The following is a 115,343-nucleotide window of genomic DNA, read 5'->3' as shown; positions in this document are numbered from 1 at the left end:
CATAGATTTTCATTACTATCCAAATACACTATCTGAGCTTGATGTTCTGGTAATAATGTTACTAATGATTCCTGGGTCAGCAACAGGGACACTTGGGCATCAGAAATCATATAAGCCAAACGTTCTGATGGATAACTGGGGTCTAATGGTACATAAGCTCCTCCAGCTTTGAGTATAGCCAACAAACCTACTACCATCTCTACTGAACGCTCTACACAGACACCTACTAGGGTTTCTGGAGATACTCCCAATTTTTGCAAATAATGGGCTAGTTGATTAGCTTTTTTATTTAATTGGGAGTAAGTTAAGCTTTGCTCTTCAAATACTACTGCTACTGCATCTGGTGTTTTCTCTACCTGCTCCTCAAATAACTGATGGATACATTTGTCTGTTGGGTAATCTGTTTTAGTCTTGTTCCATTCTACCAAGAGCTGCTCTCGCTCTACCTCTGTGATTAATGGCAACTGACTAATAGATTTTTCTGGAGTCTCTACTGCTACTGAGAGCAAGTTTTGGTAATGTGACACCATCCTGCTAATAGTTTCGGCCTCAAATAAGTCTGTGTTATAGGCACAGAATCCTTTGATTTCTTCTCCTGCTGGCCACAGGTGGAATTCCATGTCCATCCGCACTGTCATCTCAACTTCTAGCTCTTCATACCAACTTACTTCCAAGTTAGGTAAGTTGAAGGATGGTTTTAAGATTTCCTCCTGCTGAACGGCAAACATTATCTGAAATAAGGGGTTTTGAGATAGAGACCTTTCTGGTTCCAACTCTTCTACCAATTTCTCAAAGGGTATGTCTTGGTGAGAGTATGCTTCTAGGGATGTTTGTTTGACTCGGTTTAATACTTCTGTGAAACTAGGGTCTCCTCCCAGGTCTGTGTACATGACTAGGGAGTTTACAAAGAAACCTATCAATCCTTCTATTTCTCTACGGTTGCGGTTGGCAATGGGTGAACCTACTGCTATACTTTCTTGACCACTGTAACGAGAAAGCAATATTTTGAAAGCTGCGAGCAAGGTCATAAATAGAGTTACTCCCTGCTGTTGAGTCAGTTTTCTCAGTTTTGAGGTCAGCGGTGCTGGTATGTTGATAGGTATACTTGTTCCATTAAAGGTTTGAACTGGGGGTCGGGGATGGTCTTTTGGTAGTTGTAGTTGGGGTAAGTCTTGGAGTTTTTGTTTCCAGTAGTTGAGTTGGGTTTCTAGGGTTTCACCTTGTAAGTAGTTCTTTTGCCACACTGCAAAGTCGGCATATTGTATGGGTAGTGAGGGTAATGGGGATGGTTTGTCTTCCAGTGTGGCAGTGTAAATGGCTGAGAGTTCTTTGGGTAATACTGTCAGTGACCAGCCATCAGATGCGATGTGATGTAATGTGATTTGCAGTATGTATTCTGTTGTTCCTAGTTGAAACAACTGAGCGCGTATGGGGGGGTCTACTTCTAGATTGAATGAAAGTTCATTTTCTTGTTGGAGTAGTTGTTGTAGTTGGGTGGTAGCTTCTGATGGTGTTAACTCACTTAGGTCTTTTAATGGTAGTTTTAGTTCAAAGGAGGGTTTAATTATTTGTACTGGTGTGCCGTTGATTTCACTGAAGGTGGTTCTGAGGGTTTCATGGCGAGCGATGATTTGGTTAAGACTTTTTTGTAGGGCAAGTTGGTCTAATTTACCTACTATATGTAGGGTTAATGGCATATTGTAGGCGTTGCTACTCAAGGCCATTTTTTCTAGAAACCATAGTCTTTGTTGTGCATAGGATAATGGTGGGGGGTTGCCATTTCGCTCAATAGGCTGAAGTTGGTTTTGCTTGGAGTCTGTATTATTAGAAGCAGTTTGTAGTTGTTTGGCTAGAGATAAGTAGATATTGTTATCCATCGCTTCAAGGTCTGTGCTTAATTGAGCGATCGTAGGACTTTCAAATAGCTTACTTATAGATAACTCCACTGACAATGCTTGTCGCACACGAGACACAACCTGAGTTACCATCAAAGAATGGCCGCCCAAATCAAAGAAATTATCATGTACTCCCACCTTCTCTATTCCCAAAACTTCTTTCCAAATCTCTGCTAATGCCTTTTGTTTCTCCGTCTCAGGAGCTACATACTCCGTTGACACACTACTACCCCAATCTGGTACTGGTAAAGCTTTACGGTTTACCTTTCCATTTGGAGTCAGAGGCAATTGCGACAACACCACATAGCTATTAGGTATCATATACTCTGGCAACCGTAACTCCAGATACTCTCTCAGCTTTGGTATAAATTGTTTGGTTATTTGTGATGCCAAAGGATTGTTTCCATAACTATACCAGTTATCCCCTACCAAGGTTTTTTGAGTCAGCGGTGTTAACACTATCTCGTCTGTTGCTAACTCAGAACGCACAAACACCGCATCAATTAATTCTGGGGTGCCACTGTCAGACCAACACAACTCTAGAGAATACCCTAAAGATGAACTCAGTTCATATAACTTTTCTGGATCTATGCTATTAACTGTCTCTAGCTGTAACTTCTGTCTCAACTCCTGCACATTCTTGATTTCTCCTGCTGCTGATAACAATTCCAAAGAGTGAATATCCTCAACTACTCTGCCATTTACTATACCACTCCAACAAATTGAATCTGGCTGTTCTTGTTTTAGGTAAACTTCGATATCTTCATAACTCATACCCATCCCACTTTTTACGGTAGCTTCTATCACATTTGCTGGTTTAGCTTCTATATGCAACAACACATCATAGCGATATTTATTCAATTCGTTCTGCTCGCTGCCCTTCTGTAAACGTATCTGTACATGAGATATTTCTGGATATTTTTCTTTAATAGCAACAAACAACTCCGGTGATAGCAATAACTCTTTCTCTTGCTGCACTTGTCGCTCTGTGCGTTGAATGATTTCTGGTAGTGACAGTGATGGGCTAGCTTTATACAATTGCACTGAGGTGTGAAATGCTCTCATTAATGGGAAACTACGAATGTCTCCTAGAAAAATCATCCCCCCTGGTTTGACTACTCTGATGCTGTTTTCTATTACTTGCAACAGGTATTCTATACTAGGAAAATATTGAACTATAGAACTCAGAAGTATGATATCGAAACTGTTATCAGCTATCTCACCCAGATCGTGAGCTTGTTTCTGAGCTAAAGTTACATGAGCATATTTGTCTGGTTGCTGTTCTATTTGTTTTTTGATGTACTCCAATGAAACATTGGAGATGTCTGTACCGTAATATTTTTCTGTGTGGGGTGCGATTTGAAATAACAACATTCCTGTACCACAACCCACTTCCCATACTTTCTGGGGTTTATGAGCTAATACTTGAGTCACGATATCATTTGCCCACACTCGCATTTGCTTTTCTGGTATGGGTTGGTTGTCGTAACTATTGTGCCAACCAGCAATGTTGAACAACGGGTCAGTTGCTTGTGCTAGTTCTGAATTAATTCTTTCATTAAATATTTCTTGCCAACTGTCGAGTTGATTTTCTAATAGTTCTCGGTTTTTTGATACTTGCTTGCTTGTCTGGCTGTCAATTTCTTTGGTACCACACTGACGTAGTGCATAGATGTTATATATCTGTGTCTTTTCTAAGAAAGTTTCTTGTTGGATTTTTAGCTGATATCCTTGAGCTTTTAGCAATCCCTCCACTGCCGTTAATCTGCCATTTATATCATGCACTTCCACTACTATCTGTTGAATTTTCGACCAATCCTCTGGTTCAATACCTTCTAGCACCTCTAACTCACTTTTTTCCACATCTATTTTCAGTAAATCTATCTGTTCCACCCCCTGCTCTCTTATTACTTCTGATAGGGTTCTTAACTGGCAATTAACTTGTTGCTGTGTTTGAAACAAATAGCTACTCACTTGTTCGAGTTCTTGAGTTGATAACTTGCTTGTTTCCCCAGTCTCCTTTTGTTTGTTACTCAAGAACGTTTTCATCATTTCTTGTTCTTGCGTTTGGTCTGCGTATAATCCAGACACTACTGAATTCTCTGGGTAATAGGTAAAGGTTTCCCTTCTGGTTTGGTTCGATAGACCACATTCAAATAGCTTTACGTTTGAACCATACAGCTCTGTGTTCATTTCCAGTAGCTTAAACACTGGCGGTATTGGTTCAAACGCAAATATCTCTAAATTTTTCGCCTGTTGCGCTGCAAACAGACTGAACATCCCAATATTTGCTCCTACATCAAAGATACAATCTCCTTCATTAATTCTAATTCCATGCTGAAAATATTCCGCATTTTCAAATATCTCTTGGTACAAAAAGTCGGTTTCATTTTGATTCAGATGAGCAATTACCATGCCATTAGGCAATTGATACTGGAAACCAGTTTTTAGTCTTCCTTCTTGTTCCCATTGCAGCAGTTGTTTTACTTGTCTACTTCCCTGATGATTCGGCACTAGATACGCTACTAACTGCTGCTGTCCCACTTGATTTTCTCTAAGTGTTACTACTGTCTCTTCTACCCCTGGATTTTCTTCTATGGCAGATTCTATTTCTCCTAACTCAATCCTAAAGCCCCGCATCTTTACCTGGTGGTCTATGCGACCCAAAAATTCTATATTCCCATCTGGTAAATATCGAGCTAAATCTCCTGTTTTATAAAGTTTTGATTTTTCAGTATCTTGGAATTGGTCAAAGGGGTTGGGAATAAATTTTTGTTGCGTTAATTCCTCTCGTTTTAAGTAACCTCTGGCTAAACCTGCACCTGCGATGTGTAATTCTCCTGCTACTCCAATAGGCACTGGTTGCTGATCTCGGTCTAAGATATACATTTGTGTATTAGCTATGGGGCGACCTATGGGAATTATTTTCTGCTGTTTATCTGGCACACATGGCCACCAAGTCACATCGATCGCTGCTTCTGTCGGTCCATAGAGATTATGCAACTCACACCCCAGCTTCTCAAAGAATTTTTCCTGCAGTTGAACCGATAAGGCTTCTCCACTACAAATGACTCGCTTGAGACTACTGCAATCTTCTAACTTATCCTCTAGTAAAAATGCCTTGAGCATTGAAGGCACAAAATGGAGTGTAGTTATTTTTTCTTGAACAATTAACTCCTTGAGATATCCACTATCTTTGTGTCCTTCTGGTTTCGCCACTACCAAAGTTGCTCCCTCTAATAATGGCCAGAAAAATTCCCATACTGAGACATCGAAACTGAATGGAGTTTTTTGCAGAATCTTATCCGATGATGTTAACCCAAAAGCATCTTGCATCCACAACAAACGATTGCAAATCCCGCCGTGGGTATTCATTGCTCCCTTTGGTTTTCCTGTGGAGCCTGAGGTATAGATAACATAAGCCAAATTCTGGTGATTGACTCCACTGAGTGGATTCTCTATACTCTGTGAACTAATAGCTTCCCCATCTTGTTCCCAACAAACTAGCTGTGCCTGATGTTCTGGCATTAATTTCATCAGTGCTGGAGTTGTCAATAACACTAATACCTCTGCGTCTGCCAGCATATAAGCCAACCGTTGTGGTGGATAATTAGGGTCGATTGGCACATAAGCTCCTCCTGCTTTGAGCGTGGCTAATAAAGCAATTACCATCTCAACAGAGCGATCGTAGCAAATTCCTACTAAAACTTCTGGTTTTACTCCTAAATGTTGTAAGTAGTGAGCGAGTTGATTAGCTTTGCTATTCAACTCAGAATAAGTCAGCTTTTGCTCTTCAAATACTACTGCTACTGCTTCAGGGTTTTTTTCTACCTGAGTTTCAAATATCTCATGGATACATTTGTCTGCAGGGTAATCTATTTTAGTATTGTTCCACTCTACTAACAACTGCTGTTTTTCTGCTTCATTTAGCAGAGGCAATTGTCCTACTCTCTGCTCTGAATTACTCACAATTGATTCTAACAAATTTTCAAAATGACCAGCCATTCGGGCAATAGTCTGTTCATCAAATAGGTCAGTATTGTATTTTAAGAACCCAAGTAAATATGAGTCTTCTTCGACCATTTCTAGTAACAAATCGAACAGACTTTCATACTGATCCAATTCAAATGGTTCTACTTTAAGCCCTCCCCAATCTACGAAACCTTTAGTGCTGCTAAAGAACAGTTTTCGTATATCTTGAGATTGCTGCTGCATGAAGTTCTGTAGCAGAAAAGAAACTTGGAATATGGGGGAACGGCTAGAGTCTCGCTGTGGTTGTAACCGTTCTACGAGTAACCCAAAGGGATAATCTTGATGAGCTAGTGCCTCAAGCACTGTGTAGCGCACTTGGGAGAGGAAGTCTGTAAAACAAGGATTTCCGGACAAATCTGCTCTCATAACGACTGAATCAACAAAGTAACCCACGATAGGGGCAAACTCTGCTTTACTTCTGCCGAAAGTGGGAGAACCTACCACAATATCCTCTTGACCACTGTAACGAGACAGAAGCACTTGAAAAACAGCTAACAGGATCATGTAAAGAGTTGCCCCTTCTTTTTGAGCCAGTGTCTTCAGTTGCTTAGTCAATTTTTCAGATAACTTTAAGGCGTAGCTACCACCGTTATAGGTCTGTATTGGTGGTCGTTGTCTGTCTGTAGGCAAATTTAATACAGGTAATTCTCCGGTAAGTTTTTGTTGCCAGTAGTTCCATAGCTTTTCTCCCTCTTGACTCTCTACTAATTCCCTTTGCCAACTAACGTAATCTTGGTAAGAATGCTTCAGTTCTGGCAGAGATGCCTCTACACCAGCACGTTGAGCTTGATAGAGTTGTGGCAGCTCTTTAAAAATCAAATTTGTTGACCAGCCATCCAAGGCAATGTGGTGTATCGTCAGCAATAAAACCTGCTCTTCCTCTGAGCAAATGAACCACCTGACTCGCATTACTGGTTCTTTTTCCAGGTCAAAAGGATGTTGATGAGCTTCTGTAACCCTTTTGTGCAGTTCATTTTCACTCCAGGTAGTAGCATCAATCTGCAAGAAGTCTAACTCTTGATTTTGATGCACCTGTAAGACTGGTTTTTCGTTGACTTTAGGAAAGGTTCCCCGCAGTAGCGGATGGCGTTCTCTTAGCACTTTAAAGGTTTGCTGCCAAGTAATTATATCTGCTTGGGAATAAATACGAACTGGAAATGACAAATTATAATGATGACTCTGAGGTGCTAATTTCCATAAAAACCAGATATTTTTTTGACCGTAGGAAAGAGGATATACTTGCAATATATCTGGCTGTTCCTGCAGTAATTGTAAAATTTGGGTTTTGTTCTGCTTCAATTGAGCAATAACATCGGGAGTTAATACCTCTTGGGAACCTCCCGTACGCAATTTTTCCCCATCACGCCATAATTTTACCCCTTTGAGAGAGATATCTTGTAAAAATTCAACTAAGTTCATAGTTCTACCTCTATCCAATTACTATCTTTATTTTGATCTAGTTGCTCTTGATTATTTGATTCAATAGTTTGATTTTTATCGGTTTTAATTATCAGTTGTTGCTTAATCTCAGTTGCTAGAGCTACAATGGTGATTCCTTCCATAAATCTAGTAGCCGGAATATCCACTGCCAGCTCAGTTTGAACCTGATTTCGCAATTCCACCGCCATCAATGAGTCAAGTCCCATCACAGTTAGAGATTGTTCTAACTCTATTTGAGAAACTGTCATACCCATAATATGAGCAATTTTGCTTTGAAGATAAGAGGTCAATAGCTTTTCTTGTTCCGTCTCTGAAGCTACATTTAGCTGTTCGAGAATTTGACCTTTTTGACTCTGTTCTACCAATTTTGTAGTAAAAGCTTCTAAGAATGGGAGCTTTGCCAATCCTGGCATCTGCCTAAAAAATTCCGGCCAATTAACCGGGAATACCCCTACTTGGCTTTGAGACCCTGATAACAATAAACCTAATGCCTGCATTCCTAATTCAGGTTCAATAGCCATTACTCCACTACTCTGCATTCGATTTTGATGTTCCCTTGCTAAACGAGCAGCCATTCCTGCTGTTGCCCATGCTCCCCAGTTAATACTTAATCCTGGTAAACCCTGACCTCGCCGATAGTGGACTAGACCATCCATAAAAGCATTGGCAGCTGCATAGTTTCCTTGACCATAATTCCCCAACATTGAAGCCATAGACGAGAAACAAACAAAGAAATCTAAGGGTAAATCCTGAGTGAGTTGATGTAAATACCAGGTTCCTGACACCTTGGGAGCCATAACCTTCGTAAATCCTTCCCAATTCATCTTTTGTAATACCCCATCATCCAACACCCCAGCAGCATGAATCACTCCTTTAAGTGGGGGTAACGAAGCAGATATTTCCTCTAAGATTTTCATAACAGACTCTTGAGTAGAAATATCCCCTAATAAAACACTGACTGATGCTCCTGCTGCCTCTAACTCCTCTATGATTTTTTGTGCAGTTTCATTCGGACTCCGACGCCCAGTTAATACTATATTTTGAGCTCCCTCGGATACCATCCATTGGGCTACTTCTAAACCTAAAGCTCCTAAACCTCCTGTAATCAAATAACTTGCTTCTGGTTTGATGGATTTTTGCTCATCTCCAGTTTCTGGCATAGAAACTACCACTTTTCCTATATGCTTGCCTTGCTGCATATATCGGAAGGCAGCTTTGACTTCTGTATTAGAAAATACTTTATAAGATAATGCTTTCAGTTTTCCTTGCTGACACTGCTGGTTCAATTCCTCTGAAAATTTGGCAGTTAAATCTGGTTGTTGTTTGATTATCTCTCCAATATCAAAAGGAAAGTAATCAGCATCTGGTCGCTTCTGCATCACTTGTTTTTTGTCCCAAATCCCTATTTTGCCAATTTCTACAAATCGCCCTTGAGTAGCTAAAACAGCAAAACTCTTATCAATGAAATCTCCATTCAGACTATTTAAGACTATATCTACACCTTTTCCCTGAGTCAGACTCATTATTTCATCGGCAAACTCTAAAGTGCGAGAGTTCATTATGTGTTTGACACCCATAGACTTGAGAAACTCCCATTTAGGAGGACTTGCCGTGGCGAATACTTCTGCTCCTGCCTCCAGTGCAATTTGAACTGCTGCTTGCCCTACACCACCAGCAGCAGCATGAATTAATACCCGCTCTCCTGGCTGAATTTTAGCCAAGTATTCTAATCCATAGTAAGCTGTGGCAAAAGTCAATGGTAAAGTTGCTGCTTCCGTAAAACTCAGATTTTTCGGTTTAGCCATAACTGACTCTGCAGGAGTAGTAACAAAGCTACTAAACCCATTATGAGCTATAGCCATCACCTCATCTCCCACCTGCCACTGAGAGACATTGTCTCCCACAGATGCAATAACGCCTACACATTCTAAGCCAAATTTGAGTTGAGCTACGTCAGTAATACCTAATACCTGAGCATAATATTCTTTCAGTAACCCCAAGGAATTGAGTACATCTCGGAAGTTTAAACCCACTGCTTTGACTTGAATTTCTACTTCATTCCCTTTTGGAGGACGGCGCTGCATTACCTGCCAGTTGAGGTTGTCTATCAGTCCGTATTCAGACAATTTCAATTCTATGGGCAATTTTTGTTCTAAGCTCAATTTCTGCTTTTGTTGTCTTACTAATCTTGCTACATAACGGACTCCCTGACGAATTGCTATTTGGTCTTCATTACTATCAGAAAACACCTCATCTACTAAACTAGGGAGAATTTCAGAAACATTCGATTTGGGGTCTAAGTCTATGCGACCACACTTTAATTCTGGGTGTTCTAGACTAATAACACGCCCTAGTCCCCATAAACTTCCTTGTTGGGGTTGTACCACTTCTGATTCATCGAATATACTTTGAGTCCCTTGAGTCACTAACCACATCGGTATTACATTAGTTAATCCAGCTTGAATTAAGGCTTGCACTAAATGTAAAGCTGTTGCACAACCAAGTTGTTGAGCTGTTTGTAAATCCTCAGTTTCATTTATACCCCATAAGTGCAAAATTCCCTGAATATCAGAATTATCTTGGAGCAGTTTGGGGAATTGTTCAGCAACAGTGGGATTTATTTGATAATGTTGAGCATCTAATTTCTGATAATCTGAACCAGGGGACACCCAAATATAGTTCTGTCCTATCTGTTGTAAATACTTCCCGATAGACTCTGCCAATTCATCAGTCATTGAAAATACTAACCATTTAGCAGAGTCATTTTCATTAGATTTAGATTTTGCAGTTTTTGTTAAGGGTTGAGCTTGCCAGTTGATTTCATAAAACCAATCACTTAAATCTGAATCCAGAGTCATCAGTAATGTTTTGGCGTTCGCTTTCCTAAACTCAAAACCATTAATCTGAGCTACCAATTCCCCAGTTTGGTCAAATAATTGTATTTCTGCTTTCAGCAGTTTTTCCTCTGATTCTCCATATTTCAATCCACGGGTATAACACCAAAGCAAACCATTATTAGGGCGCTGATAAAAAGTAAACTTCTCTATACTGAAGGGAACAAATGTTTCATTTTTGTCACCAGAAAAACTAAGATTAAGTGCAACTACTGACTGAAAGCATGAGTCAATTAAGGCTGGATGTATTTGATACTTGAGTGCATCTAACACTGTCTCTGGTACTTTCATTTGACAAATAATTTCTCCTTCTCCTAACCATACTTGGTCTATCCATCTAAAACTCTCCCGTAATTGAACTTGTCTATCCCATAGATTCTGGTAAATTTCTGTGCTTTCAATTTTTTGACTACAACGAGATTGAATTGCTTCGATGGTTTCTAGAGATTGGTGCTTTCCATCAAAATTGGTAGGATATATCTTTCCTGTAGCATGAACTGCCCAAGAATTAGTATCATTAGAAGAGCTATCAAAACTAATTACTTGAAATGCATAAGAGTTATCCTGTGGAGTCAAAGCTACCTGAACATTACGTACCCCTTGTTCTGGAATTGCTAAAGCTTGGGGAAACAGAATATCCTCCAGTTGACATCCTGTTGCAGAAAATGTTAGAGAGGCACTTGCTAACAATAGAGAAATGTGACTCGCACCAGGTACTACAACTTTTTCATATATTCGGTGGTCTGCTAAAAATGGTAGGGAGTTGGTGCTAAACTCCGATTCAAAGAAGATGTCTTTTGATAAAGGAGATTGAAACTTTCGATTAATTAGAGGGTGAAGTTTAGTTGCAGAGATAGTTTGAGAATTGCCTGTTTCAACCCAATACCTTTCCCGCTGAAATGGATAAGTTGGCAAGATTACTTTCTGGTAGCCATAATCTCGGTCAAACCCTGACCAATCTACTTTAGCACCCCGTACATACAACTGTCCTAAACTTGAGAGTATCTGTTGCCATTCATCAACCCCCGGACGTAGCGATGGTAACCAAATACCACTCTCTTCTGGTACACATTGACGTCCCATGCCCAGTAATATTGGTTTGGGTCCAATTTCCAGGAACAATTGATATCCTTGCTCATTTAAAGTTTTCATACTCTGAGCAAATCTTACTGGTTGTCGGACATGATGAACCCAATATTCAGGAGTAGCAATTTCTGCACCTACTTTTTCACCAGTTACATTAGAAATGAGTGGTATCCGAGGTTGACTGTAGGTGACTTCCTGAGCTACTGTTGTAAATTCTGCCAACATTGGATCCATCAACGGGGAATGAAAAGCATGGGATACCTGTAATTTTTTAGTCTTTACTCCTTGGGATTCTAACTTACTACAAATGGTTGCGATCGCTTCACTTTCACCAGAAATAACCATACTTTCCGGTCCATTAATTGCTGCTATTGTCACTTGAGAACTATACTCTCCTATAGCCTCTGTTACCACAGACTCTGAAGCTAACAAGGACACCATCTCTCCACCAGCGGGTAACTGCTGCATCAACTTACCCCGCATGGCTATTAATTTCAGACCATCTTCTAAACTGAATACTCCTGCTATTGTTGCTGCTACATATTCTCCAACGCTATGACCCATGATCACATTTGGTTTAATCCCCCATGATTCCCATAACTTAGCTAGGGCGTATTCTATGGCAAATAGAGCAGGTTGAGTATAAGCTGTTTGGTCTAATACACTTGACTTTTGTGCATCTTTAGGGTAAATAACTTCTAATAAAGGTACTTCTAGATAGGATTGTAAAATTTGGTCGCATCGATCTAAAGCTTGACGGAAAGTCGGTGCTTGTTCATACAGTTGTCTTCCCATATTTACATACTGGGAACCTTGACCCGTGAATAGGAAAGCTATTTTTTGACTTTGACTTCCGCTATCTGGTTGCCCAGAAAATACTCCAACTACTTCTTTCTTAGTTTTCCAGTCAAGCAGTTTTTCTATTAATTCCTTTTGTTCAGAGGCAATAATTGCTAGTCGATGATTAAAATGCGCTCTACCTGTATTAGCTGTATAACATATATCATGTAGGGATGTTTCGGGAAATGTCCCTTGTAGAGACGTTTCGCGAAACGTCTCTACATAATTTTGATAACTACTGACTAAATCTTCTAAAGCTTTTTCTGTTTTTGCCGACAGAGTTAACAAATGCAATGAACGCTCTAAATTCTCCCCCCTTTCAAAGGGGAGAAGGGGGGATTCTTCTGACTTCTGACTTCTGACTTCTGTAGGGGCGTTAACGAAGTTATGCGAAGCAAACGGCCGTTCGCCCCTACTCGGTGCTTCTTCTAAAACTATATGAGCATTAGTGCCACTAATAGCAAAAGAGCTTACTCCTGCAACTCTTTTATCCCCTGATGACAGCCAAGGTGTGAGTTGAGTAGGTACTTTTAAAGGTATATTCTCCCAATCAATATAGGTGCTAGGATTAGCAAAATGCAGATGAGGGGCAATTTTTTGATGTTGCAGTTGCAAAACCACCTTAATAACACCTGCAATTCCAGCGGCAGCTTCTAGATGACCAATATTAGTTTTAACTGAAGCGATATGCAATGGTTTTTCCCGATCGCGTCCATTCTCAAATACGCTAGTTAAAGCTCTCACTTCCATCGGATCTCCGAGGGAAGTTCCAGTACCATGAGCTTCCACATAACTCACTTGAGCAGGTTCTACTTTTGCTGCTTTGAGAGCTTGCTGAATCAGTTTTTCCTGAGCTAGTTTATTCGGTACTGTCAGTCCGCTACTCGGTCCATCATGATTAACAGCGGAACCACGAATTACTGCCTGGATATTGTCTCCATCCTTGACCGCATCCGACAAACGCTTAAGTACCACAATGCCACATCCTTCTCCCCTTCCATAACCATCTGCAGCAGCATCAAAAGTTTTACACTTGCCATCAGGTGATAGAGCCTTTAATTTTGATAGTGCAGTTGTCACTTCAGGAGAGAGAATTAGTTGGACTCCTCCAGCTAAAGCCAGATTAGACTCACCCTGACGCAGACTCTGACAAGCTTCATGTATAGCTACCAGAGACGATGAACAAGCTGTATCTATTGCCATTGATGGGCCTTGCAATCCTAAAAAGTAAGATAACCTACCTGCTGCAAAACAGAATCCATTTCCTGTAGCATCGTAAGGGCTTATATTTTCGACTTGGCTCAAACCCAAATTAGCATAATCATTTTGACCGATACCCAGAAATACTCCTGTCTGAGTATTTTCTAATTCCAGGGGATTAATACCAGCTCTTTCTAAAGCTTCCCAAGTTACTTCCAAAATAAAACGTTGCTGTGGGTCAAGGCTATGTGCTTCTCGGCCAGAGATACCAAAAAATTGTGGATCGAACTGATCTACCTGATCAACTAATGCTGCGTTACGGATATACATTTTCCCCGGAGTATCAGGGTTGGGGTCGTAGTAAGAATCTATATCCCAACGTTCTAGTGGAATCTCTCTAACAGAGTCTTTACCATTAGATAACAATTCCCAGAAGCTTTCTGGTGTGTTGGCATTTCCAGGAAATCGACAACCTATGCCAATTATGGCGATCGCTTCACTTCTGGAGCGCTCCATCATCTCCAACTTAGTTTCTGCTTGTTTTAAAGCTAAAAACATCTGTTTGGATAATGATAGTTCATCTTTTTTGGTACTGGGTTCCATAAATTTTTAGCCTTAACCTAATTTTTTTAACTTTTCTGTTAAATTAAATAATTTCTATAACTATAGAAATTACCTATTTCATACCTTTTTTATAAGCAGATCCCAAAAGATATCTTTTTCACCTCAAATATTAGAGCATATTCTGAATTTTTTCCAGTTGTTGAGCTGCTAGTGTTTCAAAATCTTCTTCTGAAATATCTTCCAGAACTGGCAGTATTTTACCATCTCTTTCTGATACATCAGTTTTATTCATGCCATCCTCGGATAGGCTATTTTCTGTTGTCTTCCATGCCATTAATTCCTCTACATATAAGGACAATTTCATAATTGTTGGATATTCTATAGCTATTGTCTCAGGTAAGTTAATTCCTAGTTGATTTTGCAGTCGATTTTTTAATTCCACTGCCATTAAAGAATCCATTCCCATTTCCATAAACCCTAGATTCAGCTCAGGTAATTGAGATGAACTCAAACCTAGTACCTGAGTTACTTGCCCTCGAATATGTTCGGTTAAAATTTCTTGACGTTCCTCTAGTGAGGCCGTCTCTAATTTTGCTAAAATTTCGACTTTGACCTTCTGTTTCAGCGTATCATGTTCTGCCAATTCCTCCTTCTGTAATAATTCTCGTAGTAATGAACTTTTTTTGATACTACTCAAATGTTCTGCCAATACGGACCACTTGGCGGCTATTACACCTACCTGCTCCCTTGCCAATTGATTTCGTAACAGTAAATCTAAGGCATACATTCCTTCTTTGGGAGCAATCTCACTTATCCCACTTGCCTGAATCCGATTTTGATGCTCCACTGCTAAACGAGCAGCCATACCCCCTGATGCCCATGCTCCCCAATTAATGGCTAATCCTGATAATCCTCTGCTGCGACGATAACCAGCTAAACCATCCATAAAGGCATTGGCCGCAGCATAATTTCCTTGACCAGGGGAACCATTTAAGGAAGCCATTGAGGAGAAACAGACAAAGAAATCTAATGGCAAATTTTTAGTTAATTTATGTAAGTTCCAAGTTCCTATTACCTTTGGTGCCATGACTTTAGCAAAACGCTCCCAATTCATCTGTTGTATGGTTCCATCATCTAGCACTCCTGCTGTATGAATTATTCCTTTGAGTGTTGGTAAAGATGTATGAATCTTCTCCAAAATTTCGGCTATCTCTTCTTCAATAGAAACATCCCCTAACAAAACCTTGACTTGGCATCCTGCTTGTTCTAATTCTTTTATAGATTCTTGGACTTTTTCTGAAGGAGGGCGGCGCCCAGTTAAGACAATATTTTTAGCTCCCTTTTCTACCAACCATTCTGCGGTATGTAATCCTAACGCTCCTAATCCTCCAGTTATTAAGTAACTACCATCTAATGATAAGGATAGGGGTTGAGACAATTCTGGAGGAGATTGATTTGCCAGACGAGCTACATAGGTATTTTCTCCCCGTAAAGCTAGATTATCTTCTTCTAGTTCATTAACTAATAATTGCCATAGCATTTCTATTTCGTCTGCTTCTGGAGCTTGTGGGTCTAGATCCACTAATCCTCCCCATAATTGGGGATGTTCTAGGGACACTGATCTACCTAATCCCCACAGAGGCGATGCTGCTAGTCCTGTTATATTATTTTCTGTTACTGACTGAGACCCACGGGTTACTAACCATAGTTGGGGAATGCTAGAGTTTTTGAGTAAGGTTTGTAACAGGTGCATCACGCTGCCACATCCCCATATTTGGGTTTCTTCTAGAGTTTCAAGGGTTAAGTCTTTTGATTCGGGAGCGTCTAAACTCCACAGGTGAATTAACTTTGATAAGGGAGTTGGAGTATTTTGCTTAATTTCTTGATACAGTTTTTCAAATTCTTCAGGAATATGAGGATTTAGTTGATATTTTCCTGCTGCTAGTTTTTGATAGTTCTCCCCTCTATAAACTAAGCTATATTCATGACCCTGTTGTTGTAATTTTTGGGCTAATTTTTCGGCTACTCCTGTAGTATCGGCTAAAATTAGCCAATGACTTAATTGAATGTTTGTTGTTGAGTTACTTTGAGCTAAAGGTTTCCATTGAATTTCATAGAGCCAATTTTTTACAGTTAATGCTGTTAATTGTTCTTGATGTTGTTTAGCTAATACATCTAATATTTCTGGTAAGAGTTTCAGTTGTTCTGGTGAAAAATTTACCGCTCTTTCTAGTTGTTGAGTGAGGGTTTCTGTGTTTCCTTGAGTGAGTAGTTGAACAATTGGAGTCTCACCAATATTTTCTAACTTTTGATGTTGTTGTTTCTGTTTGTTTTCCGTTCTTTCTACCCAGTAACGTTCTCTTTGGAAAGGATACGTTGGCAATGCCACCTTCTGACGAGCATAACCTTGGTCAAACCCCGACCAATTTATTTTTATACCTTTAACATACAACTTTCCTAAAGTCAATAACATTTGCTGCCATTCTTCTACCCCTGGACGCAATGATGGCAACCATACTCCTGAATCTCCTGCTAGACATCTACGCCCCATCCCTAACAATATTGGTTTCGGTCCTATTTCCAAGAAAAGTTCATTCCCTTGCTCGTGCAATGTTTTTATGCTTTGATTAAACTGTACTGGTTGTCGGATATGATTTACCCAATATTCGGCCTTAGTTACTTCATTTCCTGCTTTTTGACCAGTTACATTTGATACCAGTGGTATTTTCGGCCGATTATAGATGACTGACTGAGCTACTGCTGCAAACTCGGCCAACATTGGCTCCATCAACGGGGAATGAAAAGCATGGGAAACTTGTAATTTTTTGGTCTTAACTCCTATTGCTTTTAACTTACTACAAATGGTTGCGATCGCTCCACTCTCTCCAGAAATAACCATACTTTCTGGTCCATTTATCGCTGCTATTGTCACTTGTGAACTATGATCAGCTATTACTTCAACCGCCACAGATTCTGAGGCCATCACTGCCACCATCTCTCCACCGGAGGGTAACTGTTGCATCAACCGTCCCCGCATAGCAATTAATTTCAGACCATCTTCTAAACTGAAAACTCCTGCTATTGTTGCTGCCACATATTCTCCTACACTGTGACCCATGACTACAGTTGGTTTGATTCCCCAAGATTCCCATAACTTAGCTAGGGCGTATTCTATAGCAAACAAAGCTGGTTGAGTATAACCTGTTTGGTCTAACAAATTCGAGGTTGACTTTTGTTCATCTTTAGGGTATACAGCTTCTAGTAGAGGCACTTCTAGATAGGGTTGTAAAATTTGGTCGCATCGATCCAAAGCTTGACGGAAAGTTGGTTGAGTTTCATACAATTGCTTACCCATATTCACATACTGGGAACCTTGCCCTGTGAATAGGAAAGCTAGCTTAGAACTTGCGCTACCACTATCAAATTCTCCACAAGATAGTCCAACCACTTCCTTTCCTGTTTTTTGGTCAAGTAGCTTTTCTACTAATTCCTTTTGGTCAGAAGCAATAACTGCTAGTCTATGCTTAAAATGTTTCCTTCCTGTATTAGCCGTGTAACATACATCTGCTACTGCCAAATCTGGATATGTTTCTAAATGCTTTTGATAACTACTGACTAAATCTGCTAAAGCTTTTTCTGTTTTTGCCGATAGTGTTAGTATATGCAGCGGACGCTCTAAATCACCCCCCCTTTCCCCATTTGTCTTAATTCTAAATTCTGAATTTTTAATTCTAAATTCTACAGGAGCTTCTTCTAAAACTATATGAGCATTGGTACCACCCATACCAAAGGAACTAACTGCTGCTATTCTTGGTTTTCCCTCACCAGACCAAGGCATTAATGAAGTAGGAATTTTTATTGGTAATCTATCCCAATCTACATGAGGGTTAGGTTGTTTTAAATGTAAATGAGGAGGTATTTCCTGATGCTGAAGGGCTAAAATTACCTTCATCAAAGATGATACACCTGCTGCTGCTTCTAAATGCCCAATATTAGTCTTTACTGACCCCACAATTAAAGGGTGATCAGCTGGACGATTTTTGCCGTATACTTCTGCCAGAGCTTCTATTTCTATGGGGTCTCCTAAAGAAGTTCCTGTACCGTGAGCATCCAAATAGCTAATTTGGTCGGGTTCTAACTTGGCATTTGTCAGAGCTTGTTGAATTACCTGTTTTTGAGCCATTCTATTTGGAACTGTCATGCCACTACTTGGCCCATCGTGATTAACCGCAGAACCTCGAATAACGGCTGAAATTAGGTCTCCATCACTAACTGCATCAGACAAGCGCTTCAAAACTAGGACACCACATCCTTCTCCCTGACCATAACCATTTGCAGCAGCATCAAAAGTCTTGCAACGACCATCAGGAGATAGTGCTTTCAGTTGGCAACGAGCAATAGTGCTGATGGGCGATAATATTAAATTGACTCCACCCACTAATGCCAAGTTGGATTCTCCTGAACGTAAACTTTGACAGGCTAAATGGGTAGCAACTAAAGAACTTGAACAAGCTGTATCTACCTGTATATTAGATCCTTGTAAACCCAAGAGATGAGAAATACGACCTACACCAACACTTCTATTACTTCCCAGAGTAGGGTAACTACTGGCTTCATTTAGAGTTACGGCAGCATAGTCATCTGTAGAGATACCCATGAAGACACTGGTCTTACTATTCTTAAGGTTTTCCCAGGTCTGTCCAGAATTTTCCAGTGCTTCCCACGTTACCTCTAACAGTAGTCTGTATTGAGGGTCTAAACTAACTGCTTCTCTTGGAGAAATACCAAAAAATAAGGGGTCAAACTGGTCAACTTGGTCGATAAACCCACCCTGTTTCGTGTAAGCTTTCCCTGGAACTTCTGGGTCTGGATCGTAATAGGCACTCACATCCCAACGTTCAGGAGGAACTGGCGTAATTGCATCTATACCATCATGTAATAAATTCCAGTATGTTGATGGGTCATTAGCTCCTCCAGGAAATCGACAGGCCATACCAACAATTGCGATCGGTTCGGTTTTGGCTTTGTTTACTGCTTCGAGCTTACCCCGCATTTCCTTCAAAGTTTGAAGTACTTCTTTGGATAAGACGTTTTGTTGGCTTGTTTGAGAAGTATTACTCACTTTAGTTTTCCTCCTTCAGCAAAGCTTGGATTTCTTGTAATTCTGAGGCGATGGCACTATCAATTTCTCCTTCAAATTCTGTTTCTATCTGCTTGGGAGGAGTTACTTCTTGACTTTCTTGAAGATCAATTTCCTCTTCCTCCCCTTCTGGGAAAATTTCTGCTATCAAGTATTCAGCTAAGTCTTTGATATTAGACTTTTCAAACAAGGTTGCTGTGCTGATGGAGGACCTAAAAGTAGAATTCAACATATTTCTTAGCTGAACTGCCATCAAGGAATCCATTCCCATTTTAAAGAATCCTAACTCCGGATCTGGAAGTTGAGATTTCGATAATCCTATAATTTTTGCTACATCATTTTGAAGATGCTCGATTAGCATTTGGTTCCGTTCACTTTCTGGAGCTTGATGAAGTTCTTGTAACAACTCTGAGCTTTTTTCCGAAGCGCGTTCTCCGTCTGTTGCTTCTGAGTATAGTGAAATTTCTTCCAGAAATGACCCTTTAGCTCCTAATTCATACAGTTCCTTAAATAAATCCCAATTTATATCTGCTACTACTGTGTGAGGGCTATTGCTTGCTAATATTTTCTCCAAAGCCGCTATTGCTTTTTCTGGTTCCATTGGTTTTACCCCCATTTGGTTTAGCAAATTCATTGCCTCTCCTGTTGCCATTCCTCCTCCTGACCAAGCCCCCCAATTTATGCTATAGGTTGGTAATCCCATAGATTGCCGATAATCAGTTAATCCATCCAGAAAATTGTTGGCTGCTGCATAGTGAGCTTGACCTTTTGAACCCCATACTGATGCAATGGAGGAGAAATTAACAAAAAAGTCGAGCTTTAGCTTTTGAGTTAATTGATGTAGCAACCATCCTCCTACTACTTTGGGACGTAGTATGGCTTCGAGTTGAGAAAGTTCCAACTCCTGAAGCAAGTGAAATCCTATGACTCCTGCTGCATGAATTACTCCTTTGAGAGGTGGCATTACTTCTTCTACTTGCTTGAATACCCTCTCCATATCTTCTTGAACAGATACATCTGCTTGAGTTACAACTACCTCTGATCCTTGCTTCTGTAAACTATTAATCTTCAATTGTGCTTGCTCTGATGGTTGAGAGCGACCGGTTAATACTAGATGTTTACATCCCTTCTCTACCAACCATTGAGCTATACTTAATCCTAATGCTCCTGTTCCCCCAGTAATTAAATAACTTCCTTCCTCACTCAAGGATAGTGGCTGAGACTCTGCTAAGAGTTTTCTTTCTAAACGAGCTACATAGATTTCTCCATGACGAATGGCCAGTCTATCTTCTTGCTCATCTTCTTCTACTAGTTGTAGTAGTATTTCTGTTTCGTTTGTGGATGATTCCTTGTCTAAGTCTATTAGTCCTCCCCATAATTGAGGATGTTCCAGAGATATGACTTTTCCTATTCCCCATAGTGGGGTTTGGGCTATTGCTACTTCTTCTACATCAGGTAAAACTGACTGGGAACCTTTGGTAATTAACCACAGTTGAGGTGAGAGTGAGTTCAAGTCCCAGTGTTTTTCCATAGCTTGCACCAGATGCAATACGCTACCACAACTATACTTTTGTGCTGATTCTAAAGCTGACTGAGTTAGTTGCTGAGAAGGTGTAGTTTCTAGACTCCACAAGTGAATTATTCTCAGACTTTCTCCAACAGTTATCTTTACTTCTTGGCAAAACCTCTCAAAATCTCCTGGATTAGATGGGTTTAATTCCCAACTTCCTGTTTCTTTTTGCTTGTAGGTTTCCCCTCTGAATACCATGAAACAGCGATCGCCTCTTTTTTCTAAGAGGTTTTTCAGTCTTTTACCTACACCATCTCTGTCGCTGAATATTATCCAATTTTTCGACTGTAGTTGTTTTTTCTGTTGTTGTTTAGCTGTTGCTTTTTGCCATTCTACTCTATAGAAAAGTTGTTGTAATGAAACATCAGAATAATGTAGTGGTTTCTGTAGAATTTCTTGGTTCCATTTGTAAATTTCATCTACTGACAATAAGTCTTGCTTTTGTGCTGTCATTACTACATAGCTGACTAGCTTCTTACGCAACATCTTGTATAGGTTGTCATAAGATTGAAGACCTACTCTGGCATTTTCGTTTAAATTACTTTTTTTACATATATAGTTGAGATTCTCTGTAAAATTTGGATCGTCTAGACCATTAGCTATTTCATTACTAATATCTACATAATGTATGATTTTCAGATGATTTTGTGATAGTAAATCTAACCATTCTTGTTGAGTTATGAGATAAGATGAGTGAGCATCATAATCGATACTAAATGAGGCGTTAGAGATAAAATCTGATAAGACTAAATTACCTTCATTATTTAAGTGATTTCTGATATTCAAAAATAGTTCTTTTTTCTTCTTGATGTGACAAGTTACTTCAAATCCATATATCAGATCGTAATTTTCTGGGAACTCATCCTGGGAACTATCTCCATTAATAATTTTGAGTCGTTCTTCTAGGTTTAACTGATTAATTTTTTGATTTCCTAATTCTACTTGCCGTTCTGATATTGTATAACCACAAAGCTCTAAGTGATTATACTTCTGCCCTAAAGTCATTAAATCTGTTCCATGACCACAACCAATATCTAGAACTTTCTGGCAAGAAGAAAAATCGATTTTCTGCCAACCTATATTTCTAATTTCTTGTTGAGCTGTTGATGCTAATTTATGATATTTTTCTTGTGTTTTTAATTTGGCGAAAAATAGAATTGATGAAAATCCTCTCATAATCCCCGGCAAAGGAATATAGTTCAAAATTGCCTCTTCATCCAGAACAGAAGCCAATTCATCATAATAGTCACCTACTATGTAATCTTGCTCTTGCAGATATTTTTGCTGTCTTTTAGCTAAAATATTTAATAACTTAGGTAATAATTTTTGTTCATCTTCTGTTAATTCTTCTGATAACTTCAGTTCTTGAGTTAATTCCTCTATGCCACCTTGATTAAGTAGTTTAACTAAATTTGAACTTTGATTAGTAGTATTCCGGTCTTGATTTTTAGAAGTATCTACCCAATATCTTTCTCCCTGAAATGGATAAGTTGGCAATGCTACTTTCTGACGAGTATAATCTCCGTCAAACTCTGACCAATCTACTGTAGCTCCTTTTGCATACAATTTTCCTAAGCTTGATAGCATTTGCTGCCATTCATTGTTCAAAAGCGCAGCATCCTCTAACCTCCCCCTTTCTAAGGAGGACGGGAGGGGGATTTTATTAGGACGTAATGATGGCAACCATACTCCTACATCTTCTGGTAAACATTGACGTCCCATCCCCAGTAATATTGGTTTTGGTCCGATTTCCAAGAATACCTCATAACCTTCCTCATGCAGAGTTTTCATACTTTCGGCAAACTTCACTGGTTGTCGGACATGATTTACCCAATATTCCGCAGTAGTAATTTCCACACCCACCTGTTCACCACTAACATTTGATATCAGTGGTATTCTAGGCTGATTATAGATGACTGACTGAGCTACGGCTGCAAATTCTGCCAACATTGGCTCCATTAACGGGGAATGAAAAGCATGGGACACCTGTAAATGCTTAGTCTTAACTCCCATTGCTTCTAACTTACTACAAATGCTTGCCAGCGCTTCACTTTCACCAGAAATCACGATACTTTCTGGTCCATTAATTGCTGCTATTGTCACTTGTGAAGTATATTCACTTATAGCTTTTTCCACTTGAGATTCTGATGCTATCACAGCCACCATCTCACCACCAGGGGGTAACTCTTGCATTAACCGTCCCCGCTCGGCAATTAGTTTCAGACCATCTTCTAAACTAAAAATTCCTGCTATTGTTGCTGCTACATATTCTCCTACACTATGACCCATGACTATATCTGGCTTGATTCCCCAAGATTGCCATACTTGTGCTAAAGCATATTCTATAGCAAAAATTGCTGGTTGGGTATAAGCGGTTTGATTTAATAGGAATGAGTTGGATGTGTCTTGATCTTCGGGATAGAGAATTTCTAATAGGGACTTTACAGACAACCTCCCTAAAATTTCGTCACATTTATTAATAGCTTTTCGGAATACTGATGACTTTTGATATAGTTCCTTCCCCATATTTACATATTGGGAACCTTGCCCTGTGAATAAAAAGGCTATTTTAGGTGGAGTGATATTGTTTGGTAGATTTCCCGAACATATTCCTGCTACTTCTTCACCTGCTTCGTATTGTGCGAGTTTTTCTACTAATTCATTTTGGTTAGAAGCAATGACTGCTAATCTGTGGTTAAAATGGGTACGTCCGGTATTAGCTGTGTAGCAAATATCTCCTAACTCACTGTCATTATTTTCTTTTTCCAGATAATTTTGATAACTAACAACTAGATCGGAAAGAGACTTTTCTGTTTTAGCTGAGAGAGTTAATAAATGCAAGGAACGTTCTAAATAATTTCCCTCTTGCACAGAAGCTGTACTATCACTTCTGACTTCTGTACGGGCGAATGGCCATTCGCCCCTACGACTTCTGACTTCTAGCGGTGCTTCTTCTATAACTAGATGAGCATTAGTTCCGGTCAAACCAAAGGAACTGACTACAGCTCGTCTTATTTGACCATCAGGGATTTTCCAATCTTTCAATTCTGTATTGACATAAAATGGGCTATTTTCAAAATCAATATGTGGGTTAGCTTGATTAAAATTTAACGAAGGAACTAACTTCTGGTTCTTAAGACACAAAGCGGTTTTAATTAAACCCGAAATTCCAGCGGAGTAAACTGCATGACCTATATTTGTTTTTACAGTTCCGATCGCACAAAACTGTTTCTTCTTAGTCCATTTAGAAAAGGTATTTGTTAACGCTTCTACTTCTATAGGATCTCCCAATACTGTTGCAGTTCCATGAGCTTCTACATAACTAATAGTTTCTGGATTAATTCCAAATTTATGATAAACTCCTTCTTCTAAACTGGTTTGAGATTGACTGCTTGGAGCTGTGATTCCGTTAGTATTACCATCATAATTAATTCCTGTTCCTTTGATTACTCCATAGATATGATCGCCATCTTGAATCGCTTGATCGTACCTTTTCAATAAAACGACACCACAGCCTTCGGCCCAAATTGTACCAGATGCTTCAGCATCAAAGGTTTTACAATGTCCTTCAGCAGATATCATTTGAGACTGACTCGACAAGATTTGTCCATCTGCTGTTGTCATAATGACTATTCCCCCAGCAATGGCCAGTTTGCTTTCTCCCCGTTGAATACTTTCACAAGCTTGATGAACGGCAACTAATGAAGAGGAACAAGCCGTATCAATAGCTACTACTGGGCCTTTTGTATCTAGAAAATAGGCAATTCTGGCGGATACCATTGACGGGAGATTTCCTGTGAGTGCTAGTCGATTATTCCCTACTCCTGCATCTGACAATAATTTGCTATAACCACTATCTGCTACTCCCACAAATATACCAAACTGTTGATTTTTGAGGGAATCAGGAGCATATCCCGCATCTTCGATAGCATGATAAGCTTCTTCTAAAAATATTCTTTGCTGAGGTTCCATAAACTCAGCTTCTAGTGGAGAAATTTCAAAAAAGAAAGGGTCAAATTTATCTATTTCATCTAAAAAACCAGCATATTTTGAATAGGATGTACCTGGATGTTCTGGATCGGGATGATACCAATTTTTCTGTTCCCATCTTCCAGGTGGAGCTTCTGTAATACTCTCAACTCCATTGGTTAAATTGTGCCAAAATTCTTTCCTATTTTTGGCTCCTGGATATCGACATGATATTCCAATAATTGCAATATCTGTAGTTGCTATATCGTTTTTATTCTCTGTTTTTTTATTTGTTTCTACTACTTCTTCTAATAAGAGTTTTTCAGCAGTTTCTAAAGATATTTCCCCAGAAATAAATTGAGATAATAGTTCTTCCGAATTATCCAATTCAATTGGCTTATTACTATTATTAGTTGGTTGATTTATTGTTGCTTTTTCTTTTACTTTTTCTTCACTTAAATTCAGCAGCATTTGTTCTGCTTTTTCTAAAGAAATTTCATCCAATTGTAATTGATTTAGTATTTCTTCTTGCTGATTTATTTGTTCTCGCTCTTGCTTGACAATTTTTTGATTCAATTCTAGCGAATCAACCATAGTTGTTGTTTCGCCAAAAATTTTCTCAATTCTACTTGCCACCTCTGGTTGATGAAAAGTTATGTCATGCATAGCCAGTTCTTTATCTACAAACTCAGGTAGCTTTTGGCTAATTTTTCCTCTTAAGTGATCCTTTAAAGTTATTAAAGATAGTCTAGGTTTTTCCGACATTTCATAAGCTATCTTTTTCGCAACTTTTAGCACATCTTTTCTTGGTACAACTGGAAAAGGAATACCCCGTTGAGCCAATTCTTTCCCTCGATAGTTTTGGGCAGTATACATCATTTCATACCCGAATACACCTAACTTCTCAGGTACAATTAACGTACATCCCATACCTGGAGTAAAACCATACTTCATAAAATTAGTGGTGTAAATACTTTCTTGACTGAACACAACTAAATCTGCATACAATCCAAAAACAAAACCTCCACCAATACTATGACCTTGCATGGCTGCAATTACAGGTATTTCACAATCTAGTGCTATCCTAAAAAAATCTAAATCATTAAATTTAATTTCTCTTTCGTAAATACCGATTAACTCTTCTTTTGTTCCTCCCGAACAAAAATAATTTCCATAACCTGTCAAAACTACCACTTTATAATTTTTGTTTTGAGCAACTGCACCAAAACATTTATATAATCCCTCAATTATTCCGGGAGAAAAGGCATTCCTGTTTTCTTCATCTTTCATCGTGATTTGCACGACACCATTACCCAACTCCACCAGTTGTACTACATCGGAGTTGCCCTTTACTCGGTCTAAATTAAGATTTACATTTGCCATGGAAATAATCCTTCTTTTTGAAAACGTTTAATTTTTTCTTGGATCGTAGGATCTGCTATTAGGTTAGAAATCTTATTTACAGCTAAATCTTGAGTTTCTGCTTGAATAATCCATAACTGATTAATATAATTTTTTAACTCTTTCACCCCTGATGAGGGTAAATACTTTAAACGTCGAATATATTTACTAATTAACTGATTAGTATTACTGCCATATTCATCGATTAATCCCCACTTATCAGCCTCTGATGCTGAGATAGTTTGAGTTGTTAGTGCTAAACGGTAGGCTTTTTGAAATCCCACTCGACGAATCAAAAAAGGCAATACACAAGCTGGCAATAACCCAAATAATAATTCTGATAAAACAAAAGTTGCTGTTTCATCAGCAATAACTAGATCGCTTGCTGCTACTAAACCCACTCCCCCTGCCTGGACTTTGCCACGCACAAGTGACAAAATTACTTTACTACTTTGAGACATTTGTTTCAAAATATTGTAGTAACCATGATTACTTGCTTTTGGGTCGAGTTGTTTTCCTGTTACCACTTCTTCAAAATCCATCCCTGTACAAAACACATCAGGTAGTCCTTCTAATATCACTACTTTAACGACTTCCTCTGCTTCAGCAGTTTGCAAAGCGGACAACAATTCCATCGTTAACTGACTATTGATACTGTTGTTAGCTTCAGGTCGATATATTTGAATCCTTTGTACAACGTCTTGATAACTGATTTTTAGAGTTTGATAATTCATAGTTATACCCATTCATATTCTCGGTGAAATTCTTTAATTCTTTTGAGCACTAAGCGACCTTTACCTTCAATTTGTTTCCACACACCAGGAAAGAGTTTGTAATCTAAAGTCACATTTCTAGTACCAAAGGCAACTGTAGAACTATGACTGAGTAACTGCTCATATTCTTCCATATTTAAGGAATAACGCATTGATAACTGTGATGAAATTTTTTGTTGAGCTTGAATTTCCTTTCCTTGTGGGGTGACAACTCCACTATAAAATTCCGAACAACAACCGGAACCATAGGAGAATATACCAATTCGTCGGGGGTGGCCAAAATCTGCATTGTCAATCATGCTAGCTAAAGATAAAAACACCGTCGCTCCCATAATATTCCCTACTTGTTGACAATAGACTAATCCAGGCATCACCCGTTTCTGAAAGTCTTCTTCAATCTCCACAGGTTTTGCCCTTTTGAATTTACGCATCATACTTCTGTGAGCGCCTTTTACCATACCTCCAAAAGGAGTATGAAAACTCAAGTAATCAAAAGTTTTTTGGTAATCTACTCCTTCTACCCGGTCTTGATACTGCTGGTAGGAATTTTCACAACAATCTAGGTAGGATAGCAATGATAAGTCTGCATCTCCTGCTTCTGAGTCTGGGTTAGGTCTGCAAGTATCCATGACTTCATAACCATAGTAACCATTACATCCCACATCAGCTTGGAAAATCTTAGGCACATCACTGACCAAAATAGCCACTGCCCCAGCACCACTACTTGGTTCTGCAAAAGACCAATCTTCGCCCTCGACTTCTCCTCCCTCTGCAACAAGAAACCGAGATATATCAGTTGCTATAACTAAAGCTTTAGCTCCTGGATATGTTTGGGACAAAATTAAGTTTAATGCCATCTGCAAACCTGCTGTCCCTGAGTAGCAAGCTTGCTTAATCTCAAACATTCGGCAGTTACGACTTAGCCCCAAATAATCCTGGATATAAGTGCTCATAGATTTGCCAAAATCAATGCCAGATTCGCTACAGGTCACTACCATTTTGATTTGTTGCTTTTCTAGATCGCTGAGGCGATCGATAATAGGTTTGGCTGCATTAATAGCGTAAGAAACTGGATCTTCATAAGGCATAGCAACTGTCTTCTCTTTCAACATAAGATTGTCGAAGCGAGTCATGTCTAACTGACGTGCTTGTCCTAACATTCGCACATCTAGTTTGGCCGAACCCCCATATACATTTAGTGCTTCAATTCCAACTTGTTGCATAAGTTTAATCCGAATTAAGAATTTAGAATTAAGAATTTAGAATTAGTTTTGAGCTTTAGTATTTTTGATAATTGCGTGAAGAATAGAAATTAATTCATTCGATTCATTTAATAAAGGCAGTAATCTTTGTTCTAGTTTTTTTTCTGTCGCAATTAATATTTTTAACCAATAATTTGTTTCTCTTGCTTCTTTAAGAGAAGTACTCATTTTATGAATAAAATCAGGTTTACTTTCTGCATTTTGTGCTTCCTCAACATTAGCTCCAATGCTAGTTCCAGAACGTATTAATTGTTTGCTTAAATCATATCCTGTCCCACCATTTTCTCTTAAAATTTTACAAAGATTAACTATTCTTATACTAAAATTCAGAGTCCTTTCTTGTATATCTTTTTTAGCCATTTTTATTTAAAAAATTCTTAATTCTTTATTTGAGATTCTTAAAAATTTATTTCTAAATTCTTAATTCTTCATTCTAAATTAATTAATAAAGCTGTATTAATTCCCCCAAAACCAAAGCTGTTGCTAATAGCATATTTGATCTCAGCTTGAATTGAAGTTTCTTTCACCCAATTTAGACTTGTATCAATGGGATTAACTAAATTTTTGGTTGGATGACAAAAACCAAATTTCATTTGTAATATGGTGGCGATCGCTTCCACTACACCAGCAGCAGTTAGACAGTGACCAATTAAAGATTTTGTTGAATTGAGTAGGCAATGGTTAAGTCCCGCAGATTTTAAAGCTGCCACTTCTGTTTTGTCACCAAGGGGGGAACCAGTACCATGGGTATTCACATAATCAATACTCTCTGCCTGAAGGCCTGCCATGGCTAAAGCAGTATTTATAGCTCGTTCTTCCCCTTTTTGGGAAGGTTCGGGACTACGGTTTCCATCTAAAGCCAATCCCCAACCTTTGAGTTGGCCATAGGATTGAGCGCCCCGTTGTTGAGCGTGGTCACTTCTCTCTAAAATTACTGCTCCACAACCTTCTCCATAAATAAACCCATCATGGTCTTGGTCAAATGGTCTACAAGCGAGGTCTGGGCGATCGGCAAAACGTTCGCTCCCCATTGCGCCTAAATTCATCAGTGCTTGGAATTCATATCCTGATAGATCGGATAAAGTTCCCAGGGCAATACAAATATCACTGTTCCCCATTAAAATTTGACGGGCAGCATGAATTATAGCAACTGCTCCACTGGCAGAAGCTCCACCTACACTATAGCCCTCACCTTGAATATGAAAACATTGGGAAATGATGCCCAATATATCCGTATCCCAAAATGTCAGCCCATAAGTTGGTCGTATAAACTCCTGGCGTGACTGATAACGTTGCCAGGTTTGCTGCTGGTAACGTTGTTGTAAATTTGAACCACCTACGACTAATCCTACTCGTTCTGGGTTAACTTTGCTGGAGCTTAGTTGGGCATCTTGCCAGGCCTCAGCAACAGCTACTATTGCGACTTGGGCGCTCTTAGTAGCTGTGCGTAACAATCCACTATACTCAGGGAATAGGGTTTTGGTGTCAATATCGGGAAGTTCGGCACCAATAAATGGTTTGATGCTTTCACGTCCAGGATCTTTTAGATAAGCAAATTGAGTTTCTCCTGATAACAGAGCTTCTTTAAAAGTAGGAACTCCTTGAGCAATGGAAGTAAAAATGCCCATACCTGTTATCTCTATATTACTCATTGATCAGCCCTCTTGTTTAATTAATTCCCATAATTCACCGCTTATAATTTGCTTGCAAATATATCGACCAATTCTCCTATATTTTTGGCTCCAGCTAATTCAATGCGTGGAACATTTAAGGATAAGTCTTCCATGACCATCATTATAATTTCTGCTCTATTTACTGAATCAATGCCTAAATTTTTTAGACTATCAGTTGGTGATATAGGTACTCTTTCTAATTCGGGTGCTATTTCATAAGTATGTTTCTTGATAATATTAAATATTTGTTCTTTATTCATAACATTCTCCTAAAAAATTATACTATATTTTGACTTGATTTTTGATTTTTTGAATCATTTGATTTCCTTCTTGGACTGTTAATTCTCCATTAGCTACTTTCTTCAATATTGAGCGTAATTTTTGTTTCATTTCCTCTTGTGAATCTCCAGACACATAGTCTTTTTGAATAGATTCTTTATCCTCTATAGATTTGTTCTCTTTTGGTAATTGGCTTCCTCCTGTAGAATAAATTTCCTGGGTAATATATTTTGCTAACTCTAACAAGGTAGGGTAATCGTATAGTTTAGTAGCTTTGATATTTAAATTGTAAGTTTTATTGATTTCAGTTATCCATTCTACACCAACAATAGAATCTAAACCTAAATCAACAAACTTCTTGTGTTCTTCAATTTCACTAATATCCACATACAAAGCTTCCGCTAATTGTTGTTTCAAAGTTTCTTTGACTTGTGAGAAATTGTTCTGGGAGTCAGTTAATTTTAGAGATTGGTTGCTGATAGTTGTTCCAGTTTGAGCAGATGGCGATCGCTCCACATCAATATTTTTCTCCTGAGTTGATAGGATTTGGGCGATATATTTTGCTAAATCTGATAGGGTAGGATAATCGTATAACTTAGTAGCTTTGATCTTTAGATTGTAGATTTTATTGATATTAGTTATCCATTCTACACCAACAATAGAATCTAAACCTAAATCAACAAATTTCTTGTGTTCTTCGATTTCACTAATATCCGCATACAGAGCTTCTGCCAGACTTTCTTTAAGAGTTTCTCTAATTTGAGCAACATCTTTTTTATCAAGACTATCGAATTGGGTTATATTTTCAGATTCAATATTTTGCTGAGTAGCTTGAACTGGTTTTACTTGAACTGTCAACTGAGCCAATTTTATTTTGGGTGGAAGCTCTGTAACTGATGTAGTTTTGGGGAAAGATAGTGATTCTGGTTCTGATAATTTTAGTTTGGGTTGCTGTAATATTAGGTCTTTGTTCGTTTGTATTTCCTCTTGCTGGATATTTACTCCATCTGGTTGTACTTTCTCTAATTCAGATGTTATGCTCTTTTTGTTTTGACTTTTACGCTGTTGAATATCTGTTATCCAATACCTTTTTCTTTGCCAAGGATATGTTGGTAACGCTACCTTCTTACGGAAATAATCCCGTTCAAATCCTAACCAATCAATTTTTATTGCCCGTATATATAATTCCCCTAAACTTTGCAGCATTTGTAACCAGTCTGGTTTGCCCGAACGTAAACTTGACAACCATAGTTTTTTTGCTCCCATGAGACACTCACGACCCATACCTAATAATATTGGTTTTGGTCCAATTTCCAAGAAGATTTCAGCACCTTGTTTGTGCAAGGTTTCCATTCCTTGGGCAAAACGCACTGGTTGACGCACATGATTTACCCAATATTGAGCCGAAGCAATACTATCGTCTGCTATTGTTCCTGTGACATTGGATATTACTGGTATTTTTGGTTGATTATAGGTTATTTGATTAGCTACTGCTTCAAACTCTGCCAACATTGGTTCCATTAATTGTGAATGGAAGGCATGGGATACTTCTAGTTGTTTAATTTTGATTCCCTTAGCTTCTAGTTGATTGACTATTGCCTTGATGGCCATGGATGATCCTGAGATGACTGTACTTTCTGGTCCATTGATTGCTGCTATTGCTACTTCACTTTCAGAGCTGATGTACTGACTCACTACTGATTCTGATGCCATTACTGATACCATCTCTCCACCAGACGGTAATTTTTGCATCAATCTTCCTCTGGATGCTATTAGTTTGAGACCCTCTTCTAAACTCCATACCCCTGCTACTGTTGCTGCCACTATTTCTCCCACGCTGTGACCCATGACTATACTAGGTTTAATTCCCCAAGATTCCCATAATTTGAATAAGGCATATTCTATTGCAAACAGAGCTGGTTGAGTATAACCCGTTTGGTTGAGTAGAGATGCTTTAGAATCATTGTTATCCTGATACAGGATATTTAACAGAGACTCTTCTAGTTCACTGCTGAGAATTTCATCACATTGGTTCATCACAGCTCGGAATACTGGTGCTGTTTCATATAACTGCCTGCTCATGTTCACATATTGGGAACCTTGACCTGTGAATAAAAAGGCTATTTTCGGTGTGTTGCTGTTATCTGTTACTTCTCCTGAGTAGATCCCAGCTACTGACTCTCCTTGTGTGTACTTTTGCAGTTTTTCTACTAATTCTTGTCGGTTTGAGGAAATAATTGCTAATCTACAATCGAACTTAGCTCTTGATGTATTTGCTGTATAACAAATATCAGCTAGCTTCCTTTCATTGTTTGGTGCTTGTAGATAATTTTGATAACTCTTGACTAAATCACTCAAAGCCTTTTCTGTTTTCCCTGACAGAGTTAATATCTGAACTGAACGTTCTATCTTCTCTTCACCTCCACTCATAAATGCAGAGTCTCGATGAGATTGATTCTGTCCCTCAATGGGAGTTTCTTCTAAAACTATATGAGCATTAGTTCCACTAAAACCAAAGGAACTCACTCCTGCTACACGAGCTTGACCATTATTGGGCCAAGACCTCATCTGAGTTGAAACTTCTACAGGTAATTGCTCCCAACTTATATAAGGGTTCGGTTGATGAAAATGTAATGATGGTACTATCTGTTGATGTTGCAATTGTAATACTACTTTCATTAAACCTGCAATCCCTGCTGCTCCTTCCAAATGACCAATATTGCTCTTGACTGAACCCATAATTACAGGTTTCTCTTGAGTGTGAGTCTTTTTAAACACTTCTCCTACTGATCCTACTTCAATGGGGTCTCCCAAAGATGTACCTGTACCATGAGCTTCTATATAACTAATACTAGCTGGAGCTACCCCACTATTTTCCAAGGCTTGACGAATCACTGCTTGCTGAGATGGACCATTAGGTACAGTCAATCCTCCACTCGCTCCATCTTGGTTGATGGCAGATCCCCGAATCACTGCCAGGATATTATCCCCATGAGCTACAGCATCAGAGAGTCGTTTCAAGATAATAACTCCACATCCTTCAGAGCGAACATAACCATTGGCTTCTGCATCAAAAGTCTTACATCGCCCATCAGGAGATAACATTTTCGCATGAGAAAATACAATACTATTGTCAGGAGATAACAAAAAATTCACACCACCGGCCAAAGCCAGCTCTGATTCTCGGTTTCTTAGACTTTGACAAGCTAAATGTACAGATACCAAGGAAGAAGAGCAAGCCGTATCTACAGATAAAGATGGTCCTGTTAACCCTAATATGTATGATAAACGTCCGGCTGCTGCACTGAGAGCGCTACCTGTACCCCAATAAGCTTCTGGCGTACCAAAGTTTGCTAGTTGTTGTGAGTAATCACTAGTGCAGATGCCAATAAATACTCCTGTCTGAGTCTTGAAAAGTTCTTCTGGTAATAGATTAGCTCTTTCTATTGCTTCCCAACTTACTTCGAGTAATAACCTCTGTTGTGGGTCTAAACTTTGAGCTTCTCGGCGAGAAATGCCAAAAAATGGAGCATCAAACCGATCTACCTGTGAGAGGAAACCACCATAGCGGGTGATAATTTTGCCGGGAGTATCAGGGTTGGGGTCATAGTATTCGTCAATTTTCCATCTCTCTTGGGGTACTTCAGATATGGCATCTATTCCTTGGTTTAGTATTTCCCAGAATGCTTCAGGAGAATTGGCCCCTCCAGGGAAGCGACAACTCATTCCAATGATGGCTATTGGTTCTGTTTCTGACTGTAAAGCTTCTATAGACACTCCTTCAAAACTAGACAAGTTATTATCTACTTGGGGGCTATCTGTTATGGAAAACTCAATAGGAATTACATCAGCTAAATACTCTACCAATGCCTCAAGGGTAGGATAATCAAATAACAATGTAGAACTTAAACTTGTCTGTAAACTTGACTCTAACCTATTTTTCAACTCCACTGCCATCAGAGAATCTAATCCTAAATCAAACAATGGTTGACGCCTTTCCAACTTTTGTCCATCTGTGAGTCCTAAAGTTTGGGCTACCATCGACTGAATGTGAGTTGTGAATAACTCCATTCTATCCCTTACCGCTATAGCTTCTAATTTTTCTAACAACCCTGATTTTTGAGGCAGTGATGGTTGAGTTGAAATTAACTCTGACAACAATGGCATTTTTTCCACACCAGGTACTTGTGTCAAAAACTGTGACCAATTCACTGGAAACACTCCTACTTGGCTTTGAGACCCTGATAACAAGTTCTCCAATGCCACCATCCCTTCTTCTGGTTGAATTTTCCTGATTCCAATACTTTCTGAGCGATTCTGATGCTGAGTCTCTAAACTAGCCGCCATACCCCCAAATGCCCATGGTCCCCAGTTGATACTCAATCCTGGTAAACCCTGACCTCGGCGATAGTGGGCGAACGCATCCATAAAAGCATTGGCAGCAGCATAATTTCCTTGACCTGAATTCCCCAACATCGAAGTTATGGACGAAAAACAGACAAAGAAATCTAATTCTAAATCTTTGGTCATCTGATGCAAATTCCAAGTTCCTGCTACCTTGGGAGCCATGACTTTTGCCAGATGCTGTGTACTCATGTTTTGCACTAACTTATCATCCAATACTCCTGCTGCATGAATTACCCCTTTGAGTGGTAATAATTTCTGCATTTTCTGGAAAATTTCGGCTACATCTTTCTCCACAGAAATATCCCCTAATAACACACTGATTGAGGTTCCGGTTGCTTCTAACTTACTTAGAACTTTTTGTGCTGTTTGATTAGGAGAGCGACGCCCTGTTAATACTATTTGTTTGGCTCCCTGTTTGACCATCCACTGGGCAACTTCTAATCCTAATGCTCCTAAGCCTCCTGTGATTAAATAACTTGCTTGGGGTTGGATTGATATTTGATTCTTTTTCACCTCTGGCATGGAAACTACTACTTTCCCTATATGCTGTGCTTGCTGCATATAACTAAAGGCGGATGTTACTTCTTTACTGGAGAAGACTTTATAAGGTAATGCTTTGAGTTTACCTTTGTTCCATTGCGGAGTTAATTCTTTTGATAGTTGACTGATGATATCTGGTTGTTGTTGAACTACTTCTCCTAAGTCAAAGGGAAAATATTTCACATCTGCTCGTTTTTCTGTGACTTGTTCAGTTGACCAAATCCCTATTTTGCCAATTTCGACAAATCTCCCTCCTGTTGCTAAGACTTCTATGCTTTTGTCTATATACTCTCCGTTGAGACTATTGAGTACTACATCTACTCCTTTTCCTTCTGTATCTGTCATGATTTGGACTGCCCAATCCAGTGTGCGGGAGTTGTATATGTGCTTGATGCCTAGTGAGCGTAGAAATTCCCATTTCCCTGGTGAGGCTGTGGCATATATTTCTGCTCCTACTCCTTGGGCTATTTGTACTGCTGCTTGCCCTACTCCTCCTGCTGCCGCATGGATAAGAATTTTCTCTCCTGGTTGGATTTGGGCTAGCTGTTTTAATCCATAATTGGCTGTTAGGAATGTCAAGGGCAGGGTTGCTGCTTCACTGAAGCTCATTTGTTGGGGTTTAGGCATCACATACTCAGCTTTGAGTGTGACAAAACTGCTGAATCCATCCTGTATCATTGTGGCTATCACTTCGTCTCCTATTTGCCACTGTGATACTTTTTCTCCGACTGCAACGATTGTTCCTGCACATTCAAACCCAAAGGTAAGTTGCTCGGTACTGCTGATTCCTAATTTTTCTCTGTAGTATTCTTGGAGTAATCCCAGGGCGTTGAGTACGTCTCGGAGGTTTAATCCTACTGTAGCGACTTGGATTTCTACTTCGTTGGCTGATGGGCAACGTCGCTCCATTGGTTGCCAGTTGAGGTTGTCTATGATTCCATATTTTGATAGTTTTAATTGGATCGGTTGATTTTCTTGTTGACTATGTTGTTGATTTTGGGGTACGAGTCTGGCTACATAACGGACTCCATTGCGAATTGCTATTTGGTATTCTTTATTTTGTGACTGGATTTCTGCTACTACTGCTGTAAGTGTTTTTGTCTTTTGTGATTGTTGGCTGTCATAGTCTATGCGTTGACATTTGAGTTCTGGGTGTTCTAGACTTATGACTTGCCCTAATCCCCACAGACTACCTGATTCGGGGTTAGTCAGCTCTGTTTCTGAATGTACACTTTGGCTATCAGATGTGATTATACATAGTTTTGGTCTTGTTTCAGGTTTGGTTTTGATGATGGCTTGCACTAGATGCAGCAAGCTACTACAGGTTTGTTCTGGATTTGTTTGTAGACCTACTTGTTGATTAGCTGGCGACTGGTTGTACCATTGATGATGTATGATACCTGTGATTGATGGGTGGTTTTGTAGTAGTTGAATATATTCTTCTGGGTGCTGAGGGTTGATTTGATAGTGTTTGGGTGTTAGTTGTTGATATGTTGTTCCTGGTGTGACTCTGATCGAGTCTATACCTTGTTCTTCTAGTACTTGTACAATTTGAGTTTCTGTTGTGAATACTAACCATTTGTTGATTTGGCTGGTTGGCGGGTTGCCCTGTTGTAACGGCTGGGGTTGCCAATCAATTTGATAATACCAATGGCTGATGTCTGGTGATAGGCTTTTTAATAGGGCTGATGCTGTTGTTGCTCTTAGTTTTAATCCGTTAATTTCGGCGAGGATTTTTCCTTGGTTGTCTACGAGGAAGACATTTGCTGTCAGAGGGGTGGTTGTGATTTCTGCTACTGCCCAAACTCTAGTGGGAATGGCATGATACAATTGGTATTTGCTGATGCCTATTGGTAGATATGTTTGCTCTGTTTTTTGGGTATTGCTGACGGTATAAGCTATGATTTGTAAAGCTGCATCTAATAAGGCTGGATGTAGGTTGTATTCTGTAATTTGAGTTAATTCGGCTGGTAAGCATATTTGTGCTATGGCTTGACCTGGTCCCTGCCATAGTTCTTTGACACCTTGGAAACTACTTCCATATTTGATGCCAATTTTCTGAAATTGTTGATAATGTGCTGAAATGTCTATGGCTTGAGTACAGGCTTTCTTGTATTTTTCTAGGTCAAGTTTGCTGATAGGCGACGGCGAATTGGTATGAATTTTCCCTTCTGTGTGCAATATCCATTGGGGGACTGGTTGATTTTCTAATTCTTGTGTGCTATAGACCTGGAATTTATAGTGGTTATTTTCTAGGGGTGTGAGTATTGTTTGTATGGTTTGGATTTGGCCTGTTGGTAGGATTAATCCTTGAGCTATACTCAACTCTGATATAGCTATTTCCTCTGCCTTAAGTATGGCTCTGGCTGCTGAGTATGCTATTTCTAGGTAGCCTGTCGCTGGGAATAGAACTTTTTCAAATACTTGGTGGTCACTGAGGTAGGTTGGTGAGTCTGCTTTTAGGTATGATTGAAATATTTGTTGAGTACTTGCATTTTGTATTTTGTGGCCTAATAATGGATGGATTTGTTTTTGTCCGTGGCGTTGGTTGGGCTGTTGATTTGTCTCTATCCAATACCTTTGTCCCTGGAATGGATATGTAGGTAGGGATACTTTCTGACGAGTATAATCAGAGTCTAATCCTAACCAGTCTATTTTGGCTCCCTGTACATATAATTTTCCTAAGCTTAATAGCATTTGTTGCCATTCTTCTACTCCTGGACGCAATGATGTCAACCATACTCCCACATCTTCTGGCAAACATTGACGACCCATACCTAATAATATTGGCTTGGGTCCAATTTCTAGAAATAGTTCATACCCTTCCTCGTCTAGAGTTTTCATACTCTGGGCAAATCTTACTGGTTGTCGCACATGACGAACCCAATATTCAGGAGTAGTAATTTCTGCACCCACCTGTTTACCAGTGACATTTGATATTAGTGGTATTTTAGGTTGACTATAGGTTACTTGTTTGGCTACTGTTTCAAACTTTGCCAACATTGGTTCCATCAAAGGAGAATGGAAAGCATGGGATACCTGTAGCTGCTTAGTCTTGACTCCTTCCGATTCTAATTTACTACAAATACTTGCTATGGCTTCACTCTCACCAGAAATCACGATACTTTCAGGTCCATTAATAGCTGCTATTGTCACCCTAGAACTATATTCTCCTATAGCCTCTGTTACCTGAGATTCTGATGCCATTACAGATACCATCTCACCACCGGAGGGTAACTGTTGCATTAACCGTCCCCGCATGGCGATTAATTTCAGACCATCTTCTAAACTGAATACTCCTGCTACTGTTGCTGCTACATATTCTCCAACGCTATGACCCATGGCCACATTTGGCTTAATCCCCCATGATTCCCATAACTTAGCCAAAGCATATTCAAGGGCAAACAGAGCAGGTTGAGTATAAGCTGTTTGGTCTAACAAAGAGATACTTGACTTTTGTGCATTTTGAGGGTAAATGACTTCTAATAGAGGTACTTCTAGATATTCTTTCAGAATTTCATTGCATTGGTCTAGAATTTTCTGAAATGTGGGTTGAGTCTCATATAACTGTCGTCCCATTTCTACATATTGAGACCCCTGTCCTGTGAACAGAAAAGCAATCTCCTTCTCCTGACTTTCTGCTTTTCCTCTTACCACTCCGTTTGTCTCATTATCCTGGAGAAAATCTGCTAATTTTTCCTGTAATTCCTCCTTAGATTTAGCTACTAAGGCCAGTCTTTCTGCAAAATCTGTACGTCCTGTATTGGCACTGAAGCAGATATTTTGTAGCGATGATTCAATTTCTGATTGTAAATAAGTCTCATATTTTGTTGCTAGTTCCCTTAGTGCTTTCTCTGTCTGCCCTGAGATGGTTAAAATCTGTTGCGGACGCTCTGGAATATCACTTTTGACTTTTAAATTTTGAGTTTTGATTTCTTTTTGGGGTTCTTCTAATACAATATGAGCATTAACTCCCCCGATACCAAAAGAACTTAAACCTGCACGTCTAGGAATAACTTCACCTGATTCATTTTTTAATCGTTTCCATTCTTGAGTTTCCTCTATGAAATAGAAAGGACTATCTTTAATATTAATGCGTGGATTTAATTCCTTGAAGTTGACAATTTTGGGCAGCTTTTTGTACTTCATTGCTAATAAGACTTTGATTAATCCAGCAATTCCTGCTGCTCCTTCCAAATGCCCTATATTACTTTTTACTGCTCCTATACCACAGTAGGGTTTTTCAGTTTTCTCTACTCCATACTGGTGATAAAGTTGTCTGTAGGCTCTTTTCAAAGCATTAATTTCTATTGGGTCTCCCAATGGTGTGCCCGTTCCATGAGATTCTATATAAGATACTGTATTCGGAGAAATATTGGCCTTCGTATAAGCTGATCGAATTACTTGAGCTTGGGCGTAGACATTGGGAGATGTTATAGTTCTCGCTTTACCTCCATGATTAATTGCACTTCCTTGAATTACACCATAAATGCGGTCGCCATCTTTTATTGCTTTTGTCAGAGGCTTTAATAAAACTACTCCTGCTCCTTCTCCTCTTACATAACCATCGGCATCACTACTAAATGTTCTACATTGTCCTGTTGGCGACAACATCGCTAGTTGACTCATCTGGATGTATGTTGTTGAGGTGAATAACACGCTGATCCCTCCCACCAAGGCCATTTCACATTCTGATTCTTTGAGGGACTTCAGGGCGTAATGAATAGCTACCAGTGAGCTTGAACAAGCTGTATCTATAGGAATACTTGGACCATGTAGGTTGAAAAATGAAGAGATGCGGTTGGGAATCATACAAGTCCAAGTTCCTGTTCCACTATGACCTTCTACATTGTCTTGATTTTGGTTCATCAATAGAATGGAGTCATAGTTACACGCCCCTATAAAAACACCTATATCTTTTCCTGAAACTTGAGATAGTGAGTAACCTGCATCTTCTATACAAGACCAGCTCAATTCCAACATAATTCTATGTTGTGGGTCTACTTTTCCTGCTTCTCTCGAGGAGATACCAAAGAATTGGGCATCAAACTGGTCTATACCTTCTATTAATCCTGCCCATTTACTAATAGTTTTATTAGGTGATCCCGGATTAGGAGAATAATACTTTTCTACGTCCCATCTTTGGGCAGGTATTTCACTGATACTATTTATGCCTTGTTCCAGATTTTGCCAATACTCGTTGTAGTCCTTAGCTCCGGGAAGTCTACAAGCGATACCTATAATAGCTATGGGAGCACTTTCCATACTTTACTTATTTTGATGAATTTTGATTATTTTTTTTGAATTACCAATTTTATTTCTACAGATATATTGTTCTGTAAGAATTTTTAGGGGATAATTTTATTTGATTTTGTTTTTGTTTCAGAAATACTTGGTTAGCTATAGTTCCACAATCAAGGGACAGGTGAGGATGTACTACCACCCATGATACTTGTGAAGTCTCTCCCGTTAAATCAAAGATTATAACGGGAGCTTCTAAAACAGAGATAATTCAATCCAAGTTTCAGAAGTTTCTTGCTTCACAGGCTGACTAATGCCTAAGCCTCCACAAGCAGACAAGATGATACCCACCTCGTTTAACGCTTTATTTAATATATTAATTGCTGCATTCTCGTCCCTATCCAAAACTGTTTGACATTTAGGGCAAGAATGAGTTCTAACTGATAAAGTTTTAGGTACTTTTTGACCGCAATTACTACAATTTTGTGATGTATTGTGAGGGTTAACTTTTATTATATGAACACCGCGTTTTACCGCCACTGCACTCAATTTTTCAATAAAAGCTCCCCAGGCTACATCATAAATTGATTTTGAGAGTTTAGTGTTTTTAGCTAAACCTCTAATGTTTAGGTCTTCTACAGCAATTAAATCATATTCTTTAACTAATTTATGAGCAGTTTTGTAATGGAAATCTTCTCTTTGTCTAGCAATATGTTGATGTAGTCTAGCTATTTTATTTTGTGCTACCCTCCAATTGTTTGACCCAATTTCTTTTCTAGATACTTTTCTTTGCTTTCTTGCTAGATTAGATTGAGATTTTCTATAGAAATTAGGAACAGAAACAGTTTCACCAGTATTAGTAGTTAAAAATTCTTTTAACCCTACATCAATACCTACAGCAGTTTTGATATTATCTGTAGGAATTAAACTAGGTACTGACTTATCTTCTAAACTCAAACTCACATAATAACCATCAGCTTTTTTGGTTATAGTTGCAGTTTTGATCGTAAAACTATCTGGAATTGGTCTATGAACTATTACAGGAATAGTACCAAACCTCTTAGTAATTATTTGTTTTCCATCAAATTTAATTACTGCTTTGGAATGATTAACTCTACTAAAACACAATGACCTTAACTTTCCTGATTTTTTAAATCTTGGTCGTCCTCCTCGTTTACCAGTTTGATCGGGTATTAGCCAACGCTTCCAAGCTTTATCTAGTCTTTGTAAGTTAATTTGTTGAACTTCCGAATATATTTCCTTGTAGTCGGGGAACAGCTTTTTTGTTTGTTTAAGTGCTGATTGCTGAAAATAATAATCTGGTCTACTAGAAATTTCACCAATAGGACATGAAATTAATGAACAACGGTCAACTTGACATCTAGTTCTATTCAACCAGTCTAGTCTTTGACCTAGAGCATAATTCCAATGTCTTCGCAACAGTTCTAGCCAATAATCAATTTTGACTGACTGTTCAAAAGTGGGCTGAATTTTGTAGCAATGAGTAATTATCATAATTTTATACTACTCTTTAGTGCTATATTTGAACAGCAATTGACACCCTTTTAATTTACAGCTCGGCAATTCCCCTCCCGTTAAATCGAAGATTATAACGGGAGACCCCTTGCCGAATTAAGTTGGAGATTGAAGCGCCATAGAGCCTATATGTTGCTAACATTGAAATCATTGTTTCGCTGGTCTTGAATCTACGATGGGCAAAGTAGTTATGCACTCCGATGATCATGCCCACCATACTTAATGCCCACATTCCTATTAGTAGTCCTATTTCTACATTACTTATCGGATGCCACGATAGTAAGGATATCGCTATTAGTGTGTCTATGGCTATTATGACATTATCTAATAATGTATAGTGTTCATTCTTTATACTTTTTATATAGTCATTTGATCTGGTTTTTGACTTTTGATCTTTAGCTACCTGAACAGATTTTTTTGTTACGTCTATTTGAGTTGACATCAAACTTTTTCCTTTGTAGTTTTTTTGATCCAAAATCACCTGTTTGGTACTCACACCTCTAGGCCACTATTTTATATTTATTTATAAGTCTAGGAATTTTATGTACGGTTGTTAATCACAATTAGATTCTATCATCAATTTTTTGAAATTCAAACCTTCTGATCGTAAATTTAGGCTTTGTTGGACAAAAGACAAAAATAATCTAAAAGTAACCGAGCATGGCACCAAAAATCTGTACCAGTAGACATCAGTAAGTCCTAATCCTAATCTAACAGGACTTATGCAAATTAACCTTGAAAACGCCATATGTAGGGGCGCTATTCGGAGCTTTGCGGAACGCAAATGGTATTTGCCCTCACTTGATTTAGTTTCCGTGCGTAAGTCCTGTCTGAGTCTAAGGTAGTTAATCAAAATGTTAGGGCGTGTCATCAATTAAGGAGGTTGACAAAATGGGTATTGTATGTTCTAGGCCGATGGTGATCGCTATGCCAATAAAATGACTGAGGCTACCGGTAGGAATTCCTCCCAGAAAGTTTACCGAAGAATTAATAATTAAATACAGGACTTACGCAACGACACTATATATAGAGTCTACTAATTTAGGCGATTGGTGACGCAAAACTCCGAATGGCGCTTGAATTTTGCAAGGGATCACTTCAAGATTTTTGCTATTAGACTTGTCGCTAAATAAAACCCTGAAAGTGGCAAAACAAAATTCTGGTTTGACCCCCATCCAACTATGCTGCCATTAGGTAGAAATTCCAGAGTCCTACAGCAGTTAACATCAAGCGATCGTCTAAACCTTTAATGTGATTTCTGTACAATGCTTTCGCTGCATTGTATCTCTTGAAACCTAATATATTGTGCTCGCATTTGACGCGGACACTACTTTTTTCTCTATTTAGTTGTTTCTCTTGCTCTGTCAATTCTTTTCCTTTCGGCTTTTCGGTGGGAATTTTTATGTTGACAAATTCCTTCTGTAATCCTTGAAATCCTAAATCTACATGAATTGTCACTTCATCCGGGACAAAATTTGCCAATTTCTCGCGCGTCCAACTGTCGTTGCTCATCAACCTTACCCTCTTGTCATGAGCGATAGCACTAGGACTGGTCGCTCCCGATCTGTGAGGATGAGATGTTGACTCGTATGGCGCTTTTTTTTCCTGAGTAATGATCTTTCTGTTTCTGTTGGTCTTGAGGACGTTGGATGGGTCGCTCTGTCCCATCAATCATTACTTCTTTGACAGATGGAAACCTAGTTATGAACTCCTCTATACTCTCGTTCTTTACGTTCTGGCCAGGCCATTTTTCTACCCAATGCCTTCTCCAGCAATAGTTGTAGTCGAGCACACCGTTGGATGTGCTCGACTACGGTGCAGATCAAATAATAATCAGGCCACATCAAAGGTATGGTAAGATTTAAAGTAGAACAATATGAAAAATAGCTTGTCTTTAGAGGCGTTGCTGATTCTGGGTATGATGCAAGCCCCCCTAGCCCCCCAAAATTGGGGGGAATAAAACTCTAAAAGTCCCCGAATTTTGGGGGATTTAGGGGACTTGAGCAGAACCAAACAATTGCCCATTCATACTTCAATTCAGCAACGCCGTCTTTAGACTCTAACAATCGGGCTTTTCGTCCTCCTCCTATAGCTCGTAGTCGATGTTTTTGCATTGTAGCGTTCGCGGAGCGTGGCGTCAGCCGTATCGCTTCGGAATTAAGTTGGACACAAAAAGCTTGTAATAATTCATCGAATGCTTTACGGTTTAGCCCAGTCAATGCCCGCACTGAGGCGGTCTTCTTTTAGCACCCGATTGATATCTAACATTGTCCCATTTCAAATACCCTACTTTCTTACTTTACCTTATAAAGCGACAACTCTAATAAGGAGGTTTGTACATTTTTGACCATCATAAGCTGTAAAAAGCGTATAACCCTGATAGGATTTCTTTCTATCAAAAACTGTTACTCCACCATTTTTATCTTTAAGGAAATGTATGTAAATTTTTTGGATTAGGGGTAGATTATTTTTGGTTAACTAATGCCTCTACTCCTTGTCTTGCCTTCTTAAAAAAGGAATAAGGGAAGATTTTATATTCAACTATAATAACGCCACATAAGAAGGCTATAAATGCAGTTCCCATGACAAAGGATAAAGATGGGAATGTTATCTTTGGGAAAATTGTCTTTCATAGGGCAAACACCAACTAAGGATTAGTCAATAAAATGATTTTTACTGAAAAGTTAACTAATCACAAGGAGGGATTTATTTTTTGACTGAAAATGCTAAAGTTCTGTTGTCTGCCAAAAACTTAAGTGTTGATTTTTCCCTGCTACTACTACAGCAGCAATATAATTAGATTCAGGAATAAACTGATGTAAATACCAACGGGAAGCTTCTTGAAAATCTCCATTAATACTGATAAAGTGTATTGGTTGTTCTGGTTTTAAACAAACTTCGACTTTTTCCAATCCTCCTGCTAACCCATCTCCAGTAGCTTTTAAATAGGCTTCTTTACAAGTCCATATTTTGAAGAAAATTTCTTGTTGCTGTTGAAGGGGGAGTTGACTAATCAGGTTGTATTCTTGGGCAGAAAAGAAACGTTTTGCCAAACCTTCAGCATCATTCATTGGGCGAATATATTCTAAGTCAATACCAATTGAATTAACTGTGGTTATAGCATATAAAGCTAAATCTTGAGAGTGAGATAAATTAAATAATATAGAGGTATCTTGTAAATAGGGTTTGCCTCGTTCACTATAAGTAAATTGTAATTTTTTAGGTTCAATATTTAAGTAACGGCTAAGGATTTTTCTGAGTGTTCCTCTGGCAATAATAAAACGATTTTTATCTCGTTCAAAATAAAATTTATTAGCTCTATATATTTCGTCTGAGGATAAGATATTTGATAATTTATTAATGGCAGATGGAGGTAATTTTAGATTTGTACTCCAAATATGAACATGATTTGGTGATAATTGTGACATACTCCCACACTAAGCTGGCGCTACAATGTGGGCTTCTCGTTTCCCTGCCCCGGTATTCCGTCGGGCTCCACGAGCTTTAAGGACGGAATGCCCTACCGCCCTATTTTTTATATTGATCGCTGCATTCAAGTCGCGGTCTATTACTATGCAACAATGTGGGCAAGAATGAGTTCGTATGTTTAATTCTTTAGGGACTTTTTCCCCACAATTTGAGCAGTCTTGGCTAGTATTTTTGGGGTTAACTCCTATGGTTTTCTGTCCAGCATTTCCAGCTTTGACAGTTAAAATATTTAGAAATTGACCCCATCCAGCATCATTAATTGATTTACTCAAACGGGTCTTTGCTAGTCCTTTAATGTTTAAGTTTTCATGGGCGATAACTTCGGCTTTTAATAATAATTCATTGGCTGTTTTGAAGTAAAAATCTTTACGTTTATCCGCAACTGCTTGGTGCGCGTTCCCTTGCGACTGTCGTCGTCGCGGGGTCGCATCCGCCTTTTTATGTTGTTTGGCAACAGCTTTTACAGCTTTTAACCATCTTTTACTTCCTTTTTTCTTTCGAGGTAAACGTTTTTGTAGAGTCTTTAATCGCTTCTGAGATGAGCGATAGTATTGAGGGATGGGGACTGATTCTCCTTCACTTGTTACTAAGAATTCCTTCAACCCCATGTCAATTCCCAGGGTATTTTTTAATGTAGATTCAACTTTAGTTGTTAAAGCTGGAACCGATCTGTCTTCTAAGGATAAAGTCGCATAATAACCATCAGCTTTACGACTAATCGTAACAGTTTTAATTATAAACCCTTCTGGTATTGGACGATGCTTAATTAACTTTACCTTGCCTATTTTGGGTAAATTAATTTGATTTTCTTCAATACAGTCTTGCTTGGTTTGAGGATAAGTAAAACTGCGATAACGTCCTTTTCCCTTAAATCTTGGTTTCCCTAATTTCTGTCCATTTTTGTCTGCCTTAAACCATCTATCAAAGGCAAGTTTTACCCGTTTTATACAATCTTGCAGGACCTGAGAATGAATTAGCTTGTATTCCTGAAACTTGTCTTTGGTATTGACCAAATCTTTTTTTTGAGAGTAATAATCTGGATTGTCTCTTAGTTGAGGAATTGGCATTACCAAGGGGCAGGCGTTAACTGGACAAAGGTTTTCTGACCACCACGAGAACCGCTCGCCTAACCTATAGTTGTACTGCCGACGCAACAATTCCAACCACATTTCTATTGTGGCTATTTGATCTGAATTTGGCCTTAATTTATATTGGTAGGCAGTGCGCATGGTGGAAAATTTCCGGGGTCATAGCAATATAATAATACAAGTTTTTCAACTAGGGCGAAGGCTTCTGCGTTATGTTGTTCAGGAGCAAGTAATAAAAGGGGTATTCATAATTCATATTTTGGTCCAAATACCTTAATTCTTATGTTAATTCATCAACGCCAAAAAATGTACCATGTATGGAAATAAAATAGAAGTCAGGAGTCAGGAGGAAAAAACAAGGAAGAGGAGAAGAAAGTTTGGGTGAAGTGAGATATCAAAAGCTTAAAACTTAGACAACACCTGATTTTTTCTTCTCTCCTAGATAACTAAACGCCTTGTTCCTTCTTACATCATGTTTTGGAGATTTATTCCCTTACTAACAACAACCGGAAAGTTACAAATGGCAATAGATGAATGGTTGCTACACCAACATCTGCAAGGAAATATTCCACCAACTCTCCGCTTTTACACCTGGCAACCTGTGGCCATTTCTCTGGGTTATCATCAACGACGTTATCCTGAATATTGGCAAAATCTGACTTGGCAAGGCCAACCGATAGATATTGTCCGTCGTCCTACTGGTGGGAGGGCGGTTTTGCATCAGGGAGATTTAACTTATAGTGTGATAACTTCTGGTTTTCCTGGCAGTCGCATTGAGTCTTATGAGGCTATTTGTGAATTTTTAATACTGGGATGGCGATCGCTTGGTGTTGACTTAGTTTATGGTAGTGCAGGAAGAGGCTATATTGACAACCCTAACTGTTTTGGCACTTCTACTGGTGCAGATTTAATATTACCTAATGGTGGAAAATTAATCGGTAGTGCCCAGTTGAGAAAGGGTAGGGCAATATTACAACATGGTTCTATGATTTTAACGCCTGATGTTGAATTTTTTAGTTATGTTTTTAACTCTCAACCTTCTCCCAGAGTTTCTGATATTTTTACATCTGTTTTATCTCCTGCCAATAGGAGAGAAGTTATGATTAATCAGATTATTGAGGCATTAGTTAGAGCAGCTATGGAATGTTTTAAAATTCAGTTAATTACAGATCCTTTATCTGAGAGGGAATGGATAGAAATAAAGAGTTTTTATGATGGTAGTTGATGATTTTTTTTAACTTTTTATCGAACATAAAATTACCAAATAAATATCTGTTTAGGTGAAGCTAGCTATCAAATGATTGTGAGTAATTTTGATGGTACGGAACGACAAAAATGCCAGCAACAAAACGTGACGACCGCTTCGATGCTAGCAATCAATAACTATGCAGCACTACCCAAAAAGTTAGTATTTTGGGCATAAAAATCAAGGGACAATTCTTCTGACTACCTCCTCTATAATTCCCATTTTTCCTGACTCAGTCCTCCTGACTCCTAATAGAACTAATAATACCATTTATCAAAAACTGTTATACATTTTATTGAGCTGGGTAGCAGGGGAGTGGGCGAGTGGAAAACATAAGAATAATTAACATTAAATTAACTAAAATTAGCAAAAAAGTTATGATACCTGTTTAGATTACTTAATAACTGAAGTGTTATCTAAGTATAGCATTAATGTATAAAAATTGGTATAACATGAGGCTTTTAGAAGTAATATTAATTATTTGGTTTCTGTAATATATTCCAATCTATTCTCATTAGAAAATCCCAATCTCGTAGTGCTTCTCGTGACCATAACCAGTTTTGTCTAAGTTGGGGAATATGATATTCTATTGCAGCTTCTTTCATTACTTTTGTCCGATATTGTAAAGCTCTCAACCAGCGTTCTCTTTGCTCATTTCCTTGATAAGTTTGAGCAGATTTCATCATTACTAATCCAATACCTGCATAGGCATTAATAGCATCTTTTTGTTCAACTTCTGGAGTTGGTAAAGCCTCAGTTGAAATGTTACGCAGTATTTGCGTTTCTGGTGCAATTTCTCCTGATAATTCTAATACTTTTAACCAAGAATCATAAGCTTTTTTCAGGTCTCCTTTGGTATAGTAAGCAAAACCTATAGCATTCTGATATGGAATAGAATCTGGGAGTTTAGCTACGGCTTTTTCCCAGTAATATATAGCTTCATCTACAGTATAATTTCTATTTCCAGATTGCGCCCATTCCCAAACTAATCGACCTTGTAAAAAAAGTATGTCTGGGTCAACATTTTGCTCATTATTACCTGCTTTTAACACAATATTAAGCGCTGCTTTTGCCTCTCTAAAAGCACCTCTATTTAATAAAGACTCTACAGCTTTTTTTCCAGCTTGAATATCATTTTTATTAAATTGTTCAATAGCTATTTGTTTGTCTGCTTCTACAGTATTAGCACTATAATTAATCGCTTGCTCTTTATTATATCTTTCAAGGTTAATTGGATCGGGAGTTATAGATATAGTTTTTGAATAAAATATTGGTCGATTTTGAAATAACCAAACACCGCTTAGAGTTAATAAAACAGCAATTAGATGTGAAACTATTCTACCGGGAACTGAGTTAAAAAAAATGATAGTGTTTTCAGAATTTTGTGTCATTTTGATGTCTTTGATAATTATCAACCTTCGGTGGTAGGAGTTAGAAGAGAGTAGAAAATAAAAATTATCTGACTCTTTTGCCTGCTTAATACTCTACTTTTTTGAGAATACCTAAAGAAGTTTTCCAGTAGAGAAGCAAGGAGTGGATAGAAATTTGAATTCTCCCTTTCTCCTGCCTCCTCCTTTATTATTTTTCCGGCTGCTCACTCTTGTATTCCGACTCTTTTTTAAATTAGTTATTAGCCAATTTAAAAATAAACCGTTACTAAATCTAATTTGGCATTGCTGAAATAAGATATGAAATTCGTGAGTGAGTAAGATTGATAGTCAGGAAAAAAGACTATTTGAGGGGCGAATAGCGATTCTCCCCTACTGACTACTAAAAATCATACAATCATTCAGCAAAGTCTCTAATTTTAACTAGCTATTAGCTTTTCCTTAGGTCATGCTCCGCAAACAGCATTTAACTATCAACTAAAAATCCAAGGGTTTAACTCCCCCACGCTTAGGGTGAAAAAGCGCGTGGTGCGCCTTTTATGGGGGTTTTAATCCCTCATTATACACCTTGAGAAGCTGTTAACAAAGTTCCTCCGCAGGAGGCTAGCTGACCGCTGACCGCTGACTGCTATTTCAATCTATTACTAAGTAATATCTTCAAAATGCTTATTCTTTTGAACTGGCTGTTCCTGATATCGAAGTCTCAATAATAAATCCCAATCTTGACGAGCAATAGGAGACCACAACCAATTTTTTTGCAATTGTTGGATATGAAACTCTTTGCCAGCTTCTCTCATAACTTTACTAGCATATTTTAAAGCTTGTTCGGGAGTTTTTTGTAAATTTTTAGCCGATTTTAGCTTGACTAATCCCAGACCAGCATAAGCATTCATAGCTTCTCTCTTATTGACAGATAAATTTCTCTGATCATTATCAGAAACAGGACGAACTTTTTCTGTTTCTGGAGTGATTTCTCCTGACAAATGCAATACTTTTAACCAAGCTCCATAAGCTTTTTCAATATCTCCTTTAGTGTAATAAGCAAAGCCTAAAGCATTTTGATATTGAATATTTTCTGGACTTTTTTCAGCAGCCTTTTCCCAATAACCTATAGCTTCATCTATCAGGTTGTTTTGATTTCCATCTTGGAAGATTTCCCAAACTAATCGACCTTTAAGAAAATTAATTTCTGGATGGTCGTTGAGTTGAGTAGGCACAGCAGCGATCGCTTCTCCTACTTTTTCTAATTCTCCTCTTTCTAATAATATTTCTACAACCATTTTGCCAGCCAGAATATCATTTTGGTTAAACTGTCTAATTGCCAATATCTGTGCTTCTTGGATGTTACTAATTTTTTCATTAACATTAACAAGTCTAACCCTGTTATAGTCATAATTAATCCCTGGATCGGGTGCTTTAGGAAGCAATTGAGCATTCACTTGTGACGGTCTATTGAAAGTAATTGTATTAGTACCAAAGGTTAACATTACTAATGATGCTGCAGATACTAATATTTTTTTCCAGGAAAATTTCTGAGACTTTTGATCAGTATTTAATGTGGTTGATACCGACTGAGTTGGTGTTACTATTTCTTCTTGTTTTTCATTGTTTTGATTACTGAGTTTTTCCCTGATTTCTCTTTCTTGCAATAACTCTTGGAGAGTCTTTACTTGACCTTGATTATTGGTAGTCTGCCAATTAAGATTATCTGTTGGAGGTTCATTAGGAAATTCCTCTATATTCTCCAAATCGATATTTGGTTCTACACGAGTTGAATCTTCTGGCGACTTTGGTGATGGAATTTTTTCCTCAACAAATTCCTCAAGAGGTTCAACAATTTCATTTGCTAAGTTGCTGGGTTTTTGAATCAGACAACCATCAAACTCTGAATGTAGGTAAACAACAGGTAATGCCCAATAAAGTTCATGTGAACCGTAAGCAGAAATCAATCCTTGTCGTGCCCGACTCAAACTTAAGTCTATAGGATAACCTTGATTGAGATTTCGATAAAAAAGCCGTGTCAAACTTAGAGAAACCTCATCTGGAATGCGTTCTGCCATTGCTAGCACTCCCGGAATACCACGTTTAACTAGCGCTTCTGCTAAGTTGAGCGCTACTTCATCATCAGTGGGGTTAGCTAAGTGATTATAAGCGCCTCGACATGAGTTGAAAACCGCCATCTGAATACCATTGTTAACTAGCAACCCTGCTAAGTCTCGACCACTGAGACTTTCTGTTAACCCTGTTGTATTGCTGACCAAAGATATTTCGCCACCGGAAATACCCCAGTTGCTATGACCTGCATAGTGGAAAACTTGATATTTACCTTGCTCTAAACGTTGAGTAAGTTGTTCTCGTCCGGGTTGTCTGAGAATATCTAGGTGAATCTGAGTTTCTCCACTATTTGTTTGTAGTTCTTGTTGCAATGCCTCGTATTCTTTTTCCAGTTGCAGACTGTCTTTATCACTAGGAGCTGCGATCGCCATTAAAATTTTTAATGGTTCTTCTGGAGTTCGTGTCCGGGTTTGTTTAGGTAAGCAAGTATTAGGTTGATAGCGAGAGAAAATTACATCCGTACCAGTGGCAAGGGGGCGATCGCCTGCATGGAGTACCTCCCAAGGCAAACTGGATATACGTCTGTCTTTAGTCCCCAGACGTAACTGTAATACTTCTCCTCGATTATGAGCTATTCCTTGAGCACAACTCCAGCTATCTCTTAGGGTGTCTTTGAATAGCTCTTGATACATTTCTTGGCCTAATGCTACTAAGCTGGGACTTACCACTTCCCCAGACCTGGCCACAACCTGACTAGGGATGACTACCTGAGTGTTGGACTTTCCTTCTAGGAGATCGAGTAATGGATCGCGAAATAGGTGACGTGCTTGGGCCAACCATTGTTCTACAGGCCATTCGACAATTTCTTCAGCCACTAGGCCACCAATAGGTACTTGTTCTGTCCGAACAAAGTATTCGTCTTCTCCCAGGGGAGTAATTGAAATATGAAATTCCTGTGTCACTTATTTTTCATCCTTCTGCTGAATTTACTCCGCCAAAACTCCCGATCTTTGCTTTTGATTGTGAATAAATGGGAAAGAAATGACGGCTGTGGATTTGGTTTGATACCATTTTGGATTTTAGATTTGGGAAACTTTCTCTGTGCAGGAGTGTTGGGTTTCCCTGATGTAGCAACCTTAAGGTGTTGGTATAAAAAAAAGCTCAAAGTAGTGCTGGTTATGATGATCAGAACTAGCAATTTGCACGCCTAGTTGAAGTGTTATCTATTACTAACTTAGACTGCTTAGTTAGTATGGGTAACACTCATTTTTTTTGCCTCTTCATCTATGTTAATCTCAGATTTCTGAGGTCTGCTCTTTAAATCTCCTCTTCAACCACCTATTAACTAATTCAGGAGTACTTTCCGGATAATTTGATCGTCAGCACTAAAACATAGATCTAAGTATTGATTCGGTTGAATGCCCAATTTAGAAAATCTGCAATGGCAGTAATTGGGCAACAATGTACCAATGATGAATATGGGTAAGCTGACCGGATGACACATTCATCTACTGTGTATCTAGACAATATTATAAGTAAAAAGTTTCTTTTTGACCTGCTTTATCTCAAGTGAATTTATTTCGATTTGCTGAAACATTATTTGTTTAAGGCTATTCAAGAACCTTTTTTCGATTTATACAATACTAAAATTCTCAATTATTGTTGTAACTCCGGAAGGTTAAACCATCATTTTTTTATATCCTTAAAAAGTAGAAAGCTTTTTTGTCAGAACAATCTAAATATCGATAAGTTTTGCTGTAGAGTTGGTATCGGATAATTTGAGAGACTGTTTGTCAAATTAAGTATTAAGAGATTATGGATCTACATTCAGATAAAAATGGGAAGGAGTCCAGGGATAGAAATAAGTATGAGAGAGTAGTTTATAGGTATTTAGACTGATCGGTTATTTTGAAAAATAGAAAGTATAGTTGTATCTTAATTCTTACTACCCTATTTCCTGATACATTCAATCTCTGAGTTGTATATCTTTAAATATTTGTATTGTAGAGTTTTATTTTTTGTTTGTCCCTTCTTGACTTTTTCTGAATACTAGAAGTTTGACTCTTGTTCGTTAATTGATAACTGTTTCGCTACGCTACATAAAAAAACGCAGTTCCTCCGGAGGAGGCTAACTGAAATGACACAAACTATCTAAAATATCTGTATAAATACTTATGGGCTAATAATTAGTTACTAACTGTTACTAATTATCACGAAAAACCAGAGTTTTCTATATAAAAATTCAAATAATAATAGCAAAAATATGGATAAATGATGCTAATTTAAAAATAGCATAATTTATCCGTAAAAACAAGGGAGCCACCTCAAGAAGTACCGAATTATAGGTAAGATAACTTAGCATAGATTAATAGGTTAATAGGTTAATAGTTTAGTAGTCAATTGTATTTGGTACTAAATAAATCATCAGGATGACTCCTGAGAATTAGCCAATTTAGGTAAATAACTAAGGAGAAGAAAATGAATAATACGATTGTAGGAACTCAGCTTTTAGGTGAGTCTGAAACATTTGCTTTAAATTCAGGATTATTAAGCTTAGAAGATATCTTGAAAGTAATCGCTACAGATGGGAGTTTATTACCAATATTTGAAGTTGCTTTTGGCAATGAATTTGACCGAGAAGAAGCAGAAGATTTGCGAGGGAAGTGGGAAGGAGAAAATTTAGAATTGTTGCCCAAGATTGATATTCGCTCCGCAGCAGAGATTAATGGTGCAAATGGTGCTTTTGCTGGATCTAATAATACGATTTATTTAGCAGCAGAATATATTAGAGACTGTTTGTAAAGTTTTGTAATATACAATGATTGACCTTTAAACTTTAACAACTTGGTTATTTATCCCAGATTTATAGCCTGAAATACCCAATTTACCAGGGGTAAAAACACTTCATAATTCTTTACAAACAACCTCTTAGTCAGAATGTGGGAAATGGGGAGGCGATCGCCAATCTTTTATTAGAAGAAATTGGGCATTTTGTGGATTATGAAATTAATCGGGATGACGCTTCTGGGGATGAAGGAGATATTTTTGCTCATTTGGTACAAGGTGTAGAATTAAACGAACAAGAATTACAAGTATTAAAAACAGAGGATGATACTGCAATTGTTAATATAGACAGACAGCAAATCCAAATCGAACAGAATATAAACGACCTTCTCAACACAGTTAGTGGGACAATAACTGACATTCTAGATGGTCTTGAAGATGCTAAAACAATAGTAGAAGGAGTAACAAGTGGCTTCAAAGAATATTTAACAGTTATTCAAGCAGCAATTGACAATCAAATCTTTACAAAATTGCTTCTACTGGGCGACGAATTACAAAAATCTACAGACCAAGCAGCCAAATTTCTCAATGACCTCAATAACGATTTTTTAGCTCAATTAGAACAGTTAGAAGACTTAGTAAATTTGTCTTCAGAACAAGTCAAACAAGTTCTGTTTGATGCACTAGAGCAGCTTGATGTGCTGAAATTAGGGATAGATATTACAGAAATTCCTACATCAGTTGCGGACCAAATCATTGCTAAATTTGAGTCTGAAATTAATAGCGGTCTAGAAGTTTCTGATGCACTATAGACAGCTCTTTCAGAAGCTTTAACATCACTGATTTTGACCTCAATGATCCCGATGATGATGGAAAAGTTCGACCCCATGAAATTGCTGGAAATATTCAAGAAAGACTTGATTGCGTTTTTGATATAGAAGGTGGAGTTTTTGCAGGTGCAGACCTTTACATAGAAAATATTACCTTAAATCCTATAAAAGGTTTGTGGGGAATTTTTACAGGTGATTTCGAGAAACTTGTTGACCGGGAAGAGTGGAATATTGCCACAATAGAAATCTTTGATTTTGCTCACAGTTGTGATGATGATGCACCCTTACCTCCAAACTTAGCTACATTGTTAGACAATGGAGAACTTCGACTAAACTTGGGAGAATATGCTGATGTACGCAATATCAGCAAGAATGTTATTGATGAAAACTTTGTTATTGCTCCAAATATTACTGTATCTGCGTTTGGTGAATCAGAAAACCATTTAAATGTCAGCAAAATTATTGCCTTTGCTGATACGGGGAATGACGTTATTTCTCTAGAAAAAGAAGTTTCTGTAACTGCCGAATTGCATGGAGGTACTGGAGATGATAATTTATATGGAGGTCAAAGTGGTGATGTCCTTTGGGGTGATGATGGTAGCGATCGCCTCTACGGTCAAAACGGCAACGACACCCTAGAAGGTCAAGAAGGCAACGACCTCCTCAAAGGCGGCAGAGACAACGACCTCATAGACGGAGGAGAAGGCAACGACGATCGCCTTTATGGAGAAGATGGAGACGACAACCTCAATGGAGAAGCAGGAAACGACGAACTTTTAGGCAACGAAGGCAAAGACCGCCTCTATGGAGAAGATGGAGACGATGAATTAAAAGGAAACACAGGTCGCGACTACCTAGATGGAGGAGCAGGAAACGACGAACTTTTAGGCAACGAAGACAATGACCGCATTTACGGTCGCGAAGGAGACGACATCCTGGAAGGAGGAACAGGTCAAGACATACTCGACGGTGGAGCAGACGACGACTTCATGTATGGAGAATCAGGAGGCGATCGCCTAGATGGAGGAGAAGGAGAAGACTACCTAGATGGAGGAGAAGGATACGACCGACTCAAAGGTGAAGCAGGAGACGACCATCTGTTAGGTCAGTCTGGTCGAGACTATTTAGACGGAGGAGAAGGGGAAGACATACTTGAAGGAGGAGAAGAAGCAGACTTATTATTAGGCAAAGAAGGCGATGATTACCTCGAAGGTGGTGAGGGCGATGATGAATTAGACGGTGGAGCAGATGAAGACCAACTTTACGGTCAAGATGGTAACGATACTCAGACAGGAGGAGAAGGTAACGACTACCTCGAAGGAGGTGAGGGGGATGACGAATTAGATGGAGGTGAAGGTAACGACGAACTTTATGGTCAAGATGGTAACGATAACCTTTATGGTGGAGAGGGTGATGACAACCTAGAGGGTGGTGAAGGAGATGATGAACTTACAGCAGGAAGAGGCGAAGACCAACTTTATAGTGAAGCAGGTAATGATACTTTAGATGCAGGAGATGGTCACGACTATCTGGAAGGTGGGGAAGGTGATGATGAAATTACAGCAGGAAGAGGCGAAGACCAAGCTTACCGAAAAATTGTGGGTATGCGCCTCCCCTTTTAAGGGGATAATAAATAAAAATTTTCATCTCTTTGTCAATCCTCTTATTTTCAAGGAGAGGTAATTATTAATCATTCATTATTAATTATTCATTATTGAAGGAGGTGCTGGTAGCGACAGTATTAATGGTAACGCAGGTAACGACTTACTTGATGGTGAAGAGGGTGATGATGTCATTGAAGGAGAAGATGGAGATGATTACATTCTTGGTGGGGAAGGTGATGATGAGTTAAGTGCTGGTGCAGGCAATGACTTGTTAGAAGGTGGTGAGGGTAACGACTCCTGACATGGTAATGAGGGTGATAATATTCTTGATGGTGGGGAAGGTGATGATGAGTTACATGGAGGTAGTGGTAGCGATACGTTTGTGTTGCAGCAAGGTGCAGGGTATGATTCAATTTATAATTTCCAGGTTGATGATGATTTCTTTGAGTTAATAGATTTGAGTTTTGAGGAGTTGGAAATTACTGAGGAAACGGAGTCGAGTGACAATGCTGTGATTAGTGTTTTGGATAGTGGGGAACAACTTGCTGTTGTGGAGGGTGTGAAAGCTGATGAGTTGACTGGTTTTCATTTCTTCCCCTTTGGTAGTGACGAGGTTGAGTTGCAAACTAATGAGGAGGAAGTAGAAGTTGATCTTGATGCTGAAATTGATGAAACTGTGGCACAAGAGGATGATATTACTTCTGACTCGGAAACTGATGAATCAGATGATTTTATTACAGAAGAGGATGATATTACTTCTGATTCTGAATCTCCAGAAACTGATGAGTCGGATAATTCTGTGGCACCAGAGGATGATATTACTTCTGATTCTGAATCTCAGGAAACTGAGAATGAAACTGTAGTAGAAGAGGATGATATTGCTTCTGATTCTGAATCCCAGGAAACTGAGAATGAAACTGTAGTAGAAGAGGATGATATTACTTCTGATTCTGAATCTCCAGAAACTGATGAGTCGGATAATTCTGTGGCACAAGAGGATGATATTACTTCTGAATCTCCAGAAACTGAGAATGAAACTGTAGTAGAAGAGGATGATATTGCTTCTGATTCTGAATCTCCAGAAACTGATGAGTCGGATAATTCTGTGACAGAAGAAGCGATCGCTTCCCATGAACCCAAGGAAGAGAAAACTGATACTCTAACTGGTGAAGAAGTATCTACAGAAACAGATGACGAATTACTTAATGGTGGGTCTGACTCACCCTCAGACGATACAGATGAGTTTCTACTTGCTGGAGATGACTTAGCTTCTATCCCTGAAATTGAAGTTCAAGAGTTAACTACATCTGATAATAATATGATTGAGGATGATGTCACAACAGGTTCAAGGACTATTGAAACTGCCGAGCGTGATAGTCAAGATCCAGTTTTAGCAGCCATAGATACGAATGATATGGCACTAATGTAATTGACATTCTCGGAGGAGTCAGGACTCAGGACTTTACCGATGCTACCGGAAATGATATCACCACTAATATCATCAGGACTTACGCAACGGCAGCAATTATAGTGGTGATATCAGCAATAATGACCAAATAATACACTATATGTAGCGGTACTGCGTAAGTCCTGATCATGTTCGATTGAATACTTATAAATAACTGTTGTGAGTCCTCAGTAGGACCGAGTCAACCCACCCGCGCGCCCCTCCCAGGAGGGGAACTCAGGAGTCAGGAGGGAAGAAAGGAGAAAAAGAGGAAATATTGGAGAATAGTATTGATAATTTCAGTATTTCTTTGCTACTGTCAGTACTATCAGTCCTTAAATTTTATTTATAACTGACCCGTCCGAACATGATATAAATTATACACTAAATTCACACCAACAAAAATTCAGCCAATATAATGCTTTCAAGCACCTCCACCACAAAACTACTATTTTTCACTTTCCAACCATTGTTCTCCTAACTGCTGGAGAGCCATCATTACTGGTTGCACTTCTAACCCTTTATCCGTCAAAGAATATTCAACATGGGGAGGCACTTCTGGAAATACCTGCCTTGCTAACAAACCGTGCTTTTCTAATTGCCTCAGTCTTAACGTCAGCGTTTTCGAGCTAATTCCCGGTAGTGCTTCTAATAATTCGTGAGTCCGGCGATCGCTCTTCAACAACTCTTGCAAAATCAATACTGACCACTTACTCCCCAATATTCCCAACACAAACTGAATTGGACAATTTTTGCTTAAACACAAACTATTCAGTATTCTAACATCTGATTCGACATTTTTCTTTTTTACTTTCATTTTCTTTTAGTTATTAAATATTTATCTTTCTTCAATAATAACCTTTTCAACTGAAAAAACACAATTTTTTACTTTCTGTAACTAAAGAAACTTTCCGACCCTATCTTGCAATTATATTGGGAAGTCATAAAATATAAATGGAGGAAAAAAATCCTCCTAAACACGAAAATATCCAGGATGTATATATGAATAAATCGCTTTAATTCTGGACTTTAACTATTAGGGATCGATAAACTTGTTTTCTTTACATCCCATAAATCAATTCTTTGCTTTAACATTTTGATAAAAAAATAAACAAAAATAAATCAATCAATCTGACTTCACAACATAGCAGAAATAAAAAAATGGAGGAGAAGACTATGGTGAACTTATTAGGTCAAAAAAGCCAATCAACTGTAGATAAAGAAACAGCTTTTATTCTCTGGTTTGAAGAAGTAGGAATTGGTGATATCCCATTAGTTGGAGGTAAAAACGCATCCCTGGGAGAAATGATTCAACAGCTCACTCCCAAAGGTGTCAACGTTCCCAATGGATTCGCCACTACAGCCTACGCATATCGGTATTTTGTCAAAAAAGCAGGGTTAGAGAAAAAACTGCGAAAACTATTTGCTGACCTAGATGTAGAAGATGTCAGAAATTTACGGCAACGAGGCAAACAAGCTCGTACTCTCATCCTCGACACCCCATTTCCAGAAGAATTAGAAACAGCCATCGTCACAGCATATCACCAAATGTGCGATCGCTACGGCACCTCTGCTGAATATTGTGACACACTAGAAGGCGACTCCAAACAAGAATGCGAGCATTACACCAAAGAAGTAGACGTAGCAGTACGTTCCAGTGCAACTGCTGAAGACCTGCCGGATGCAAGTTTTGCCGGACAACAGGAAACTTACCTCAACATTTACGGCGATGAAGCAGTATTAGAAGCTTGCCATAAATGTTTCGCCTCCATATTCACAGACCGCGCCATCTCCTACCGCACCATCAAAGGTTTCGACCACTTCGACATTGCTTTGTCAGTGGGTGTGCAAAAAATGGTACGTTCAGACCTCGCCTCCTCTGGCGTAATGTTTTCCATAGATACCGAAACCGGATTCAAAAATGCTGCCCTGGTAACAGCTGCCTATGGTTTAGGAGAAAATGTCGTCCAAGGCGCAGTAAACCCAGACGAATACTTCGTTTTCAAACCCACCCTCCAACAAGGTTTTCGCCCAATATTGGAAAAACGCCTCGGTACAAAAGAACTAAAGATGATTTACGACATCGGCGGTTCTAAACTTACTAAAAATGTCTCGGTGCCAGTTTCCGAGCGGGAAAAATATTGCATCAATGACGATGAAATCTTGCAACTGGCAAAATGGGGTTGTGCGATCGAGGAACATTATTCTGGAGTGCGCCACCAATACACTCCGATGGATATTGAATGGGCAAAAGACGGTATCACTGGGGAACTGTTCATCGTGCAAGCGCGTCCAGAAACTGTCCAATCTCAAAAATCGGGTAGCATTCTCCGTAACTTTCAACTCAAAGGTAGCAGCAACATATTAGTTCGTGGTCGCGCCGTTGGAGAAATGATTGGGCAAGGTCAAGCTCGTGTCATTCTTGATGTGCATAAAATTGAGGAATTTCTGCCAGGGGAAGTATTAGTAACTAACAAAACTGACCCTGACTGGGAACCAATTATGAAAAAGGCTAGCGCTATAGTTACTAACCAAGGTGGGCGCACTTGTCATGCTGCTATTATTGCGCGAGAGATGGGTATTCCAGCAATAGTTGGTTGCGGTGATGCGACTAAACATTTGACTACAGGTCAGGAAGTTACTGTTTGTTGTGCTGAGGGTGAAGAAGGCAAGGTTTATCAGGGTATGGTGCCGTTTGAGGTACAAGAAACTTTGTTGGATAACTTGCCTAAGACTCGCACTAAGATTTTGATGAATGTTGGCAACCCAGAGGAAGCGTTTGGTCTGTCTTCTATTCCTTGCGATGGAGTGGGGTTGGCACGGTTGGAGTTTATTATTGCCAATCATATTAAAGCTCACCCGTTAGCTTTAATTCACTATGATGAGTTGGAAGATGACTTAGTCAAGCGGGAAATTGGTAATTTGACTGCGCTGTACGAATATAAACCCAATTTCTTTGTGGATAAACTGGCGCAAGGTGTGGGTACGATCGCTGCTGCTTTTTATCCAAATCCTGTAGTGGTGAGGATGAGTGATTTTAAGAGTAATGAATATGCGAATTTGTTGGGCGGTCGTCAGTTTGAACCTGGGGAAGAAAACCCCATGATTGGTTGGCGGGGTGCGTCTCGTTACTACGATCCAAAATATCGCGATGCTTATGCTTTAGAGTGTAAGGCGTTGAAGCGGGTACGGGATGAAATGGGTTTGACTAATGTGATTCCTATGATTCCTTTCTGTCGGACTCCCGATGAGGGTCGTAAAGTATTGGCGGAGATGGAGAAAAATGGTTTGAAACGGGGCGAGAATGGGTTGCAGGTGTATGTGATGTGTGAGTTGCCCAGTAATGTGATTTTTGCCGACGAGTTTGCCCAAGTATTTGATGGTTTTTCTATCGGTTCAAATGACTTGACTCAGTTGACTTTGGGTTTAGACCGAGATTCGGCGTTAGTGGCACATATTTTTGACGAACGGAATGAGGCAGTACGTCGGATGGTGAAAATTGCCATTAAAGCAGCTAAGAAGTATGGTCGCAAGATTGGTATTTGCGGTCAAGCACCGAGTGATTATCCAGAGTTTGCCAGGTTTTTGGTTGAAGAGGGTATTGACTCGTTGAGTTTAAATCCTGATTCGTTGTTGAAGACTCTGTTGGATATTGGCAAGATGGAGGAGTCTGGTTCAGTGATGGATGATATTATGGATGTGGCGAGGGCGAAGTAATTTCACAGCGGTTTTCATTTTGATAGACCACTGTAGGGGCGATTTCCTGCGGAATGCTGCGCAAACGCGAATCGCCCCTACAAGTTTTTGTTTATGGCAATAGTCCTAATAGTCTAGAAACTAGCGATCGCTCCTTTTGTCAAACAAAGATTCTATGTAGTAAAAAGGAGCGATATTGCTTCTTTTCACCAAAAAGTATGGTCTGAAGTTTCCTTAAGTTTTTGTTTGTAGTTGGGCTTTAGCCCTATCTACAGTTCGGGCTAAAGCCCAACTACAAGCTTTAATTATAACTAACCGAACATGATATAACTGATAACTGAAATCTATTCTTCCTCATCAAAGACGGGCGGCCAAAGTTCAGAAATGGATATTTCCCAACCAGGGAATAGTTCGGGAATGCTCAATATGTCATCCCCTGTGAGTTCAATGGGTTCTCCTGTGGGGCGATAAATTATTACTTTTTCTTCATCAGGATCGATTAATATTGCGACTTGCACCCCCAATTCAATATATTTTAGGAGTTTCTTTTTCAGAGGTGCAACTCTATCGCTTTGAGACTTAATTTCTACTGCTAGATCGGGTACCATTTCTGCAAAGTAGCGGATGCTTCGTGGCAAGCGATCGGCTTTGACAAAAGATACGTCTGGTGCTTTGAGGTTGCTATCGGGTAAGATAAAACCACCAGCAGAGTCAAATACCCGCCCCAGACGACGGGGGTTTATCCAAGCATAAAGAGAAAAAATTAAGCGAACTCCTACTTCGCTCGAAACGATATCTGACGGCCCCATAACTGATATTTTTCCACCTTCTAATTCTAATTGATAATCTAAACCAGCTTCGTTGAATAGCGTTTGCACTATTTCTAAGTCTTTGATGGTGACATCCGACATATTTCTTCTGATTATATGATGATAGGTTGATTTATATTTTAGCAGAAGATGCTACATATTGAAGTCACGCGCCAAGTGACTATCCTCAATTTGCCCGCTTCTTAGTTGAGGAAGGTATTGACTGTACACTCTCAAAAAAATTTTTTGTATACATCAGTGAAAACTAGGTAAATTGATATCAATTTAATCAAAAAAATCAGTATTTTTGTGTAAGACTCGTTTTTTTTATTGTCTATTTTTACTTTAGATATTTAAGTATCAGGTGTCATTTCAGTTATCAGTTATCAGTTATCAGTTATCAGTACCTCATGCAATAGGGAGGCAAGAAAATACTGAATTAATTTTCTCTTGGTCGATTGGATATGGCGAGGGGACCTCGCCATCCCTCGACCGCTTTTTCATCCCCTTGTAGAGCGGTAGCTCGTGGCGCAGACAAGGGGAGGCTTGAGACCTTATTTATTGGTCATAAACCCCGTAGGTTATACCCCTTTATTGAGTAAAAATAACTACTGTGATTACAGAAAAATTACTTAAACTTTCAAATTTAAGCCATTATTAAGTTTCTCTATAACTAGGTTAGAAAAAATCCAGATTTACGAATCAAAAATAATTGACATTGTAGTGTTATAGTTAATATCCATGAGTTCAAATAAGATTCAAGTTAATTGGTCGATCCAAATTAATTATGGCGCAAATTATTCCTGACAGGATTCCAGCAAAAGCTAGTGCTGGTGAAAAACGGTTGTATAATATTTTATCTAGGCTACCTGATGATTTCTCGGTTTGGTATGAACCTGATATTAATGGGCGTTATCCTGATTTTATCATTTTATCTCCTGACTTTGGCATATTAATTATTGAGGTGAAAGGATGGTATTTTAACTCTATTTTGAAGGCTAACTCATACTCTTTTGAAATTAAATGGAAGCAAGATGGTAGGGAAATAAATAAAACAGAAAAATCTCCCTTGATTCAAGGAAGAGATTATCTCTTAGAACTTATTAATCAACTGCAAACACGCCAGATTTTGACTCATAGATCGGGTAATTATCAAGGAAAATTATCTTTTCCTCATAGTGTTGGGGCGGTGATGTCTAATATCACTTATAAAAAAGCATCTGAATATCAACTTGACCAACAGATATTACCAATAAAAAAAGTAATTTATAGAGATGAATTATTAAACTGGGAAGAGGGAAAAGTACCAAATGAAGTAATTATTCAACGTTTAAAAAAAATGTTTAAATTTCAATTTGAGTTTCCTAAACTAACACCAGAGCAAATTACGGATATCAAAGGTTCTATCTATCCTGAAATTGTAATTGGAGAGCAAAAAACTGATGCTGGTACTATCTTAAAGACACTGGATTTTCAACAAGAAACTTTAGCCAAAAGCATTGGAGATGGTCATAGAATTTTCTTTGGTGTTGCCGGGTCAGGAAAAACATTACTATTAATTTCCAGAGCAAAATCTTTAGTTAACCATAACCATAATTATAAAATTTTGGTTGTTTGTTACAATGTCAGTCTTGCAGGTTATTTACGCTCCGTTTTACATCAAGATTCACAAAATCCCCAATATCAAAATATAGAGGTTACTAATTTTCATAATTGGGCTAATTCAATCATAGGTTATTCAGAAAATAAACAAGGTGAAAACTATGATGAAAAAATTGCAGAGGAAACTTTAAAACAACTATCAAACTATTCAAATGAGCAAAAATATGATGCTATTTTAATTGATGAAGCTCATACTTTTGTACCTAGTTGGTTTAAATGCTGTGTTAATGCTTTAAAAGATAGTGAAAATGGGGATTTAATGATTGTTGCTGATGGTAATCAAGGTTTTTATCAACGTAGTAAATTTATATGGAAAAATGTAGGAGTTAAAGCACAAGGTCGGACAATTAGCAAAAAATTTGATTTAGATAAAAACTATCGTAATACACAACAAATATTATTGGCAGCTTCAGGAATTTTAAAACCAATAAATGATAGAGTTAATCAATCATTAGAAGAACAAGAGATAAGTTTTCCCCTAATACAACCTACACAAGCATTGAGGGAAGGAGAAATACCTGAATTATATCTAGATAGTGATTCAGAACAGCAAGACAAAAGTATAATCAAAACTATTCAAAAACTTCATAAATCAGGATTAGATTTTAATGAAATAGCAATTATTTACCGCCATAATACTAGGCTAAAATCAATCATTTCTATGATGGATAAATCTGATATACCTACTTATTGGGTTAGTAAAAATAAAAAAAGCAAAGAAAAGTATAATCTCAATTTAAAAGGAGTAAGAATAATTACTTGTGAATCATCTCTAGGATTGGAATTTAAAGCAGTTTTATTAATTTGGTTAGAACAATTTGATGACTGTATAGGAAAAAATAAAAGTGATGCTGAAATATTAGCAAGGAGAAAAATATATGTTGGGATGACTCGCGCTAAAGAATATTTACATTTATTCTCTAACAAAAATTCCAAAATTATTCCAGAATTAGTTAATGGCAATCATTTTAATATTATTAATGAGGGTTAAAAATAATGTCTAACCATCTAATTGAACAAGCTGAACAACTATTAAAACAGCAAAACTTTCCCGAAGCAGGCAAAATTTTTCGTAAATTTTGGGAAGAAGAAAATAATAGCTATGCTGCAAGTCGTTATTTATGTTGTTTGCGGAAAGCAGGACATCCTGGTGCTGCCATCAGACAAGGAAAAAAAGCTAAGGAACAATTTCCCGATAACAATTATATTAAAAATGAATTGATTTGGGCTTATTATGACAAGCATATTAAGAATTTTTCAGAGGAAGAAGATATAAATAAGTTGATAGAACCAGCTATCAATATTTTAAGACTTCAACCAGATAAATTGCCTAAAGAATTAACAGTTATGGCTGTGGTTAAATTAGCAAAACAAAAAAATCAATGGGAAATTGTATCAGAATGGTGTGATAAATTAGATCCAAAAAATCTAGATAAAACTACAATTAATGGCAAAGGAAAATCTAAACAAGAACAATGGTTGTTTGCTAAAGTCAAAAGTTTAATAGAATTAGAATTATGGAAAGAAGCTCGTCTATGGGCATTAGAAGCTATCAAATTATATCCAAAAGAAATTCATTTTTATCGTTGGGCTGCTTTAGCTTTAGGATATCAAGGAAAAGTAAAACAAGCTATTAATGAATTAGAAAAGATAATTTTAACCCAAAGAACAGAATGGTATATATTGCAAGATTTAGCAAATTTTTATTCCAGTTTAAATCAACTATATCCAGCAATTAGTTTTAGTTGTCGTGCTGCTTTAGCATCAGGAGAATATAAAACAAAAGTTACTCTATACATGAATATTGCTCAACTAAGTTTAGATACAGGAAATATAGAAATAGCTGTCAGAAATATTGAACTATCTAAGGCTATTCGCGAACAGGAAGGATGGAAAATTAAGCAAAATTTACAAGAGTTAGAGTATAAAATATACCAAGAATTAGAAAAATCTCAAAAGACTGTTGAACTTGAAAGTAAAAATATTAATTACCTACTTAAATTATGTCAAAAAGACTGGAAAAAACAGGCTTATTCCGATCTGCCTCAAGAAAGTGGAATGATTAATTACTTACCCCAAGATAAATCTCATGGTTTTATAATTACCGATGAGGGTAAAAGAATTTTCTTTCTACAAAAAGACTTACCACCTTCTTTGAGAAAAGAAAAGCTAAAAGTATATTTTAATTTAGAAAAAAATTGGGATAGAAAACAGCAAAAAGAATCATTGAAAGCTGTTAATTTCTGTGCCTGTTATTAATAACCTATAATAACCAGTTGATAACAATTATTTTAATACTATTGATAGCCCCAAATATTTTTGTAGGGACGTTCCATGGAACGTCCTATTTTCGGAGATGTCTAGTAGTAATAATTAATCATCAACTACATCTTCACAGTCACAGTCTTAGTCTCTGTATATTGCTGTAAACCATACTCACCTAACTCCCGACCAATACCAGACTGCTTAAAACCACCAAACGGTGCAGCAGCATCAAACACATGATAACAATTTATCCAAACTGTACCAGCACGAACAGCATGAGCCACAGCATGAGCCTTACCTATATCCCGCGTCCACACTCCTGCAGCCAGACCATATATCGTATCATTCGCCCGTTGCACCAGTTCATCAATATCCTTAAACTTAATGATACTCATCACCGGACCAAAAATTTCTTCTCTGGCAATCTTCATCCCATCCTGCACGTCAGCAAATACAGTAGGTGCAATAAAATAACCGCGATCGCCAACTCTTGCTCCACCACATAACATCTGGGCACCATCCTGTTGACCAGACTCAATATAGCTCATCACCTTATTAAACTGTTCTTCATCTACCTGGGGTCCCTGTTCAGTTCTAGTGGCAAATGGGTCGCCCACCATCCGACGTTTTGCCCGCTCTACACTTTTGGCAACAAACTCGTCATAACATTTCTCTTCCACAAATAAACGAGAACCCGCATTGCAACACTGACCTTGGTTAAAGAATAAACCAAAATGTGCCCCTTCAATAGCAGCATCCATATCTGCATCCGCAAACACAATATTCGGACTCTTGCCACCGAGTTCCAAAGTCACCCGTTTTAAGTTACTCTTGGCAGCAGCTTCCATGATTAAATGACCTACTTCTGTGGAACCAGTGAAGGCAACTTTATCAATATCGTGATGGTGGGAAATGGCAGCACCAGCAGTTGGGCCATAACCAGACAAAATATTTATTACACCAGGAGGAAAACCAGCTTCGATCGCTAACTCGCCGACTCGGAAGGCTGACAATGGTGTTTGTTCGGCCGTTTTCATTACTAATGTGTTACCTGTTGCCAATGCTGGGGCAAGTTTCCAAGCTTGCATCAATAGAGGGAAGTTCCAAGGAATGATTTGACCGACTACTCCCACTGGTTCGTGGCGGGTGTAGCAAAAGTAGGAACCATTGATAGGGATAGTTTTGCCTTGAACTTTATCTGCCCAACCAGCATAATAGCGATAACAGGCGATGGATAAACGTAAGTCTGCATTGAGAGAGTCATTGAGTGGCTTACCATTATCTAGGGTTTCCAGTCTTGCCAACTCTTCTATATTTTGTTCCATCAAATCTGCTAATTTGTAGAGGAGTTTGCCTCGCTCGGTAGCAGACATTTTCGGCCAGTCGCCACTGGTAAATGCTTTGCGAGCTGCTATTACAGCTTTGTCTACATCAGGTGCATCTGCTTCCGCAACGTCACAAATAACTTCTCCTGTTGCCGGGTTAATTGTTTCAAAGCGTTTGCCGGAAGTACTTTCTACCCACTCGTTATTAATTAATAGTTTGGTGGGACCGACTTTAACCTGTTGTTCTGGTCTTGTAGCTGTTACCATAAATTTTTTCCTCACTTTGTTGTGAATATAACCTTTCTACCTCTTGGTAGTCTTTTGTCTCAAAAACTTTAGATATTTTTAAGAATACTAGGAGGCTTTTTTGCACTCAATGATGATTAGAGTCAGTGCAGATAGAATTTCTGTATGTCGGCAAGTCCTACCAACAACATCAAAAAATAGTAGTAATATCTCATTTCTACTTAATTGGGAGCGGCAAGTTATAGCGCTGTGCGCAGGCAACAGCTCCGGAAGGCAACAGCTCATCTGGGGGAATAAATTGCCGATAAAATAAGACTTTTAGCTCTTTGGCCTCTCCTGCAATTTGTAAATATACCAGCGCTCATTGCTATATCAACATTGTTAGGACTTACGCATAAATTTTTTCTCATACTAAAGACATAGGTGTTAATTCCTGTGCTTTTTTTGTTAAGAGTTTCCATCAATATTTATAGCAGAAGGAAAAAGCAAGAAGGAAGAAGGAAAAAATTCACGTTGTCTGAATTTTAAGCTTTTGATATATCCGTACCCTTTGTTTCTACTGCTATATCTATTCCACTATCAGTAAATAGATTTGCTCTCTCAATTACAGCAGTTTTGGAGTTCATGAGGTACAAAATTTTAGGACTTTAGGGAGTAGGGAGTAGGGAAAAAAAGATTAATTTTAAAACTGTACCTCACGCTTCCTAAAAAGTGCTGTAAATAAGTGTATTATATAGATGTAAAAATTAATAAATAGCCAACTACTTATCCATAATATAAACTATGCAAATAACTCAACCCCTTCATACTGCTCTATTAGTTTCAGACCTCGAAAAAGCCGAACATTTCTATGGTCAAATTCTCAAACTCCCAAAAGTAGACCGCTCCCTTAATTTTCCCGGTACTTGGTATCAAGTTGGCAACTTCCAAATACATCTGATAGTATCGGAAGTAATCCCCGATCTAGTTAACTCAGAAAAATTAGGTAGGAACCGACATTTAGCATTTTCTGTAGTTGATATAGATACTGCAAAATCACAACTATTAGCCAATAATTGCCCTATTCAAATGAGCGCTTCCGGTAGAGCTGCATTATTTACTCAAGACCCAGATGGTAATATTATAGAATTAAGTCAACAATAAGATAACTTGTGAGAATTATTGCCTATTCATATACAAACCCCCTATTTGAAACTGCCCCAGACCCGACAACTTGGGGGTGGGAAGTTGACCAAATTTATCACGACTTAGGCGATCGCCAACAACTCCAACAACTCCTACTCGACTGCCAAACTCAAGCAGTTAATTATCTCTTAATTCGTAAACTTGAAGAATTAGGAGACTCTGTAGAAGAAGTATGCGATCGCCTCACAAAACTCCAATCTCTCAATATCCAAATTATTCCTCTCGACTCAGATATCAACATCAATCCCAACTTACCAAACAACACCTCGCCAAGCAAAATAGACCTACTCAGACTCCTCAACCAAATACGCCAAAACCAACACAGTCGCAAAATTCGCACTGCTCACGCTCGCAACCGCATCAAAGCCATACCCCCACCAGGTAAAGCACCCTACGGATATCGCCGAGGTAAAGACCGTTACACTCTGGACAGAAGTGCTGCTCCCATTGTCAAAGACTTCTTTGAAAACTTCCTTCTGTTTGCCTCATTGCGCGGTGCTGTGCGCCATATTCAGAAAAAATACGGCAAAAAAATCTCCGTTACCACTGGACGACGTTGGTTAACCAACCCCGTTTATCGCGGTGACTTACAATATCAAAATAATGAAGTCATCTCTAATACTCATCTTCCCATAATTTCCAGAGAAGAAGCTGCTCAAGTCGAACGTTTGCTCCGACGCAACCGCCGAATGCCACCGCGCACTGCCAGCGCTCCCCATTCTCTAGCAGGTTTAGTTGTCTGCACAGAATGTCAGTCTCCAATGATTACGGCGAAAGTGACTACTTTTCGCAAAGAAAAAGAATATCTCTATTTGCGTCCCAAAAGTTGTTCCCGCAAACCCAAATGTAAAGCTTTAGCTTATCAACAAATTTTGGAACAAACTATAGAAATAATTTGTCGAGATTTACCATCGGCGATCGCTGCTTTAGAAATGCCAAATATGGATGGAATTAAGAGTCAAATTAAACAGGATATTTCTGATAAGCAAGATATTCTTTTGCAGCTACCAAATCTCACAGAAAATGGCATTCTTGACCAAGAAACTGCTGAACTCCGTACCTACAAAATTAGGACAGAAATTTCTCAATTACAAAGTCAACTTAACCAGTTACCTCCAGTCAATTTATTAGAGACTGCTAAAGCAGTTTGCATAACCCAATTTTGGTGGGATTTATCTGAGTCAGAAAGGAGATTTTACTTACGCGAATTTATTAGTAGGATAGAAATTATTCGTCAAGATTTAGATTGGCATTTACAAATTATTTTTATTTTTTAGTTGTGTTATGGAAGAAGGAAGAGGGAGGAAGGAAGAAGTAAAAATTCGGACATGATATAAATTAGACATCTCCGAAAAATAAATAAATTGTGATAGACGTTCCATGCTCCCCTACTCCCCTACTCCCCTGCTCAACAATAAAGTTCAGCAATTAAGAATTAACAATTAATAATTACCTCTTCTTAAAATGGATAGGATTGACTAAAAGGATTTTTTTTTATTCTCTTGGTCGCTTGGATATGGCGCAGGTTTCGGAGCCATATCCAATCGACCGCTTTTATCCCCTTAAAAGGGGAGGCTTCAAGGCGTGAATTGTTGAATGAATAATTATTAACTATCAACTATCAACTATCAACTATCAACTCTTAATTATTAATTATTAATTATTCGGTAATCCTATTTTTTAATGCTATAAATCTTTTTTAATAAATTAAACCAGAAATCCGCTCCCATAGATATAGCTATGCCACTAATTAGCCAACCCAATACTTTTTTTAATCCTTCTAAATAACTAATTGATTGACTAATTGAGGCTTTATTTGTTTGTTTTTGACCCCAACCAATAGGTAATTCTAAATTGTCTAATGCTGCATTTACCTGATTTTGAATATCCCCTATTTCTAACTCACTTGGATTAGAATTATTATTGATTAATTCCTGGGAATATCTATTAATTGTTGCCCGCATCAAAGAATCTTTTGATAAATTATCAACCATATTTAATGTATCAATATTAGCAACTATAGCAATAGTAATACCAATCAAAAAAGCAACTCCTCTAGCATTACGCTTATAAACACCAGCTGCTCTTTCCATTCCACTATCGAACCATCTCTCAATTTCTTTCTGAAACTGATATAAGGCATTACCTGTTGCTGAAATTTTTGTTGTCGCTTGTTTTGCTAAAATATATAAACTTTGTTGTAAAGATTCAGGCAATAATTCAATCATATCAATAACTTTTTGGTGAATTTTCCCATTATTACTTTGTAAATCTGCTTGAACAACTTTTCCTATTTCCATTATCTCTCTCAAAAACTTCAATAAATTAGAGAAGCTTGCTTCCATTTCAGTTACTAAAACTTTTCTTTCATGGGGATTTGTTAATACTTGTTTGACTACATTTATTTGGCTACTAAATTCTAGGTAAGCTATGTCTGGCAAATGTTTTAGAGATTTTTCTGTGTATAAATCTAGCTTATTTAAAGTTCTATTTAATGTTAAATCAAGATTTGCCAAATTATTTTTATAATCCTGAATATTTTGATTCAACTCTTGATGCAAATTATCAAATTCAGCCTGAAGATTTCTCTGTTTACTTGTATCTTCTATATTCAAATTTTCTAATATTTTCTTGATATTTACCAAAATATTATCGGTAAAATTTCTTAATTTATTCTCACTAATAATTTGCATTAATTCTTGAAGTTTCAAAGTGTCAATTAAGCTAGCAGCAAATGTATCTGACGGAATATAAGAAGGAGCAGTTTTTTCTGCATCAAAAACATTATTAATTCCAGTCACAGCCCGACTTAAATTACCAAGGATCTGAATTATTCTCCGAAATCCTCTTTCTAATGGACCTTTGCTACCACTATAGTTAAGGTTTTTAATTAATTGATTTTCATATAGAGAATTAGCTAGTTTTTGCACTTTTTCAATTTCTGTACTAGATTTAGAATTATTTTTGCTGAGATAAGGTTCACCCGCAATTAACTCTTCAATTGATTTTTTTAAATGAGTGGCTCGCCATTGCAAAATTATTGTCAAAATTGACTGGATTTCACTAGCTAGTAAACTAAAAATAAGATAAATAAAAATTAAACCAATGGCAATATCTAAAATTACAGGTAAGTTCATATTAATTTAATTGATTTGAAGAAGGAAGAAGGAAGAGGGAAAAAGGAAGAAGGAAGAAGGAAAAAATGGATAGGAACTCAAAACAAAACCAATTGTAAACACCGTTTTTTTAGAAAATCACTATCTTTAACAGTACTACTAAATTTTATTCACATAATTCTGCTAGTATAGCATTTCTCAAATTAGTGAAATACAGTTATCTTTTTGCCTTTTTATTCTCTGTTCCCTGTTCCCTGTTCCCTGTTCCCTATCTCTACCCTAAATAACTACATCTACAGGACTACCAAATATTTAACCATTATTTGATTTTTTGTAGCACTTTCTCCTCAGAAAAGCAGGTTCATTGCCATAGAAAAATTTGTTTATCTTTCTCCTCAAACTATTAGACATCTCCAACAATAAAAAATATAGGAATGAGCGCTGGTATATTTACAAATTGCAGGAGGGGCAAAATAGCTAAAAGTCTTATATTATCAGCAATTTATTCTCCTCCTGGGAGGGGGAGGGGCGAGGGGTGGGTTGCCTGTTGCCTGTTGCCTGTTGCCTGTTGCCTGCGCACAGCGCTATACAATCAATTATGGTACAGAAATAATCAATTCTTTCCCCCTCCAGACCTATTCCCTATTCCCTATTCCCTCTTTTCTGGACATGTCTATTGTTCGCTTTCGTGGCGATCGCCTTTTAATTTAGCAGTATAGAGGTCAACTAATCTAGAAATAAAAACAGCAGGATACATTAAACCTACAATCGCTTCTGAAATAGCTAAGTTCAACAATTAATAATGAATAATGAATAATGAATAATGAATAATTACCTCTTCTTTTCAAGGAGAGGATTGACTAATAATGAAAAATTTTTTTTATTATCCCCTTAAAAGGGGAGGCTTTAAACTACAATTTTTCGGTAATAGCAAATTTATTAATGGGTAGAATATCTTCATAGTCTAAAGTTGTTAATGTTGTAAAACTGTAGTAAAAAAGTTGATAATCACTTTCCGCATCTAATAATGATGAACTTTGAAATGCTCCTGGATCGATTGCTAAGATAACATTAGAGTTGTTGGGAAATAAAAATTCAAAAGCCTCAAAAGCTTACGATATAAGATTTTCAGGATTGGAGGGTTAAAAAACACTATAAACGTTGACTAATAAAGGTTTTAGCCATTTTTTTAGCTTAATTCCCAACAACTCTATTATATAAGCTAAACCATAAAAATCCTAAAAGTAAGAAGATGGAAATTCCTCCATTAATTACATCAGCATCGACTCTGGTTTTAGTGAAAATATGACTTCCTATAGCGATAATCGATAGACATATAAAGCCAGAATAAGATAGGTAGGTTAATAAGGTTTTCAACAATTAATTATTAATTATTAATTATTAATTATTACCTCTCCTTGAAAAGAAGAGGATTGACTAATCATAAAAATTTTTTCTTCACAGGAGTCGATTGGATATGGCGCAGGTTTCGGAGCCATCCCTCCACCGCTGTTTCTCCTTGCTCATGAGAGGCTTTAAACCTTAATTATTCGGTGATTTCAATGATAATTGAATTATTGCTGAAGTAAATGCCATGATAAAAAAAACAGATAAACGCCAATATCCTTAATAAAAATACCCATTTTTTCGGAAAAAATCAAGTTTTAATTACTAAAATATTAGTCATAATAAATCCAGCGATAACAACTAAATAACCGAATAAATTAGTCGATATAGGAAATAGTAAAAACAGTAAAATTTACTCAAATATTATTTGAGTAAATATCGTTTTTTTTGTAATATATTTTTTTGATTTTATTCATATATTTTCTGCTCCTAATACTGGTAAATAATTATTGGCAATAAAATAGAGGTAAACGGCGATAATTTTATTATTGTTCCACAAATTCAAGACTACATCAAGCTATTTTATATACTAGATTTTTTCTGGTAGTCTATTTGATATTAACTATTGTACAATCCAATGATTGATATAATTTACTATACTATATTTTTTGAGAGTACAGTTTTCCTTGTTAATTACTAAATCAAGGGAAACTACAGAATTACCTATTGGCTTTTTTGGACAAATAACTCAAATTTATTACTCTTGGTTTGTGAAGTTTAGACATTAAATATTGAAAATTATTTATAGTTTAGGATAGCGGTCAAAAAATAAGGTCTCAAACTTTCCATTTTAAGGAGATAAAAAAATCTGCTCTAATTTTCAGTAATCATTATTGTTATTGTTCTTCTAATTTTGACTTTTTCATTGAATAAATGTTTAATAAAATTTTCACCAACAAAAATCCCCATATAGATTTACTTATAATTGCCAGCTTATTATTAGCAGCGTTATTACTATTTTCTACTAACTTAGGCACATTACCTTTGCGAGACTGGGATGAAGGAATAGTCGCTCAAGTAGCTAGAGAAATAACCAGAAAAAATTGGAATTGGGTTTACCCCACTATCAACGATACTCCCTATTTGAATAAACCACCATTAGTACATTGGTCGATCGCTTTTGTCTACAATATCGCCGGAGTAAATGAATTAACTGCACGTTTATTCCCTGCTTTATTCACAACATTTTCTGTACCCTTAATTTATAGTATTGCTAGAGAATTATTTCGCCCCCGCACCCCCGCAATTTTCTCTGCTTTAGTCTACTTAACTTTATTGCCAGTCGTGCGACATGGACGTTTAGCAATGTTAGATGGGGCAGTACTTTGTTTTTTTCTACTAATGATTTGGTGCGTATTACGATCGCGTCGTAACCTCCGTTATTCTCTAGCTATTGGTCTGAGTTTTGCACTACTTTCCCTAACAAAAGGAATAATTTTAGGATTACTATTAGGAGCGATCGCTTTTTTCTTTCTCTTATGGGATACTCCCCGACTATTACGTTGTAAATATTTTTGGGGCGGTATCCTACTCGGAATGCTCCCAGTATTTCTGTGGTACACAGCTCAATTTTTCCATTACGGAATAGAATTTTTCCATGCCAACTTTTTTCATCAATCTCTCAAACGTATTTGGCAACCCGTAGGTAGTCACCATGGACCTATTTGGTATTACTTATTAGAAATTCTAGAATATACTTTCCCCTGGCAGCTTTTCTGGTTTCCCGGACTATATCTGAGTTGGAAAAATCGGAATCTCAGTTGGGGAAAATTAGTCTTGGTCTGGAGCGGAATATATTTATTAGCTATTTCCCTGATGAATACCAAACTCCCCTGGTATGTATTACCTATTTATCCTGCTTTTGCTCTAGCAGTCGGTACTTATCTGACAGAAATTTGGCATCAATTTCCAGTAGATTTGGGATACTTTCGGTTTCCAATTTATCAATATCCTCATACTCAAGGTGAGAGTAAAAAACATCCTAAAGGTATCCCCACTATTTATCACCGTCTAGTAGTAGCCATTTTTGCACTCCTCGCCTTACTAACTTGGGTTGCTTGGCTTTACTTCAGCGGTATTTTTCATCTGGGAGAGGAAAATCAGACAAAACCAGATTTATATTTACGGTTAATCTCAATAACTATTGCCTTGACAATGACAATAGCAACCATATTATTAAACCAACAAGACCGTCAGTTTTTGCCAATCTTAATTTGGGGAACATATCTTTCACTCCTGCTCTTTGTTAATTCCCCCCATTGGATCTGGGAATTACAAGAAGACTATCCAGTCAAACCAGTCGGAGAAATGATTCAGAAATATACACCCCCCGGTCAGATAATTTACTCCTTCGATACCAAAGACCGTCCCTCTTTAAATTTTTATAGCGATCGCCTCATCAAGCGTGTCGGACCACAAAAAATTCAACAACAATGGCAAAGTCACTCTCAACCATATCTATTAGTTCAAGCATCAAATTTGAATAACCTTACCCTAGAAAATCTGAAAGTTTTGAAGACTGTCAAAGGGTGGGCATTAGTCACAAGAGAAAGCAAAATTGAAATTTGAAAAATATTGAAGAAGGAAGAATAAATGAATGGGGACTCAAATTTAAATCAATTGTAAACACCCCCGTTGACGGTGAGGAATTAAACCCAAAATAAAAAGATAAAATTATTATTTATTTTCCACCCCTATATTTATTAGAAAACTTAGCGTTGGTAAAAAGAGGCATGACATCAAATCCGGTAGCATCGGTGTTATTCAGTATTAAAGAACTGTAGGGGCGAATGGCCATTCGCCCTTACACATTGTATGACGATCAACAGAATTATATTACTCCCAAGCCAACGGATTTGATATGATATCAATTTGAAAAAAGAATGTTATGAATAGTAAGAGAAATAAAAATACTTTACCGAATAATTAAGGTTTAAAGCCTCTCCTTTTAAGGAGAAAAAAGAAAAAAAATCCTTTTAGTCAATCCTATACGTTTTCAAGGAGAGGTAATAATTAATAATTAATTAGGGTTTGCTGAAAAAGTCTTATGGGTGAGGGTAGGAGACAGGAGACAGGATAAATGGGGATGAGCGAGGAGGCAGGAGCAAGAATTGTCAGAATGATTTTTCTGCCCAACTATGTTCCTAAAATACTAACTTTTTGAGAATGAATAGCTAAAAACTAGGCACTTTTTTCGACCCCAAAAAGCCTAAAAACTTTATCTGTAAATACTTTTAGATTAGATCAGTAAGCCCTAATTATTAATTGTTGAAAGGATATTCCCTTCGACAAAAAAAATTATTTCCCATATGAAAAATGGTATTGAAGCCATTCCCATACGACTCCTGACTCCTAAGAAATATCCTAGCTATTTGTAGCAAATATTTATCAATTTGGTATGATATCCTCTCCGAATAAGAGCGTGAACAAAAAACTTTCTCCTTCTACAACTCTTTCTTCTTCTTTCTTTCCTCCTGACTCCTGACTCCTGACTCCTGAGTCCCAAATAAAATTGATTAATATCATACACGCGCTTCACCAACGCCGAAAACTTTTTCCATCAAAATACAGCTTTCATGCTCCTTTATTCCCTCAAATACTTTGACTCCTTTATATTCATAAGTCTGATAATCTAGAGAAGCTCTATCCTCAAACCCATACTTCCGACAAATGTGCTGCGATATCTTTCCACTAGCTTCTACTATTGCTTTAGAAAATCCTGCTTGAGCTGCCATCTTAAGATTATTTTCAACTAATTTATTACTAATCTTTCTACCCCTATATTGTTCTCTCGCTCCCAATAAAAAGACATGAAATATATTGCTATTAACGACTTTTTTCTTAATCTCGTACTGCTCATTTAGTTCTCTTAAAAATTGGAAAACCACCTCAAAATTTTGAGGAATACTTTGATCTATTTCTTCATACGACTCCTTTGATAAACTCTCTGAAATAATAAACCCAGCAATTTCAGAAGTAACAGAATCTTTAGCAATATGAGATAATCCTTCTGCCACAGCTTTTTGGCAAACCATCTCAGCAAAAGGATAAAACTCACTAGGAGTAAGTTTAAGTGCCCTTGAAATAGGTTCTGCACTAGGAAATACATCAACCAAACAATTAATTGTTTGTTCTAGGTCTTTTTCCTGTAAAACTTCATATACAATTTCACTTTCTTCTAACATAAGTATATTAACTCCTCAAATAAACTTTATTGACTCCTTAAAACACAATTCATTTGAGTAGAACACAAAATATTTTGGCAATCATAAATCGGCAATCAGGAATTATCAAATACTTTAGAATTACTTGAAAAACCGTGGTTTATCTTATTCTTTTGGGTTTAATACCCCCCGTCTACACAGTATTGATAATTGATTGGGGTTTAAGTCCCCATACACTTCTTCCTTCTTCAATCAAAGAAATAGTATAAATCAATAACTACTGACTATTTTGATTATTCAACAGTTCTTTTTCTTGCACCGACTCTAAGACTCCATCAAATATACCCAATTGAAAATCAAACTTACTTAGAGAAGCGATCGCCCCTCCAAACAATATGACACTCCCGATCACCACAACTATAGGTAAATACTGCCTGCTCAAATCGCGACGTAATCTTGCCAAAGGTCTACTTTGCCTCCTCAGCATTTGTCCAAGATCTAGCTGTTGGAGAACCAGAGGGTCTCTGACATAATGGCCACTCCAACTAATTACCAGATGAGAATGACAATATGGACAAGTAAATAGCCCATTAAATACTTCTAGTGGTCGTGCGGCACTGGAGCGATTACAAATTGGGCAGGTAACATAATGACTCTTAGATGTGGGAGCGCTCATACTTATTTTTATTCAATCAACGAAATTTTTCACTACTCACCTAGATGAGTTTTTTTGATCTGCAATTTTGATTATCTTGCCTATTCTTTTATAGTTTAGCCTTAATTTCTACTGCATAAAAGTCACCTATTGACGAAAATTATCAATCTTCCATTTTTGGAGATAGCCTAGTTGTTTACCATAGGTAAAATTGTATTGCAAGGGGGTAATCGTAATATATTTTTCACGCATTGCCTGGACATCTGTTGATAACTTTTCTACTGAGGAGCGGTCATTGGTTTCTTCCACATCTTCCTGTAGCTCTCCAGCTAACCAATAATAAGTTTTGCCTCGTGGATCGACCCGTTTTTCAAATATATCTATATAGTGACGAACTCCTTGACGGGTAATTTGTACTCCTGCTATTTCTGTTTCTTTAACTGCCGGAATATTTACATTTAGCAACATTACATTAGCTAAAGGTTCATTTTCAATTTTTTTCACCAAATCTTGAGCAAAATTTACAGCAACTTCAAAATTTCTAGAGGTATAACTACCAAGACTAAAAGCAATACTAGGAATGTTTTCCACAACTCCTTCCATGGCAGCAGAAACTGTTCCGGAATATAAAATATCTGTTCCTAAATTCGGACCATGATTAATTCCTGCTAATACTAAATCTGGCTGAGTTTCTAGTAAGGCAAATAAAGCTAGTTTTACACAGTCGGCAGGAGTCCCAGAGCAGGCCCAAGCGGTGACGGTATCATCAAAAATAGACTTGACTATTTCCGCCCGAATAGGTTGATGTAATGTTAAACCATGACCCGTGGCTGAACGTTCTTTGTCAGGACAAACTACAAAAACTTCATGGCCTACTGCTGCTAAACCATTAGCCAAACTCCGGATACCTTCTGCAAAAATGCCATCGTCGTTACTTATTAATAGTTTCATTTTTGAAAAATAAAAAATATTGAAGCAAGAATTATAGCGCTAGGCGCTAGGGAATAGGGAACAGGGAATAGGGAATAGAAAATAGCAAACTGTAAAAGGGTTTTAGGATTGAAAAATGTCCGCGCCCAATTCTTATAGTGCTATATTCGCCACACACAATTTTATGACGGAAAGTTGAAGAGTGGAGTCATTTGGGACTAATTATTTTAGATTTTAGATAAATCTTGATAAAGCTACGAAAAATTTCATTGACAAATTTTGTTGGTAGGAGTTATGAGCAAAGGTATAAAGAACCTCGACAAATGAATAGTAATATTCTTTAGGTTAATTATTATGTGGATTGAGTTGTTAAAAGATGGTTTTTCATCTTTGCATGGTACCCCACATACGCGCCTCCGAGAATCGCTGTTAGCGAAGCTTTGCGTTAGCAAAACCCTGATTATCTCGTTGACCCGTGTATGTGCCTTGTATAGTAAGGGTTTGAGCCTTGTCATTTTGGCAAAATTTTCCTTGTTGACATTTTAATCAAAGGAGCGTGTATATTGGGGGCTGGAACCCTTGCTGTGTCGTGCTTCTAGATCGTAGCTCTTTCCTAAACCAAATCCCTACTTAGGGATTGAAACATAAAAAGCGTCGGAAGGAAGTACGCAGCGCCCGTTTTAACGGCTGGCAGAATAACGACACGCGGGTTTTAACCCGGAGTAAAATTCTGCTATACTAGAAATAGCAAGTAAGAACAAGGTTTGTCGCTATGACAAGACCGCGCTTTGCGGTGAAATTCCGGTGGACAGGAGACGGGGAATTGATTTCCTACGACGGCTGTTTGCGTAGCATGACCCAGGAAAAGCAAGCAGGCAGCTAGGACAGCGAGAAGATTGCTCCAATATATTGAGTAAAACCACTCGTGAAAGCTATAAAAAAAGTAAGCCCACAGCTAAATTTTTGATTTACGCCGAGGAGTTTAGAAGTCTGCCCTTCAGGCTTGAAGCAAATGTGGATTTATCCCAAATGGGGGTGGATTTCCCACAGAATCCAGGGTGTTTCAACCCCTGGAGATGTCAAAACAATGTCATCTGTTGAAGTGACATTACTGGAGTTTTTCCCAAACCAAATCCCTACTTAGGGATTGAAACAGGTAGGTTACGGTTATAATTTGACTGTTCATAACTTTCCCAAACCAAATCCCTGCTTAGGGATTGAAACACTTCGGGCACTTCGTATATCATTGCAAACTGTTTTCTTTCCCAAACCAAATCCCTACTTAGGGATTGAAACGCACATAATTGCTTCACCCGGTTTAAGACCTTGGGTTCAACTTTCCCAAACCAAATCCCTACTTAGGGATTGAAACCAAGTGTCCTGATCTTCAAATAGAGGCATGATAGTCTTTCCCAAACCAAATCCCTACTTAGGGATTGAAACCATAACTCTACCTGTTGTCCCAATACTTCTCCGGTTACCTTTCCCAAACCAAATCCCTACTTAGGGATTGAAACACCAGCTAACAACATAGTTCCAATGCTTGAAAAAACTTTCCCAAACCAAATCCCTACTTAGGGATTGAAACTTTTCCTTACCTTTCCCATCTAGAGTTTTTTATAGAGCTTTCCCAAACCAAATCCCTACTTAGGGATTGAAACTATTTTTCTGCTGATTTTTATTGTTATTGTCTTTTTACTTTCCTAAACCGAGGTTAGCGCCTTGATAGACTTCATCCTGCCAAGCACCCGAAAAAAAAGCCCGGCCGACTCAAAAATCGGGTTGAACTTTAATAAAAAATCAGATAAAATACTTATATTGGGTGTCACTCGCCCCTACGCATGACTATTTATTCAACTAAAAAAGATTCTACAGTAAAGCACAAACAAAAATAACAAACCATACTATCGCTAACACCCCTACCAAAGACATCCTGAGAAGCACCCAAAAAAGCCCGACCGACTCAAAAATCGGGTTGAACTTTAATAAAAAATCAGATAAAATACTTATATTGGGTGTCACTCGCCCCTACGCATGACTATTTATTCAACTAAAAAAGATTCTACAGTAAAGCACAAACAAAATAACAAACCATGGCAACCCAAATGACAGAAATAGAAACCCAACTAACAGAACTACGCCAAACAGCAACAGAAGCGATCGCCACAACAGAAAACCTAGAAAAATTAGAAGAACTAAGAATTAACTACCTAGGCAAAAAAGGCCAAGTATCAAAAATCCTCGGAGCCATGGGCAAACTCAGCCCAGAAGAACGACCAAAAGTAGGAGCGATCGCCAACCAAGTCAAACAAGCCATCCAGAGCAACCTAGACCAAAAGCGGACAAACCTCAAAACAGCAGAAATAGCAGCCAAACTCCAAGGCGAAACCCTCGATGTATCCATGCCAGGAGTATATCGTCCCCAAGGAAAAATCCATCCCCTCAATAACCTCATAGACAGTGCCCTAGACATATTCATTGGCTTAGGCTACACAGTGGCCACAGGTCCAGAAATGGAAACCGACTACTACAACTTTGAAGCCTTAAACACACCACCAGACCACCCTGCTAGAGATATGCAAGATACCTTCTACCTACCAGACGGTAACTTAATGCGGACCCATACCTCCTCAGTCCAGATCCGTTACATGAAAAACCACGAACCCCCTATCCGAGTCATAGCTCCCGGTCGTGTTTATCGACGGGACACAGTAGATGCCACCCACGCAGCAGTATTCCATCAACTAGAACTATTAGCAGTAGACGAAGGACTAAGATTTTCAGACCTCAAAGGAACCATCAAAGAATTCCTCAGACAAATGTTTGGAGACCTACCCATTCGTTTCCGTGCCAGCTATTTCCCATTCACCGAACCCTCAGCAGAAGTAGATTTGCAGTGGAATGGCAAATGGTTAGAAGTATTAGGATGTGGAATGGTAGACCCCAACGTATTAGAAGCAGTAGGTTATGACCCAGAGAAATATACAGGTTTTGCCGCCGGTTTTGGCGTAGAAAGATTTGCCATGGTTTTGCACCAAATAGATGATATTCGGCGAGTTTATGCCAGCGACTTACGTTTTTTGCAGCAGTTTTAAATAGTGATCGGCATTGCCCCCTGAATCCCCCAAAATTGGGGGACTAGAGCAAGCAAATAGACTCTTGTTCCCCCCAAAGTTGGGGGGCTAGGGGGGCAAATTCCAGTTATCAGTTATCAGTTATCAGTTATCAGTTATCAGTTATCAGTCCAATAATTTTTGAAGTGAAGTTTAGGGGGAAATTCCTACCAAAAGTTTTCAACTAATCCGCATTAGAGGTTGTCTGAGAAATTTGCTATATCCAAACCCCCTAAATCCCCCAAAATTGGGGGACTAGAGCAAGCAAATTAAATGTTGCAATAGGAAATCCACTAGAGATTGCTTCACTGTCGTTCGCAATGACAATTCTAACGCACTATTTTAGGTGAAACAGTCCACTACTGGATTTAATATTTATTTGATAAACTACATCAACTTTTTTTGACTTTTAAATTTTGACAAAAATATGCGTCAACCAGTGGCATTGCTAACATTAATATTAACGATCGCCCTCGGTGTTCCCAAAAGAGCGATCGCTACAACTATTAAAATAGCTCAAATATCTCAAGAAACGGCTAGTTTATGTCGTCAAGTTAATGACGAACAAGGTTTAATCGTTCAAAAAAGACCAACTCCAAACTCTCCCACAGTAGGTACAGTAAATGCAAATCAACAAGTAAAATTAATAGAAGGTTATCGCAATATTAGAGGTCCAGCAGGTCGAACTTGGGTAGAAATTACTGCTCCTATTTCGGGGTTTGTTTCTAGAGGTTTTCCAGGCAATGAAAATAATTTAATAGAATGTTCTGAAGTAGCGACAGAAACTTCAACGGAACCTTCCACCCAAAATAATTCTGTTGATAATTTGCCTACAGAAACACCATCTCCTACAGAGTCTACATCACAAGTAGATCGAAATTTATGTCGTCAAATTGATAGTAAAAAAGCACCACGGGGTTTAGCAGTACGGACAAATGCTACTAGACGCTCCGAATATAAAGGAAAAGTACCTGTTGATAGTCAGCTTACCCTTGTGGAAAATTATCGTTTAATTCCCGACCGAAATGGAGAAAAACGTAGGTGGGTAGAAATTACTTCTCCTCTATCTGGGTTTGTTTCTGCTGGTAATTTAGTTAAGTGTGATTAAAAGAAGGCAGAAGGCAGAAGGCAGAAGGAAAGGAAAACTTCAAAGGGAGAAGGTTTTTTGATCGTTGATTATCCGGACATGATATTACACAACTTTTGAGCTTTAATATCACCCAAATTCTCTTTATTCAGAGGCAAATACGTTAGTATTATTAATCAACCAATCAAAAAAAACAGAAAGAAATAGCTGTACGAAAAGTCTGTATTTCTTCATTTATTAATGGATAATTGATAATGGATAATTGATAATGACCTCTGGTTAAAACCGTTACGGAATTGAATATAAGGAAATGTTATTTCTTTTTTTCCCCTTAATACCAATTTGATAAATTTTTGCTACAAATAGCTAGGATATTTCTTAGGAGTCAGGAGGACAGAGTCACATGGGAATTGCTTCAATACCAGTTTTTAGGTAGTAAACTCTCTTTTTTGTCAAAGGAAAATTTCTTGCGAAATATTTTTATCTCACTTATTATTCAAACATATTCTTTTTCAACTTGGTATAAAATGGGAGTATTTAAACCATAATTATTTAATTATTAATTATTCGGTCAAAGTATTCAAAGGTTTATTTATTCATTCCCTGTTATACCAAGGGTGAAAAAAGAATGCTACAAAAAGTTGATCGGATATGCTGACAAATAGAGATTCCAGTTGATTTTATATCAAATCCGCTTAATTCGGTATAAAAAAATTTTCATCTTCACCTAAAGAGCAAATCTTTCTAAATTCTCTTTTCTCCTGACTCCTGAGGACTGACTCCTGACTCCTAAATTAACTATCTAATTACACCGATGCTACCGGATTTGATATTAGATAGTTATCTCTATCATTTTTTCCTTTTTTTCAATATTAATTTCTTCCTTCTTGCTTCTTGTTTCTTGCTTCTTCCTTCTACCATTAATTCACTGCAAATTCTGTCAAATGTCGCACTTCCGGTGGATGAAAACCTAATACAATTTTATTTTTAGGAATACCTGCCATAAGTAAATCTGACGCAATTCCATCTTCTAATCCATCTTCGTGAATCCAGATTTTCTCATTAATAATTTCCAAGTGAACCACAGAAGCATGAACTCTTTTTCCTTTTAAATATCCTACTTTTAATAATAAATAGTTTTTGTGGTCTTCACCAACAATAAACTTTCGTTCTAAGTTACCGTGAGCATAGGGTAAATTAGCATATTCTCCCAAAATTTTAGTAATAATTTGATGATAATTATTTATGGTATCTATTCACAAATAACCTCCTGTTTTGCATCAAAAGTTATTAAACTCAGCCTTTGATTTTTTAATAATATTTGACCAATAGGTTCATTCAAAAATTAATAATTAATAATTAATAATTAACAATTACCTCTCCTTGAAAATAATAGGATTGACGTGGTAGGGAAAATTTTTTCTTTTTTCTCCTTTATAAGGAAAGGCTTTAAACCTTAATTATTCGGTAAAAAACTCCTCTAAAATACTTTCTGTAATCGCTAAATATAGTAACCGCTCCGGTTCAATATCTTGTATAATATCGTAGTATAAAATATATTTACCGAATAATTAATAATTAATAATTAATAATTAAATAATTCTGGTTTAAAGCCGACCATTTTAAGGAAAAAAAAAAGTCCTAGGATATTTCTTTATATTCAATCAAGAATGGTTTTAACCAGAGGTAATTATCAATTATCCATTATCAATTATCCATTAATGAACTCATGCTTTTTCTAAGTCGTTCACTAGCTATAAGCTAGTAAAACTTTTAATCTCCACAGCAATTTTTTTCAAACCCTTTTCAGCAGAAAGTAATTTGTCAGCTCCCAAATCAACAAACAAATCTCTTTTTCCAATACTCAAAATATAGGGGTCATTAGTAATCATCCATCCATCCTTAATCAAAGCATTTGTTACTATATCGTGATAGAAGTCTTTAGCTGGCATTAATCCTTACTCCTGAATCTTTAAACCAACTTTTTCAACTATTATAATACAATAGGTTGGATTAAGCAGTAGCGCAACCAAAAACATACAATATGATGGTGTTACATATTTGTGCGATGAATTGTAAGCTTGGAGAAAAAACAAGTTAAAAGTATTAAATATGAGATTTACCTATGCCAAAAAAGATTCATTCTTTGATTCAGCAACCCAACAAATACAATATTATTGTTGGGTTTTCTTCCTCAATACAACCTACAAAGTTCCAGTTATAATACAGTAGGTTGGGTTAAGCGATCGCGCAACCCAACAAATACAATATTATTGTTGGGTTTCCTTCCTCAACCCAACCTACAAAGTTCCAGTTTTTTATTATAAATATTTAACCGAATATAATATTAGATCGACGATAGTTTTATCATAGCTTATGGCTAAAAATTAAATCTTATTAATCTACAAATAATGTAAATATTGCTGCTTTATTTTTTGTATTTTCTGCGTCTAGGAATCAGTTCAGGTTTTGGGGGTTCATAAGATTTTAAACTTTTATCCCCAGTGAAAATTTCCACATCAGCTCCTGACTCAAAATAATAGTCAACAATCCGTTTAATTGTAGCATCTCCCAATGCAAGTCCTTGACTAGCAAAATTCGGAAATTCATCAGCTAAATCCTTCAAATTTTCTGTATCCCATAACTTTGACTGTTCTATAAATGCTGCCCAAGGAGTTTGATTATCTGCAGTTAGTTTCATCAAATTTCCTAACTCTTTAGCTATTTCATAACGCTTACTATTTGCTTGAGCAATATGATTACCTGTTTCAATAATTGTGGCTAAAGGTAAAACAAAAATAGTCTTTGCTTTCTCCTCTTTTTCCAAGATTTCATAGACTTTAACTTTATCCCATTTATTATCTTCAGACCCACAAGTTTCCTTCCCAGGTATACCCAAATAAACACAGAGAATTGAAGTATCAATAATTAGCACTTTTTTCATACTTTCTAATCTGCTTTGAGACTTTTCTCAATCAAACCCTTACTAGCAATTTTCCCTAAAGTTCCTGATGCCATTAACTTCGGTAAATCTTCAATATCCTCTAAAGGAATTAACTGACTTTCTCCAGTTTGTTTATCTCGATAAGCTACCATCACAAAAGGAATAAATTTTGGAGTTAGTTCATCTAATAAAGCAGAATTATGAGTTGTAACCAAAACATCAATTTGGCGCTGCTCTCCAATTTCTCTTAACATTTGTAATAGTAATCCAGCACGAGAAGGATGCAAACCATTATCTACTTCTTCTATAACAATTAAACTTTCTTCTGGCTGAGTTAACATAGCTGTTAAAATTGCCAAAAATCGTAAAGTTCCATCTGACATTCCACGAGCATCAACTATCATTGGTTCTTGATTAGAATGCCAGATTTCTTCACAGTAAAGCATGGCATCGCGACCTAGTCTTCCTACAGTTTCAGCCCAAATTTTTCGCATATCCCCCTCTGGTAATTTTGCCAGATATTTTAATAAATATTCCTCTACTTCAGCCTTCTGTTTTTCTGGTAATGCTGCTAAAACTCCGGCAATATTAGAACCGTCTCTTTCTAACTTTTTTGATAGGGGTGAATAATCCCGCATTTGGGAAGGTATGGGATTTAAAATAAAAATCTTTTTGAGAAGATTTGGTACTATACTTTCGGCAAGCATAATTTGATCAACATTATCAAATCCATAGCAAGGAATCTGTGTTGTAAAACTATCCAACCAAGGATTAGGATTGGGATAAATTTTTTCAATATATTCTTTATCTGCTTCAAAAAGCTTATACTTTACCCCGTCTGGTACCACAGTTGAGGAGATCAAAGAAAGTTGCTGAAATGAATTACTATCTGAGAGTTTTTGACTATCAATCAAAGTTAAAGATTCATATATTACCTGTATAGTAGGTTGAGTTTCTATAGTAATTTTATAAAGATAATCACCCGCTTCATTTTCGCCATCTACTAATACTTGAAAACTAAATTTTGTTTCAGGTTTTCTAACTGCCCACTCAACTCCACCTCTAATACCTGGAGTAAAGCGATCTCCTGTTAATACCGTTTCTACTGAAGTACCTTGCATAATACTATTCAAAAAATCCAAAGCATCAACAACATTAGATTTTCCACTAGCATTGGTACCAATTAAAACTGTTAAAGGGTCAATATATAACTCAGCATGACGGAAACTTTTCCAATTTTTCAAAGTTACTTGTTTTAACATCAGACTTCTCCGAAAAAGATATAGATTTTTTGCAGGAGTAGGCAACAGGTCATTTCAGTTATCAGTACCTCTGCAATAAGGAGGCTTGACATCAGGAATAGTCTCTTTTTTTTTCCCTTTAAAAAGAGAGGTTTTAGACCACAATTTTTCGGTAATATATGTTGACTAAAAAGGCACAAAAAATGTTTTTTTAGGGTGAAGTTTTATCTCCAAAGCTTGCTATAATTAAAAGGTTTATTTATTTGTCACCAGATGTCTATTAGACATCTCCAACAATTAAAAATAAAATCAATTATCGGCATAAATCATCAATTATTTCCCCCTCCATACCTATTTCCCTATTCCCTATTCCCTATTCCCTTTTTTCTAGAGATGTCTATTAGACTTTCCACCTAAAATCTAAAACCTATCACCTACCACCTAAAACCTAACACCTAACACCTTCTTATTCTTTTCTTTCTCTCAATTTCAACAAAATTTCATCATGTACTTCCCGTGTAATAGGATATAAATAAGCCAACAATAATCCAACAATTAAAAACACAGTAGGCAACGGACCAATTGCCACACGAATTGCCAAAAGTGCAGACTCCGGTTGAATAGGTGGAGTCTCCCCAGGAACACTTTCAATAAACCCAGCAATATCCAAAGCTACCCCTACCAAAAACAATCCAATAGCTAACCCTACCTTCTGTAAAAAAACCATAAAAGAATAAAAAATTCCCTCCCTTCTTTGCCCAGTATTTAACTCATCCAAATCAATAACATCAGGAATCATTGACCAAGGAACTAAATAAGCAGTTGATACTCCAAAACCAGCCATTATTGCCAAAGAATACATTAAACCAACCTGTCCAGGTTGAATAAAAAACAACCCTCCCTGAGCAATTATCCACAAGCAAACACCCATAAAATAAACAGCTTTTTTCCCCAGTTTTTTACTAACAAAACTCCAAACAAATAACATAGTTAAAGCAGTACCTTGAACAGCGATCGCCACTTGAGGAAAAGTCGCTTCTGGTAACCCCATCCAGTTAATTACAAAGTAAGGCAAAATCGAAGCAGTTAATTGCACTCCCAACCAAGAACACAGATAAATTCCAATTACAAATAAAAACGGAATATTACTAAAAGCTACCTTAATTTGTTCACCAATAGGTAAATTAGCATTATTACCTTCCTCCTGTTTTTTATTAACAGAAAGTGTCCGTTTACGAGTCCCCAAAAAACACCAATAAATAGGTAAAACAGCAATTATTGCACAGACAATACCCAACACTAAATATTGTTGAATAGGATTATCTGGGAAAAGAGAAAAAATTAATTGAGCAAGAACCAAAGAAAGAATACTACCACCAATAGAAAAAGCAAATCTAAAACTATTTAAACTGGTTCGTTCATGGTAATTTTGTGTTAACTCTGGAGTCAAAGCAGCGTAGGGAAGATTAACAACCGTATAAGCAATATTAAATAAAATAGCAATTATCACATAGTACCAAAATAAAAAAGATTGATTCGTACTAGGAACTATCCACTGCAAAAAAAATAAAATCCCAAAAGGAATAGCACCAAAAACCATCCAAGGATAACGTCTCCCCCAAGGATGAACAGTGCGATCGCTCATCACCCCAATTATCGGGTCATTAATAGCATCAGAAATTTTACCAATCATCAAAATACTACCCGCAATACCAGCAGGCAAACCAGCAACATTAGTAAAGAAAAATAGTAAGAAAAATACCTGGATATTAGCACAAATTGCCGGACCTAGATCGCCAGCACCATAAGCTAATTTCGTCCAGAAATTAAGTTTTTCAGTTTGAGGGGAAAAGTTATTCATAAGATATCTCCAAAAAATAGGGAGTAGAAAGTTTTAATTAGGGTTTGCTGAAAAAGTCTTTTTTAAGGAGTAGGGGAGCGGGGGAGCAGGGGAGAATTTTTTTGCCCAACTATGCGCTAAAAGTGCTAACTTTTTGAGCATGAAGAGCTGAAAACCATGTACTTTTTCAATACCTAAAAAGACTAAAACCTTTATATGGTAATTATTTTAGATTTAATCAGCAAACCCTAATTAACATACAGCAAATTCCAAGTATATGAAGTACAGATATTAATAATTCAATCCTATCAGTGCGAGCATCTTGCTCGCGTAGGTGTAACTCATCAAAGTGGAATACGCTGTAAAATACAGAGATTTTGGCTTATAGCGGTTTCCATTTGGGTAGACCACAGTAGGGACTTTCCATGGAACATACCTACAAGGTTTGATGTGTGAAGATATGGTTAATCAATTTGAAAACCGCTGTAAAAGCAGAGGGCACAAGTTTTGTAGTTTACCTTTGTGAAAACCGTTATAAAGACTCAACACTTAGGTTTAATATAATAGGACCTACGCACGAAGCACGAAAAAGTAGGGTTTGAGATTGCTTCCCTGTCGGTCGCAATGACAGAAATACGTTCTACTGCATAAGTCCTGATATATATAGATATCTCCAGAAAATAGGGAATAAGCAACAGGAAGAAATATTTGAATATTTATGGATAAGAACTTGAGTCAAAGCACTAATACCAAAACGTTTTCAAATTCAGCTATAACCCTTCTGCCTTCTTCCTTCTTCCTTCTTCCTTCTTCCTTACTTCAAAAACTAAAATCAATCAACCAAAGCGCCAAAACCCCCAATACACTAATCCCTATCAAAATAGTAAGCACATAAGATTGACCTTTACCAGACACCCCATACTTCAAACCTTCCCCACTAAAAATCGTTGCCAAGCCAACTAAATTAACAACTCCATCAATAATATAACGATCTATCCAAGCATTTAACCTTGAGAGTTGAGCAACTGCAAATACCACAGTTACATTGTAGAAGCGATCAATATAGAAATCATAAGCAAGCAGATCTTGAACAAAACGCAAAGGAGCTTGTACCGGTCGAGACCAACTTCTACCTAACTCCATCGTGCTGCCAAGAATCACACCAATCAAACCAGATGTAACTAACAAAATGACAACAGCTAAATTAATATAACCCCAGTCAGGTAATAGTGATAACCGTTGCATCATTATCGGCGTTAGTAGAGTAATGATAATTAACGATACCATAGGCACAGCCATCGGCCAGGGAACTTCTGGTGCGCGTTTAGTTTTCGGTTGAGATTCACCCAAGAACACCAAACGGTAAACACGAGTTAAATTTAAAGCAGTCAAAAAATTAACAAATAACAAAACAGGTACAACCCAAGGATCGATAATCCAAAACACATCCAAACCTTGTCGTAACGCCCAGAAACCCCCTAAAGGTAATAACCCTATTAAACCTGCAGTGCCTACTAAAAAAGAACTTGTAGTAACTGGCATTCGAGACCATAACCCCCCCATCTCTGTAAGGTCTTGGCTATTAGTAGTCAATATTACACCCCCAGCACTCATAAATAATAGGGCTTTAGCAATGCAATGAGCCAATAGTAATAGCAAGCCAAAACCAGTCCATTGCGTACCAACAGAAATAAATACTAAACCCAGGTAAGCGCTAGTAGAATGAGACAAAGCACGCTTAAGGTCAATTTGAGCTAGAGCAACTAGAGAAGCTCCGATCGCCGTTACAGTTCCAACCGCCACTAATGCATCTAGAGCTATAGGAGCAATAATTAAAATCGGCTGCATTTGGATCAGTACATAAGCTCCGATAGCAACCACCACAGTATTGCGCAAAATCGAAGCTGGATTTGGCCCTTCCATGGCCTCATCCAACCATAGATGCAGAGGAAATTGAGCGCATTTACCTATTGGCCCCGCAATCAAAGCCAATCCTAACAAATTACCTGTAATCGGAGAAAGTTCTACTCTTTCAGCCCATTCATATAAATCGCTAAAATTCATACTTCCAGCCAAAGCTGATATAGCAACTACTCCCATGAGTAGTAAAACATCTCCCACCCGCTTCGTTAAAAAAGCATCTCTAGCTGCTGTTACGACTAGGGGTTGAGCATACCAGAAACCTACTAACAAATAAGTAGAAAGAGTCAGCATTTCTAGCAAAGCATAGGAAATGAACAAAGAGTCGCTAATTGTTAAGCCAGTCATTGCTGCCTCAAAAAATCCCATTAGTCCAAAAAATCTGGCTAGCGCCCAATCCTTTTCTAAATATCCCAAGGCATAAAGTTGGGCTAATAGACTGAAACACGTCACAACATCCATTGCTCCAACGGTTACAGATGAGATATTAAAGGCAAAAGACAAGTTGAGGTCTGCCGTTTGTAGCCAGTTGAATATGATTTCTCGTGGTTCTTGGCTCCAGACAGCTTGATAAACAATGGAGCCATGAATAAAGGCCACTAACGTCATCAAGATATTAAAATAAGCTGCTGGCCGTGGTCCGGTGCGTTGGATCATCCCTGTTGACCAGGGTAAAGTCAAAATTGCTCCAACTAATGCATAAAAAGGTATCCACCAACAGTTTTCAGTCAGAAATTCTATCATTTATTATTTATTTACTTTTACTGTTAAAAATAAATATATATTATTAACATAGGTTCTACTTATTAGTGAGTATATATACTGATTTTTTTCTGCTTACGGAGGTTGGTTCCAAAAGTAATAAAAAAAAATTTAGGATTGGTCTGTGGAGGTTGAGGATCGCTGAATTCATAATTAAGTCCAAAGATTTCAATCTTAGGGAATTTATTTTTCTATATAGCTGCAATTATGAATTATGATGATAGTTGCTATTGTCAACGATGCCATGTTTCTCTATGCTAAAACTATAGCATTTGATAGATTTAATCATAATAATGGGAATTCCCTTGAAAACTATCTGGAGACAACACTGGCCTCAATGCTTAAGTTAACTATTGGTCAATAGGAGAAAAAAAAATGCCAATTGCGGTGGGAATGATTGAAACTAGAGGGTTTCCAGCGGTAGTAGAAGCTGCTGATGCGATGGTTAAAGCAGCTAGAGTTACTCTGGTCGGTTACGAAAAAATTGGTAGTGCTCGTGTAACAGTAATTGTCCGAGGAGATGTATCGGAAGTACAAGCTTCTGTTGCTGCAGGTATAGAATCAGCCAAACGAGTTAACGGTGGTGAGGTAGTATCAACTCATATCATTGCTCGTCCCCACGAAAACTTAGAATATGTATTGCCAATTCGATATACTGAGGAAGTCGATCAGTTCCGAACTTATTAGTGAGAAAGACTCATTTGAGGCAGGGAGAATTACTACAAATATTTTGACTAGAACTGGTAGATAAAAATTTTTTTTTTGCAGATAAAAGTAACAATAATGATTAAAGTCTTAGAGCTAAGTAATTTTGCAGATCAAAACATATACATCTGTAACTAAGAATGCTTGACTTTCACAAGCTTTAAGATCCTGCTTTAGGTTCTGTGAGAAAAAAACACCAACTTTACCCTAAGATTTTAGGGCAATCATTATCAAGAGATTGCCCATTCCAGGGAAAGCTTGCAAAAATTATCATCTAAAATTCTAGTAAATTTAGGAATTAATCGCTCCCCAACTTAAGGTATTATTTGGAAAAGCAATTATTATTCCAAATAACTATAGCTAGGAAAAGTCAATACATATACAAGTAAAGTAAAAGAATATCACGGAGTAAGAATAATGTCAATTGCCGTCGGGATGGTAGAAACCCTAGGCTTTCCAGCAGTCGTAGAAGCAGCAGATGCAATGGTGAAAGCTGCACGAGTCACCCTTGTTGGCTATGAAAAAATTGGTAGTGGTCGGGTAACTGTAATCATTCGCGGAGATGTATCGGAAGTACAAGCTTCAGTAGCAGCAGGAGTTGATAACGTCAAGCGGGTAAATGGAGGCCAAACAATGTCTACCCATATCATCGCTCGTCCCCATGAAAACCTAGAGTATGTTTTACCTATTCGTTATACAGAAGAAGTAGAACAATTTCGTGACAGCACATCTTCTATTCGTCCAGTAAACAGACCATAACTTGATTGCAGATAGCAGGTTTTGAGATTGAACGGAAAAAGATAATTTACCTAGAAGTTGTTTCCTAGAGAAAAACAGTAGTAGATTAGTTTCCTACTTTGAAAAGCTGTATTCCTGGGAATGAGGATTTTATTATCTACAAGAGTTAAATGGAGTATACCTTCAACAGATATAGTTCCATTAGTGAACTTCTGGATTTTATTAAATCCTCAATCCTGACTGTAGAATTGTAAAATAGTTTCTGTTTTTAGTCTGATCGCTGAAAGCTGCAGTTTTTCAGATGTGATAAATATCTTAAGGATGCAGCTATTAATATATCAAAGCCTTCAGTGATTATTAGTCAATATTTACTGAAAGCTGAAGGGTATGTTATGGCAGTCAAGCATGACAATGACTTCCTCAAGGCTAGAAAAAATTGGCACTTCTGGGTAGAAGCAGGAAATATTAGTGAATAAATTCTAGCACATAATCAAACTGAGAGTGAAAAACAACTTTTGAAGTTTCAATCTAAAATCTAATATCTGAAATCATGTAATTAAATTAGAGATCATGCAAATTGCCAAAGTTCGTGGCACTGTTGTTAGCACCCAAAAAGAGCCTAGTTTACAAGGAACAAAGCTACTTCTGCTGCAATTCATAGACGAAGAAGGCCATCCACTGCCTAAATATGAAGTAGCTGCCGATAATGTCGGAGCCGGAATAGATGAATGGGTTTTGGTGAGTCGCGGCGGAGCAGCTCGTGAAATACCTCGTAGCGAACAACTGCCTATAGATGCCAGAGTAGTCGCAATTATTGACACAATCACGGTGGACAATAGCATGATCTACGGTAAAAAAGACCAATATCGTTAAACACCTTTGAAAAACCTAGCCAAAGAAAGGACATTTCTAAGATTGTCTCTCAAAGGTTGCAGATCGAGTCAGTACTGACTACGTTGGCAGGTCACGAATACCGTATGCGAACTCCAACATACTCATAGTCGCTCCTGATTAAGGAAATCGTTAAAGTGCGATAATCGGAAGTGGGTTTTGTACCGATAGTGTCAGAAGCATGAACAAGCCTGGCCAACATGATAGAGGAACACTTTACTGAAAAGGACTAGACACCACAATGTCTAATACTAATTACGTTTTTGTCATAGATACAAACAAAAAACCATTACAACCTTGCAAACCAACTGTTGCTCGTAGGTTGCTAAATTCGGGCAGAGCTTCTGTATTTAGACGTTTTCCGTTACATTTTGTCCACAGTTGTCGATAAATGTCTAGGAAAATGCTGTCTAAAACTTAACAGTTGGATGTTGAAATCTTGAACTGCAAGACATTTACTTAATATACCAACACCCAACATTTAGCTTAAGGAGAAAAAAAATATGCCACGTCGCAACGAAGCGGCTCCACCGACCCCCTGGTCAAAAGACTTGGCGAAGCCCAAGATTGATAAGACAGCTTACGTTCACTACTGTTCTAACATAATTGGAGATGTTAGTATCGGTTCTCATGTATTAGTAGCTCCCGGTACATCAATTCGTGCTGATGAAGGAACTCCCTTCTTTATCGGTGCAGGAACCAATATCCAAGATGGAGTAGTGATCCACGGCCTAGAACAAGGAAGAGTAGTAGGAGACGACAACCAACACTATTCTGTATGGATAGGTAAAGATGTTTCTATCACTCACAAAGCCCTAATTCACGGCCCCTGCTATATCGGGGATGAATCTTTTATCGGCTTTCGCTCTACAGTATTTAATGCCCGTATTGGTGAAGGCTGCATCGTGATGCTCCATGCTCTCATCCAAGACGTAGAAATTGCTCCCGGTAAGTATGTACCTTCAGGAGCAATTATTACAAATCAACAGCAAGCAGACCGTTTGCCAGACGTACAACCAGCAGATCTGGAATTTAGCCATCATGTGGTGGGAATTAACGAATCTTTACGACAAGGTTATCTCTGTGCAGACAATATCTCCTGTATTACACCTATTAAAACTGAAATGAATAGTAATTACGGTAACGGTAACGGTTACAGTTACAAATCTTCTGTAGCAACTGGCTCCTTAAGTCCAGAAGTAGTTGCTCAAGTAAGACAGCTAGTATCCCAGGGATACGATATTGGCACAGAACACGCTGATGTTCGTCGCTTCAAAACTGGTTCCTGGAAAACTTGTTCTCCAATTCAAAGCAAAAATTCCTCAGAAGTAGTAGCAGCTCTAGAAGCTTGTGTCGAAGAACACGCTGGAGAGTATGTACGTCTGTTTGGTATTGACCCCAAAGCCAAGCGCCGAATTTCTCCAATTATGATTCAACGGCCTGATGGCAAAAAAATTGCTCAAAAATCGACTACTGGTAACTATAATGTTCCCGCTGCTTTTGGAGGTCAGTCTGCTACAACAAATACCACAGGGTTAACTCCAGAAATTGCAGACCAAGTAAACTCCTTGCTATCTCAAGGATACAAAATTAGCACCGAGTATGCTAATGAACGTCGCTTTAAAACTAGCTCTTGGCAAAATGGTCCGACTATTTCAGAAACCAGTGCCTCACAGGTATTACCAGCTATAGAACAGTTTTTGGCAGAACATAGCAGTGAATATGTACGTTTGATAGGTGTTGACCCTGTAGCTAGGCGTCGTGTTGTAGAAACATTAGTTCAACAACCAGGCGATCGCCCAATTAAGCAATCTGCTGTTACCTCTTTCACTGCTAAAACTCCTGCAAATAGCCAAGGTAGTGCGGTCAATACAGGATTAAGTCAGGACGTTTTAGCTCAAGTAGGTTCACTATTTAATCAAGGACATCGCATCGGCATAGAACACGCTAATGCACGTCGCTTTAAGACTAGCTCTTGGCAGAGCGCTCCCATCTCAGCACAGACTACTGCACAAGCAATAGAGGAATTAGAAGCAGCTTTGGCACAGTATAGTGGGGAATATGTACGTTTAATTGGTGTTGATCCTGCTGCCAAACGTCGGGTGTTGGAAGTATTAATTCAGGAACCCAATGGCAAACGCCAAGGAGTTGCTACAACTTCTAATGGAGTAGGCAATAGTCAGCCTCCTATTTATAATACTGCTCAAACCAGTCAAGGTAGTGCAGTCAATACAGGATTAAGTCAGGAAGTTTTAGCTCAAGTGGGTTCACTCTTTAATCAAGGACATCGCATCGGCATAGAACACGCTAATGCACGTCGCTTTAAGACTAGCTCTTGGCAAAGCGCTCCCATATCGGCACAGACTACTGCACAAGCAATAGAGGAATTAGAAGCAGCTTTGGCACAGTATAGTGGGGAATATGTACGTTTAATTGGTGTTGATACCGCTGCCAAACGTCGGGTGTTAGAAGTATTGATTCAGGAGCCAAATGGCAAACGTCAAGGAGTTGCTACAGCTCAAGTTACAACTTCTAATGGAGCAGGCAATAGTTATCAACCAGCATATAGTAGTGTAACAGCTACTGCTAGTACCCAGAAGCTAACTCAAGAGGTTGTAGAACAAGTTCGCTCTTTGATTGCTAGTGGCTACAAAATAGGTACAGAGTATGCAGACCAACGCCGTTTCAAGACTAGCTCTTGGAAAACTGATACTCAAATAGATGCTAAACGTGATGCTGATGTTTTCCCAGCTATTGAGGAAACTCTAGCTCAACATGAGGGAGAATATGTCCGCTTAATCGGTATCGACCCTCAAGCTAAACGCCGTGTTTTAGAAATGATTATTCAGCAACCTAACGGTAAGGCTAAGTAAAAAAAACCAGAAAGTCAAAAGTTCAAAGTTGTGACTTTTGACTTTCAGTCCGATAGTTGAAAGGAGTTTTATGGAGCAGTATTTATGCAGTTTACACCACTACAACCAATTGAAAATACTGAGCCTTTTGTTAGTGGTGATGTAAAAATTGAGCCGAATGTTGCGATCGCATCTGGCGTCATTCTCCAAGCTGCTGCTGATTGTCAGATAGTTATTGCTACAGGAGTTTGTATTGGTATGGGGGTTATTCTCCATGCTTACCAGGGCAACATTGAAGTTGAGTCAGGAGTCACCATTGGTGCAGGAGTTTTAGTGGTTGGTAAGAGTAAGATAGGGGCTAATGCCTGTATTGGTTCAGTGACAACGATTATAGAACATGATGTTGAACCAAATCAAGTTGTACCACCGACTTCTATTATAGGAGAGTCTGGACGACAAATCTTAGGAAATTCTACTACAGCTCTATCTCAAACAGTTTTAACACCACAAATAACAACTACTACTAACAGCAATGATGATTTTTCAGTAGACCGGGAATTAGGCAGCAGTTCTGAATTGAGTGAGGAAGAAATCTCTCACAAGAGTACTTTTAATTATCCAGATAATCATCAGGAATTAGGCATTAGTTCTCCATTGAGTGAGGAAGAAATCTCTCACAAGAGTACTTTTAATTATCCAGATAATCATCAGGAATTAGGCATTAGTTCTCCATTGAGTGAAGAAAATATTTCTCAAACAAGTACTTTTAATCCTCTAATTAATAATCAAGAATTAGGCAGTAGTTCTCCATTGGGTGAAGAAGAATTATCTCAAAAGAGTACTTTTAATTATCCAGTTAATAATCAGGAATTAAGCAGTAGTTCTGAATTTAGTGAAGAAAATATTGCTCAAACAAGTACTTTTAATTATCCAGTTAATAATCAGGAATTAGACAGTAGTTCTGAATTTAGTGAAGAAAATATTGCTCAAACAAGTACTTTTAATTATCCAGATAACAATCAGGAATTAGGCAGTAGTTCTGAATTTAGAGAAGAAAATCTCTCTCAGAAGAGTACTTTCAATTATTCAGTTAATAATCAAGGACTAAACAGTAATTATCAATTTTTCAAAAAAAATGAACCTGAAAATGATAATTCTCATGCTCTTACTAATCAAGAATTAACAAATACTTCTTCATCACCAGACCAAGAAAATACTCAAAATGAAGAAGAAACTCAAAATAAAATTGAGCAGGCTAAAACTAAACTACAAGAAGAAGCACCTGAAACCACAAAACCTCCAATCTACGGACAAGATCATGTAAATAGGATGATAAAAACTTTATTTCCTCATAAAAATTCTCTTAGCTCTTCTCCCGATGAAGAAGATTAGACAAGTAATAGCGAGAAGGGAAACACAGATGCTGAGAGCAATAGAAACTTTTGTTACTGTTTATTAATGCTAGTTGAGATAAACTAAAAAATCTGATTTAGAGCAGCACATTTTTAGGCATATTTTTAGCAGGTAAACAGCCCTTGGATAGTTGACAATATAACTATTTTTTGATAATAAAGGGCTTGCTATTTTCAAAAAAAATATAATATAATTTAGGAAATGTAGAGACCTAACTGATAAAACTTGACTCTCATGTAGGGACAAAAAATTATTCAAAATCTCTTTCGTCTTTCTCAAGTAAAGTCTAATCGGGTAAACTATATTAATTTATATTTTTGATTTTATATAAAAATTTCTTGAAGTAGCTCTAAAGACCATCAGCTAGAATTTTGAAGAGAGTTTAGGTGGGTTCACTGCTACGCCTAAGTCAAAGAGGTAGAAAATGAAAATACAAACCCACAATAACCATAATCTAGAATCTCTAGAATCGCCAATCAATTTTGGAGATTCAGCTCTTGGTTTAATAACAACTAGGAGTTTTCCTGCCATAGTTGGTACTGCTGATATGATGCTGAAGTCATCTGGGGTTATTTTGGTAGGATATGAAAAAATTGGTAGTGGATATTGTACTGCAGTAGTGCGCGGTGGTGTTGCTGATGTTCGTTTAGCAATAGACTCTGGAGCAGAAACAGCGAAAGAATTTGGACAACTTATTTCTCATACTGTGATTCCTCGACCTTTACCTAATTTAGAAGCTGTACTACCTATTGGCAGTCTTTTATTGAAATTATCTCAAGGTAGAGTTTCTGCTGAGTTTAGAAATAAGGCAGTTGGTCTGATAGAGACTAGAGGTTTTCCAGCAATGGTGGGAGCTTGTGACGCAATGCTCAAAGCTGGTGATGTACAGTTGACTGCTTATGAAACTACAGGGTCAGGTTTATGTACTGCTATTGTTCGGGGTTCGGTTTCTAATGTGGCAGTGGCAGTGGAAGCTGGAATGCACGAAGCAGAAAGAATTGGAGATTTAAATGCTGTAATGGTAATTCCTAGAGCATTGGATGATTTAGAAAGGACATTACCTATAGCTACTTATTTAATTGAAGAAAAATCTGAACCTCTACGTTTGCCATTGGCAATTACAGAAAAAGAAAAGGAGCTTGTGAGATTACCAGATTTTTCTCAACTTCCTGTACCTATGAAAGAAGAGGTTAAGGATAAATAATATATTTTACTTAGGTGCTTAAAATCAAAAGTAGCGGACTGACAAAGTTAAAACTGCGCAATGGCAAAATTTCACCATTTTTTTCTAATAGACATCTCCAAAAATCAAAAATAAAATCAATTCTCACACAGAAATTATCAATTATTTCTCCCTACTGCCTACTGCCTACTCCCTCTTTTCTGGAGATGTCTAATGCAAAATTCAAGGAGTGGCATTGTTAATCTCTAAATTCCCTCCAGCAGATAAAACTTTTGAAAATTTTATTTGTAGAAGGATTTTCCTGGTTCGATAACTCCTTTTTCTTGTAAAGTATCGTTAATGGCATCCAACATACCAATATCTTGAAGGGTTGCCTTTCCAGTTAATGCTCTACGTAAAGTCATGTAGAAAGTCATTTCACCTAGAGCAATTTCATCTTTTTTTGCACTTCCCTCAATTATAGATTTTGCATAATCATTCAATTTCTTCTCAATGAAATCAGATAGTTCCATTTGTTTTTCCTTCTGTTACAAGTTATCAATCTTAATATGATACTACTTTTAGTGAAATAATCATATATATTTTTTTTGATTAAATATCTCCAGGAATAAGTTTGAAACTACTGGCGCGTCAAGCTTAACAAGCTATCAGCGCTTCAGCTATCAGCGCTTCCCTGCGGGATGCTACGCAAACAGCTAAAATCGGCGGGTTCGACATCCCCCAAGCTTATTTGAAAAAGGGCGTGGTGTGCGTTGATGGAGGTTTGTAGACGCGGAGCGGCTTCTCTTAAGTATCCCCCATCATACGCCTTGAGAGCTGACCGCTGACTGCTGAGTGCTATTTCAACTGTGTCGGTCTATTACTAGACCTTCTAGGGTCAAGCTAAAATATTAAACAAAGGCACCACCGTTCCTACGAGTAACACCAATTACAGAAGGTCTTGGCGGTAGCAAACCATTAAAACTACCTCCAGGGTTACCTGTATAACCTATATTACTAGGCCAATTACTACCACGAGGTACACTTCGCTGCTGAGTGAATAAACTTGTGCCATCCAGACTTAACATTTCAATATCTCGACCTAGTTGAACTCCATCTCCAATAGGTGCGCTTTCCCCTGGATGCTGTACAGCTAATAGTAGAGTCTCATCTACATTTCCATTCCTGATAAAGTATGGTCCAGTCATTTCGCAACGAGGAGGGCCATAAGCAAAAGGTACAACCAATCCAGCATTATCTCCAACAACAGGGATATAGAACAACCAGTTGTTACCAAATACCCCTGTTAAGCTAGAAACATTTCCAGTAGCAGTATGGTCAATATCTCTTAGCTCTCCAGCAGCACCAGTTCGGAAACCATTGTGATTACTGGTAGACATATCTGTTACACCCCAGATATTACCCAGAGTATCAATTTCTAGGTTATCCACATTAGCAAAACCTGCACCGTTAATAGCACCATCTTCTCCACTTTGCTCAAAAACTGACCAACTAAAGGTGAGACTTGTAGCATCGCTGTTCGTTTCAATGATTCGGTACAGACCGCCAAATTGTTGAACGGCATTAATATCTGCTGAGTATTTACTCACAACAAATATTCTGGAATCTGGATATCCATCTCCACCAGGTGCATTATCTGTATAGGCAATAAATACACTTCCATCACCAGGGTGAACTTCTACATCTTCAGGACGAGAGGTAGGAGTAGCTCCTACTAAGTTAGCAGCTAAGAAAGCATCACATAAAATAGCGCCTTGGCTAGTGTAAAAATCTCCTAGAGTCCTTCCCTGATAATTAGATAATACGCTTTCATTTGTCAGGTCTACAATGAAAGACCCACCATCCTGTTCTGCTCCAGGAATACCAGCACGTTGAGGTAAGCGAATTCGGCCATCTCTTTGAGCTTCACCAAAAGCGTTTAATTCAGCTTGAGCAATCTCGCTTGGTGATAGAGGATTAGTGGGAGTGCTAGGAACTAAGGGTATCCACTGACCAGAGCCATCAGGATTTAATCGTGCAGCATAAAGGGTCCCACTCTCAAATAATTGACTATTATTTGGGTCAGTAGGATTAGAAACAGTACCATTACTTACAAATTTCCAAGTATGGCCACCACGACGGTCATCTCCCATATATGCTACTAATGGTCTGCCTGCTTCTACTCGAAATGCAATATTTTCGTGGCGGAAACGACCTAAAGCTGTATGTTTCCTGTTTTGGAAACTTGGGTCTGCTGGAGAAATTTCTACCATCCAGCCATACTTTTCACCGACTAAACCAAAGATAAAACCTATCTCTTCATCTTCATCATAACCAGTTTGAGTACCGTTAGGTAATACGCCTTCTGTAACGCTACCTTGGAAGTTTTCTTCAGCAGTCAAAATTGTGCCCCAAGGAGTTGTACCACCAGAGCAATTGAAGGCTGTACCAATAATTCGATTACCAAGTCCATCAGAACTTAGAGGAAATACATCAGTAGCAGCAGGTCCAGTACCTATTAAGAAGTTTTGGTCTCCAGTCTGATAGCTAGCTGGACCCCAAGATGTAACGCTTTGATAACCATCTGAACGTTCAGAGTTAATTCCTAGTCCAGATAATAGATGTACTCGACGGTTAGCATCATCAGCGACAGTAGCATAACGACCATTACCACTTTTAGTGATACGGATAATAGATCCACCTTGGTTATAAGCAAATTCCCCACGGGTGAAGGAGCTCTCTTGAGATAAATCTAAACCTAGTACAAGTTGGTCTGTTGTGGGGAAACCAGCTAGGTCATCACCACCTATTAATGAGGATATGGGATAAGAGACATACTCATGGTTAACCCATAGGTAGCCATCATCAGGGTTACCATTAATAGGAATGAAACTTACATAATCGCAGTTATAGCCAAAGTATTCTTCTGGGTTAGGAAATACGCGATCGCCCCAAGCAACAATTACATACCTTTCAAATTCCGGAGGTACTATTACATCATCGAAGTATTGATAGGACTGTAATGCTACATCTACACCTGCTTCTATAGTACCTCCTTCTCCACCTATTCCTAAAGGTACAAAGCTAGGGTTATTTTCATAAGCTTCTAAAGGATGTGCCAGTTTTAGTGGTGTGAAACTCAGACCCCCGGTTTGAGCTTGAGCTATTTCGGAGCTACTACCCAAAAAATTGCCAATTTTTGGTGATAGTGCTGTAGCTGCTGCGCTACATCCGAAAAACATTAATAGTTTTCTACGAGTTAGTCTGGACATAAAACTTTATTTAGTTCTCTTCTGTGCAAGAGGTGGTAGATTACGGTTTCTAAATCTATTGCTAGCAGTATTTTTTACCTAGAAATTGTGTTTATATAGTTGGTTTTTTTATACTGCCTTCAGAAGTTTATCTAAACAAATTTATAGTTAGTTTATTGTTTGTTTAAGTTTAGTTAAAGTCTTGTTTAATTTTTGGTTAATTTATCTAATTGAGCAAGTATTGGGAAGATATTTTATAATATTTTCTTTCAATTTTATCGAGTGATTAAAGTTATATGGAGTCTAATTATTGAACTTAATTGAAGAAGGTTTTAGTTATTGAGGAGAGAATGAATTTGAGCAATTATTTAGCCAGTAAGTGTATATTATTCTGATGTTTACTACTCTGTACGGACGTTTCATGCAATGTCCCTACTCACTCCCCCACTCAAGAAAACATATAGATAGCTAAAGAATGGGTTGTTTAGGACATAGACTGATAATAAACCTTAGACAGTGAAATATATTTCTCACTGTTCCCTGTTTCCTGTTCCCTATTCCCTGCTATTAATCATCTATTTCGGAGTCATCTTCATCAGAAGGAAATATTGGAGGTTTAGATGTAGGTGGTGTGGGAGATTTTTTTGAAGGCTGAGGAACTATAGGTTGAGTATTGGGTGATGGTGGAGGTGGAGCTGGAATTTGAGGAGAAGAGTCAGGAGTTTGAGGTTGAGTTTTGGATGTATCTTGATTATTATTACCAAACTTTAGTAAATATTTGGCATCGGCAAAATATCTAGTCAAGTTATCAATTTCTGCATTTTTTTGCCATTCAGCACGAGATATGTTTGAACGTAGAATAGGTACTATTTGACTCTGACGTTCTCCTAAGATGGTGATAGTAATTTCTGTTATTTCTGGATTATTTTGAAATACTTGATTGATTGTATTTTTTGCTAAATTTTCTGCTTGTTCTACAAGATTTTGATAAGAATTATTATTGTTTGAGTCAATCAAAAGACTGGTCTTTTTTGCCGAAGCTAAGGTAGTTATATCTGTGGTTAATATACTTGCTAATGTTAAGGCTGTACTCCAGAAAATACGATAATATAAATTCATTTAATTAATTTTTTTCCATATATATAAATTTATTTATTACAATAACATATAATAATTAAAATCAATTTAAGTTTTGGTTAAAGATTTACTATAATTAAATTTCTCTGCTTGACTTGATAATTTTAACGAAGGCGATCGCTAATCAAATATTCTTAAAATTCAGTATTTAAGCATATTTTTTATGCCCTACTCCCTCCTCCCTACTTACAAATGTTCAACTAATTTTGCATAGGTAGTGATAATTATTTTAGGTATAGCAATTGTATTTTTATGAAACTAAGCTATGGAGAGGGATGATTTTAGTTATTTATTTCTCCAGTAATTATTCTCAGTAAAAATTCATAGTTAACTAAGACAAGAATAATTTGAGCATGATATTTTATAATTTCTTCACATTAAAAGTTTGGTTATGAGTTATTGAAGAAGGAATAAAAAATCAGTAAATTCGGGAAACTTCATAAAGACATTTAGGGGAAATATTCAGAAATATTCATGGATTTTTTTCGGTAATATTTAGAAATGAATATATTTAGAAATACTCATGCCCAGAGAAAATTCAAAAAACTTTGCAAGTTTTTTTTGTTATTTCTTGTAGTTATAAGCTTAATTATTGCAGCCAAATATTTTAACCTACCGGAACTTTTAAAAAATATATTAATCTGGATTGAAACTCTAGGTATTTGGAGTCCGGTCGCTTTCATAATTATTTATAATTTAGCTACTTTACTATTAATTCCTGGTTTGGTTTTAACTATGGGAGGAGGAGTAATATTTGGAGTTCTCTGGGGAGCTATTTATGTTTTTTTTGCTTCAACTTTAGGCGCTACAATAGCTTTTATTATCGGACGGTATATATCTCGCGATTGGGTTTACCAACAATTACATCAACATCCAAAATTTCAAGTCGTCGATCTAGCTGTGGTGAAAGAAGGATTTAAAATTGTTTTTTTAACTAGACTTTGCCCTTTATTTCCTTTTAATCTTTTGAATTATGCTTTTGGTGTCATGCAGGTTTCTTTAAAAGATTATATTTTGGGTTCTCTAGGAATGATTCCAGGAACAATAATGTATGTTTATATTGGTTCTATAGCAGGTGATATTACTTTAATTGGTACTTCTCAACAACCAACAAATTCTACTGTAGAATTAACTAAATGGATAATTAATATAGTTGGTTTAATTGCCACAGTTGCCATAACTATTTATTTAACCCGACTAGCAAAAAAGGCTTTAGAAGAAAGTATTAATTAATACTTTGCTATTTCAGCAAAAGCGGACTTGGTATCAAAGGAAAATGACAGGGATTTCTGTTTTCAAAGACGACATTGATTCCTACGGTTTCCACCTTCAGGAAGACAAATGGAACTCTATCAAAAAAAATGAGCGAAATTGTTGTTATAACAGGAGCCGCTAGAAGCATAGGTTTGAAGTTGGCCTTAAGTTTAATTAGGGTTTGCTGAAAAAGTCTTTTAGTAGGGGTAAGACACAGGAGACAACCCACCCCTCGCCCCTCCCCCTCCCAGGAGGAGAAGACAGGATAAATTGGAATGAGCGAGGAGGTAGGAGTAAGAATTTTCAACAATGAATAATGAATAATGAATAATGAATAATTACCTCTCTATGAATTGAAGAGGATTGACAAATTCATGAAAATTTTTCTTCACAGGAGTCGATTGGATATGGCGAGGAGACCTCGCCATCCCATCCTACGGAATGCTGCGCAAACGACCGCTTATTATCCCCTATCCAAGGGGAGGCGCATACCCACAATTTTTCGGTAAGAATGATTTTTCTGCCCAAGTCTTGCCTAAAATACTAACTTTTTAAGCATAAAGAGCTGAAAAATTTGCACTTTTTTCGATCCCAAAAAGGCACTTGCCTTTATATGTCAATGCTTTTAGATTTAATCAGCAAACCCTAATTATTAATTATTAATTATTAATTATTAATTATTAATTAATATTTACCCTTCTAACTTCTTAGTAATTAATTTATTTGTCATTTTTGGATCGGCACGTCCTTGAGTTTTCTTCATCACTTGCCCAACAAAGAAACCTTTCAGTTTAGTTCTACCACCACGATATTTTTCCAACTCTTCTGGATGTGCTGCTAAAACTTCATCAATAATTGCTTCTATTGCCTTAGTATCTGAAATTTGAATTAGACCTTTTTTCTCTACTAATTCTTTAGGAGAACCACCTTTTGATAATAATTCTGGCAGAATATCCTTAGCAATTTTGCCACTGATAGTACCATCCTCAATAATTGTAGTTAGTTCGGCCAAATTTTCTGGTTTAAGGCCAATATCAGTGATGCTAATTTTTTCATTTTTCAAATAAGCAGTAATATCTCCCATTACCCAGTTAGCTGCTTGTTTTGCATTTCCTCCCGCTGCAACTGTTGCTTCAAAATATTCTGCTACCTTACAGTCATCAGTAAGCACGCGAGTATCATAAGCAGATAAACCTAACTTACTTTCATAGCGGTGACGTTTTTGTGCGGGTAATTCTGGTAATTCTACTTTCCAAGCATCTAACTGCTGAGTGGAGACTTCAATAGGTGGAATATCAGGTTCAGGAAAATAACGATAATCACTAGAACCCTCCTTCACCCTCATACTAATAGTAAGTTGAGAACCCTCTTCCCAGAGTCTAGTTTCTTGAATAATTTTTTCCCCTGCTTCAATAGCTTCAGTTTGCCGTTGAATTTCATACTCGATCGCCCGTTGTATAGCACTAAAGGAATTCATATTTTTGATTTCTACCTTTGTACCAAACTCTTTTTGGCCCACAGGTCGTACAGAAACATTCACATCGCATCGTAGAGAACCTTCCTGCATATTACCATCGCTCACCCCAAGGTAACGGACAATTCGCTGTAGTTCTTGAGCATATTCTGCCGCTTCTAGTCCAGAGCGCATATCCGGTTCTGATACAATTTCTACTAATGGTACACCTGCACGATTATAGTCCACCATTGAATAGGTTGACCCAGATAGGCGATCGCTACCTCCATGGACTAACTTACCTGCATCTTCTTCCATGTGTAGTCTGGTAATGCCGATTTTTTTGCGGTTTGCGGTGCCATCTTCATCTACTATTTCTATTTCTAGCCAACCATTTTCCGCGATGGGTAGGTCATACTGAGAAATTTGATAATTTTTAGGCAAGTCAGGGTAGAAATATTGTTTACGGTCAAATTTACTATAGGGTGCTATTTGACAATTTAGAGCAAGTCCTGCTTTTACGGCATATTCTAGGACTTTTTGATTAAGTACGGGTAATACTCCAGGCATTCCCATACATATTGGGTCAATGTTGCTGTTTGGTGGGGCACCGAATTCTGTGGATGAAGCGGAGAAAATTTTGGTTTGGGTGTTAAGTTGACAATGGGTTTCTAGACCAATAATTGCTTCATACTCTGTTTTTACTTGTACAGTTGTAGTCATAGATTTTTGAATTAAGTCAAAAGTTAAAATTTAAAAGTCATTAGTTCTAGTGTACAGCGATCGAGATTTTTCATAATAATCGTCAACTAACTTCTAATTTTTGACTTCTGACTCATTGATGTCTGAGGGAGTAGGGAGTAGGGAGTAGTGGACTGACACACCTTAAATGGTGGAGTGTGGGGAGAGTGGGAAGTGTGGGGAGGGTGGGGAGATAAAGACACCTAGAAACAAAAATAAGAGTTCACGGTTTTAGCTGTATCAGTCTAGTAGGTGGAAAGAATTGATAAATATATATATGAAGTACATATAAGGTCCATATTATTGATGGTTTTAGGGAGTAGGGAGTAGAGGGAATATAGGAATATGGGAATATGGGAATATGGATAGTGAACAAGCACAAAATATTTACCCCGTCAGTTGTACCACATTAGTCTGAAATCTGCTGTAAGCATTTTATAGGACAGCAATATAGTTGTAAAAATTATCAAATAAATCATTTTTTCTCCCTATTCCCTGTTCCCTTTTTTATGCAAAAATTTATATCTTTATTCAGTCAGATATATCTAACTATTGATCGGGTTTCTTAAAGCAATAATGTTTATGAATCGAAACTTTTTTGACTTCAGGAGTTTGATAGTTTGGCAAAGTTTTTTCTGAAATAAAAAATATTTCAAAATTATCAAGTTGTTCTTCACCTTTATATTTACTATTCCAGTTACGGCACAAATATTTACCATAATAAAGACGATGAGCAGCATGACGCTTCAACCAAATTTTCATCATATATTTACGCCAGCGTACATTAGGATAAGTTGATGAAACTAATAATGGTTTATCCCAAATCACGGGTTGACCATTTTTAAATAAATCAATTTCTTTACCATTTTTAAGTTTACCTGGAATGACATACCAACCATCTTCCCGTGAGGGATAAGGAGCAAACATACCCCATCTTTGGTCTAGTCTGAGAATTAAATTAGTTGCTCTGACTATTTTAGGGATAGGAAATATTTTGGGGGAAATAGTATTAAGATTCCAGAGCAATACGAAAGCTAGAAGCAATAAAGCAATAATATTCTGATAATTGGCTGGATAAACTGAATTTTTCCGATACTGTAATTTGGAAATAAATTGATGAAAGTTACTATTGATATTGTTGAGTTCAGCGCATATTTTTTTGCCTATAGTTGTAATTATAGGTAAACTCAAAACTAAAGTTAGAGGTCGAAATACTGGAGAAATATTACACAGATAAATTAATGCCTGAAATTGAATATATTGATTGCCTTGATGTTCTACTAATAACCATGAATTACTATTTTTTATTGCTGTATAAATTGCTGGTTGGGTTTGGGCTGAGAAAACTAATTCTCTTGGTAAAAACAAAAAGCAGCAAAGTAAATTTAAGATTTTTTGGTATGTACTAGAATCAGAATTATAATAAATTTTAATATTTTTAATCTGTTTAAATTGTAATTTATCAGTTAACCAATCCCAAAAATCACTAGGCAATAACACTAACCAAGAAATAATACATACATAAGGAAATAAGCCTAAAACTAAGCCAAGGCGAAAACCAATATGTAAACCAACAAAAATAAATACTGTTAAGCAACGAAAAAAGCTATTTTTAATTGGTACAAATAATAAAAAAGGTGCTAATAATTCAATCCAAAGAGTAGCGAAATTAGCAAAGACTAAAAATTTGGGAAACTGCAACATGAAGCTACTTAGAGGAGTAGCAAGTTGATCGATATTTAAAGCGTAGTAAACAGCAGTTCCTTCTTCCCACCAAATAGGATGAGATTTAAGCATCGCCGTAAACCAATAAACAAAGCATATTTGTAGAGTTAAAGCGATAGTACCACCTGAAATAATTGATTTAGGAAAAGGTTTTGATTCAGAATTCAAGGCACTATCAACTGAATAATATGCTCCTAAAGGTAAAAATATTGCCCAAAATAGAAGGAGACGCAATTCAGCATCTCCAGCATTAAGGATCATTTGATTACGACTGTGCAAAGAAGCGAGTAAAACCCAAGATAAAATTGTGAATAAGCGAGTACGATAACCAACTAAAAGTGCTAAAGCACAAATAAAAGCAACTACAAAAAGTATTCCTTGAAATAAAATATTGCCACTAAAAAGATGAAGCGACCAAACCGAGGAATTTAAAAATTTTTCAATTAGTACTGCGTGGGGTAAGATACCAAAATCTGTATAGTGAGCTTTCATATCGCCAAAACGTTCGATTAGATCGACAATAGTAATTAAAGCTAAACCAACTCGAGATAAAGCTAGCGATCGCAGGTCTAAACCTAGTAACTGTTCTCGTGTTGCTAAGGTATATGTTGGCAATGGATATTCTCTGGAATTCATCGCAGAATCAACCCTTTTAATGTATGTAAATATATTAATAAAAATTGGGCTTAAAAGTTGACTAGAAAAACTTTTAACCCCCGACTAAGATTATTTTTTTCAATTTCAAATCACATCATATTCAAGTCTCCTGCATCAGGAACAGGGAATTTTTGGTTTGACAACAATAGCTGAATATTTCAGAGGTTGTCTGAGAAGTCCAATTTGCTACATCCAAGCCCCCGCGCATCCCCCAAAATTGGGGGACTTTTTAGAAGCAAATTGGCTCTTGTTCCCCCCAAATTTGGGGGGATAGGGGGGCAAAATTCAGTATCAAAAAACTTTTCAGATATCCTCTCAGTAGTTAGTAGTTTTGTCTTTAATGTATTTGAAAAAATTATTATAGATGCTATAAATACCTGACTAATATCATTACTATTACATATCTAGTGATCATAAAAAATAAAATCAATTATCACATAGAAATTATCAATTATTTCCCCCTAATGCCTCTTTTATGGAGATGTCTATTACAGTATCAATTCTTGACTCAAAGCTCCATTTTTATAAAGTTTTGATGAAATTTATGAGCATCAAGCAATTATTAAAACTTTTAAATCATTGAAATAGTGTTATAATAATAAATTTAATCTATATAAATATTTCTAGGACAATTGTCAATTACAATCGTTAATTGAATACTATTGTTGGTATACTTTTTATCACTACTATTGCAGTACCATTAAGTGAAAAATCATTCCTAATAAATGGTATTAAAGCTATTCATTCTGACTTAATTTTTGACTTTTGACTTTTGACTTTTGACTTCCGCGTAGCGGCACTAGAGTTCTGCTATTTGAATAAATATTTGCCAGAAGTCGCTGTTTCAGATTACCCATAGACACAGTGTTTTAACGAAGTCAGAAGTCAGAAATCAGATAGGGGAGCCGTCGGATTGGCGAGGTACAGAAGTTATTTTTGTAACGGGGGATTTGAGCTTCGCTCCAAAAATATTTCGCCTTAAAAGGCGGGGTTTTAGACCGATATTATTTCAGGGTCATTTCATTCTAGATTTTGACAATGAATTTATTGATTTTCAGACAGCGAAAGATAAATTTCCTAAAGCTGTAAATAACGTGGTTTCGTCAATACATAAAATGGCACAGTTTAGAATGAAACAGCCCTGATATTATTTTGATAAAATTAGTATTATTGGTGAAAGCAAAATTGAACTATTACAGTTAAATAGTTAAATGTATAGAAATTACCATTACTGTTAGCGGTCCTCTAGGTTTACTTAATTCCTGTAATATTATTTTTTTGAAGTAATGTAGTTGTAAACCTGTCTTATGAGTTATCAAAAAATTGTATCGCAATAGACTTTGATACGGATGTAAAAGTTTCACCTTTTTTCCTGCTATTTTTTATTCTTCATCTTTCCTAGTAATGAGATATCTCCAGAAAAGAGAGAACAGAGAAAAGGGATAAATAATTGATAATTTATAGATAATAATTAATTTTATTTTTGATTTTTGGAGATGTCTAATATATAAGTTGTGCAGTTACAAATATGAAGAAGTATAATTAATATATACCAATCCTGTAAAATAGTAGACTAAGTGGTAGAATCAAAAAGTATATTTTTAACATTTATCCTGAACTTTGGTAGTTCACAACATAAGGAGAAAATATGGCCGAATTAAGCAAGGAAGAAATGCGTGAGAGACTGGGAAATATTGACAAAATTCGTGATATCATACTTGGTTCTAAGCTAAGAGAGTACGAAAATCGTTTTGAAAAGCTAGAATCAGAATTGTCTTTAGCAAAACAAGAAACTAAAAATCAAATAGAACAAGTTAAAAGTGCTTTTTCTACAGAACTTCAAGCTACAGTTGACTCTATAGATAAAAAGATTAGTAATATTAATTTGAATATTCAAAATACTCAAGAAGATGTTGTTGAAACTAAGCAACAAATTGAACGAGTTAATCGCAAAATTATTACTACTCAAGAAGCATTAAATGAAATAATTGATCATCAAACAACTTCTCTACGGGAAGATTTATCACAAACAAGAGAGAAACTACAAAATGATGTTAGTTACTTAAAAACCCAAATATTTGAAGAACTTGAAAAGCGCTTTTCCTTACTTAAAGATGTTAAAGTATCACGGGATGACTTAGCAGAAATTATGTTTGAAGTTGGCATGAGAATGAAAAAAACTGAGTTTGTGATTGAACTCAAAGAAGCAGCGGATAAAGATTTGAAAAAAGAGCTTTTAATTTCAGAAAAGCATCATCAATTATGAGAATATAGATGGCTTACTTAAACGGAAAATCAACTAATAATTCACATAATAATAATATAAATAATAATCAATCTGTTGAACTGAATACAGAAACAGTTGAACAGTTAAAACGCTTGCTGGATTTATTGGCGGATTTAAACTTAGTTGATTTTGCAGAAGATTTAACAGAAGAATCTATTACTTATCAAGAACATATAGATTGTCAGGAAATTGAAGCTCATCAAACAGAAAATAATCAGAATTTAATCTATCAGAGCATCACAGAAGAATCTGAGCAAAATCACCATAATATTATTGATTTTCAAGCAGAATTAATAGAGGAATCTATTACCTCTCAAGAAGATGATTATCAGGAAACTACTGAAGTTCATCAAACAGAAAATAATCAGAACTTAATCCATCAGAGCATCACAGAAGAACCTGAGCAAAATCACCATAATATTATTGATTTTCAAGCAGAATTAATAGAGGAATCTATTACCTCTCAAGAAGATGATTATCAGGAAACTACTGAAGTTCATCAAACAGAAAATAATCAGAACTTAATCCATCAGAGCATCACAGAAGAACCTGAGCAAAATCACCATAATATTATTGATGTTGAGGGTAAATCTACTAATAATCAAGTAGAAGGACGAGGTATAGAAAAACCATTAATAGTCCCGCAAAAATTGTCAGAATTATCAGGGAATAACCAAGAATACGATGCAGAACTAGAAGCATTTGAATCTTTACAAAATATTTTATTTGGTTCTCAATTAGCTAGGTTAATTCGGAAACTAAACACTAGTCAGGGATTAAAAAATTTTAATTCCAATCAAGATGAATTAAATAATGTACTAACTCCTTTATTATCAGAAAATTTAGATTTAGGCCAAACAGAAGCAGAAGTCATAGAGACAATTGCTCCAGTTATTGAGCAAGCTATACAAAAAAGATTTAGACAAGATAAACAGGCGATAACTTCATCATTAGCTCCATTATTAGCACCTTCAATAGAAGCACAAATCAAACAAGAACCTCAAGTAATAGCAGATGCAATAGCGCCAATCATAGACATCATTATTACTAAAAAAACAGAGCAAGACCAACAGGTGATAACTTCATCATTAGCTCCATTATTAGCACCTTCAATAGAAGCACAAATCAAACAAGAACCTCAAGTAATAGCAGATGCAATAGCACCAATCATAGACATCATTATTACTAAAAAAACAGAGCAAGACCAACAGGCGATAACTTCATCATTAGCTCCATTATTAGCACCTTCAATAGAAGCACAAATCAAACAAGAACCTCAAGCAATGGCAGATGCAATAGCACCAATCATAGACATCATTATTACTAAAAAAACAGAGCAAGACCAACAGTCAATTAGTGAAGTATTAGCACCCTTATTACCAGTAGCAATTTCTTCTGCAATACAGAATTATCCCCAAGAAATTGCCAAAGCATTAGCACCAGAAATGGGAGCAGCAATTAGAGAACAGATTAGAATAGACCGGCGACAAATTTCTCAAGCATTAGCACCAGAAATGGGTAGAGCAATTAAAGATCAAATTACTTTAGAGCAAAACTCTATAGTAGATGCTTTGTATCCTGTCATGGGCAGCACGATTTCTAAATATATGACACAAGAAATTCGAGAAATTAACGACAAAATTTCAGATGCTTTTAGCTTGAGAGGAATAAGACGTAAAATTCAAGCTAATTTCCAAGGAGTTTCAGATGCAGAATTAATCATCTCAGAAGTAATGATTTTTACTGTCCAAGCAGTGTTTCTCATCCATAAAGAATCTGGCTTAGTAATTTCGGAAGTTCAACATTCTGGACGAAATAGATTAGAATCAGAAATGCTAGCCGGAATGTTAACAGCTATTCAGAGTTTTGTGAATGATTGTATTGCTCAGTCTGGAGATACTTCTGAACTGAATGAAATTGAATATGGGAATTCAAAAATTATCTTAGAAGTTGCGGGATATTGTTATTTAGCTGTAGTAGTAAAAGGGCAAACAAACAAATCATTTATTAAAGAATTACGACAAGTACTGAGTAACATTGTGATTGATCATGGTAAATATATTAAAAATTTTGCAGGAGACTCTGATACTATTCCTCCTTCAATTCAGTTGTTATTAAATTCATTAATGGACATAGAAAATGTACAAGAAAATCGTCAATTAAAAAAATCTAAACCTCCCACTGCCTTATTCATAGTTTGTGGATTAACTTTGAGTCTAATATTCATACCTTGGGGTATCTATCAGTATTACAGTAGACTTTATCGTGGTATTGAAGCAAGAACTAGGGAAGCTTGGTCTAATATTCCAGAGTTAGCTATTTATAGAATAGGTGCAAAAGTAAAACGAGGTTCCTTAATTATAACTGGACAACTGCCAAATAAAAATCTACGAAATAAAGCAGCAAAAATAGCTAAAAAACAAGCGAATCCCTACAATTTAGAAGTAAATAATCAAATAACAACCGTTGGAAGACCACACTACGCTTCAGAAATAAGCGATGAGGTAGATAGAATTACAAGAGTATTAAATCAAATGGAAGGTGTGTCCATTAGCACTGAATATGGAAAAGGTAGGGTTACAGTCAAAGGAACAGTGATGGATATGGCAGATTCTCAGATAATTATTAGTAAAATTGAGCAAGTTCCTGGAGTAAAATCAGTAATCAGCACAACTAAACTCAGCCCACTTAAACTGAAAACTCGCATCTACTTCGATCTGGGTTCAGCCCAACTTCACCCTGTCTATATAGACACAATGGCCCAGATTCAAGAATTTCTTACCCAATATCCTCAAAAACATCTTAGGATAATAGGTCATACAGATCGTACTGGTAATCCCAAGATCAACGAGCAGTTGGCCCTTGAACGATCGTATACAGTCAGGGACGCTTTGGTAAAACAGGGAGTGGATGCCAGACGATTAGAAGTAACTGGACAAACAAACTCGCCTCAAGGTGTGGAGTACAATCAACCACTATTATTGAGTAGGTGCGTAACATTTGATTTGTTTGAACCAAGTGAAAAAGACAACTAGCTA

Annotated in this window: 62 protein-coding genes, 2 pseudogenes and 1 CRISPR repeat array (1 of these 65 only partly in view); of the genes and pseudogenes, 29 read left to right on the top strand and 35 right to left on the bottom strand. The window is 37.4% G+C overall.

All coding sequences use genetic code 11. The features are described from left to right. From F6K23_RS05940 to F6K23_RS05875, 14 genes are all read right to left on the bottom strand, one after another. Positions 1-7,346: the 5' portion of a non-ribosomal peptide synthetase gene (locus tag F6K23_RS05940; RefSeq protein ID WP_293151942.1), read on the bottom strand. It extends 1,507 nt beyond the left edge of the window; 7,346 of the gene's 8,853 nt are visible here — the first part of the coding sequence; the start codon lies at positions 7,344-7,346; its stop codon lies beyond the left edge, outside the window. After that, positions 7,343-13,990, bottom strand: coding sequence for a type I polyketide synthase (locus F6K23_RS05935; protein ID WP_293151939.1), 6,648 nt, complete (start codon positions 13,988-13,990; stop codon positions 7,343-7,345). The genes F6K23_RS05940 and F6K23_RS05935 overlap by 4 nt, the downstream gene beginning before the upstream one ends. Before the next feature lie 130 nt (positions 13,991-14,120). Further along, positions 14,121-19,073, bottom strand: a complete 4,953-nt coding sequence (locus tag F6K23_RS05930; RefSeq protein WP_293151936.1) for a type I polyketide synthase — start codon at positions 19,071-19,073, stop codon at positions 14,121-14,123. Position 19,074: 1 nt separating this feature from the next. Further along, positions 19,075-26,013: a type I polyketide synthase gene (locus F6K23_RS05925; protein ID WP_293151934.1), complete on the bottom strand. Its 6,939-nt coding sequence runs from the start codon at positions 26,011-26,013 to the stop codon at positions 19,075-19,077. Beyond that, on the bottom strand, positions 26,001-26,777 hold the full coding sequence (locus F6K23_RS05920) for an enoyl-CoA hydratase/isomerase (protein WP_293151931.1): 777 nt from the start codon (positions 26,775-26,777) through the stop codon (positions 26,001-26,003). Before F6K23_RS05920 ends, F6K23_RS05925 begins: the two co-directional genes overlap by 13 nt. Continuing rightward, on the bottom strand, positions 26,768-28,027 hold the full coding sequence (locus F6K23_RS05915) for a hydroxymethylglutaryl-CoA synthase family protein (RefSeq protein ID WP_293151928.1): 1,260 nt from the start codon (positions 28,025-28,027) through the stop codon (positions 26,768-26,770). The genes F6K23_RS05920 and F6K23_RS05915 overlap by 10 nt, the downstream gene beginning before the upstream one ends. A 42-nt stretch (positions 28,028-28,069) precedes the next feature. Continuing rightward, positions 28,070-28,426 (bottom strand): four helix bundle protein, encoded by a 357-nt coding sequence (locus tag F6K23_RS05910; RefSeq protein WP_293151926.1) that lies wholly within the window; start codon positions 28,424-28,426, stop codon positions 28,070-28,072. Between the two features lie 68 nt (positions 28,427-28,494). After that, complete coding sequence (locus tag F6K23_RS05905; protein ID WP_293151923.1) at positions 28,495-29,718, bottom strand: beta-ketoacyl synthase N-terminal-like domain-containing protein; 1,224 nt, start codon at positions 29,716-29,718, stop codon at positions 28,495-28,497. A 41-nt stretch (positions 29,719-29,759) separates the two neighbouring features. Next, entirely contained in the window at positions 29,760-29,999 is a 240-nt protein-coding gene (locus F6K23_RS05900; RefSeq protein WP_293151920.1) for an acyl carrier protein, read from the bottom strand. Positions 30,000-30,021: 22 nt separating this feature from the next. Then, entirely contained in the window at positions 30,022-40,230 is a 10,209-nt protein-coding gene (locus F6K23_RS05895; RefSeq protein ID WP_293151917.1) for a type I polyketide synthase, read from the bottom strand. A gap of 231 nt (positions 40,231-40,461) precedes the next feature. After that, positions 40,462-41,721: a transposase gene (locus F6K23_RS05890; RefSeq protein ID WP_293151914.1), complete on the bottom strand. Its 1,260-nt coding sequence runs from the start codon at positions 41,719-41,721 to the stop codon at positions 40,462-40,464. Between the two features lie 1,200 nt (positions 41,722-42,921). Next, on the bottom strand, positions 42,922-43,410 hold the full coding sequence (locus tag F6K23_RS05885) for a transposase family protein (protein WP_293151909.1): 489 nt from the start codon (positions 43,408-43,410) through the stop codon (positions 42,922-42,924). 1,058 nt (positions 43,411-44,468) lie between these two features. Continuing rightward, the gene (locus F6K23_RS05880) at positions 44,469-45,170 is read right to left on the bottom strand and encodes a 4'-phosphopantetheinyl transferase superfamily protein (protein ID WP_293151906.1); all 702 of its coding nucleotides are present in this window, start codon (positions 45,168-45,170) and stop codon (positions 44,469-44,471) included. A 9-nt stretch (positions 45,171-45,179) separates the two neighbouring features. Further along, positions 45,180-46,460 carry a transposase gene (locus tag F6K23_RS05875; protein ID WP_293151903.1) on the bottom strand — a complete coding sequence of 427 codons (1,281 nt, stop codon included), beginning with the start codon at positions 46,458-46,460 and terminating at the stop codon, positions 45,180-45,182. A gap of 379 nt (positions 46,461-46,839) precedes the next feature. On the opposite strand from F6K23_RS05875, the gene F6K23_RS05870 reads away from it, so the two are divergent. Together F6K23_RS05870 and F6K23_RS05865 are read left to right on the top strand one after the other, a co-directional pair. Next, positions 46,840-47,544 (top strand): lipoate--protein ligase family protein, encoded by a 705-nt coding sequence (locus tag F6K23_RS05870; protein ID WP_293151900.1) that lies wholly within the window; start codon positions 46,840-46,842, stop codon positions 47,542-47,544. A gap of 72 nt (positions 47,545-47,616) precedes the next feature. Then, the gene (locus F6K23_RS05865; RefSeq protein WP_293151897.1) at positions 47,617-47,742 is read left to right on the top strand and encodes a hypothetical protein; all 126 of its coding nucleotides are present in this window, start codon (positions 47,617-47,619) and stop codon (positions 47,740-47,742) included. Positions 47,743-48,038: 296 nt separating this feature from the next. Here the strand turns inward: F6K23_RS05865 and F6K23_RS05860 are convergent, their stop codons facing one another. Then, a complete protein-coding gene (locus F6K23_RS05860; protein WP_293151894.1) occupies positions 48,039-48,956 on the bottom strand; it encodes a hypothetical protein in 918 nt (305 codons plus the stop codon). A gap of 641 nt (positions 48,957-49,597) precedes the next feature. Continuing rightward, entirely contained in the window at positions 49,598-51,970 is a 2,373-nt protein-coding gene (locus F6K23_RS05855) for a CHAT domain-containing protein (protein WP_293151891.1), read from the bottom strand. 60 nt (positions 51,971-52,030) lie between these two features. On the opposite strand from F6K23_RS05855, the gene F6K23_RS05850 reads away from it, so the two are divergent. From F6K23_RS05850 to F6K23_RS05830, 7 genes and pseudogenes are all read left to right on the top strand, one after another. Further along, entirely contained in the window at positions 52,031-52,219 is a 189-nt protein-coding gene (locus F6K23_RS05850) for a hypothetical protein (RefSeq protein ID WP_293151888.1), read from the top strand. 1,267 nt (positions 52,220-53,486) lie between these two features. After that, positions 53,487-53,810, top strand: a complete 324-nt coding sequence (locus F6K23_RS05845; RefSeq protein ID WP_293151885.1) for a hypothetical protein — start codon at positions 53,487-53,489, stop codon at positions 53,808-53,810. 137 nt (positions 53,811-53,947) lie between these two features. After that, positions 53,948-54,604, top strand: coding sequence for a hypothetical protein (locus tag F6K23_RS05840; protein ID WP_293151882.1), 657 nt, complete (start codon positions 53,948-53,950; stop codon positions 54,602-54,604). Between the two features lie 191 nt (positions 54,605-54,795). Beyond that, positions 54,796-56,244 (top strand): calcium-binding protein, encoded by a 1,449-nt coding sequence (locus F6K23_RS05835; RefSeq protein ID WP_293151879.1) that lies wholly within the window; start codon positions 54,796-54,798, stop codon positions 56,242-56,244. A gap of 88 nt (positions 56,245-56,332) precedes the next feature. After that, positions 56,333-56,527, top strand: coding sequence for a calcium-binding protein (locus tag F6K23_RS41530; RefSeq protein WP_367267638.1), 195 nt, complete (start codon positions 56,333-56,335; stop codon positions 56,525-56,527). Between the two features lie 12 nt (positions 56,528-56,539). Further along, positions 56,540-56,611: pseudogene (locus F6K23_RS41525) on the top strand (hypothetical protein); the annotation flags it as partial. Then, positions 56,612-57,655, top strand: coding sequence for a hypothetical protein (locus F6K23_RS05830; protein WP_293151876.1), 1,044 nt, complete (start codon positions 56,612-56,614; stop codon positions 57,653-57,655). A gap of 466 nt (positions 57,656-58,121) precedes the next feature. Here F6K23_RS05830 and F6K23_RS05825 read toward each other — a convergent pair whose 3' ends face one another. Further along, complete coding sequence (locus F6K23_RS05825) at positions 58,122-58,490, bottom strand: helix-turn-helix domain-containing protein (protein WP_293151873.1); 369 nt, start codon at positions 58,488-58,490, stop codon at positions 58,122-58,124. 359 nt (positions 58,491-58,849) lie between these two features. On the opposite strand from F6K23_RS05825, the gene ppsA reads away from it, so the two are divergent. Then, positions 58,850-61,390 (top strand): phosphoenolpyruvate synthase, encoded by a 2,541-nt coding sequence (gene ppsA, locus F6K23_RS05820; protein WP_293151870.1) that lies wholly within the window; start codon positions 58,850-58,852, stop codon positions 61,388-61,390. Between the two features lie 323 nt (positions 61,391-61,713). On the opposite strand, the gene F6K23_RS05815 is transcribed toward ppsA, so the two are convergent. Continuing rightward, on the bottom strand, positions 61,714-62,280 hold the full coding sequence (locus F6K23_RS05815; protein ID WP_293151867.1) for a Uma2 family endonuclease: 567 nt from the start codon (positions 62,278-62,280) through the stop codon (positions 61,714-61,716). Positions 62,281-62,965: 685 nt separating this feature from the next. Between F6K23_RS05815 and F6K23_RS05810 the strand changes: the two genes are divergently transcribed. Together F6K23_RS05810 and F6K23_RS05805 are read left to right on the top strand one after the other, a co-directional pair. Next, a complete protein-coding gene (locus F6K23_RS05810; protein ID WP_293151864.1) occupies positions 62,966-64,831 on the top strand; it encodes a nuclease-related domain-containing DEAD/DEAH box helicase in 1,866 nt (621 codons plus the stop codon). 5 nt (positions 64,832-64,836) lie between these two features. Continuing rightward, positions 64,837-66,099 (top strand): DUF7017 domain-containing protein, encoded by a 1,263-nt coding sequence (locus F6K23_RS05805; RefSeq protein WP_293151861.1) that lies wholly within the window; start codon positions 64,837-64,839, stop codon positions 66,097-66,099. A gap of 125 nt (positions 66,100-66,224) precedes the next feature. On the opposite strand, the gene F6K23_RS05800 is transcribed toward F6K23_RS05805, so the two are convergent. After that, positions 66,225-67,697, bottom strand: coding sequence for an aldehyde dehydrogenase family protein (locus F6K23_RS05800; RefSeq protein ID WP_293151858.1), 1,473 nt, complete (start codon positions 67,695-67,697; stop codon positions 66,225-66,227). Positions 67,698-68,459: 762 nt separating this feature from the next. Between F6K23_RS05800 and F6K23_RS05795 the strand changes: the two genes are divergently transcribed. Continuing rightward, on the top strand, positions 68,460-68,819 hold the full coding sequence (locus tag F6K23_RS05795) for a VOC family protein (protein WP_293151855.1): 360 nt from the start codon (positions 68,460-68,462) through the stop codon (positions 68,817-68,819). 8 nt (positions 68,820-68,827) lie between these two features. Further along, the gene (locus F6K23_RS05790; protein ID WP_293151852.1) at positions 68,828-70,138 is read left to right on the top strand and encodes a recombinase family protein; all 1,311 of its coding nucleotides are present in this window, start codon (positions 68,828-68,830) and stop codon (positions 70,136-70,138) included. A gap of 396 nt (positions 70,139-70,534) precedes the next feature. Here F6K23_RS05790 and F6K23_RS05785 read toward each other — a convergent pair whose 3' ends face one another. Then, a complete protein-coding gene (locus tag F6K23_RS05785; protein WP_293151849.1) occupies positions 70,535-71,998 on the bottom strand; it encodes a hypothetical protein in 1,464 nt (487 codons plus the stop codon). Positions 71,999-74,257: 2,259 nt separating this feature from the next. Between F6K23_RS05785 and F6K23_RS05780 the strand changes: the two genes are divergently transcribed. Continuing rightward, complete coding sequence (locus tag F6K23_RS05780) at positions 74,258-75,952, top strand: glycosyltransferase family 39 protein (protein ID WP_293151846.1); 1,695 nt, start codon at positions 74,258-74,260, stop codon at positions 75,950-75,952. Positions 75,953-76,905: 953 nt separating this feature from the next. On the opposite strand, the gene F6K23_RS05775 is transcribed toward F6K23_RS05780, so the two are convergent. From F6K23_RS05775 to surE, 3 genes are all read right to left on the bottom strand, one after another. Further along, on the bottom strand, positions 76,906-77,568 hold the full coding sequence (locus F6K23_RS05775) for a hypothetical protein (protein WP_293151843.1): 663 nt from the start codon (positions 77,566-77,568) through the stop codon (positions 76,906-76,908). A 256-nt stretch (positions 77,569-77,824) separates the two neighbouring features. Continuing rightward, positions 77,825-78,223: a hypothetical protein gene (locus tag F6K23_RS05770; protein WP_293151840.1), complete on the bottom strand. Its 399-nt coding sequence runs from the start codon at positions 78,221-78,223 to the stop codon at positions 77,825-77,827. Between the two features lie 126 nt (positions 78,224-78,349). Then, a complete protein-coding gene (surE, locus tag F6K23_RS05765) occupies positions 78,350-79,153 on the bottom strand; it encodes a 5'/3'-nucleotidase SurE (RefSeq protein WP_293151837.1) in 804 nt (267 codons plus the stop codon). A gap of 1,097 nt (positions 79,154-80,250) precedes the next feature. Continuing rightward, positions 80,251-80,793: a CRISPR direct-repeat array (repeat unit 36 nt; unit sequence CTTTCCCAAACCAAATCCCTACTTAGGGATTGAAAC). Between the two features lie 432 nt (positions 80,794-81,225). On the opposite strand from surE, the gene pheS reads away from it, so the two are divergent. Together pheS and F6K23_RS05755 are read left to right on the top strand one after the other, a co-directional pair. Continuing rightward, positions 81,226-82,227: a phenylalanine--tRNA ligase subunit alpha gene (pheS, locus tag F6K23_RS05760; protein ID WP_293151834.1), complete on the top strand. Its 1,002-nt coding sequence runs from the start codon at positions 81,226-81,228 to the stop codon at positions 82,225-82,227. A 445-nt stretch (positions 82,228-82,672) separates the two neighbouring features. Then, positions 82,673-83,353, top strand: a complete 681-nt coding sequence (locus F6K23_RS05755) for an SH3 domain-containing protein (RefSeq protein ID WP_293151831.1) — start codon at positions 82,673-82,675, stop codon at positions 83,351-83,353. 899 nt (positions 83,354-84,252) lie between these two features. Here the strand turns inward: F6K23_RS05755 and F6K23_RS05750 are convergent. The 7 genes from F6K23_RS05750 to F6K23_RS05725 all read right to left on the bottom strand — a co-directional run bounded on the left by F6K23_RS05750 (position 84,253) and on the right by F6K23_RS05725 (position 92,021). Continuing rightward, a complete protein-coding gene (locus F6K23_RS05750; protein WP_293152019.1) occupies positions 84,253-84,579 on the bottom strand; it encodes a XisI protein in 327 nt (108 codons plus the stop codon). Between the two features lie 213 nt (positions 84,580-84,792). After that, positions 84,793-84,888 (bottom strand): hypothetical protein, encoded by a 96-nt coding sequence (locus F6K23_RS41520; RefSeq protein ID WP_367267637.1) that lies wholly within the window; start codon positions 84,886-84,888, stop codon positions 84,793-84,795. A gap of 198 nt (positions 84,889-85,086) precedes the next feature. After that, positions 85,087-85,284 (bottom strand): element excision factor XisH family protein, encoded by a 198-nt coding sequence (locus F6K23_RS05745; RefSeq protein WP_293151828.1) that lies wholly within the window; start codon positions 85,282-85,284, stop codon positions 85,087-85,089. Positions 85,285-85,760: 476 nt separating this feature from the next. After that, a complete protein-coding gene (locus F6K23_RS05740; RefSeq protein WP_293151825.1) occupies positions 85,761-86,276 on the bottom strand; it encodes a hypothetical protein in 516 nt (171 codons plus the stop codon). A 5-nt stretch (positions 86,277-86,281) separates the two neighbouring features. Next, entirely contained in the window at positions 86,282-87,538 is a 1,257-nt protein-coding gene (locus tag F6K23_RS05735; protein ID WP_293151822.1) for an AAA family ATPase, read from the bottom strand. A 445-nt stretch (positions 87,539-87,983) separates the two neighbouring features. Continuing rightward, positions 87,984-89,378 (bottom strand): MFS transporter, encoded by a 1,395-nt coding sequence (locus F6K23_RS05730; protein ID WP_293151819.1) that lies wholly within the window; start codon positions 89,376-89,378, stop codon positions 87,984-87,986. 798 nt (positions 89,379-90,176) lie between these two features. Further along, the gene (locus F6K23_RS05725) at positions 90,177-92,021 is read right to left on the bottom strand and encodes an NAD(P)H-quinone oxidoreductase subunit F (RefSeq protein WP_293151817.1); all 1,845 of its coding nucleotides are present in this window, start codon (positions 92,019-92,021) and stop codon (positions 90,177-90,179) included. Between the two features lie 232 nt (positions 92,022-92,253). On the opposite strand from F6K23_RS05725, the gene F6K23_RS05720 reads away from it, so the two are divergent. The 9 genes and pseudogenes from F6K23_RS05720 to F6K23_RS05675 all read left to right on the top strand — a co-directional run bounded on the left by F6K23_RS05720 (position 92,254) and on the right by F6K23_RS05675 (position 99,842). After that, positions 92,254-92,403 (top strand): hypothetical protein, encoded by a 150-nt coding sequence (locus tag F6K23_RS05720; protein ID WP_161564658.1) that lies wholly within the window; start codon positions 92,254-92,256, stop codon positions 92,401-92,403. Between the two features lie 11 nt (positions 92,404-92,414). Beyond that, complete coding sequence (locus F6K23_RS05715) at positions 92,415-92,726, top strand: carbon dioxide-concentrating mechanism protein CcmK (RefSeq protein WP_124146612.1); 312 nt, start codon at positions 92,415-92,417, stop codon at positions 92,724-92,726. A 435-nt stretch (positions 92,727-93,161) separates the two neighbouring features. Continuing rightward, on the top strand, positions 93,162-93,503 hold the full coding sequence (locus tag F6K23_RS05710) for a carbon dioxide-concentrating mechanism protein CcmK (RefSeq protein ID WP_293151814.1): 342 nt from the start codon (positions 93,162-93,164) through the stop codon (positions 93,501-93,503). 329 nt (positions 93,504-93,832) lie between these two features. Next, positions 93,833-93,958, top strand: a complete 126-nt coding sequence (locus F6K23_RS05705; protein ID WP_293151811.1) for a hypothetical protein — start codon at positions 93,833-93,835, stop codon at positions 93,956-93,958. Positions 93,959-94,052: 94 nt separating this feature from the next. Next, a complete protein-coding gene (locus F6K23_RS05700; protein ID WP_124146614.1) occupies positions 94,053-94,355 on the top strand; it encodes a EutN/CcmL family microcompartment protein in 303 nt (100 codons plus the stop codon). Positions 94,356-94,614: 259 nt separating this feature from the next. Further along, positions 94,615-94,749, top strand: a pseudogene (locus tag F6K23_RS05695) (RRXRR domain-containing protein); the annotation flags it as partial. A gap of 127 nt (positions 94,750-94,876) precedes the next feature. Continuing rightward, entirely contained in the window at positions 94,877-97,246 is a 2,370-nt protein-coding gene (locus tag F6K23_RS05690) for a ribulose bisphosphate carboxylase small subunit (RefSeq protein WP_367267634.1), read from the top strand. 84 nt (positions 97,247-97,330) lie between these two features. Then, on the top strand, positions 97,331-98,617 hold the full coding sequence (locus F6K23_RS05680) for a hypothetical protein (protein ID WP_293151807.1): 1,287 nt from the start codon (positions 97,331-97,333) through the stop codon (positions 98,615-98,617). 445 nt (positions 98,618-99,062) lie between these two features. Beyond that, on the top strand, positions 99,063-99,842 hold the full coding sequence (locus tag F6K23_RS05675; protein WP_293151804.1) for a carbon dioxide-concentrating mechanism protein CcmK: 780 nt from the start codon (positions 99,063-99,065) through the stop codon (positions 99,840-99,842). A 260-nt stretch (positions 99,843-100,102) separates the two neighbouring features. Here the strand turns inward: F6K23_RS05675 and F6K23_RS05670 are convergent, their stop codons facing one another. The 3 genes from F6K23_RS05670 to F6K23_RS05660 all read right to left on the bottom strand — a co-directional run bounded on the left by F6K23_RS05670 (position 100,103) and on the right by F6K23_RS05660 (position 104,170). Continuing rightward, positions 100,103-100,333, bottom strand: a complete 231-nt coding sequence (locus F6K23_RS05670; protein ID WP_293061774.1) for a hypothetical protein — start codon at positions 100,331-100,333, stop codon at positions 100,103-100,105. A 378-nt stretch (positions 100,334-100,711) separates the two neighbouring features. Further along, a complete protein-coding gene (locus F6K23_RS05665) occupies positions 100,712-103,072 on the bottom strand; it encodes a PhoX family phosphatase (RefSeq protein ID WP_293151801.1) in 2,361 nt (786 codons plus the stop codon). Between the two features lie 546 nt (positions 103,073-103,618). After that, the gene (locus tag F6K23_RS05660; protein ID WP_293151798.1) at positions 103,619-104,170 is read right to left on the bottom strand and encodes a hypothetical protein; all 552 of its coding nucleotides are present in this window, start codon (positions 104,168-104,170) and stop codon (positions 103,619-103,621) included. Positions 104,171-104,749: 579 nt separating this feature from the next. Between F6K23_RS05660 and F6K23_RS05655 the strand changes: the two genes are divergently transcribed. Then, positions 104,750-105,421, top strand: a complete 672-nt coding sequence (locus F6K23_RS05655) for a TVP38/TMEM64 family protein (RefSeq protein ID WP_367267633.1) — start codon at positions 104,750-104,752, stop codon at positions 105,419-105,421. Between the two features lie 712 nt (positions 105,422-106,133). Here the strand turns inward: F6K23_RS05655 and gatB are convergent. Continuing rightward, positions 106,134-107,618, bottom strand: coding sequence for an Asp-tRNA(Asn)/Glu-tRNA(Gln) amidotransferase subunit GatB (gene gatB / locus F6K23_RS05650; protein ID WP_293151792.1), 1,485 nt, complete (start codon positions 107,616-107,618; stop codon positions 106,134-106,136). Positions 107,619-108,185: 567 nt separating this feature from the next. After that, a complete protein-coding gene (locus F6K23_RS05645) occupies positions 108,186-109,997 on the bottom strand; it encodes an HTTM domain-containing protein (RefSeq protein WP_293151789.1) in 1,812 nt (603 codons plus the stop codon). A gap of 1,669 nt (positions 109,998-111,666) precedes the next feature. Here F6K23_RS05645 and F6K23_RS05640 point away from each other — a divergent pair. Beyond that, positions 111,667-112,284 carry a hypothetical protein gene (locus F6K23_RS05640; protein WP_293151786.1) on the top strand — a complete coding sequence of 206 codons (618 nt, stop codon included), beginning with the start codon at positions 111,667-111,669 and terminating at the stop codon, positions 112,282-112,284. Between the two features lie 8 nt (positions 112,285-112,292). Continuing rightward, a complete protein-coding gene (locus F6K23_RS05635) occupies positions 112,293-115,340 on the top strand; it encodes an OmpA family protein (RefSeq protein ID WP_293151783.1) in 3,048 nt (1,015 codons plus the stop codon). Positions 115,341-115,343: the final 3 nt, after the last annotated feature.

It is taken from the genome of Okeania sp. SIO2C9, from assembly GCF_010672455.1.
Classification (GTDB): Bacteria; Cyanobacteriota; Cyanobacteriia; order Cyanobacteriales; family Microcoleaceae; genus Okeania.
The sequence above is the reverse complement of the archived record's forward strand: the minus strand, read 5'-3'. Positions and strand labels throughout refer to the sequence as shown.

What these genes read in the sequence shown, in the direction of transcription:
- F6K23_RS05935 (WP_293151939.1), bottom strand. Translation starts at nt 13,990, where the DNA reads ATGGAACCCAGTACCAAAAAAGATGAACTATCATTATCCAAACAGATG.
- F6K23_RS05925 (WP_293151934.1), bottom strand. Translation starts at nt 26,013, where the DNA reads ATGGCAAATGTAAATCTTAATTTAGACCGAGTAAAGGGCAACTCCGAT.
- F6K23_RS05920 (WP_293151931.1), bottom strand. Translation starts at nt 26,777, where the DNA reads ATGGGTATAACTATGAATTATCAAACTCTAAAAATCAGTTATCAAGAC.
- F6K23_RS05915 (WP_293151928.1), bottom strand. Translation starts at nt 28,027, where the DNA reads ATGCAACAAGTTGGAATTGAAGCACTAAATGTATATGGGGGTTCGGCC.
- F6K23_RS05910 (WP_293151926.1), bottom strand. Translation starts at nt 28,426, where the DNA reads ATGGCTAAAAAAGATATACAAGAAAGGACTCTGAATTTTAGTATAAGA.
- F6K23_RS05905 (WP_293151923.1), bottom strand. Translation starts at nt 29,718, where the DNA reads ATGAGTAATATAGAGATAACAGGTATGGGCATTTTTACTTCCATTGCT.
- F6K23_RS05900 (WP_293151920.1), bottom strand. Translation starts at nt 29,999, where the DNA reads ATGAATAAAGAACAAATATTTAATATTATCAAGAAACATACTTATGAA.
- F6K23_RS05895 (WP_293151917.1), bottom strand. Translation starts at nt 40,230, where the DNA reads ATGGAAAGTGCTCCCATAGCTATTATAGGTATCGCTTGTAGACTTCCC.
- F6K23_RS05890 (WP_293151914.1), bottom strand. Translation starts at nt 41,721, where the DNA reads ATGATAATTACTCATTGCTACAAAATTCAGCCCACTTTTGAACAGTCA.
- F6K23_RS05885 (WP_293151909.1), bottom strand. Translation starts at nt 43,410, where the DNA reads ATGGGACAGAGCGACCCATCCAACGTCCTCAAGACCAACAGAAACAGA.
- F6K23_RS05880 (WP_293151906.1), bottom strand. Translation starts at nt 45,170, where the DNA reads ATGTCACAATTATCACCAAATCATGTTCATATTTGGAGTACAAATCTA.
- F6K23_RS05875 (WP_293151903.1), bottom strand. Translation starts at nt 46,460, where the DNA reads ATGCGCACTGCCTACCAATATAAATTAAGGCCAAATTCAGATCAAATA.
- F6K23_RS05870 (WP_293151900.1), top strand. Translation starts at nt 46,840, where the DNA reads ATGGCAATAGATGAATGGTTGCTACACCAACATCTGCAAGGAAATATT.
- F6K23_RS05865 (WP_293151897.1), top strand. Translation starts at nt 47,617, where the DNA reads ATGATTGTGAGTAATTTTGATGGTACGGAACGACAAAAATGCCAGCAA.
- F6K23_RS05860 (WP_293151894.1), bottom strand. Translation starts at nt 48,956, where the DNA reads ATGACACAAAATTCTGAAAACACTATCATTTTTTTTAACTCAGTTCCC.
- F6K23_RS05845 (WP_293151885.1), top strand. Translation starts at nt 53,487, where the DNA reads ATGAATAATACGATTGTAGGAACTCAGCTTTTAGGTGAGTCTGAAACA.
- F6K23_RS05825 (WP_293151873.1), bottom strand. Translation starts at nt 58,490, where the DNA reads ATGAAAGTAAAAAAGAAAAATGTCGAATCAGATGTTAGAATACTGAAT.
- ppsA (WP_293151870.1), top strand. Translation starts at nt 58,850, where the DNA reads ATGGTGAACTTATTAGGTCAAAAAAGCCAATCAACTGTAGATAAAGAA.
- F6K23_RS05815 (WP_293151867.1), bottom strand. Translation starts at nt 62,280, where the DNA reads ATGTCGGATGTCACCATCAAAGACTTAGAAATAGTGCAAACGCTATTC.
- F6K23_RS05810 (WP_293151864.1), top strand. Translation starts at nt 62,966, where the DNA reads ATGGCGCAAATTATTCCTGACAGGATTCCAGCAAAAGCTAGTGCTGGT.
- F6K23_RS05805 (WP_293151861.1), top strand. Translation starts at nt 64,837, where the DNA reads ATGTCTAACCATCTAATTGAACAAGCTGAACAACTATTAAAACAGCAA.
- F6K23_RS05800 (WP_293151858.1), bottom strand. Translation starts at nt 67,697, where the DNA reads ATGGTAACAGCTACAAGACCAGAACAACAGGTTAAAGTCGGTCCCACC.
- F6K23_RS05795 (WP_293151855.1), top strand. Translation starts at nt 68,460, where the DNA reads ATGCAAATAACTCAACCCCTTCATACTGCTCTATTAGTTTCAGACCTC.
- F6K23_RS05785 (WP_293151849.1), bottom strand. Translation starts at nt 71,998, where the DNA reads ATGAACTTACCTGTAATTTTAGATATTGCCATTGGTTTAATTTTTATT.
- F6K23_RS05780 (WP_293151846.1), top strand. Translation starts at nt 74,258, where the DNA reads ATGTTTAATAAAATTTTCACCAACAAAAATCCCCATATAGATTTACTT.
- F6K23_RS05775 (WP_293151843.1), bottom strand. Translation starts at nt 77,568, where the DNA reads ATGTTAGAAGAAAGTGAAATTGTATATGAAGTTTTACAGGAAAAAGAC.
- F6K23_RS05770 (WP_293151840.1), bottom strand. Translation starts at nt 78,223, where the DNA reads ATGAGCGCTCCCACATCTAAGAGTCATTATGTTACCTGCCCAATTTGT.
- surE (WP_293151837.1), bottom strand. Translation starts at nt 79,153, where the DNA reads ATGAAACTATTAATAAGTAACGACGATGGCATTTTTGCAGAAGGTATC.
- pheS (WP_293151834.1), top strand. Translation starts at nt 81,226, where the DNA reads ATGGCAACCCAAATGACAGAAATAGAAACCCAACTAACAGAACTACGC.
- F6K23_RS05755 (WP_293151831.1), top strand. Translation starts at nt 82,673, where the DNA reads ATGCGTCAACCAGTGGCATTGCTAACATTAATATTAACGATCGCCCTC.
- F6K23_RS05745 (WP_293151828.1), bottom strand. Translation starts at nt 85,284, where the DNA reads ATGCCAGCTAAAGACTTCTATCACGATATAGTAACAAATGCTTTGATT.
- F6K23_RS05740 (WP_293151825.1), bottom strand. Translation starts at nt 86,276, where the DNA reads ATGAAAAAAGTGCTAATTATTGATACTTCAATTCTCTGTGTTTATTTG.
- F6K23_RS05735 (WP_293151822.1), bottom strand. Translation starts at nt 87,538, where the DNA reads ATGTTAAAACAAGTAACTTTGAAAAATTGGAAAAGTTTCCGTCATGCT.
- F6K23_RS05730 (WP_293151819.1), bottom strand. Translation starts at nt 89,378, where the DNA reads ATGAATAACTTTTCCCCTCAAACTGAAAAACTTAATTTCTGGACGAAA.
- F6K23_RS05725 (WP_293151817.1), bottom strand. Translation starts at nt 92,021, where the DNA reads ATGATAGAATTTCTGACTGAAAACTGTTGGTGGATACCTTTTTATGCA.
- F6K23_RS05720 (WP_161564658.1), top strand. Translation starts at nt 92,254, where the DNA reads ATGATGATAGTTGCTATTGTCAACGATGCCATGTTTCTCTATGCTAAA.
- F6K23_RS05715 (WP_124146612.1), top strand. Translation starts at nt 92,415, where the DNA reads ATGCCAATTGCGGTGGGAATGATTGAAACTAGAGGGTTTCCAGCGGTA.
- F6K23_RS05710 (WP_293151814.1), top strand. Translation starts at nt 93,162, where the DNA reads ATGTCAATTGCCGTCGGGATGGTAGAAACCCTAGGCTTTCCAGCAGTC.
- F6K23_RS05700 (WP_124146614.1), top strand. Translation starts at nt 94,053, where the DNA reads ATGCAAATTGCCAAAGTTCGTGGCACTGTTGTTAGCACCCAAAAAGAG.
- F6K23_RS05690 (WP_367267634.1), top strand. Translation starts at nt 94,877, where the DNA reads ATGCCACGTCGCAACGAAGCGGCTCCACCGACCCCCTGGTCAAAAGAC.
- F6K23_RS05680 (WP_293151807.1), top strand. Translation starts at nt 97,331, where the DNA reads ATGCAGTTTACACCACTACAACCAATTGAAAATACTGAGCCTTTTGTT.
- F6K23_RS05675 (WP_293151804.1), top strand. Translation starts at nt 99,063, where the DNA reads ATGAAAATACAAACCCACAATAACCATAATCTAGAATCTCTAGAATCG.
- F6K23_RS05670 (WP_293061774.1), bottom strand. Translation starts at nt 100,333, where the DNA reads ATGGAACTATCTGATTTCATTGAGAAGAAATTGAATGATTATGCAAAA.
- F6K23_RS05665 (WP_293151801.1), bottom strand. Translation starts at nt 103,072, where the DNA reads ATGTCCAGACTAACTCGTAGAAAACTATTAATGTTTTTCGGATGTAGC.
- F6K23_RS05660 (WP_293151798.1), bottom strand. Translation starts at nt 104,170, where the DNA reads ATGAATTTATATTATCGTATTTTCTGGAGTACAGCCTTAACATTAGCA.
- gatB (WP_293151792.1), bottom strand. Translation starts at nt 107,618, where the DNA reads ATGACTACAACTGTACAAGTAAAAACAGAGTATGAAGCAATTATTGGT.
- F6K23_RS05645 (WP_293151789.1), bottom strand. Translation starts at nt 109,997, where the DNA reads ATGAATTCCAGAGAATATCCATTGCCAACATATACCTTAGCAACACGA.
- F6K23_RS05640 (WP_293151786.1), top strand. Translation starts at nt 111,667, where the DNA reads ATGGCCGAATTAAGCAAGGAAGAAATGCGTGAGAGACTGGGAAATATT.
- F6K23_RS05635 (WP_293151783.1), top strand. Translation starts at nt 112,293, where the DNA reads ATGGCTTACTTAAACGGAAAATCAACTAATAATTCACATAATAATAAT.